The sequence below is a fragment of the Blautia sp. An81 genome (genome assembly GCF_002161285.1).
GTDB lineage: Bacteria > Bacillota > Clostridia > Lachnospirales > Lachnospiraceae > Blautia > Blautia ornithocaccae.
On the sequence record NZ_NFHH01000013.1, the window covers coordinates 1 to 107,460 of the forward strand.

The window sequence follows — 107,460 nt, forward strand, 5'->3', positions numbered from 1 at the left end:
TCACATCTTTTCTGGCTTGTCAAGAACTTTTTTCATTTTCTTGAAAATTTCTTTTTTCAAGATTTTCAGAAGTTCCTGAGAGCACCGCTCTCGCCGACAGCTATGTTAGAATACCACAGCATTTTCCATTTGTCAACAACTTTCAATAACTTTTTTTATTTTTTTCTTTTTCAAGACATATCCCCCTGATCACAGGCTAAAATCCTACTGGCAAAGAAGCAGAAAACCATCATCAACTTGATAAAAAAGTCAGGGCCCACATCTTTATGATATGCATCCCTGACTTCCTTTTATAATAGTCCTGATAAAAGTTCAGCAAGCAGATTGTGTTCATATAAATAACTGGTCATAGAGTTTTCTTTTATCATAGTCACACCGCTCTGAGCCCATGAAGTATCCCAGAACAGAGACAATACCAGAAAAACAATCCATACTACAAAGATTCCCTGAGCAGCTCCCAGCACAACCCCTCCTGCTCGGTTCAGCAGATTCAGGACGGGAAGGGAAAAGATTCCGTTCAGGATTCCGCCAACTATATGAAGGACAATGCTTATTATCAGAAAGGTCAGAAGCATCCCGATTATGCTGACGATAATTGTAGCTATACTATGAGAAATATATTCTGAGAAAGTTTCTACCAGGAAATGCTGATATCCCTGCGCGTTATTATTCTCTATAAGAATTTCCTTTACATTTTCCGGAAGAGGAAGTCCCTGAATATACTGATTCTGCTCTCCTGTGTCTGCTTCTTCACTGAGTTTTTCTTCTGTAGTCCTGGAAATACTCTCCTGGCAGTTTTTCTGGATCACATCATAGACCGGCGTCTTCTCCCGAACATACTCTGTGATCTGAGGATTCAGAGCAAAGCTCAGGATCAGTGTCAGGATAACTGAAAGAAATGAAAACCCTGTACGGACCATTCCTCTCTGTACTCCACTGAAAATATAAGCAACAGGAATTGCCAGTATTACAATAGCCAACCAATTCATATATCTTCACCTGTCTTTCGTGTCTGTCTTCTGCTACCATGCCAAACGGATCATATGGACTCCTTCATCAGAGATCAGCAGATAACGGTTCCTGGACATCTGGAACAGATTTTTCACAGTTCCTTCTAAAAAGTCTCCCCGGAACTTCAGTCTTCCGTTGAAGTTATACATTTCTACCTGTGTACCGCTGCTAAGAATAATCTTCTCTCCGCTGATGGAAATGCTTTGATAATCCATATCAAATCCCTGTGAACACTTTTCTCTGCCCGAAGAATCATATAAAGTCATAAAGTATGAGTTTCCCTGCTCTTCTCCATCGGTGACAATTCCAAAATACTCTTCATTATAAAAAAGGCTGATCAGCTGGGTATCTATTTCTATACTTTCTCTTTCCTCTGGGGTATCTCCTCCCTGGAAAACAGAAAATCCGTCATCTCTGAAAGCCACACAGGTACCGTCACTGAAATATACCAAATCTGGAACCAATGTATCTTCATATGTAAATTCTGCAACTACATTATCTACCTGTCCCTGGCCTGCCTGTCCAAAGTTATAAAAAACCACCTGGGTTGAAATTTCTCCAGATTCCACCAAAAGATAGCTGACTCCGATAATCGTACCATCTGGTGAAACCGCCAGATCCAGGGGATATCCATTATTTTCCATTCGTGTCTGGTTTTCTACTATGAGGCTGCCATCAGATGCATAATAGTTTATCCAGGTTCTTTCTCCATCCTCCAGGATAGCGGCTACGGAACCGCTCTCCGTCACCTCTGCCTTCACAATAGGAAAATCCGTTGTTACCGGCCCAACAGGACCATCTGCTTCAATTATATACATGGAGGTGCCCCGTCTGTCATAGATAGCCGCCATATCGCCTCTGATACTGGAGACCGGATCGCTCATATCATACGACTGGTCCCATAGGGTATCTCCTGATTGGGACAAAAGAGAAACACTTTCATTTCCGTATTTCAGCAGGTTGTCACCAAATTCTATATACTCCGAAGACTGTGTATCCTCATTTTCCATTGTGGAAAGCACATCATAATTCTCATCTACATGATTAAAAACGATAAAAATCCCTGCTATAACAGCAATGAGCACCGCTGTCAGAATTACCACCGATTTTTTCGGACGTCTTGTCTTCAGAAAATACCAAAAATCCCAAAGCTTATTTTCTTCCGAATCTTCCCTTCTAAAATTCAAAATATTTTTAATATTCATACATTTCTTCCCTAGTGTATCATCTATACTTTTCCATACTCTTACTAGATTTCCATGGTGTCGATTCAGAGTTAGTATAACACAAAAGTTTACGGGAGTAAAATTTTTTGTCCCGGATAGATAAGGTCATTTACTGACAGATTATTTAATTCGCAGATTTCCCTGACCTTTTCTGTGCTTCCATAAGTTTTTATGCTGATTTTTGTTATGGTATCTCCCTGCTGAATAGTATAGGAAGGATGAATCTCAACAGATGCCTGAGAAGAGCTCTCCTCCCCAGTCTCTGTCTCCTGCATCTGGTCACTTTCCTCCTGTGTCTGGTCAGTCTCCTCTTCTTGGGATATGGTATCATCTTCTGCAGTATTCTGTTCCGATTCTCCACTGGCGCTGTTTTCTTTATCAATTTCTTCATTTTCCCTGGTGACATTTCCGTTTACCGGTGTTGTCTCTTCCTGGACAGTCCCCTGATTTTCCTGGTCAATATCCGCAAGAACCTCTCTGGTGCTTTGAAGTTTCTGGTAGTCGTTCAAATACAGCACTCCCACTGCCAGCACAGCTACTGCTGCGCAGATTCCCGCAGCTTTCATTACTGGGAATCCTGTCTTGGACTTTTCCTGCTGAGTATTTTTTTCTACTTTCTTTCGAAAGCTGTGTACTGCAGAGTCATCTACCTCCTCGCTTTTTTTCTCCATCTTCTGATTCTGAGCAATAAGAAAGTTATGCATGGGCTCATTTTTTTCATAGTAAACATAAAATCCGCTCTGCCTGGACATCCGTCCTTCTTCATAACGGTAAAATGCCTCCTCTTTTTCCAGAGGCTCCATGACAAACAGAATCTTATCACTGCCTCCAAAATGGTCCAGGTGGGTCTGACAGATAACCTGATGAAGCTCCATAGAGCATCCTGGAATCGACAGGAACCAGCCTACCACTTCCTGGTCCGGAAAATACTCTTTGTTCTTTTCGTATACATGATTCCAGATTTCCTGTGTAAACTCCAGATGTTCTTCACTGACTTCCATATCAGGAAGGGCCACTGCACTTTTAACAAACAGGTAGGAAACTCCCTCTTTCCAGTTGGCCTGTCCCAGCAATATGGCTCCTATTCCTCTGGATAAATTCTCAGATGAGATTCTACAAAGATAAGTATACGCATAATCTTCTATATAGATTTTCTGTGTTCCTCCCACTTCTCCTATCTGGCGTATGTTATTGGGAATACGGAAAAAGCTTTCGTTCCCCTCAGACTTTTGTTTTTCCTTTTCATAGACAATTTCTATCATGTAATATTCACCCCTTTTTGATGAAAAGGATAGCACATTCTTTCTGCGAAATTTATCAGATTCAGCAGGGAAACTAATTTTTTTAACGACAAAATTTACAGGGATAAGGAAATGAAAAACGGACAGAATAAAAGCATGAAATTGGTTTCAGAAAGGTTAGATTCCTATGTCCATAAAAAAAGATTCTATGTATTACATTGAAAATAATGGGGCCGGCATCAAACTTGGCGCTATTCTCTTTGATTTTCTTTCTTCTTATGAGGAGAACTTCCGGGAACTGGTTTTTGTCTGTATCGGCAGCGACAGGATCACTGGTGACAGCTTAGGTCCTCTGGTGGGTCACAGTCTGTCCCGGCAGGGACTGTCCTCTGCATATGTGTATGGGACTTTATCCAATCCAGTCCATGCCCTGAATCTCAGGGAGACCATTGAAGAAATTAATCTGCGCCACCCGGACAGCCTGGTGATCGCTGTTGACGCCTCTTTGGGAACCAGAAAACACACAGGATGCCTCACTATTTCCAGAGGTGCCCTGGAGCCGGGGCTGGGCGTCAAGAAAAAGCTGCCTCCCGTAGGAGATATCTCCATAACCGGCATAGTAAATTCCGCCGGAAATTTTGACCATTTTAATCTTCAGACCACAAAGCTGTCTACAGTAGTCCGCATGGCAGACGCCATTGTCTTTGGAATCCTCCTGGCCTACCGCCGTTACTTCTATGGAACTGCCAGGATCAGCGTCCAGACATAAAAAAGCCGCTCCACTAAACAGGACGGGAATTTTTCCTTCTCTGTTTAATGAAGCGGCTCCTTTTCTGCTATTTTTTCTATTTTCTTTTATACAAAAGCTTTAACCTTTTCATAGATGCCTTCTGCATCGATTCCGTATTTTGCCAGAAGCTGTACAGCCGGGCCGGATTCGCCGAACACATCGTTGATACCAATGCGCAGCATCTTTGTAGGTGCTTTCTCAGCGAGAACTTCTGCAACTGCACCGCCCAGGCCGCCGATAACAGAATGTTCCTCTACTGTAACAACTTTGCCTGTCTCCTGTGCAGCTTTCACCACCAGTTCCTCATCAAGAGGTTTGATGGTATGGATATTGATAACCTTTGCATCTACGCCATCAGCAGCCAGTTTTTCTGCTGCAACCAGTGCCTCATTTACACATAATCCTGTAGCGAAGATTGTAACGTCTTTGCCTTCTCTCAGGACAATTCCTTTTCCAATCTCAAACTTGTAATCCGGTTTGTCGTTGATCACCGGTACTGCAAGTCTTCCGAAGCGAAGATATACTGGTCCCTGATGGTTATATGCAGCTTCCACTGCAGCCTTTGCTTCTACATCATCAGACGGATTCAGGATTACCATTCCTGGGATTGTGCGCATTAAAGCAATGTCTTCATTACACTGATGAGTAGCTCCGTCCTCACCTACAGAAATTCCTGCGTGAGTAGCTCCGATCTTCACATTTAAATGAGGATAGCCGATAGAGTTACGAACCTGCTCATAAGCACGTCCTGCTGCAAACATAGCAAAGGTACTTGCAAAAGGAACTTTTCCTGTTGTAGAAAGTCCTGCTGCAATTCCCATCATATTAGATTCTGCGATACCACAGTCAATATGGCGTTCTGGAAAAGCTTTCTTAAAGGTACCAGTTTTTGTAGCACCTGCCAGGTCTGCATCCAGAACTACCAGATTCTCATATTTCTTGCCCAGCTCTACCAGGGCGTTTCCATAGCTCTCTCTTGTAGCGATTTTCTTTACTTCTGACATAATGCTTCACCTGCCTTTTCCAAATCTGCCATTGCTGTTTCATACTGCTCGTCGTTAGGAGCTTTTCCATGCCAATCTACTTCGTTTTCCATGAAGGATACGCCTTTTCCTTTTACAGTCTTCATGACAATGGCTGTAGGCATTCCCTTTACGGTCTTAGCTTCATCAAAAGCTGCTTTCAGCTGGTCAAAATCATTGCCATCGGCAACATTGATCACATGGAAGTTAAATGCTTCGAATTTTTTATCAATAGGATATGGGGAGCATACGTCCTCAATTTTACCATCAATCTGCAGCCCGTTATTATCTACGATCACAACCAGGTTGTCCAGTTTTCTGTGGCCTGCAAACATAGCAGCCTCCCAAACCTGGCCTTCTTCGATTTCTCCATCTCCCAGGAGAGTATACACTCTGTAAGAATCACCGTCCAGCTTAGCGCCTAAAGCCATCCCTACTGCCGCAGAGATTCCCTGTCCTAAAGAACCGCTGGACATATCCACTCCGGGAATGTGTTTCATATCCGGATGTCCCTGAAGATAGGAACCCAGATGACGGAGAGTCTTCAAATCCTCTACAGGAAAATAGCCTCTGTATGCAAGAGTAGAATATAAACCAGGAGCTGTATGGCCTTTGGAAAGAACGAACCGGTCTCTATCTGCTTTTTTCGGATCCTTGGGATCAATATTCATCTCTTCAAAATATAAGTAAGTAAATAAGTCTGCTGCGGATAAAGACCCGCCGGGATGTCCCGCTTTTGCAGAATGTACAGCTGTAACGATGCCCTTGCGGATTTCGTTAGCTGTCTTCTGAAGTTCTAACTTGTTCATTTATTTTCCTCCTGAAATTTGATTATTCCCCAAATACTGCGATATAATCCTTTTTAAATTTCTCAATACCTGCGTCTGTCAATGGGTGATGTGTCATCTGCTCCAGTACTTTGTAAGGAACTGTGGCAATATCCGCTCCTGCAAGAGCACACTGTGTTACGTGAACCGGATGGCGAACGCTGGCAGCAATGATTTCTGTAGAAATATCTGCTACTGCGAAGATGTCTGCGATAGTCTCAATAAGTTCTACACCGTCTGTAGAAATATCATCCAGTCTTCCTAAAAACGGAGATACATAGGTTGCTCCTGCTCTGGCAGCCAGCAGCGCCTGATTTGCTGTAAAAATCAATGTTACGTTTGTCTTGATTCCTTCTGAAGCCAGTACCTTCACAGCCTTTAATCCCTCTGTAGTCATTGGGATTTTTACTACCATATTCGGATGGATAGCTGCAATCTCACGGCCCTCTTTGATCATGCCTTCTGCGTCTGTGGTAGTAGCCTTTACCTCGCCGCTGATAGGTCCGTCTACAATAGATGTGATCTCTTTAATAACTTCATTGAAGTCACGGCCTTCTTTTGCAATCAGTGATGGATTTGTTGTAACACCGCAGATAATTCCCATATCATTTGCTTTTCTGATGTCCTCAACCTTGGCTGTGTCAATAAAAAACTTCATAATTCTTTACCTCCGTTTACGCTCTTGGCGATTTATTTGTTCTTGAATATAGTTTACGCCTTAAACTAATTCTCTGCAAGAGGTGTTTCTGTTATTAATATGTAAAATTATTAATATAGTTCTGTTTTATTAATACATTTCTCAGTTTCAAAGGAGGGCCTCCTATTGTTTCCAAGGTTTTTCTACCCATCTGCATATATTTATTATTAATATTTTTTTCTATTTCATTTAATTTATTTATTTTTCTGCCTGGCATATCCGGTTGTTTTCCGGACGATCAACTTAGGCTGATACTCAATATGATAGATGCTGGTAGGCTGGTTTTCTGAATATGCATTCCGGGCAGACTCTATTTTCCGCATGATGATGTCGCAGGCATCTCTTCCCTTCAGAGGCACAAAATGCTCGATGGTTGTCAGAGACATGTGAGACATTCTGGAAAAAATAATATTGTCACAGCCGATGACAGATACATCTCCCGGCACTTTCAGCTTTTCTTCCTGAAGAGCGTCAATGATCCCAAAAGCAATCATGTCATTAAGACCTGCAATAGCCGTTATATCTCTGCGCTCAGAAAGCAGTTCCCTGGTGAGGTTATAGCCGATACGGTACTCTGAATCTATGCTGGGCAGGACTTCATCCCAGATATCATCTGCCGCCTTAATGATCACAGAATCCGTAAGTCCTTCCTTCTCATACTCTTTCACAAAGCCTTCTACTCGTCTGGAGCGCTGCTGCTGTCTCTTGGTAAGGGGCGGCGCAATAAAGGCTACCTTTCTGTGTCCCAGATTGAGCAGATGTCTTGCCATGAGACTTCCTACCTTGGTATTGTCCTGGTTTATGGCGTCTACCTTTACTCTCTCCCGGTTGCTGATGATCACAAGGGGAATCTTTTCTGCAAGTTCCTCTACCTGGTCCATAAAGGCATAGCTGGGATTACAGGTATAGATGATTCCTGCCGGAGCCACGCCGGGCATCATCCGCAGGTACTGTTCCTCTATTTTCAGTTCCCTCTGGGTGTTGCAGGTAAAGACCCCATATCCCTTCTCCTTTGCCACTGTCTCAATTCCCTGGAGCAGCATTACATAGTAAGGATTTGTCAAAGTAGGGCAGAAGACAACGATCAGCCGGCTGTTTTTGCTGTTTTTTGTTCCCCGCCTTTTAGGCAGTACATAGCCCAGCTCTCTGGCCGCCTGTTCTACCTTTTCCACAGTTTCCCGTGAAAAGGATACATTATACTTTTTGTTCAGCACCATAGACACTGTAGCCTGGGATACTCCCGCCGCTTTGGCAATGTCTGTGGAAGTTACCTTTTTTCTCATTTTGGCCTTCTCACCCTTTCTACAGTTCCACTCTTCCCTCCAGGGCTCTGAGAAGTGTTACCTCATCAATATATTCCAAATCTCCTCCTACCGGCACCCCGCTGGCAATCCTGGTCACCTTAATACCTGCAGGCTTCAGAAGCTTACTGATATACATAGCTGTAGTCTCTCCCTCCAGGCTGGAATTGGTAGCAATGATCACCTCTTCCACATCCTGCTGGGAAATCCGCTCCATCAGTTCCTTTAGTTTAATGTCATCTGGACCAATGCCAAGCATGGGGGATATAGCCCCGTGGAGCACATGGTACACCCCATCAAACTTTCCTGTTTTTTCATAGGCCGCCAGGTCCCTGGTATTCTCCACCACCATGATCACCTTTTTATCTCTCTTGGGATTGCTGCAGATGGGGCAGATTTCCTGGTCTGTAAGGGTATAGCAGCACTTACAGTACTGTACATTTTCCTTTGCATCTATAATGGACCTGGCCAGGCTTTCCACCTGGTCTTTTGGCATATTTAAAACGTGGAAGGCCAGGCGCTGTGCAGATTTTGCACCAATGCCCGGCAATCTGGAAAATTCTTCTATTAACTTATTAATATGACTGCTGTAATACTCCAACTTATTCTCTCCTTTACTTTCGTACAAATCCGGGAATTCCGGCAGTGTTGTACAAATTTAGAAAGGAAATCCGCCGCCCAGGCCTCCTGTCAGCTTAGACATAACTGCCGCAGACTCTTCCTCTACTTTACGGAGAGCTTCATTAGTTGCCGCCATGATCAGGTCTTCCAGCATCTCGATATCGTCTGGATCTACCACTTCTTCTGCCAGCTTCACCTTTGTCACTTCTTTTTTACCGGAAATCGTAACTTCTACGGCTCCGCCGCCTGCTGCAGCAGTAAATTCCTTTTCCTCAAGGGCCTTCTGATTTTCTTCCATCTGCCGCTGCATCTTCTGGGCCTGCTTCATTAAATTATTCATGTTTCCCGGCATCATGCCTCCAGGAAATCCTCCTCTTTTTGCCATTCTGTTATTTCCTCCTAATCTTCATCATCTTCTATATTTTCCACAGTGACATCCATATGGATATTCTGCCGGAGCATCTCATCTACAGAGATATCTGCCAGATTTCCTCCTCCGGCTCCCGGCTCGTCTTTTTTCAGGACCATCTTCACTTCCAGATCTTTCCCGATCTTTTTCTGTATGGCCTGTTTCAGTACCTGCAGATTTTCCGGATTGTCAATACATGTCTGAGCCAGAAAATTCCGGAATTCCACATACAAAACCGGCGCCCCGGTATTTCCGTCATATTTGGGAGTGGATTCCAGGAGCATCTGCTGAAAAAGCCCTTTCGTCTCTCTGATAATAGAGTTCCAGTTTTTCTTTACATACTGCAGATCCTCCGGCGCTGCCTTAGCCGGCTTCTTTTCCGGGGGAATCTCTTCTCCTTTGAGCTCCTGACTAAGGTTTCCTGCCTCCTCATATCTTCTGTCTCTGCCTTCCCCTCCCCGGTTCTGCACTGAGGCAAAAAGTCCGGGGTCGCTGAGTTTTTCTTCCAGTACCCGGACCCTGTCGAAGAGAGAGTCCAGATTAGTCTCCATCACCGGCTGGCACAGCTTTATCAGAGCAATCTCCACCAGTACCCTTTTCTGGGAAGCATAGCGAAGTTCATTAGACAACTGGGAAAATACCCGGATATACCGCATAAGGGTCTCCGTATCCACCATCTGGACTTCTTCTTTCATCCGTTCCAGATTTTCCCTGGATACATCTACTGCCTCTTCAGGATTATCTGAGGCAGAAATAAGAAGCAGATTCCTGAGATACCAGATAAAATCCGTAACAAACTGTCCCAGCTCCCGTCCTTTTATGATCAGGTCCTCCAGTATTCCTATAGCCTGAGAAGTATGCTGGGCCAGAATTTCCCTCAGCAGTCTGCTGAACACCTCTGTATCCACAGCTCCCAGATTCTCCAGGACCTTTTCATAAGTCAGCTTCTCCCCCAGGTAAAAAGCGATGCACTGGTCCAAAAGAGACAGGGCATCACGCATGGAGCCGTCAGCTGCCTTGGCGATATAGCGGATTGCCTTTTCCTCTACATCGTTTCCTTCCTTCTCCATCAGCTCCATAAGCCGGTCTGCTATGGTTTCTACAGTAATACGCTTAAAGTCATATCTCTGACACCTGGAAAGAATGGTGATGGGAATCTTGTGGGCCTCTGTAGTAGCCAAAATGAAGATTACATAAGAAGGAGGTTCCTCCAGTGTTTTCAGCAGGGCATTAAAAGCTCCTGTTGATAACATATGAACCTCGTCTATGATGTATACTTTATAGCGTCCCTGGGCAGGGCGGTAAGCCACTTCTTCCCGGATTTCTCTGATATTATCCACACCGTTGTTAGAAGCAGCGTCGATTTCTATCACATTCATAGAAGTGCCTGCATTGATTGCCCGGCAGGCAGGGCATTCATTGCAGGGACTTCCGTCTACGGGATGTTCACAGTTCACCGCTCTGGCCAGTATCTTTGCGATAGTGGTCTTTCCGGTTCCCCGTGTCCCGCAGAAAAGATAAGCATGACCGATTCTGTCAGCTTTGATCTGGTTCTTCAATGTTGTCACAATGTGTTCCTGTCCCTTAACATCTTCAAAGTTCTGAGGACGGAACTTTCGGTAAAGAGCAGTATAGCTCATGTAAATTCTCCTTTTTGCTGCCTGTGATTATGTAAAAGCTTAGTCACCAAAGCTGATGCCGATACGCTTTGCATCCTGTACAAGCTGCTCATCTGGAGAAACCATCTTTAACTTTCCGGCGCATTCTTCCAGAGGCACTTTCTTTACCTTGCCGTTGACAATTCCCACCATATATCCATACTGGTCATTAAGGATCAGCTTGGCTGCCTCAGAGCCCAGTCTGGTAGAAAGAACTCTGTCGTATGGGCAGGGGCTTCCGCCTCTCTGAGTATGTCCTGGAATGGTAATACGGATATCCAGATTTAATTTCTTCTGAAGCTCATCTTCCAGTTTATAGGCTACAGAGGGATATTTCTTTTTGTCTTCTTCCTGTTTTTTCTTCAGCTCTTTTTTGGAAAGCTTTGCATCTTCTTTGGAAACTGCTCCCTCTGCCACCGCCAGGATGGTAAAGCCTTTTCCGGCTTTATTTCTCTTATTGATGGCCTCTACAACTTTGTCGATGTCATAAGGGATTTCCGGAATCAGGATAATATCGGCTCCTCCTGCGATACCTGCGTGAAGAGTTACCCATCCCACTTTATGTCCCATGATCTCCACAATGAACACACGGCTGTGGGATGCCGCCGTTGTGTGAATACAGTCGATAACATCTGTAGCAATGTTTACAGCACTCTGGAACCCGAAAGTCATATCTGTGCCCCAGATATCGTTGTCAATGGTCTTTGGCAGATGGATAATATTCAATCCTTCTTCTCTCAGCAGATTGGCTGTTTTCTGCGTTCCGTTTCCTCCCAGGATGACCAGACAGTCCAGACGCAGCTTATGATAAGTCTGTTTCATAGCCTCTACTTTGTCAAGGCCTCTCTCATCAGGAACCCGCATAAGCTTAAAAGGCTGGCGGGAAGTTCCCAGAATAGTGCCGCCCCTGGTGAGTATCCCTGAAAAGTCCTTAGATGACAGCATTCTGTAGTTGCCATAGATCAGGCCCTTATAGCCATCGTCAAAACCATAAACTTCCAGTTCTTCCAGATTGGTGCTGAGACCCTTTACAACGCCTCGCATGGTGGCATTTAATGCCTGGCAGTCACCGCCGCTTGTAAGCAAACCGATTCTTTTCATTTTTTCCACATCCCATCTTTATTAGTATCTGCACAGCGGATAAAACTATACTTTATCCCCTCAGCTAAACCTATTATATTATATTTTCCCAGGGGGCTCAACAAAAAAATTTTGCTGAATGTTATGTTGACAAGCCATTTAAAAACCGCTATACTGTAAACACCGTGCAGCCGGGGAGATAGCGGTGCCCTGTACCTGCAATCCGCTACAGCAGGGGTGATGCCAAACCGAGGGGTTTCTTTCTGTGGAGCTGCCCTCTATAAGTGGCGTTGACGTTTGGGTCTTACGCAACAGGAATCTGTGAACCGTGTCAGGGCAGGAATGCAGCAGCACTAAGCAGAACCTTCTGTGTGCCGTGAGGGTGCCTGGGCCGAGTTAACTGTAGAGGTAACGTCCATGGGAGAGTCTCGAAGGGCGGTGCACGGTAAAAAAAGACGAATAACCTGTTTTTTACTGCATAGTATAGTAAAAAACAGGTTTTTTATTTATGGAAAAATGGATACTGGAGATTATGAACAATTATGGATACCTGGGCATGGCCCTTTTAATTCTGGCAGAAAATCTTTTTCCTCCTATCCCTTCAGAAGTCATTCTTACTTTCGGAGGATTTATGACTACATATACCAAAATGGCCATACCTGGAGCCGTTCTCTCTGCCACTGCCGGAAGTGTAGGCGGGGCAATTATCCTCTACCAGGCAGGCCGTCTTTTATCTCCCGAAAGGCTGGATGCCTTTCTTTCCGGCCAGGCCGGAAGAATACTGCATCTAAAAAAATCTGACCTTCAAAAAGCCGCAGACTGGTTTGACAGCAAAGGGAATTATACCGTATTCCTCTGCCGCTTTATCCCTATTGTCCGCAGTCTGATCTCTGTTCCGGCTGGAATGGCGGGCATGGCTTTTGGAAGGTTTCTCTGGATGACTTTACTGGGCAGCTTTCTCTGGAATGTAGTTCTGATCTGTGCAGGAGCCGCCGCCGGCTCTTCCTGGCAGAAAGCAGTAGAATATTTCGGCAGTTATACCCAGGCCGCCAAAATTGTCCTGGGCGTATCCTGTCTCATCCTGCTTCTTCTCCTCATCAGAAAATACATATCCTCCCACTCATCCAAGTCATAAAAGCTCTTTAAGTTTCCTAATATACTCCGGAGTGGTTCCGCAGCATCCTCCTACAATATCTGCCCCTGCTTCCACCAGTTTTTTCATGTGAAGGGAAAAATCCCCTGCATTCATAGAATATACCGGGCAGCCCTGGGCGTCGATTATCGGCATTCCTGCGTTTGGTTTTATGATCAAAGGAATATCTATGGCCTTTCTCAGGTTCTCTGCCACTGCCAGAAGCTGATCCGGCCCTGTGGAACAGTTGATTCCCACAGCATCTGCACCCATATCTGCCAGCGCTCTGGCTGCATCATATATATTTCCCCCAAAAAACAGACTGCCGTCTGACTCTACTGTAAGGGTGCACATTACCGGCAGGTCGCACAGGGATGCTGCCGCGTCCAGCACAGCCATGGGTTCTGTCTCTCCCAGCATGGTCTCTGCTACCAGCAGGTCTGCGCCTGCTGCCAGCTGGGCTTCTATCTGCTCTTTATAAGCCTCCAGCAATTCTTCATAGGAAACTTCCTGCTGCCCTGTTGTGGTAAGGTCTCCTGCTACCAGACAATCTGTCCCCACTGCTTTCCTGGAAATTTCTATCAGTCTGGTATTCAGCTCTTTCACTTTATCCTGGAGTCCATGATTTGTCAGGCTGATCCTGTTGGCAGAAAATGTAGGCGCATAGACAATCTGGGAGCCAGCCTCTTTATAAGCCCTCTGCAGCTCTGAAAGAGGCTCTGGATTCTCGCATATCCACTGTTCTGTACACACACCTCTGGGCATACCGGCTCTCATCAGATTGGAGCCTGTAGCTCCGTCCAGCAACACAGTTCCCTTATTTACCAGTTCCTGAAATTCCTGTTTTGTCATTTCTATTCCTCTCTTTCCTTCTGCTTTTTTCTCTTCTCTCTCAGTTCCCGGAAAAAGCCGGAAAGCATTCCACCGCACTCTTCCTCAAGAACCCCTCTGGTCACCTGGACTTTATGATTAAACCCTTCCATTTCAAGCAGGTTCAGCACAGAGCCTGCGCAGCCTGCTTTTGGATTCATAGCAGCAATGACTACCCGGTCTATCCTTGCCTGGACAATGGCACCTGCGCACATCTGACAAGGCTCCAGAGTTACATACAAAGTACAGCCTTCCAGCCTCCAGTCCCCCAGCTTTCTGCTGGCCTTTCGGATAGCATTTAGTTCTGCATGAGAAAGAGTATTTTTGTCCGTGTTTCTGCGGTTATATCCTCTGGCAATGATCTTATCTTCATAGACAATCACGCAGCCTATAGGAACCTCTCCAAGAGCATAGGCCTTCATAGCCTGTTTTTTTGCCTCTTTCATATACTTTTCATCTGCTGTCAGTGCCACTTGTCTCTGCCTCCTGCTCTTATTATTTTATTCCCGCGGACAATGAGCCAGGCGGACATGCAGGCATGTCCATTTGGCGGCTGCCGCGAGGGTCTTTGACTCATTGTAAAGGATTCCCATGGGCAAGTCAACCGCCTCAGCACTGCAAAGCAGTAAAATAACCCAGCGACGAAAACTTCTCCACAAAATTAAAAAGTCCCCGGGGAACGAATCCCTGAGGACAGTTTTCTGTGTTGTGACGTCGTCTATGGATATCACTAACGCCACTTACTAAAGTATATCATATTATGACATATTTGCGCTAATTTTCATTGTGGGTGATACGGACGACAAATTTTGCACCATTTATATAATTGTGACCATCTTACTTAATCACTACCTTCTGCGCGGCGGCTACCTCGACTATAGCTCGCTCTACGCTGCAGGATCAGGCGGTGATTATTGGTCATCTACTCCGTATTCGTCAAGCTACGCTTATTACTTGAGTCTCTATTCGGGCGGCGTCAGCGCCAGCAATGGGTACCGCTACAGCGGTTACTCTGTCCGTCGCATGGCTGCTGGGTAGTTGTTGGTGGCTAGGCAGTAGTGATAAATAGACATACTGTCATGCTGACGCACCTACGGGTGCGTCCTTTTTTATGAAGTTGGAGAAAATATCCAACAGATCCAGACTCAAAATCTTCCATTCTGTCTTATATCTAGTAGGGAGAAAAATATCCCCAACCCATTATTCGAGCATTAAAATAAAATATTTTCAAGTTTATTCCATCCCACTCGCCTGCAAAATGCCAGATTTTTCACCCCTGTTATTTTTTGCGCTTAAGCGTCCGATCGCCCCAAATGTAGCCCAAAAAAGCCCTTGCCATATCTGTAAAATGTGCTTTAATCAGGGCAGGTTAATCACAGAAAGGAATGTGTACATATGGTACAAAATAGCAATATCAGCATAAGCAGCGGAGCTGCCAGGTTTATAAATGCACCCATCGGCAGAAAGAAAAGAGCGGTAAGTAGCAAGAAGCCTATGACCGACCGCCTGACGTATCGGGAAGAGAACAAAGCCAAGAAGCGTCCGCAAACTGCGCCGACCGTAAGTTTTTTGGGAAACGGCTCTCTCCCTGTTTCCAGGGAATCCACCCCTAACCAGTGCGCCGGGACGGCTTTAAGGGGCGGTCTTTTCCGGACGCCCTAATAAAAGAAAGGAGCACCATAAATATGAGGAGAACCATGACAGAACAACAGTTAGAACAGATCGCCGCATTGCGGAAAGAAAATTACCCTTACAGCTTTATCGGCCGGGAGTTAGGACTATCCCCCAATACCGTAAAATCCATCTGCCAGCGCAAAGGGTTTGCGGCCAGTGGGGCGCGGAAGACTAAGGCGGAAAAGCAGAACGCCCCGCTCTGCCGCTATTGCCATAAACCATTGCCGGAAACAAAGCGGCGGGGAGCGCTGTTCTGCTCAGACTATTGCCGCACCAAATGGTACCGGGAAAACCGGAAAGTTACGGAGATCAGGACTTGACTTCTCCAGGCAAGAGAGTGATGAATGGTGGCAGGAGGTAAAGATTATGCGTATTGAAGAAATACCGGCTAGTCCGAAGAAGCCTAAGGTCACCCGCGTGGCAGCCTATGCCCGGGTTTCTTCCGATAAGGATGCCGCTTTCCACTCACTGGAAGCCCAGACGGAATACTACCAGAATTATATTGCGGCACGCCCGGACTGGGAGCTGGTTGCCATCTACTCAGATAACGGGATTTCCGGCACGACCATCCACCGCCCGGAGTTCCAACGCATGCTACAGGACTGCCGGGAGGGTAAGATTGATCTTATCATCACCAAATCGGTGACCCGCTTTGCCCGGAATACCATCATCCTGCTGGAGACAATCCGGGAGCTCAAGAAGATAGGGGTTGAATGCTACTTCGAGAAAGAGGACATGCATAGCATCAGTCCAGATGGAGAACTGCTTTTAACACTTCTTGCAATGTACGCCGAGGAGGAAGCCCGGTCAGCCAGTGAGAACCAGAAGTGGCGGATCCAGAAACTATACGATCAGGGTAAACCTGCCGGAGGCCACACTTTTGGCTATCGTTTGATGGGTGAGAGGTTTGAGGTCGTGCCGGAAGAAGCGGAGATTGTCAAAGAGATTTTTCGGCTCTACCTTTCCGGCATGGGTTACAGCAAAATCGCCAGAACACTAATTGAGCAGCACATCCCAGCCTACTTTGGTGGCACCTGGTCTGTCGCATCTGTCAGAAATATTTTGCTTAACGAAAAATATGCCGGTGACCTGTTGCTGCAAAAGACCTTCAGTGAGGATTTCCGCACCAAAAAGAAACGGATAAACACGGGAGAGCTCCGCAAAGTCTATGTCAAAAACAGCCATGAAGCAATTATCGACAGGCAGACGTTCGAGGCTGTCCAGCAAGAAATTGCCCGCCGTAGCGCCCGTCAAAGAGAGATTATGGCGCACAGAAATCCCAACCACGACAATAGTCAAAAGCTATTCTCTGGCCTGATTGTGTGCGGCTGCTGCGGCGCTGCTTACGTCAGAAAATACACCAACATCAAGAATAGTGACCGGCCAATCTGGATCTGCGGCCAATATACCAAATACGGAAAATCCGTCTGCCACTCGCAACAAATACCAGAAACCATACTGATCGAGAAAGTCAAAGAAGTCTTAGGACTACCAGAGATAAACCAAACCATCGTGCAGGAGCATATTTCCCACATCATGGTTCCAGAACACAATCACCTGATCTTCGAGCTAAAAAACGGCTCCTCGGTAGATGTATTCTGGAAACATCAGTCCCGCAGGCTGAGCTGGACGGATGAGATGCGCGAGGCAGCACGGCAAAAAGCATTAATGCGATACAGGAAGGAGGAAAAACTATAAATATGCCAGAAATAGAGATTATAGCGGCAACTAAAACACTGCAGCAACAGCCGCTATCCGTTGCGACTCGCAAGAAGCGGGTCGCCGCCTATGCCCGGGTTTCTACGGAACAGGACGAGCAGCAATCCAGTTATGAGGCGCAGGTGGATTTCTACACCCGCCATATCAAAAGCAATCCTGACTGGGAGTTTGTAGAAGTGTTTGCGGAGCGCGGTATTACCGGCACCAATACCAAGAACCGGGAAAACTTCAACCGGATGATCGATCTGGCTTTGAATGGCGGCATCGACATTATCCTGACCAAGTCCATCTCCCGTTTCGCCCGGAATACAGTAGATACACTTCAAACCGTACGGGAACTTAAGGCGGTTGGTGTCGAGGTGCGGTTCGAGAAAGAGAACTTACATACTTTTGACCCGAAGTGTGAGATGATGCTCACGATCATGAGTTCTCTGGCACAGGAAGAAAGCCGCTCCATCAGTGAGAACGTCCGCTGGGGCAAACAGAAAAGTATGCGGGACGGGAAAGTGTCCCTGGCCTACTCGCGTTTCCTCGGTTATAAAAAGGGCGCGGATGGCAGACCGGAGATTGTGGAAGAAGAAGCTGCTATTATCCGCAAAATCTATGACTTATTTCTATCCGGCAAGACCATCAATGAGATTGCCGCCATCCTGACGAATATGGGCGTCCTGACGCCAGCAGGCAGAGCCAAATGGAGCGTCAGCACTGTCCGCAGCATTCTCAGTAACGAGAAATACAAAGGTGAGGCACTTCTCCAGAAAACCTTTACCGTAGACTATCTGACTAAAGAAGTCCGGAGAAACAACGGCGAGGTGCCATCCGTCCGTGTGCGCAACTCCCATGAACCAATCATAGAGCCGGAAGTGTTTGACCGGGTGCAGTCGATGCTGGCGACATCCGCCAAGCGCCGGGCGAAAGTACGCACGAAGCTCCCATTCGCCGGAAAACTTATCTGCGGTGATTGCGGTAGTTTTTATGGCCACAAAGTCTGGCGGCTACGCAGTACAGGCGAGCATTACAATGTTTGGTACTGTAACCACAAGTACGACGGCGACAAGACCTGCGATTCTCCCAGACTCCGGGATGAGGAAGTCAAAGCGGCCTTTGAGAAAATGCTGCAAAAATGTGGCGATCCCAATCCCGTCTATACCGATGAGAGGTGGAATAAGCTGGTGGAGTCCGTCAAGGTCTGCCGGGGCGGCCACCTGATCTTCACCTTAACGGAGGGCAGGGTTGTGAAGGTTACGCTCTAGAGGCATTAATTACATCACGGCTTACAATGCTTATACGCCGTAAAATAACATCAAAAACAATAGATAGCCACCGCTACCATTCTGTAATCACAATAATTAATGCTTGACAGGCTCCTGAGATTTCACTATAATGATAATCGTAAAATTTGAGTGGACTTTTCCGGATTCGGTCATCTTTTTGCCACACAGCTATCTTGTGATAGCCGTGTGGCTTTTTTGTTGCCCGTATCTCGGAAGTGTTGGCAGAATGGAGGACTATATCAGTATGGGAAATAATTTTTTGTCTCTGATCAAGACGCGCCGCAGTGTAAGGGCTTATAAATCGGAGCCTGTCCCTTCCGAGGCGCTGGACGCTGTACTGGAAGCGGGGACTTACGCACCTACTGGCGGAGGACATCAATCTCCCACTATCATAGCAATTACAGACCCCAAATATAGACAGGAGATTGCAAAACTAAATGCAGAAGTGATGGGAAGCAATGCAGACCCCTATTATGGCGCGCCTGTCGTGATTTTGGTTCTGGCAGATGGCTCCGCAAGCACCTTTGTGGAAGACGGAAGCTGCGTTCTTGAAAATATGATGCTCGCTGCCCATGCCCTTGGTCTGGGAACCGTATGGGTGCATCGGGAACGTGAGATTTTTGACAGTGAAAAAGGCAAGGCTCTCCTGCGGGAGTGGAAGCTGCCGGAAACCTTGCGCGGCGTCGGTGCGATTGCATTGGGTTATCCAGCCCAGGAAGCCGGTCAACCCGCAGCACGCAAACAAAACTATATTGTTCGGATTTAATGTCCTGCTGTCCGGCGCAGTTTTCCTGCGCCGGACAATTTGTGGACGAGGAGGTAGAGTATGCAGACGAATAACAAAATGGCGGTTGCTCCTGTCGGAAAGCTCATCTGGCAAATGTCGCTGCCACCGCTGATCTCCATGTTTCTGCAATATTCCTATAATCTGATAGACAGCGCGTTTGTAGCGCGGCTGAGTGAGAATGCGCTGACGGCTGTTTCTCTGTCATTCCCGATTACAACACTGATGAATGCGGCGTCTATCTGGATTGGTGTCGGCGTGAATGTACTGATTGCGGGGTATCTTGGACAGAAAAAGCAGGATGAAGCAAATACCACCGTTACACACGGATTGTTACTGGCCTTTGGAATTGGGGCTTTGCTCAATCTTCTGTCATTGCTGATTATGAAACCCTACTTTCGGGCATTCACCAATAATGAAGAAATTTATCAGTTGAGCATTGCCTATATGAGCGTATGTTCGTTCATGCAAATTCCCAATATGGTGCATATCGCCATCCAGAAGATGATACAGGCCACCGGAAATATGGTCGCTCCCATGTGGTTCCAGATTGCGGGCGTGGTGGTCAATTTTGCGCTCAATCCCATTCTGATTTTTGGTGTTGGCATTTTCCCCACTATGGGAATCCGTGGCTCTGCGGTGGCTACTGTTGCAGGCTATTTGCTGTCCATGATTTTGGCATTTGTCTTGCTGCTGGGCAAAAAACAGAAAGTGCGGATAAAGATCAAAGGATTTCGTTTGCAAAAGCGGCTGATCGGCCGCATTTTCGCCCTTGGACTGCCGTCTTTCATTATGAATGCCCTCAGTTCGTTTATGGTGACGTTCGTCAATCTGTTTCTGGTGGCGTATTCCGATACGGCAATCGCTTTCTTCGGCGCGTATTTTAAGGTGCAGCAGTTGATCGTTATGACGGTAAACGGCTTGATCCAGGGCTGTTTGCCTGTCATGCGGTTTAACTATGGCGCGGGCAACAGTGAAAGGCTGCATGCCGCTTTCCGATACGGAACTGCTTTGGTCACTGGCATGATGATACTGGGGACGTTGGCCATCCTCCTCTTTCCAGCGCAGATTTTGGGATTATTTACGGCGTCGGAAGCCATGCGCTCCTTTGGAATATCCGCTATGCGGATTATGGCGGCCAGCTACCTGTTTTGCGGCCTCTCTACGATGATTTCCACCTATTTTCAGGCTACAGAACAATTAATGCCCAGTATGTTGATTCAACTGTTGCGGCAACTTCTCCTGCTCATTCCATTCATGTGGTGCTTGGAAAAGCTCCTGAAGATTACCGGGATCTGGCTGTCCTTTCCTGTCGCCGAAGCGACAACATTTGTTCTGGCGTTCCTGCTTTTTCAGGCAGGCAAGAGAAAAGAAGCACTTTGTGGCGATGCAAAGACACAGTAGAAATCAGGAAGGAGAGACAATATGGAGATACAGATTAAAAAGGGGCTTGATTCCCTACAAACAGAAACAGTACTTCGCCTTCTATCACAGACTGTATGGGCGTGCAGCAGGAGGAAAGAAGCAATTATTGAGTCATGGAAACATTCTGTCTGCTATGGAGCTTATACCGCTGACGGAAGACAAATCGGATTTGCGAGAGTTATAACAGACTATGCCACCCAGTACTATATTTGCGATGTTGTTGTGGATGTGGATTTCCGTCACAGAGGTGTAGGTACTTCTCTCTTAAAAACGATTACAACAGAAGATACCTACCGTTCCTTGCTGGGCATGCTGATCACAGAAGAGGCTGAACGGTTTTATGAGCCCTTCGGTTTCCGAAAAGATTCAATCTGTTTTATGACAAGAAAAGGAATACCGGAGGTAGCCACGAATGAATGATACTTTCATGAAAGAGAAGCCAATATTGCCGCTGATTTTATCCATGTCCCTACCCATGGTGTTATCCATGCTGGTCAATTCCCTCTACAACATTGTGGACAGCTTTTTTGTCGCGCAGATCAGCGAGGAAGCGATGACAGCGTTATCCCTGGTTTACCCGGTTCAAAATTTTATCAATGCTGTGGGCATTGGGTTTGGCGTTGGGATCAATGCAGTGATCGCCTTCCATCTGGGGGCTAAGGATCACAAAAAAGCGGATCAGGCCGCCACCCAGGGACTTGTGCTTGCCGTGATTCATGGCGTTGTTATGACAGTCTGCTGTATCGCCATCATGCCGGTTTTCCTGCGGATGTTCACTTCATCCGAAGCGGTCATTGAACTTGGCGTCCGCTATTCTATCGTTGCGTTCGCCTTTACGCTCATTGTTACCGTCAGCATGGCGTTTGAGAAACTGTTCCAGGCAGTAGGAAACATGAAGACAACCATGATCAGCCTGATGTGCGGGTGCATCACAAACATCGTCTTAGACCCCGTTCTGATTTTTGGCTATGGCCCATTCCCGGAAATGGGAATTGAAGGCGCTGCGCTGGCAACCGGCATCGGACAGGCTCTGACACTGGCGATTTACCTTGTAGTCTATCTTTTGCGGCCAATTCGCGTGCATATCCGCAGGCAGTACATTTTGCCCAGCAAAAAGATGGTCATCAAGCTGTATTCTATCGGCATTCCCGCAACCCTGAATCTTGCACTTCCGTCTCTTTTGATTTCGGCGCTCAATGGGATTTTAGCTGCCTATTCCGAAGTGTATATTCTGGTTTTGGGGATCTATTACAAATTGCAGACATTCATCTATCTTCCGGCGAATGGCATTGTGCAGGGGATGCGCCCCCTGATCGGCTATAACTACGGTGCGGGGGAGCACAAACGGGTCAGCCAGATTTATCAGATCGTTTTGTGCATGAGTGGTATTATTATGGTGTTTGGAACAGTAATATGCCTACTGATCCCAGGCCAGTTGATGGGGCTGTTTACCCACACAGAGGCGACGATTCGGGCCGGGGAAACGGCCCTGCGTATCATCGGTGCCGGTTTTATCGTCTCGGCGGTTTCTGTTACCTCTTCCGGCGCATTGGAGGGACTTGGAAAAGGCACCCCTTCTTTACTGATTTCCCTTTGCCGGTATGTAGTAGTTATTATCCCGACTGCGTTTTTACTCAGCAGACTTTTCAGAGCGGTTGGCGTCTGGAATGCGTTTTGGATCACGGAGGTGATTACTGCGATCATTTCCATTTGTGTTTACCGCAAGGCAATAGCAAGGCCGTAATCAACTATGCTGTCCGAGGTAAGATTTACCAGTTGCATCAGAGGGAAAAATGGGAGATTTCTTTATGGCGTATCAATAAGCGCCTCAAGTTGCTCCGCAGTGCTTTTTCTATTGTGCAAAAAACACCCGTGTCACTTCTAAGAAAAAGCGGTGCGGGGAGAACCTTCTGTGTCAAAAGTGGTGTTGTAGACCAATTATTAGAATTGGCCTTTTTCCTCTCATTTTCCCCATTGGTGCAATCTGATCTCCAAGCAAAGCCTGAAATAATCTAAAAGAGTGCAAAAATGGGACACCCCGTTATTTACAGGGTGTCCTATAATTCCTCGCCGCTACGCGATATCCATAGACGACGTCATAATCTGACGGAGATGGTGGGAGTCGAACCCACGCGCCCCTGGGGACCTATCGCATTTCGAGTGCGACCTCTTACGACCACTTGAGTACATCTCCAGAAAATTTATGTTTCAGACGAAACTTATTATATCTCCCCCATGGGTCCAGGTCAAGAAATTTTTAAGGCAAAAAGCCCAGGCGCCGAACCAGTACACTAGGCAGTATCTGTTCGCGTCTGAGCCTTTTTAGCACAGTTCATCTGTCACTATTTTCCTGAAATTCAGAGCTGGGGAGTATCAATGACTCTGTACCAATACCCAAACCGTTTTCCTCTTCCCGAAGCCTTCCCGCAGTCCTTAAAGTAGGGAAATCCAAACATATTGGCCATAAGCCCTTCCTGCCGTTCATAAATCCCCGGCACTCCCAATATGTATCTTCCATCCTCTTCTCTTTTCCCCAGAAGCAGGTGGCCGTAATTTTTCATTCCATATCTGAGGAAATTATTGTTCATCAGTCCCCTGTCCCGTCTCCCCAGAATCCGGAAATCTGCCGGAGTGATCTTCCTGCATTCGTTAATTTCATCGTCTCCAAAAGGAGTCCACCTGTTCCTGGCTGCTGCCGCTGACTGGCTCTCCATTTCCGGGCTGTCAGCAATCCTGATATTCTCCTCTGCTTCTTCCGTCTCCGGCGCCACAGGAGTTTCCGGCTTCTGTTCCTCTGCCATGGGAATACTGTCGGTTTCTTCAGCTTCTTCCTCATACATATTTTCCGTATACGGCTCTTCCTCCTCAGAAATTTTCTGTTCTTCCTGTTCCCGCTCTTCTGCAGTCTCCTGAGGTGCAGATTCTTCTGTCGGCAGCTCTTCTTCAGCTTCCGCCTCTTCTTCAGGGGCTGAGATTTCCTGCTCTTTCTTAAAAGGCAGTTCTATCATCTCAGGCCTTACCGGCTGTTCGTCCCAGCCGCTTGCATAGGTTTCTCCATTTTCTCCCAGGATCAGCAGTCCCCCTAAATCACTCAGACTGTAGCTGCTGTCTCCCATATGGTCCTCTCTCATCTCCAGCTCAAACTGTGCCTGATTTCCTGCCAGTTCTCCCTGACCCAGAAGGACTCCTCTGCAGATTTTTCCTTCTCTTACATAACCATAGGCTTTTGCCTTTACAGAATCCCTTCCCGGAATTCCTTCTAGTTTAAAGTTCATTCTGCAGATTCCATTCCTGGCTTCTACTTTGATAAATCCTTTTCCGTCTCCCTTCTTTCCCTGAAGATACTCATATACATATGCGATAAATCTCCTATATCCCGGCATAAGCCCTTCCTTTAGACTCTTATCCCTAAAGTATATGAGTCCTCTCCGTCTTTAGAACCTTTCCTCTGCATTTCTCCTTCATCCAGACTAAGAACTCTGGTTGCCGTCCGTTGCCGGAATCTCACATCGTGTTCCACTGCCAGCAGGGTAGGCCTGTATTCTAAAAGCAGGTTTTCAATCTGAATCCTAGTGAATACGTCAATATAGTTCAGCGGCTCATCCCATACATACAAATGTGCAGGCGTAAGAAGGCTGGATGCCAGAAGGACCTTTTTCTTCTGCCCTTCTGAAAATTCCTCCATATTCTTTCTAAACTGATTCCTGTCCATATCCATCTGTCTGAGAATGGCGCAGAACAAGCTTTCATCCAGTTTTCTTTCCCTGCAGAACTCTCGGATACTGCCTTTGAGAAAAGAAGTGTCCTGACTGATATAAGACACGATAAGCCCTGATGCAGTCTTCAGTTCCCCTGTTTCTGCAGGGCCTTCTCCCTGTCTGAACTGGGGACTTTCTGTAGCTTTTTCCATGAGCTTTTTCAGCAGAGTAGATTTTCCCTGTCCGTTTCTTCCTGTAATAAATATCCTCTCTCCCTGGGTAATTTCAAAATTCAGCTCTTTGAAAAGCTCTTTACTGCCGTCGGTATACTTTAAGCCATATCCATCCGCCCATACCAGTCTGTCCTTATGATATTTCAGAGGCATCATTTTAAGAGCCGTAATTTCCTCAATATCCTGAAGAAGTCCCTCCTGCTCCCGGATTTCCCTATCTATACGCTTTTCCATCTGTCTGACCCTGCTCTGCATCTTTTTGGTCTTTGCGCCAATATAGGCTCTGGTAGGACGGTCATGTTCCTTTGTAGGATCAAAGCCGATTTTAGAGCTTTCACTCTTTTCCGCCCACTGTTTTGTCTGGCCTGCAGCCTCTCTAAGCTTTCCGATGGCCTTTCTGTGCTTTTCATTCTCTCTCCTGGCAAACTCGTCTTTGCGCCGCTTATTCTCCTCCCAGGAGCTGAAATTGCCGTTTTGGATCTCTATGGTCTTTCGGTTCAGCACCAGTATATGATCGATACAGGCATCCAGCAGGTCCCGGTCATGAGATACCAGGATAAATCCTTTCTTTCCCTTCAGGTAACCTTTAACAGTCTCTCTGGATTCCTGGTCCAGATGATTGGTGGGCTCATCCAAAAGCAGAAAATCATTTTCTCCTGAAAAAAGCACTGCCAAAAGAAGTTTTGTCTGTTCTCCAAAACTGAGGGTATCAAACTTCCGATACAACAGGTCTCCCCCCAGTCCCAGCTTATCCATCTCGCAGAACACCCGCCACTGCTCACATCCCGGCTTTAATTCTTCCAGAAACTCTGCCGCTGTCTTTTCCCTGTTCTCTGCCTTCAGCACATAGGGAAAGTAATCAAAAGGCGTACTCCCAGTAATACTTCCCTTATAGGCGTATTCTCCTAACAGCAGTTTCAGAAAAGTTGTCTTTCCTTTTCCATTTCTTCCTGCAAAACCCAGTTTCCAATCCGTGTCAATGGAAAAAGAAACATTCTCAAAAATATTGTCAAAGCTTCCCTCATAACCGAAGGTCAGACCCCTTACATTTATCTGAGACATATCTATCCCTCCTCTTATCCGTTGCCAAAGGACTGTCTCTTTGAAGCCTACCTTGTCCGATTAAGGGCAGCAAAAAAGAGAGGCGATGAGAACATAGCCTGCTTTTGGCAACATAAAACCCGCCTTCCGGACCTCCGGAAGGAACTGTACTGCAAGTTTCACGTTTTCCAAAAACGAACTATCTGCTCATCTTTCCACCTCTCTCATTAATCATAGCCTCATTATAGTTAGAATTCCTGTGGCTGTCAAATCTTTTCCTGTAAATTTTATATCCTCAGCCCTTATATATTTCCGATTTTTCGCTTGACATCTGCAGCTCTATTCTATATAATAACATCTGTTGAACATCTCAGCGAAGCGTGGCTCAGTTTGGTAGAGCGCTGCGTTCGGGACGCAGAGGTCGCGTGTTCGAATCACGTCGCTTCGATTTTAGAATCCTACCGGGTAGTCTCGTCATGAGACTATCCGGTATTTTTTTGTCTAAAAATAAAATTTTTTTAATTTACGCGTCATAAATGGGCTGTTTATACCGTATATTAATTAGTAATATAATTTTCTATCAGTAGTTTAATATGGATTTACGGCTGGGTTAGCTATATAATAAATCCATAATACTTGGACAGGAGAATTCTTATGGAAAAAAAATTAAGCTCTTTTGAAAGACAGTTAATGTTGGATGAAATTATGTTTTACAGTATCTGCAGTGATCAGGACAGACAGAAAATTCTGGATCAGCAGCCTATGACCTTCGATGATTTCCGGAGGCTTTCTCTGCTTACTGATTACCTGGAACTGGAGCATCTCCATAAATTTATCTGGGATCTTCACGGATACAAATTTATGGACGAAATGGACAATCTCTATGACAAATGTAAAGACGGCAGCGAAGAACTGCCGGATATGCTCATAGAGACAGGACACTGGCTGGATGACTTCTGGAAGCAGGCTCCCAATACCACTGTGTCCTTCCTCTTACGGAAAGTTTTTTCCGACGGGCTGAAAAGTCCCCGTAAAAAAGCCAGCATAACCCTCTATCCTCTTCCGGATAAGGGAAAATCTATGTCGTAACGCAAACATCAGAAAGGAAACTATTTATGTGTACACAGCTTCCACAGGCATTTCTGTCCCGGATGGAAGAAATGCTGAAAGATGAATTCCGGGATTTTCTGGAAAGCTATCAGGCTCCCCGGCAGTATGGACTCCGGATAAACACGAAAAAAATCAGTCCTGAGAAGTTTATGGAAATCTCTCCTTTTCAGCTTACCTCTATTCCCTGGGTGGAAAATGGATTTTTCTACAGCAGTGAGGACAGACCATCCCGGCATCCTTATTATCAGGCCGGACTCTATTATCTTCAGGAGCCCAGTGCTATGACCCCTGCCAGCCGCCTTCCTATTCATCCGGGGGAGCTGGTACTGGATCTTTGTGCGGCTCCCGGAGGGAAAGCTACCGAACTTGGCAGCCGGCTTCAGGGACAGGGGCTCCTGGTCGCCAATGATATCAGCGCCTCCAGGGCCAAAGCACTTATGCGAAATCTGGAGCTTTGGGGAATTGATAACTCCCTGGTAACTACAGAAACGCCCAAACGTCTGGCTGAAGTTTTTCCTGAGTATTTCCACAAAATACTCATAGACGCCCCCTGTTCAGGAGAGGGCATGTTCCGTAAGGAACCGGACGTTGCCAAAACCTGGGATCCTTCCAGGCCGGAATATTTCAGCAGTCTCCAGAAAGAGATTGTATCCCGAGGGATTTCCATGCTCAGGCCAGGGGGAATGATGCTGTATTCGACCTGCACTTTTTCTCCCCAGGAAAATGAAGGGGTGATTTCCTACATTCTGGAAAATTTCCCCCAGATGAAGCTCCTGGATATTCCAGGATATGAAGGCTTTTCCAAAGGCCGTCCCCAATGGGGCAATCATGACCCTCGCTTAGAAAAGTGTGTAAGGATCTTTCCTCACCATATGGCCGGAGAGGGGCATTTCCTGGCGCTTTTCCAGAAAGATGGGCTGCCCTCCCCCCAAGTATCAGAAAGAGGCTTTGAAAAGGGGAAAATAGAAAAGTCTTCCCGGCTGCTGCTGGAAGATTTCTTTAAAGATTTTTCCACTGTTCTGGATATGTCCAGAGTGGAAGTACGGGGGGATCATGTATACTATCTGCCGGAAACAGGACCGGAGTCTGTAAAAGGTGTGAAATTTCTCCGCTGGGGCCTGTATCTGGGTCAACTGAAGAAAAACCGTTTTGAGCCTGGTCAGCCTTTGGCTATGGCGCTTTCTGCCGAAGATTATTCCCGCGTTCTGAACCTGGACCCAGATGACCATCGGGCACAGCGTTATCTTAAAGGGGAAACCCTTCTTCTTGATGAGAAGGAGTCTGCCCCAGGACCTGGCTGGTATCTGGTATGTATCAGCGGCTATCCTCTGGGCTGGGGAAAAGTCTCTGGAAACCAACTGAAAAATAAATATCCCGCCGGCTGGCGCCAGCAGTAAAACTTTCATTACAGCAGGAAAAGACGCTGTCATATTTTACTTGTGCAGGCAATATAACAAATCTATATTCCTGACTCTGTAAAATACGGCAGCGCCTCTTTACTTTTTCACAATCTTTTTCTTATTCCACAGATTCCTCAAGTGGTTCCTCCGCAAGTACCTGCTCATATTTCTCCAGAATAATATTCTGTATTCTCTCACGGGTTGCAGAATTAATCGGATGGGCAATATCTCTGTATTCCCCATCAGTGGCCTTACGGCTGGGCATTGCAATAAACAATCCCTTTTCACCTTCAATGACTTTAATGTCATGAACTACAAATTCCTCGTCAATAGTAATGGAAACTACCGCTTTCATTTTGCCTTCTTTGGCCACTCTTCTTACTCTTACATCTGTGATGTTCATACAACCTTCCCCTTTCATCGCCGCCTTGTTCAGTCGTGCTTTATGTCTTATTTTGGAAATATATTCCGGCAGACCAGTCTGCCCGCAAAACGGATTTCTCCGCTCTGTTCCTAAGTAAGATATTAAAGAACATATCTTTCGTTCTTTTCGATAACCACTTTGATACCGTCCTCTCCGCAATAGTAAGAGTTCGCCCGGATAGTATCCCGGCTCTCTACAACGCAGTTCTCAATATGTGTGTTATCGCCCAGATATACATCATTTAATATGATGGAATTTTTGATCACACAGTTATTGCCCACAAAAACTTTCTTAAAGAGAATAGAATTCTCCACCTGGCCGTTTATAATACAGCCACTGGAAATCAGGCTGTTTTTCACATCAGAACCTGGATTGTACTTTGCCGGGGGCAGGTCGTCAATCTTGGACTGAACACCGGGATACTGACGGAAGAAATAATCTCTGATCTCTGGTTTCAGGAAATCCATATTGGTCTTATAATAGGATTCTACTGTGGAAATATTACTCCAGTAAGTATCAATTTTATATCCGTAAATCCTCTTCAGATTTTTGTATCGGATGAGGATATCTTTTACAAAATCATGGCGGTCTTCCTGTCCGCATTTTTCGATGAGTTCAATAAGCTGTCTTCTTCTGATCACATAGATACCTGTGGAAATCGTTGTGGACTGAGTTACCATAGGTTTCTCGTCAAACTCTACGATCCGGCTGTCCTCATTCATCTTCACACAGCCAAATCTGGTAGCATCTTCTCCGCTTACATCTGTGCATACTACTGTGATATCTGCTCTCTTTGCAATGTGATATTCCAGCACCTTATTATAATCCAGTTTATATACACAGTCTCCTGAAGCAATGATCACATATGGTTCATGGCTGCTTTTCAGGAAACTTAAGTTCTGGTAAATAGCATCCGCTGTTCCCTGATACCAGAAACTGTTGTCAGGGGTAATGGTAGGTGTGAAAATATACAGGCCTCCCTGCTTTCTTCCGAAGTCCCACCATTTGGAGGAACTTAAATGTTCGTTCAGAGATCTGGCATTGTACTGAGTCAGTACGGCCACCTTCTGAATATGGGAGTTTGACATATTGCTGAGGGCGAAATCAATGCTGCGGTAGCTGCCTGCTATAGGCATTGCAGCAATGGCTCTCTTCTGTGATAATTCTCTCATTCTGTGATTATTGCCGCCGGCAAGAATAATACCTATCGCTCTCATTCTGTCTCACCTTCCTTATTCAATGTTTCTCCGCTTTCCAGCACGCCGCCCGGGTAGTCCTCCGCTGTAGTTTCGCCTACAACAGCTGTATTCTTTCCGATTTTTACATTAGACGGAATTACGGTGTTCTCCCCTACTGTTACCAGTCCAAAAGAATATACATTAGGCTTCAGCTTATTGGGAACTTCTTCTCCCACACCCATTACCACATTGTCGCCTACTGTAACATTTTCGGCAATGATCGCTTTATCTATCACGTCGTTTTCTCCGATAACAGACTGTTTCATGATAATGGAATCACGGATTACAGCGCCTTTTTTAATAATAACTCCGGCGCCGATAACAGAGTTATGTACCTCGCCGTACACTTCTGTTCCTTCGCTGATAATACTTCTGTCCACCACTGCGTCTGCGGCAATATACTGAGGAGGAATAATATCTCCTTTGGTATAAATCTTCCAGAACTCCTCATATAAATTAAACTCAGGGATAATGTCAATAAGCTCCATATTGGCTTCCCAGTAAGAACCCAGAGTTCCTACATCCTTCCAATATCCGTTATACTCATAGGCAAAAAGTCTCTGGCCTTTCTCTCTGCAGTAAGGCAGGATATGTTTTCCAAAGTCGCAGCCAGACTGATCTTTCAGGGCAATCAGCGCCTCTTTCAATACTGGCCAGCTGAAAATATAAATTCCCATAGAAGCCAGATTGCTCTTAGGCTTTTCCGGTTTTTCTTCAAAGTCTGTAATTCTTCCTGTTTCGTCTGTAATAGCTAGTCCGAAACGGGAGGCTTCTTCCCATGGAACAGGCATACATGCCAGGGTGACATCTGCTTTATTTGCTTTGTGGAAGTCCAGCATTACCTCGTAGTCCATCTTGTAGATATGATCTCCACCCAAAATCAGTACATAATCCGGGTTAAAATTTTCCATATACGCCAGGTTCTGATAAATGGCGTTTGCTGTGCCGGTATACCATTCCGTATTGGTTTTCTTTTCGTAGGGCGGAAGAATGGATACGCCGCCTACATTCCTGTCCAGATCCCAGGGAATACCGATACCAATATGCGTATTTAAACGCAGGGGCTGGTACTGTGTCAGCACCCCTACGGTGTCAACTCCCGAATTAATACAGTTACTGAGCGGAAAGTCTATGATCCTGTATTTTCCGCCGAATGTCACAGCCGGTTTAGCCACTTTCGCAGTCAGAACACCCAGTCGGCTGCCCTGTCCTCCGGCCAATAACATTGCAATCATCTCTTTCTTAATCATGCAATCACCTCTTGTATATTCTATGGTTTTTACATTATACCACAACGCTTCGGAAAAGTGAATATTTTTAACAATTTTTTTTCGACATATTCTTTTTTTTTGTGACATTTTACCTGTTTTTAACCACTCCCTAAAGATAGGGGGTTCCATTTTCTGAGATTTTAGGTATAATTTTTATCAGATGGAAGGATTCTTCCATCTGGTAAATGTTCTCCGGAAATACTGGAGGCAGTTCTTAAAATTTTCAAGTAAAAAAGGAAGGGATTCTTTTATCATGTATCAGATTGATTTTCATAAACCAATGCATATTCACTTTATCGGCATCGGCGGCATCAGCATGAGCGGTCTGGCAGAGATTCTTCTGGAAGAGGATTTTGTCATCTCCGGCTCTGATGCCAAAGAGTCTGAGCTGACAAAGCTGCTGGAAGCAAGAGGCGCCAGGATTTTTATCGGTCAGAGAGCTTCAAATATCACCGAAGACATTGAACTGGTGGTGTATACGGCTGCCATTCATCCAGACAATCCGGAATTTAAGCAGGCCCAGGCCATGGGGCTGCCCATGCTTACCAGAGCAGAACTTCTGGGACAGATGATGAATAATTATGAGCTGCCTATCGCCGTATCCGGCACCCACGGCAAAACTACCACTACATCCATGATCTCTCATATCCTTCTGGAAGGAGAAAAAGATCCTACTATTTCCGTAGGTGGAATCCTCCCTGCCATTCACGGAAACATACGGGTTGGGCACTCTGGAACCTTTATCACCGAAGCCTGTGAATATACCAACAGTTTCCTCAGCTTTTTCCCGAAGATCAGCATTATCCTGAATATCGATGCCGATCATCTGGACTTTTTCAAAGATATTGAGGATATCCGTCATTCTTTCCGGCTTTTTGCCCAGAAACTGCCTAAAGACGGCACCTTGATCATCAATGGAGAAATCCCTAATGTTGAGGAAATCACCCAGGAACTTCCCTGTGAGATCATTACTTATGCTTTAAAGGGACCTGCCCAGTATACAGCCGAAAATATTGTCTTTGACGAGACAGCTCATCCCTCCTTTGACTGTATCTGTCAGGGAGAAAATATCGGACGTTTTTCTCTGTCTGTTCCAGGCATCCACAATGTGTCCAATGCTCTTTCTGCCATAGCACTTTCCAGAAAGATCGGTCTGTCCACAGAAGTCATTCAGAAAGGCCTCCTCCATTTCGGAGGTACTGACAGAAGATTCCAGTATAAGGGAAAAGTAGCTGGCGTAACAGTCATTGATGACTATGCTCATCATCCTACAGAAATTGCCGCTACTTTGAAGACTGCCCGAAATTATCCTCATAACCGGATCTGGTGTGTTTTTCAGCCTCATACTTATACCAGGACCAAAGCTCTCATGCCAGAGTTCGCCCAGGCTCTGTCCCTGGCAGATAATGTAGTCCTGGCAGAAATCTATCCGGCCAGAGAGACTGACAATCTGGGGATTTCTTCTAAGAATCTGGCAGACCTTATCGCTGAAAAAGGCACGGACGTTCACTATTTTTCTACTTTTGACGAGATTGAAGCATTTTTATTAAAAAATTGTATCCACGGAGACGTGTTGATAACTATGGGGGCAGGAGACGTATATAAAATCGGGGAAAACCTCCTGGGAATGTAGAGTTATCCACATTATCCACCAATCCATCCACATGCTCTTTCCCCAGAGCATGTGGATTTTTTTGTGCATAATAGGGTTGACATAATCAGACAGCATTTTTAACGAAAATACGCCAAAAGCCTCATACTTTCGACATACTATCGGTTTCCCATAAAAATTATCCACTTTTTTATCCACATTATCCACATTTATCCCAGCAATTTTTTTCAACTTGCCTCTTTCCACCGTCGAAAAAAATCTTTGTTCTCTTTTCAAAAATTATATGCTATACTGAGGTTGATTCATTAGGAAGATATAAAATGTAAAGGATGTTAAACATGGGACAGTTTGAAGTTTACAACAGCTTTCCAGGGGATTTCACATTGATTTCCAACCGATTTCTGGAAGACTATATGCCTAAGGCCAATGGAGAATTTGTCAAAATATATCTCTACCTTCTGCGCTGCTGTCAGGGCGGAAGGGCAAAGATGGAGCTTTCCTCCATTGCAGATACTTTTAACTGTACGGAAACGGATATTTTGAGAGCGCTCCGCTATTGGAAGGAATCCAATATTCTGGATGTTTCCTTTGACCAGGACGGAAATGTGACCAGTGTCCGTTTTTCTGTCCCTGATTCAAAGCTGCCTGAGAAAAAAACGCCTTCCTCCCCTGCCGTATCCCGGAACAGGCTCCGGGCCCTCAGGGATCAGGAAGAGGTGCGGCAGCTTCTTTTTATTGCAGAACAGTATCTGGGAAGGATCCTTACCTCCACAGACACGGAGACGCTCCTTTACCTTTATGATGAAGTACATTTATCCGCCGAGCTTCTGGAATATCTTATCGAATATTGTGTCTCCAAAGGCAGCCCTTCCATGGCATATATAAAGAAAGTGGGACTGTCCTGGGCTCAGCAGAAGATCACTACCGTAAGCCAGGCCAAAGAAGAGACTAATTTATATAACAAGAATTATTTTACTATCCTGCGGGCATTCGGCATTACCAACAGGAATCCTCTGGATAAGGAAATCCAGTATATGAACCTCTGGCTGAACCAGTACGGGTTTACTATGGACATCATTACTGAGGCCTGCAGCCGTACTGTTCTGTCAACAGGAAAGGCCAGTTTTTCCTACGCAGACAGTATTCTGGAAAGCTGGTTCAAGAAAGGAGTCCATCATCTTTCAGATATCGACTCTCTGGATATGAATTTCCAGCAGAAAAAAGCAGAAAAAGCCAAGGCCAGGCCAAAGGCCCCTGCTGCCGGTTCCAAAAACAAATTCAACAATTTTCATCAGAGAAACTACAACATGGCAGAGCTTGAAAGGCAGCTTCTTGGAAAATAGATAAGAGGAGACTTACCGTGCCACTAAAAAATTTTCAATATGAAGCAATTATGCGTGACTACAACCAAAAACAGTTTTTACATAAACATGAGCAGGACGAACATATCCGTCTGGCAGAGGAGAAGATCCCCCGTCTGGGTGAAATCCGCCGGGAGATTGCTTCTCTAGGGCTAAAGAAGGCCCGTTTTGTACTGGGAGCAGGCCAGGAAGAAGACTTCGACCTGGAGGCAGCTATCGGCGTTCTGGCTGATGAGCGAAAGACCTTGCTTCTGAAGAACGGCTTTCCTGCTGATTATCTGGAACTTCACTATGACTGTCCCATCTGTAAGGACACTGGCTATATAGAGGGAGAAAAATGTGCCTGCTTCCGTAAAGCTGCCGTAGATCTTCTCTATACCCAGTCCAATATCCGGGATATCCTGGAAAGGGAAAATTTTGAGCATTTTTCTTTTCAGTACTACTCTTCTGAGTTTACAGATTCCTCAAACGGCCTGACTGCCCTGGACGCCGCCCATCAGGCTTATGATAAGTCCTGGGACTTCATCGACAGCTTTGGGGAAGAATTCAATAATCTTATGATATATGGAGATACTGGTGTGGGAAAGACTTACCTTACCCACTGTATCGCTAAAGAGCTTCTGGACCGCTCCTTTTTTGTCCTGTATTTCAGTGCTTTCGATCTTTTTGACCTGCTGTCGAAGAATACATTTCAAAAGGATGTCCAATCTGCAGATATGGCTTCTTTTATCTATGACTGTGATCTGCTCATCATTGATGACCTGGGTACAGAGCTCACCAACAGCTTTGTGTCTTCCCAGCTTTTCTGCTGCATCAATGAGCGTATCATGAATAAAAAGGCAACTATCATTTCCACAAACCTGACCATGGAGGATTTTCTGGATACTTACTCCGAAAGAATCTTTTCCCGTGTCTCCAGCAACTACACCATGATCAAGCTTATTGGAAATGACATCAGAATCCAAAAAAGACTTTTAGGAGGAAAATGAACATGGCACCAAAAATCACAACACCTTTAGACTCACTCCCTGTAGGCCGTCTGGGTATCATTCCCCTGAAGAGCTGTGAAAAGCTGGGCTCTAAGGTTAACGACTACATCGTGAAATGGCGGAAGGACCGTGACCACCAGGAGAAAAACAATCTCCAATTCGAAGGTTATGAGCGTCCTTCTTACCTGATCGATGCCCAGACTCCCCGTTTTGGCTCAGGAGAAGCCAAAGGTATCCTGGAGGAATCTGTCCGCGGTGACGACCTCTATCTCATGGTGGATGTCTGCAACTATTCCCTGACCTATTCTCTCTGCGGCCACACCAATCACATGTCTCCAGATGACCATTTTCAGGATCTGAAAAGGATCATTGCCGCTGTAGGAGGGAAAGCCAGGAGAGTCAACGTTATCATGCCTTTCCTGTATGAGAGCCGTCAGCACAAGAGAACCCGCCGTGAATCTCTGGACTGCGCTCTGGGCCTTCAGGAACTGATCAGTATGGGAGTTGACAACATCATCACCTTTGATGCTCATGATCCCCGGGTACAGAACTCCATTCCTCTTCATGGCTTCGAAACAGTACAGCCTGCTTATCAGTTTATTAAAGGCCTCTTTAAGGCAGAGCCTGATCTGAAGATAGACAGCGACAGTCTGATGATTATCAGCCCTGACGCAGGAGGAACCAGCCGGGCTATCTACCTGGCCAATGTGCTGGGCATCGACATGGGTATGTTCTACAAGCGCCGGGACTACTCTACTATCATAGACGGACGTAATCCTATCGTAGCTCATGAATTTCTGGGTTCTGATGTAGCCGGCAAGAATATGATCATCATCGACGATATGATCTCTTCCGGTGACAGCATGCTGGAAGTAGCACGTCTGCTGAAACAGAGAGGAGCCGCAAAAATCTTTATGTGCTCCACCTTTGGTCTCTTCACCAACGGACTGGAACGTTTTGATGCCGCATACAAAAACGGTGATTTTGACCGGGTTCTGACCACCAATCTGGTATATCAGACAGAAGAACTGCTTCAGAAGCCATATTATGTAAACTGCGATATGAGCAAATACATTGCCCTGATCATTGACACCCTGAATCATGATGCTTCTATCAGCAAGCTATTGAATCCTGTAGAAAGAATCAATAAACTTGTTGCTAAGCATAATAAAGAACTGAAAGAGGGCAAAAAGAAAAATTAAATCTTTTTTGGCTTTTCATTGTAATTTACAGACAATAGTTGTATAATATAGGAAACTAAAAGAATTCTTTCATAATAAAAGGAGGTGCCACTATTATGATGAACAAAATTATTTCCATCATCAATGTCTGTATTGCTCTTTTTGTGATTCTCTATGCAGCACATATTTATGCGGTCACCGCTAGCATCAGTCTTGTTACCGTGGTACTCCTGATTGCCGGTCTGGCTCCTGTACTGCATATGTCCTGGAATTATATTCGGATCAAAATCGAGGAATATCGCGGCAGACATTCTCACCGTTATATGAAAGGCTGAGATGATTCGTATTACCTGTAAATAACTTCAAATTCAAAAGGGCTGCCCCATGAAACATATATCCAAATTATCCTTGGCTTTTGTTTCATGGGGCAGCCTCTTTTCATGTCATGAATTGCTCCTTATTCCGGCACGTATCTGCAGATCCACCTGATGGAAAGGAATTCCAAGGCTCTCCAGGGCTTCTATTTCCCTTCTGGTACAGGTTAAAAGGATAACCTGAGCTCTGTTCTTATGGAGCCATTCTAATGCCTCACAGAGCCTTTTATCGTCGTACATGGCAAAGGTCTCGTCCAGGATCACCGGCAGCTCCTCCTCCCGGCACAGCAGTTCTCCTGCTGCCATACGAAGAGCAAAATAAACCTGTTCTGCAGTCCCCTGGCTTACCTGGTGGAGTCCTGCATACCTGTCTCCTGTATCCAGCCGTATCTGAAAGTTTTCATCAATGATCCCTCTCTGGTATCTGCCCTGGGTAAGTTCTCCAAAAATCTCCCAGGTCCGTTCTTTCAGAAAATTTCCTCTCCTGCTCTGAAGATTCCCCGCTGCCTTGGCCAGCATTTTCTCTGCCAGGGATATGCTCTGGACTTCTTTCTGGGCTTTCAGTATCTTTTCGTTGTCATTCTCCAGCTCTTCCAGTTCCTCCTGAAGATTATATAAAAGATTTCTCTTGTCCTGCAGCGCCTCCTTCCAGGTTATCTGCTGCCCTTTTTTCCGCTCATTTCTGATGGCCCTGTCCTGCTCTTTGCGGCTGCGTGCTGAGGCCTTCTCCCCTCTGTCCCGGAAATACCAGAAAAGAAATGCGCCTCCTAACAGGAAGATCAGAGCCGGTATCAGCCAGGATAGCTGAAAAAAGATGGCACCGGCGCATCCGGCCAGAAATCCAAGAAAAAACAATGCTGCAAAAACCAGTGGAAAAGAGGATTCCCTCCTGTCTTCTGCCGGTTTTTCTTCCTGTCTGTCCTGTCCAATGTCTCTGAAACTTTCTCTGCTTCTTTCCAGTTTTTCTTCCAGGTCTTCTATCTCCTCCCTGGTATACTGTATCCTGTCCAGAAGCTTTTCCCTTGCTCTTTCTTTTTTCTCTCTTGCTTTTTTTTCCTCTTTCTCCCATTCTTTCCGCCTGTCTTTCAGACGATCAAGAGCTGCTCCAGGGTCCAGGCGGAAGTCTCCTTCAGTCTGAAAGTTAGTCAGATATTCTCTCAGCTCCTCTGTCAGACCTTCCTCGGTCCTGGTTTTCAACTGGCCTATGGCTGCAGTATTTTCGTATATCCGCTGGGTAGCCCCTCCCAGAAGGATTTCCAGATCTCCTTCTTCCACAGACATCTTTTCTCCGTCTGTAACACAATAAAGCTCAGCCTCCTGAGAACGGCTTTCAAAATTTCTCTCCAGCCGAAAGTCTTTTTTCCCTGCCTCAAATAAAACACTGCCTTCATACCAGGATGGGTTCTCCCAGGGAAGACATCTGGTATAAGTGTCGGTCCGGGAAGCAACGCCTCTTTTTCTCCGGAGGCCAAAAAAGATTCCCTGGAAGAAGGTATAGAGAGTGCTCTTCCCGCTTTCATTCCCTCCGTAGACTATATTGATCCCCGGCTGAAATCTGAGTCTCTCATTATGGAATTTTCCAAAATTCTTCATGAAAACTTCTTTTATGATCACAGTATCTCCTCCCCAGTCTCCAGGAGTGCTCCGATTCCATATTCCAGAGCTTTCTCTGCCTCTTCATCCGGTTTCTCCCCAAAGCTTCTGATATACTCTTCCAGAAGGCTGCCTTTATATTTTCTGCACAGCTCCTCCAGGGACCATCCGGGCCTGGTCTGGTCTTCCACAGCCCGAATGTTCCCTAAGGAGTAAAGCTGGTTTAAATGAAATTCTGTATCAGGATCTCTTTTTCCCTCCAGAAGCACTGTATAAATGTGTTTTTCTCCCATTTTCTTTATTAATTCCTGGAGAAACTGGGTCAGTCTATACTGGGTAGTTTCCCTGGTCACAGGAATTCTCAGCTCCTTATACTCTCTTACTGCCCAGGGAACAAAGGCAGTCCTTACTTTCCCTTTTTTAATCTCACCTTTTACAAAGCCATGAACACCGGTATCATTTTTCTCTGTAGGCTCTAGAGAGCCAGGGTAGATGATCCGGTCCTCCAACAGGACCTGAGGCTTGTGTATATGTCCTAAAGCCACATAGTCAAATCCTCCTGCTATCAGCCTTTCTCTGGATATAGGAATATGTTTCTCATCTCCTCCGTGAGCCAGCAAAATCTCCACTGGCATTTCTCCTGACTTTTTCAGGGAGTCATAGAGGGGCTGACGGATTTCTCTGCTCTCATAGCTGCATCCTCTCACCCGCACTCCCATCTCCGGAAAATCCACATGCGAAAACTCCTGGCTCCACAAACCCCAGACGTTTTTTCCCCATGGGAACTTCCGGTAAGGGGAATCTTTCCTGAGATAATCATGATTTCCTGCAATGAGCACAATCTTTGTGTCTGGAATCGTGGAAAACATGGCATTTACTTCTTTTAATTCTCTGGCCAGGGGCTGTCTGTGGAACAAATCTCCTGCAATAAGAAGCAGGTCGACATGATCTCTGCCGGCCTGCTCTATCACTCTTCGGAAGCTGTCCCAGATTTCCCGGCTTCTGTCCTGGCTCCAGGGATAACCCTTATCAGGTTCTGCCCCCAGATGAACATCTGCTATATGGAAAAATCTCATAGTGCTCCTCTTATAATTCACAATTGTTTACAGTTCTTGGGAAAGGAATTACGTCACGGATGTTCTGCATACCGGTAAGGTACATAACACATCTCTCAAATCCCAGACCGAATCCTGAATGGCGGGTAGAGCCATACTTTCTCAGATCCAGGTAGAATCCGTAATCTTCTTCCTTCAGATCCAGTTCCTTCATACGCTGTTTCAGCTTCTCATAAGAGTCCTCTCTCTGACTTCCGCCGATGATCTCCCCGATTCCCGGAACCAGACAGTCCATAGCTGCTACAGTCTTTCCGTCCTCATTCTGTTTCATATAGAAAGCTTTGATCTCTTTTGGATAATCCGTAACAAATACCGGGCGTTTGAAAATCTGCTCTGTAAGGTATCTCTCATGCTCTGTCTGAAGGTCACATCCCCAGAAAACTTTGTAGTCAAACTTGTCATTTGCTTTTTCCAGGATCTCAACTGCCTCTGTATAAGTAACATGTCCAAACTCAGAATTCAGCACATGGTTCAGTCTGTCCAGAAGTCCTTTATCAATAAAGGAGTTAAAGAAGTTCATCTCTTCAGGTGCATTTTCCAGCACATAACGGATTATATACTTCAGCATGGCCTCAGCCATCTCCATATTGTCCTGGAGATCTGCAAAAGCCATCTCCGGCTCGATCATCCAGAATTCAGCGGCGTGGCGGGTAGTGTTTGAATTCTCTGCCCGGAATGTTGGTCCAAAAGTATAGATATTCCGGAAAGCCTGGGCAAAGGTTTCTCCGTTTAGCTGGCCGCTGACGGTCAGGTTTGTTGGTTTTTTAAAGAAGTCTTTTGAGAAATCAACCTCTCCCTCTTCTGTCTTGGGAATATTCTTCAGGTCCAGGGTAGTCACCTGGAACATTTCTCCTGCTCCTTCACAGTCACTGCCTGTGATCAGTGGGGTATGGACATATACAAATCCTCTCTCCTGGAAGAACTGGTGGATTGCAAAGGCTACCAGTGAGCGGACTCTGAATACTGCCTGAAAAGTATTGGTCCTTGGACGCAGATGAGAGATTGTTCTTAGATATTCCATGGTATGACGCTTTTTCTGAAGAGGATAATCCGCTGCAGAATCTCCTTCTACAGTTACCTCTGAGGCCTGGATCTCAAAAGGCTGTTTTGCCTCGGGTGTTGCTACCAGAGTTCCTTTTACCACAATGGCCGCGCCTACATTTAATTTGGAAACTTCCTGGAAGTTCTCCATCTGGTCATGGTATACGACCTGAAGAGTATCAAAGAAACTGCCGTCATGAAGTACGATAAAACCGAAGCTTTTTGAGCCTCTCACACTTCTGACCCAGCCTCCTACGGTAATCTCTTTATCCAGATATTCTTCTCTGTTTCTGTAAATCTCTTTTACTGTTGTCAGCTTCATTCCTCTATCTCCTTCTCTTACGGGTATTTCATTAGTATATCGCATTGTTCTGAACAGTTCAAGGCTAAACGGAAACTGTTACTGTATATCCTCCAGATAGCAGAGAAAAACGTTCCCATTAGCCTGGAAAGTATCGGTGCTGTCCTGCATTCCGAAGTAATAGGTCTCCTGAGTGGAGGGATTATATAATATGGTATTGTAATCATCATATCCAATGATAACAACCGCCTGACCATTCTCGCCTTTAGCGATTACCGGGCGCTGAGCGCTTACTTCATACAGGATCTGTTCCAAAGTACAGCCTGTCATATCTATTACTTTCCCCTGACCTTTCAAAGCCTCATTCAAAGCAGTCGCATCAAGGGATGCCTGGGCCACAGCTTCTGGAAGGTCCTGGGCAGAAATACTCGCTCTGTCTCCAGTATTTCCTGCTTCCCATATATACTGCTGGGCGGTATTCAGGACAATTCCGCTCTCTTCTTCAGCCTTAGCCACTGCCTGGGAAGCGCTGTCATAGATTCCTGAAAGCTCTCCTCCCCCATATACGTAATATTTGTCTTCGCTTTCAGAGGAAAGCTCCATATTCAAAGTCCTGTCCGGATTCTCTATGATTTTAGTATCTACTACCAGAGGCGGCTGTCCGGAGCTGTCTGCTGCAAACTGTATGGATGTCACATTTCCCTGGCGCACAGTCGTGGATGTGATAACGGAAAAAACCTCGTCCTGTTTGCTGCGGACATTATTCATGATCTGGTCTCCACTGGTCCCTGCAAAGCTGTCGCCCACTTTGGTAGCTCTGGACAATTCCAGAAGATTTTCCTGAATCGTTACATCAAGTACATAATAACCATCCTGATGATAACTTTTTACCAGCTCTCCATCAAAATTCTGGATCCTGACCTCTGTCATGGCAAAATCCGTTCCTCCTGAAGCATTGGTCACAATGTCGCTTTCATTTGCCACACCGTAGATCAGATCATTATTAATAAATCCAAAGAGCCGTATCCTGGTCCCCTGATCTGCCTGTATGGTCTTCTGTTCTCCTGTATTAAAATCTATGAAGGTAATAGATGTGGTGTTATAAGGGTCCATACCGTCCATCCAGGCTGCATACCGGCTGTTTTCCGATACGAAGAAGCAGTCATCCTCAATCTGTTCCTGAAGGACCTCGTAAGTCTTTTCCTCCATCTGGAATCTGTAAAGGTTTCCTTCTAATAGAAGATACAAATTTCCGTCTTCACTGACATAGGACAGTTTTTCCGCATCCTTCTGAAGGAATTCTCTGGATTGGAGGCTTCGCAGGAAAAATTCCTCTTCCATAGCATTCTGTTCTGCAGAATAATGGTATACGGAAGTTCCCACCTGGCCCTCATGCTGGCCTCTGTTCATGTAGCCATAAAGGATGAAATCTATATCTCCATTTTCACTTACCCGGACAATTTTGATATCATGTCGGTTGATATCATTTCTCTCATCATTGCTTCCTGTGTCGCGGAAGCTGAAGACTCTGGTCATCTTATTTGTTTCTATATTATAAGACCATAAATCTCCCTGCTGGACAAAAGCCAGGATAGTTCCTGTACTGTCAGACATATACTGAACATCTGTATCGGTTATCCCCAGGTTTATTTTTCCATTGCTCACAAGATTCTGCTCTGTGGTAAGCACCTGCTTTACATGGCGCTGGAAATCCAACAGGTAAACCCTGGTCTGGTTATAACTCATCCGGTAAAACTCGTCTACCTGATATTTTTCCACTTCTCCGTTTTCATTTTCTGCTGAAATATAATAAGTGAGGGAAATGCTTCCTGAGTTTTCACTGATGTCCTCTATAGTAGGGATTCCCGGTCTGCTGATCTGAGGATTCAGGTCGCCCCAGGTGATCATATCTACATCTGAGTGTATATCCAGACTCCGGAAACTGTTGCTGACAACAGAAGTATCCGGCTCCAGATAAGTAGTCAGGTCACCAGTGTCATCCTGAGCGAAGGTCTTGGTATAAAAACTATTTACAAACTCTACATACTGGGCCGTGCTGAGCCCTGCCCGCTGAAGAAGCCTTGTATAATAATTCCAGGTTCCGTCTTCGGTGCTTAAAGTAAAATTCAGAGCATATTCCTGGTTCATCAGAATGGGCTGGGACAGTGTAAATTCTGCTGTAAGCCTGCCATCTTCCTCCTCTGTGAAACTCCGTATCTTATTGTTTTCGATTACCTGTTCCCCGTCAGAGGTGCATACTTCATAGACAAGACTGTCGATTTCCCGGCCATTAGGGGTAATGCTCACCTTCAGACTTCTGTCCGTACCTACAGGAGTCAGCCCGTCCCTTACAAATCTTACATCCATGTCGTCTGCATAGGCGTACATACGGTTTACTTCTGTATCTTCGATCATCATGGCCATGCTTGGGCTGGATGCAGTTTCCATATCTGTCTTATTATCTGTAGACTGATAATTCATAAGACTGGAAAACCCTGCCACCCCGCATATAAAAATAACCAGTAAAATACCGGCTCTTATTAATTTTTTCTTCATTTACAGTCCTCTCCGTGTATATCTTCAAACAGCAGCTTCTTAAGGGTCGGTTCTACGTGGAAAGCCTGTATACAGTTTTCCCATTCCCTGGGCTGCTGTGGCTCTTCTTTTCTATTTTTATTTTTTACTGCCCGTATGAGCAGATTCTTAGGCGTATGCTCCATGGAAATAAATTCCAGGATCTGTACGTCGTAACCTGCACTTTTCAGCATCTGCGCCCGGAGTCCGTCTGTGAGAAGAGCCGCAAAGCGCTCTTTTAAAATCCCGTACTCCAGAATCGGCGCCAGGTCCTGGTTTGCCACCTGACGGTTCAATTCATGCTGACAGCAGGGCACAGACAGGATTACAGAGGCTCCCCATTTTACAGCTTTCGCCAGAGCAAAATCTGTAGCCGTATCACAGGCATGAAGGGTCACTACCATATCTACATGGTCAGTCCCTTCATAGGATGCAATATCTCCCTGTAAAAAACGCAGTTTATCATAGCCGTATTTATCTGCCAGTTTCTGGCACTTTTCAATTACGTCTGCCTTAAGGTCCAGTCCTGTGACCCGGATATTAAAGTGCTTCAGCTCTTTCAGATAATAATACATAGCAAAGGTCAGGTAGGACTTTCCGCAGCCAAAATCAATAATCTGGATTTCCCTGTCTCTGGGCAGCTTTGGAAGAATATCCTGTATAAATTCCAGATATCTGTTCAGCTGTTTAAACTTATCATATCTGGAATTTTTGATTTTTCCCTCTGGGGTCATTACCCCCAGGTCAATGAGCCAGGGAACAGGAACGCCTTCTTTCAGCAGATATTTTTTCGTTCTGTTATGAGAAAGCATAAGCGTAAAATCCTCTTTTGTTCCTCCCTTGACTTCTTTGGCCTTTATATCCATTTTTCCTTTTTTGCTCACCAGGACTCTGGCCTGGACATATCTGCCCTCCAACTGCATCTGACGGAAATTTTTCTCCATCTGTTCTGTAAGATAAGAATTCAATTCGTCCTTTTTATAGTTGTCGTGAATAGCCTTCGTTCCCTGGATGTAGGTAACCTGATACTGTACCTGACCCTTTACCGGTACCGGCCTCACCTGAAGCTTTGCCACTGGGCTTGAGCTTCTGGCATTACTCACCAGTATACGCTCAAGGTCTTCATTTACATATTTATCTAAAAATTCTCTGATATCTGTCATAATCTACCCCTGTATCTTATCTTTCCCCTGAAACTGCCGGCTTTCCTGCCTGCAGTCCATTTCTATTGTAAAAGCTTTAGGAAAAATCCGCAACCCCAAAACCAGGGGTTTTAGAAAAATAGCTATTTATTCTGCCTCCAGTGTACTGGCATAACCATTTTTCTTCGCTGTCTTCTCTTGCAGACTTCCTGACAGAATAAAACTCCCACAAAGTCTCCCAGCATTTCTCCTGTCCCTCTGTTTTCCATTCCTTGAAGCTCGCTGCAGCTTTCTGCCTGCCCACAGATCTGTCCGCAGATTCTTTCGATAGTATTCTTGTCAGGATATTCATCATAAATAAAACTACCCTCATAGTCCAGTCTGTCACAGGCATCTGTAACAAGTGCCTGAAGATATCCCGCACTGGGAGGGTAGTAAGATTCCATCAGTCTTCTGTCTGCCTCCTGGGCAGCAGCCTGCTCAAATCCTTTTTTATTTATTACAGCAGATTTGTAAAACCTCTTTTTTTCTTCCATAAATCCTGTCTCCGAAACAGAAATACTCTTTAACAGTATATTCTGCTTTGTACAGAAAGTTACCCTCTCTGTACGAAGAGCAAAGGCTCTTGTTCAGAGAGGGTATTCGTTTTATTTTTATTATTGCCGGCTGGATTTTTTATTCTCCGTTTATTGTGTCTGCCGGAAAAATTATTCCCTGCTGTCTGCGAACTTCATCCATCAGCTCCATCTCCATCCGGGGATTTCCAGATTTTCTGTTTTTCCGCTTCTATAATAAATAGTAATCTCCTGTGGGTCTGGAATCTCCCGGATCACCATGGTTCCTTCTTCCCCCTGGATCTGGCTGGGTACTCTGGAATCGGTGATCTTGGAGTAGAGAAGTTCTCCCTGAAACTCCGGATATTCCACCAGGATAGTTCCTGCCCCGTCAATGCCGTTGAAAAGTTTCAGACTGCTGCTGATCACTTTCTTCGGTTTTCCAAAAAGGCTTATCAGGGGATGTCAATTATTTACCTGTATGGTAAAGCTTTCGCCTATAGGTGTGCCGTCCTCAGGAAGGGACTCTCCTGGTTCTCCCAGAGGAATTACGCCCGGAGTAATGGCAATACTTTTGGTATCACTATCAATATTTCGATCTATAAGATAGACGTCCCCTGCTTCATGCTTAAACTTTACTTTCCGATATTTATCCGTCACTCCTGTTAAGTCTAAAATTCCGCTCCAGTCTTCGTTTGGATCCCAGCCCTCTGGCCTTTCTGTTTTCACATAGAGCTTTCTGCCCCCTTCGTTCTCAGCATATTTATAAATGTGAATGATCCTTCCATCAGGCATTGTATAGGTTTCATCTAATTCTTGTTCCCTGGTTGTATTTTTCAAGTTCCGTTTCTGTAAATTCAGATGAAATCTCCACTCTTCCGTATCCGGATAATATCTTTCTTTTAAAATCAGTTCCGCCTCTTCCACCTCGGACAGGTCACAGCCATAATCTCCTGTATAAATAGAAAAGGTATTATCAATAGCGTTTGTATTAAACCGCAGACTATAAGAATTAATCCATCCCTCTCCTACAATCTCTCCGTCTACCAAAAGCTGGGCGTCTAAAGAATATTTCGTACTGTCCGTCCTTTTTTCCATATCCTCATCGAGATATCCTGCTGCCTCGAAATTTTCTATAGTCAGGTCCCGATCCTTATAAGAAATCTGAAGCAAATCCTCATCTGCGATCATATCTACGATAGTTACTTCTCTCCCGTTAGCCGTATCTTTTCCGTAAACTTCCTGAACATAGTCATTCTCCCTAGGCGTCCCAATAATCCAAATAGCAATGCTCCGATAGCTGTCCTCTACAACCTTTCTCGCCTTTGCCATCACTTCAGAATCTGACATTGTGAAAAACAGCCCTGCGGCGATTCCCAGACAGCCTGCGCTGACAGCTACTTTTCTTCCCGTTTTCACCGGCTTTTTGATCTCTTTTCTCAGCTTTTTCTTCCACTTCTGCTTTTCCAGATCATTCATAACTTCCAGATCTTTTTCTTCTTCCATATTAAAATCGTTGAATACTTCATATAAATCTCTCATAATCAGCGCCTCCTTTCTCCTGGCCTATTCGTGGGAAGTGTCTGCGGATCTTCTTTTTTCCTCTGGAGATCCGGTTGTAAAGGTTTTCCCTTTTAATCCCGTTTTTCCGGGCTACTTCATCCGGCTCCATTTCCTCTATGAAAAGCTGGCGGAAGAGAAAACGGTCCTCTTCTTTCAGGCAGGACAGGAAATCCTCGGTTTCATCGGAAAGCTCTTCCACAAGTTGGGAAAGCTCCCGGCTCTCCTCTCCCGGCTCCTGGATTTCCTCCAGTCCTGCCGCCTGCTGCCGGTTCAGATATTTCCGCTTATAGGTAAGGGCTTTATACCTGGTCACTCCGGCCACCCACTTCTCAAAGCTTCCTTTTTCTGGATCATAGGATCGGCTGTGCTGCCAGACTGCCAGAAACACATCATTGATACATTCTTCCTGATAATCTGTCAGCCCCCGCAAATGCCGTTTCACAATGGTCTTTATCAATCCGCCGTACACGTCTACCACATACTCCAGAGCTTTCTCATTTTTTCTGGATAATTCCTGGAGAAAATTATCCTGATCTACTTTTCTCATGCCGCCTCACCCCTCTTTCGGAAGCTTCCTTCTATTTAATACTTCGCTGTACATATTCTAAATCTATCAGAATCTCCAAAATTTTTCTCCTCTGATCCTGCCTTCTGTCTCGATTTTCTTTACAGATGCACAAATCTGCAAAAAACATGCTACAATATGTTCAACTGTTTAAACAGAAAGGAGCATTACATTGAAAAACACACGGGAAGATATCCAGAGACTTGAAAAAGAACTCCGGGCCTGTCAGAAGATCCTCACTGCCATCGGAGATGAAACCAGACAGCATCTCCTCTGTATCATGCTCCAGGGAGAGTGCAGTGGAAGCCGGGTCATTGAATTTGCCGAAAAAACCAATCTTTCCCGTCCTGCAGTATCCCATCATATGCAGATACTGAAAGACGCCGGGATCGTAAAAAGCAGGAAAGAAAGCACCTGCGTCTATTATTATCTGGATCCGGAGGCCAGTGAGATCAATAATCTGATCGCCCTTTTCACAGATATCAAAAAATGTATGGAAAAGGCTCCTGACAGAAAGGGCGACGACTTCCCAGACCTTTAACAGGCTCAGTGTGCAAAGAATCAAATGGACATGCAGACATGTCCGCCTGGCTATTTGCTCGCAGGAATAAAAACATAAAAAGGAGACATGAAAAATGGATTTATTACAGGCAATGAAAGAACGGCATTCTGTCCGTTCTTATGACGAAAAATCAATAGAAGCCGGGACTGTGGAAAAGCTCCGGTCCTTTATCAAAGAATGCAATAAAGAAAGCGGCCTTCATATGCAGCTTGTCCTGGATGAACCCCATGCTTTTGAGGGTTTTATGGCCCATTACGGAAAATTTTCCGGCGTCAGAAACTACATTGCTCTTATTAGCCGGAAAGGAAATGATCTGGAAGAAAAGCTCTGTCTGGTGATCGCCATAGGATACGGTCAGACCCAGGGCGTCTCTCACAATTCAAAGCCCAGAGAAAAAGTAATGAATGCAGAGGCAGCGCCCCAGGACTGGTTCCTGCGAGGCATTGACGCTACTCTTCTGGCTCCTACCGCCATGAATCAGCAGAAATTCACATTTACCTGTAAAGGAAATCTGGTTTCAGCCAAAGCCGGTCTGGGATTCTACAGCAAAACAGATCTGGGGATCGTCAAGTATCATTTTGAACTGGGGGCAGGAAGGGAAAATTTTCGCTGGGTGTAATCTGCACCCAGCGTTTTTCTGCCTTATTTCTTAACCATACATTCCTTCCTATAAAAAGCCACTCCATACTTCAGGATCTGGCTATATCCCTCCTGCCGGAGAGCCTCCTCATATTTCTGTTCTTCAATCTGTCTCAGGGCCTCCTGACATTTTGCTTCAAGTCCCTGATAGGTTTTTGAAACTTTAATCTCCAGGATCACAGCCTTTCCTCTCACACTGGGATATTTCAGCAAAATATCCGGTCTGCCATTTCCCGACTCCCTGTTAGACAATACAATATAATTTCCGATATTCTTCAGCATTCCTGCCAGGAACCCACGGTAATAACTTTCCTGATAGTCGTAAAAGCTGATGGTCTCCATAAGATTTTCTGAGAGGATTTTTCCCATCTTTTCCGTATCTCCGCAGAGGATACTCTCATAAAGAGGAGACAATTCCTTCTGCTCTACTTTCTTTTCAAACCAGCGGAGCACCGTGTTTTTATAGATATACCGGACTTCCCGGTTTGGAATGGCCATTTCCATATAAATAGTTTCTTCCTCCTGGTGTTCCTGAATCTTTTTCAGATAACCGGTAAAGAACAGGAAGTTCCATAAATTATCCTGGGTAGAATCCATATCCTCATAAGTAATATCCTCATGGATGGGTTTTATGATTGTCTTTCCTTCTATCAGATCCTCTATTTCCTGTTTTACAGAAAAATCCGCTTTCTCCACAAGTGTACGGACAATATTATTGGAACTGGCGTTGGACCAGTAGGGCTTTGGCAGGCTATTTTTATTTAGTCGGCAGGAATCCACATAATTGATCACGCTCCAGGGGTTATAAACTTCTGCATTGCCAAACTGATATCCTTCATACCACTGGCGGACTGTCTCATAATCTTCTGTTAACCCGTAAAAATCCAGCATCCTTCTTACTTCTTCCGGGGTAAAGCCAAAGTATTCCCCGCAGGCCTGGGAGGTGACAGACATGATTTTCAGGTTATTGAGTCCTGTAAATATAGATTCCCTGCTGATTCGCAGACAGCCGGTGACCACAGCAAACTCCAGGCTTTCATTTGTCTTCAGGGCAGATTCAAAAAGGGAACGTATGGTATCGGTCATCCTGTCATAAAAACCGCTGAAATAGGCATTTTCTAATGGCACATCATATTCATCAATTAAAATGACGGTCTTTCTCCCCGTACATCTGCAAAGGCATTCCGAAAGGAACTTTAACGCATCTGCGTAGTCTGCTTCTGTTCCCTCCAGATCCCGCAGCCTCAGATACCTCTTCTGATCTGCATCGGTAAGTCTGCCGCTGTCTGAGACCAACTGCCAATGGCGCTGAAATTCCCCTTTTAAGGCTTTTTTCAGCATTTCAAAAGCCAGTTCATAGGAAGGCTGCTTCATAGACTTTAGGGAAATCATAATAACCGGATATTTACCCATATGATCCAGATATTTTTCTCCGGCGTCCATAATATTCAAGCCCTGGAATATCCGTGAAACATTTTCTGGATTTCCCTCAAAAAAATATCTCAGCATACCCATATTCAGAGTTTTTCCAAAACGGCGGGGACGTGTGAAAAGGTTTACTTCTCCTTTCATGTCCAATAGTTCCTTGATAAAAAGTGTTTTATCTACATAAAAGTAATCCCCTGTTACTATTTTTTCAAAATCATCAATTCCCACCGGCAATGGTTTCCATTCCATAGAAAACGCCTCCCTTACCTATTCTCTGAAGTTTTCCTCCAGCCATTTTGCAACACTGTCTGAGTCATTATTTCCGATAATTCCCGTTGCCAGCTTTTTAAGACTATCAACTGCATTTTCTACCGCATAACATTGATCAGAAATCTGGAACATAGGAATATCGTTGACAGAGTCTCCAAATGATATTACCTTATCGCAATGCCACAATTCTTTCAGTTTTAAAATCCCATTATACTTTGTTGCCTTTCTAGGCATAATCTCCAGCCAATATTCGGGACGATACAATTCTTGTTGAAATGTACAGGTATATCTTTCATCCCCGGCAAAGATATCATAAAGGGGCTTTAGCTCTTCTTCTTCCCCAATACAGGTATAATAAAAGGCCTCACCTTCATAAAGCTTTTTTTCATTCTCAACAGGGCGAAGTCTTTTATCTCCTTGTCTGTTGCCAAAATATCTCTTTTTTCCTTCGTTTATCTGCAAGAGATTCCAAGATACGCGCTCTCTGCCTTTAATAAACGAATACACAACCGGCCTCACTCCATATCCAGACAATTTTCTTTCCACATAGGAACGTTCTTCTTTTGTAAAACTTTCTGACGCAAGAATATTCCCGGTTGCCGGTTCCATAATATATGCCCCGTTATACACAATTACAGGAATTTTAGGATTCAGGCCTTTTGCGGCCACCGATGCAGAACTTAAAGACCGTGCCGTAGCATAGGTAAACAGCATCCCTTTCTCTACTAAACCATTGATGGTCTTTATGGTGTATGGGCTGAGGCTGGCACTGGTATTCAGCAATGTGCCATCCAGATCTGATACGTAAAGAATTCCCATAGTTTATCCCTCCCTGACGTAGTTTCATTTTACTACGTCGGGAAGAGAGGCGCAAGACGATTCCCTGGCCTTTACCTACTGCAGTAATCATTACCTGTTTTTGTTTTTCTCACTGCAAATACCGCGATCAGTAAAAGAACGAAAGCCCCGGCTGCCATGCACAGGAAAGATATATTCATACCGTGGATTAAAGCCCTGTCTCCATAAGCTGCTTCAGAAGCCGCACTCACTGCCGTCATGATTCCCACAAACAGAGCAGAACCCACAGAACCTGCAATGGTACGGAAAGAAGTCAGCAGTGAGGAAGCGTCTGCCACTTTACGGAAGTCCACGTTACTGGTTCCCCAGGTCAGCAGAGGCATCATCAGACAGCCTATGGAGATATTCCTTATAACATTCAAAACTGCTGCGATCCAGAGAGGGGTCTCCAGGCTCAGGAAGAACATGCCCAGATTGCTGATCAGCAGCACCGCAGAACCAAGGACAAAAATCTTTTTGATCCCCATCTTGTCGTAAATCTTACCTGCAAAGGGGCTGACAATAGCTGTAGCCGCAGATCCCGGCAGGGTAACCAGACCGGACACCACTGCGGAATAGCCCATAACACTCTGGACATACAGGGGCATCATGACCGAGGATCCCATCATGACCAGATAGAGGACCATACTGGCGATGACGCTTACCGCATAGTTTTTATTGCTGAGGATCTTCACATCCAGGAAAGGAGTGTCCAGACCCCGCTGGCGGGCGACAAAGAAGAAGCACACCAGAATTCCGATCAGCAGAGGCGCCCCTGCCTGAACACTGATCAGACCGTAAGTGGTAATATTTCCAAGACCCAGGGTTATGCCCCCGAATGCAAAGATACTTTCCACAAAGGAAAGAACATCGAACTTCTTATCCTGGAGTTCCAGTACATTTTCAAACACTGCTGCCGATAATACAAAGGATACTGCCATGATCACCAGGACCACATAAAAAATAGATTTCCACCCAAAAGCATCGATCAGCAGTCCCGCAACAGTTGGGGCAATGATAGGCGCCGCTGTTGTAGCCAGGCCGTAAGTTCCCATCATGGTACCCTTTTTCTCAATGGGATAAACCGTAAGGATCACCACCTGAGCTGCCGCCATAAGGATTCCGTTTCCGCAGGCCTGAAGAACCCTTCCCACCATCATGATCCCGAAATTACCGGAAAAGATGCTGAGAAGCAGTCCCAGGATAAAAATCCCGATACCGGATAAATACAATCTTTTCGTAGGAAACCTGGTGATGAGAAAAGCCGTGAGAGGCATGATCATTCCCATAGCCAGAGAATATCCGCTGGTAACCCACTGTCCCAGGGAGGTATTGACCCCAAAATATTCTACCAGATTCGGCAGTGCTGTAGTCATAGCTGTTGATAAGGTAGAAGAGGCGATTCCTGAAACTACCAGACAGATAAATATCATTGTCCTCTTCCCGCCGGATATTTCCACACTTTCTTTATTTTCCATGATGTTCCTCCATTCTGTGCCATACTTTCTTGTTAATGTTGTCTGCTATGCGGTGCAGGGTGTTTTCTGTTACATTCAGATCCTCTCCGGAAATCCCCGCCTGGAGATCCTCGAAAAAAGCGCCGTGTATTTTTTTGATCTGTTCTGCCGCCGGAAGAGCTTTCTCTGTCAGATACAGATGTTTCATCCGCCGGTCTCTTTCGTCTCCCGCCACACGGATATATCCTACTTCTGTCAGTTTCTTTATGGTCTTGGTCAGCGTTCCTTTATCCACACGGATACACTGGGCCATTTCCTGAGGAGTGGCTCCTGGATGATCGTAGATATACTCCACATAAAACTGCTGTCCCCAGCCGATCTCATAATCCGACAGCCCCCGGTCATAATACATTTTCATAAGCCTGTCTAAAATAGAAACATATCGTCCTAAATCTGAAAAATGGTCATACATACTGTTTTATCCTCCTTTCGCAGATAAAATTTCAATGTTTTACACTATAGCATATTTTAGTAGCGCAGGCAACTACTACCTCCCAGGGTTCAAATTCTCCTTCCCAGGCGGTACATTCCAGACTCTTTCTACCCCTCAGATTCCATTTTTCCCTTCCTGGGCCACAGTCCCATGGCTATTTCTACCTCTCAGATTCAAATTTCCCCTTCCTGGGCCGCAGTCTCATGGCTCTTTCTACCCCTCAAATTCAAATTTCCCCTTCCTGGGCCGCAGTCCTATGGTTATTTCTACCTCTCGGATTCAAATTTCCCCTTCCTGGGCCGTAGCCCTATATCTATTCCTACCTCTCAGGCCCAATTTTCCCTTCTCAGGCCGTAGTCCCATGGCAAATACTACCTCCCAGATTCCGAAAATCTGTAATCCAGGGGTATTCTAGTCCTGTTGCACAGTTGATATCTCAATAATCGGATTCTTAGCCCCGCATCTCCGCCCCAATCCAATACAATATAAGGGCTTTTTTATTCTATAGGGCAGTCTGGAGACCCCTATAAAAAATAAACAGCACGCTCTGCGAACTGTCTATTGTCATGAATAAAAAACAGATAAAACTGCGCAATACCTGCAAACAATCTTATCTGCTTTTTCTGATTCGGTTTTTCTAATTCTGTTCTTATTTATCTCATACAATTTCCGCAGGGTGTATATCCCTGATCAATGAGTGTTTCCTTATCTCCTTTATAGTATGCTATATTGTCCTCATCCATGGAATTTACGGAGCCGCAGTCCGGCAGGTGAATCTTCTTTGTATGGATATTTAGAATATAATCACATGCCTCTCTCGTAGAATTACTGAGGCTTCCTCTTGTTTCCTTCTGAGTCTCCTCATCTGCTCCCCGGGAGCTGTCTCCCGGCGTATAGTCGTTGCAGGGCTCCTGATCAAAGGTAATGCCCTGGCCTCTGCTTACAGCGGTAATGGTCCCCTGTCTGTCTGTGCGGAACAGAGGTACCTGAAACTCCTGGAGCAGCTCCACGGTATCCTGCCGGGGATGGCCGTAGCTGTTTCCCTCTCCGCAGCTGATCACTGCCCAGGAAGGATTCACCGTCTGAAAAAATTCCCGGCTTACATGAGAGCCATGATGGTTCATCAGCATAACGTCTGCCTGAATATCTATGCCTGCCTCTAAAATCTCCTGCTCACCCTCCAGGCCAATGTCTCCGCCTATGAAAAACCGGTCCCCACCGTTTTCCAGAACAATTCCCACAGAATCCTGGTTTTCATCTTCATGTCCATAGCTCACTGGCGAAACGATCCGGAAACTGGCGCTTCCCAGAGAAAACTCCTGCCCCACCAAAGGATGGATAACCTCATAGCCCTTCTCCTCCACCACTTCTCTGTAAGAATCATAAATAGAGGAATCTGTTTCATAATCTGCCGTGATCAGGGTTCCTACAGGAAAATTGTAAAGAGCACCGATAGCTCCGGCCAGATGGTCTTCATCAAAATGAGAGATCACCATGTAATCCAGCTTTTCAATCCCCTGCTGTTTCAAATAGCTGACTACAAAGGAAGAACTTTCTCTGGGGCCTCCGTCTATAAACATCGTCTGGCCTTCCGACTGGACCACCATGGCATTTCCCTGGCCTACATCCAGATAAGTCACCGAAAGTTCTCCTGTGCTGCTCCCGTCCTGGTTCCCCTGGATATTACTGTTATTCTGTGTCTCTTCCGCCTGGGCTGTCTCATCCTCCAGAGTCTCAGCCTGGACCATTCCTCCCTGGCTGCTGCAGCCAGAGAGAATCGTCCCCCCAAGGAACAGCAGCCCGAAAAACAGGGCCAGCCGTCTTTTACTCAGAAACTGCCATCTGGTTCCAGATTTCCACATCTTTGTCCACAACATATCCGCTTCCACCTCTGCCTTTTACATCTTCTACCATATTCAGCATCAATACTGTGTTCTCATCTGATTCTCCCACATTGTATACTGCAAACCAGCCCAGCTCCGTGCCTTCTGTATCTTCCTGGGATTCTTTGATCTCTGCAGTGCCGGTCTTACCTGCAAGGGTTACTCCTGCAACGGAAGAAGCTGCGTGTCCGGTGCCTCCTGCATCGCTGACTACTTCCTGCATATCCTCATATACTGTCTGGGCTGCCTCTGGAGTAAAGGCGTCCTCAATCCAGTAAGAAGCTGTCTTGCCTTCTTCATATTCCAGATAAGGAGCGATCATATCTCCTTCATTAAAGAATGCGGAATAGATGCAGGCCAGATGAAGAGGATTCACCAGGATCTGTCCCTGGCCGTAACCGGAATCTGCCAGCTGGATTTCCGTGTCAATTCCCTCTGTATTAGAATACTGAGAGGAAGTCATAACAATGTCAAAAGGAATATCCTGATTAAATCCCAGTTTCTCTAACTGCTGGGCAAGGGTATCCGCTCCGATCTGAAGAGCCGCTTTTGCAAAGTATATGTTATCCGAATACACCAGCGCATTCCTCAGATTGGCTACTCCGCTGTATTCATGAAGGGTAGTTACATAATAGTCACCCCAACTGCTGTCTTTCTGCCAGGACAGTCCGCTGGCTCCCAGATCTTCCTCTGCGTTCAAAGTTCCTGTACTCAGTCCAATGGCTGCAATAACCGGTTTAAAGGAAGAGCCGGGCACCCAGGTCTGACGGAATCGGTTATAGAGAGGCTGGGTCTCATCATTATTCAGAGAGTCCCACTGTTCCTGGGATATTCCCAGAACAAAGTCCATGCTGTCATAGGAAGGCGTAGACACAAGAGCCAAAATTTCTCCTGTCTTAGGATTCATAACTACAGAACAGCTTTCGTCCTCCTGGTAAGCCTCATAAACTTTTGTCTGCCAGTTGATATCTATAGTCAGAGTAATATCCTCTCCATCCTGGGCTGGCTCCATAGCCAGAGCCTCTTTCTCATTTCCCTCTGAATCTAAAATAGAGATTTTGTGCCCGTCTCTGGCTCTGAGCCGTTCCTCATAAAGGCTTTCCAGTCCGCTCTTTCCGATAATGCTCTGGTCGTTATAGCCCTGGTCCGCCATTTCCTCCAGTTCTTCTGCACTGATTTGCTGGACGTAGCCCAGAAGATGAGCTGTGCTCTCTCCATAAGGGTACACCCGGCTCTCTGTCTCAGAGATCATTACTCCCGGGTAGGACAGCAGAGCCTCCTGAACTGTCTGTCCAGTCTCATTGCCATCTGCATCTGTATAAGGCTGGTCCAGCTGCTCCTGGGTCATTTCTTTTAAAGGCACAAAACTATCTGTCTGGACCCAGGATGCGTCCAGGCTGGAGTTAATATTATCTTCTGTAGTTCCCAGTATCTGGGCAATTGCCTGGATTTCCTCCTGGGGCTGTACATCCATTTTCCCCGGCACCAGACCTACAGACTGTACGGTTCCCTGACCTGCCAGCAGGTTCTGATTCCGGTCATAAATGCTCCCTCTCTCTGCTTCCAGAGTGGTGACGCTTACCCTGTCGTTTTCTCCCAGGGATGGATAAATCATGGCATCGGTCCATACAATCTTCCAGTCTCCGTCCTCTCGCTCAAAGGCCGTATTGTTATCATAGGAAATCTCTCCTGCAATGGTATTCATAGTCACACTGTAGGATAGCGGCTGCCCTCTGTCCTGACCTTCAGAAATATCAAGCTGGATGTCAGAAGCCTCAATACCTTCATAGATATTCTGGTTTCTGGTCACAAAATCCTCCTGAGAGACTGTCTCCTGGGAAGAGCTGTCCAGAAAGTCGTACATCTTCTCATACTCGCCTGCTTCTATACAGGCCATATACTCTTTCAGTACTTCTTCCCTGGAACCTGAAAACACATTCTGGTACAGGAAAACTCCTGCCCCAGCTCCCACTGCCAGCACCACTACGCCGGCCAGCGTCCCGATGAGTATCTTTTTTTTCTGATTTTTTTTCTTTCCTTTTTTCTTCTTTGCCATTCTTTTCACCCCTTATTACCTTACATGGCAAACACTAAATCTTCCTGCTTCCTGTATACTTTCTTTCTGGATTTTACTGAGCAGCCTCTTCTGTCTGGGTTTCTTCTGCTGTCTCAGTGGTTTCTGTTATGTTTGCAGTTGACATAATAGCATCGCAAGCCACATTCCAGAGTACATTGCCTTTCAGCACAGTCATATCTGAATACATGCTTTTAATAGCCTCACCATCAGAGAAACCGCTGAGCTGGGCGAATTCATCCAAAGCCTTCTCATAATCTGCTTCTGTAAGGGTAATTCCCTCTGCATCAAGGATCGCCTGGGTGATCATATACTGAGACAGATAGCTTTTAGCTGTCTCGTCAAAGCTTTGATCTGCCTCCTCCTGGGATATCCCCTGAGATTCCAGATATTCGTCAAGGCTCACACCATAAGTTGAGGTATACAGATTATCCATCTGAGTCTCAATGTCCGTTTTCAGGTCATTCAGGGCCTCCTCCGGGTAATCCTTAATCTCTGAATTTTCTGTAACCTGCTGGAATAAATCGGATTTCACCTGACTTTCATACTCATTGTCCGTCTGCTGGACCAGGCTTTCCTTCTGGGCATTGCGATATTCCTCTGCGGTAGAGTAATCTGTGTTGGCAGCCACCCACTGGTCTGTAAGCTGGGCAGGCTCTGAAATTGAGTTTATTGTCACTTCAAAGACCACCGCCTGACCCGCCAAGTCCGGATTTGGACTGTAATCCTCCGGGAAAGTCAGGTCCAGACTTACTGTCTCACCTTTCTTATGGCCGATGAGACCATCCTCGAATCCATCAATAAAGCTGCCGGAACCGATAAGCAGATCCTGCCCCTGAGCTGAACCTCCGTCAAAGGCTTCCCCATCCAGGTATCCTGTATAATCGATATTTACTGTGTCATTTTCCTGGACAGCCCGGTCTTCTGTAACCTCTACCGGATCATAATTATTAATAAGCTGTCTCTCTATGTAGGAATCCACATCCTCTTCTGTCACTTCGGCTTTCGGTTCCTCTTCCACAGTCAGGTTCTGGTACTCTCCCAGAGTCACATAGTCCTCCAGATTGTCTACATCCACAGCCACTACCAGTCCCTCTTCGTTGACCACAGATTCTTCCTCTGTCTCCTGGGCAGTATTTTCGGTATTTTCATTCTCTTCCTCATTAGAGCATCCGGCAGCAAGGCCAAGAACACCCACAGTCAAAAGAAGGGCTACAAGTTTTTTCTTCATGCTTTCATTCCTCTCATTAAAAATTAGCTTTATAAATGGTGTTATACCACATATAGGCCTAAATTGAAAGGCTTTCTCTCCATTTTTAGTTGCCTTTTCCAGGAAACAATGCTAGAATAGTTGAAGTATGACATAGAGATTCTAGGAGGTTTTATACAAATGAATGGCTGGATAGTATTTTTTATAATCATGGCTATTTTGATCGTCGGCCTTGTTGTCCTCTATTTCTTTGGCAAAAGGGCCCAGAAAAAAAGAGATGAACAGCAGGAGCAGATGGAAGCGGCAAAGCAGACCATCACCATGCTGGTAATTGATAAGAAACGACTTCCCATTAAGCAGTCAGGACTTCCACAGATGGTCATCGACCAGACTCCCAAGCTTATGCGTCGTTCTAAACTGCCTATCGTAAAGGCAAAGATCGGTCCCAGAATCATGTCTCTGGTGGCTGATGAATCTGTATACGATCTGATTCCTGTGAAAAAGGAAATCAAAGCTGAAGTAAGCGGTATCTATATTATGAGCGTAAGAGGCCTGAGAGGTTCTCTGACACCGCCGGCCAAGAAACCTGGTTTCTTCCAGAGGATGAAGGCAAAGGCATCAAGTCTGACCAATAAAGAATAAATATGACCATTACTAAAAAGCTCCCGGTAACATCGGTACATAAATGTTTCCGGGAGCTTTTTTCCTGTTTATTCCATATAACAGAACTTCATGATCCTGATCTTACAGCGTTGCATCCAGAGAAAAATTCCCTGCTTCTTTAGGTTTTACATTAATCTGTATCTGGCAGTCTGCCGCATGCTCCGCATTAATCTCCAAAGCATAATCAATAGCCAGATCCAGCCCTGCTTCTTCTTCCTTCACCGCAATCTTTGTGGCGGCGATCCCCATCTGGAGATTTCCAAAAGGAGTGGCGTAATATGTAAGGTTCTTCTTATTCTCCTCAAAGATCATCTGCACGTTGGTAACGCCTTTTTTCTTTACCTCCACGCTTTTGTCCGTAATCTTAATAGTATTCCGGGTAGGCTCTGAAAAGCCTTCGGTGACTTCGTCAAAAAGTATGTAATGATGGCCGTTTCGGTAGTAGTAGTCTCCCTTTGCCACCAGCTCTACTTCTTCCGGATTTTCTATATTTTCCAGGGTCTGAAGGCCCCTGATGGTAACTAACACATCTTTTTCCATTTCTCAATACTCCTCTATCTGTATCTGCTTGGTAGTTTTCACATCATAGGGAAGAATAGAATTGGCAAATTTCTGGAAATGCTCTTCCTCATCGCTGACAAAGAACCGGTAAGGAAATTCTTCCTCTTCTTTTCCTTCTCTTAAAAGTCCCTTATCTTCCAGCAGTCTTCCCAGAGCCAGAGCCGTTTCATAGGCGGGATTTACCAATGTTACTTTATCTCCCACCAGACTCTTCAGAAGAGAGCGGAGAAGGGGATAATGGGTGCATCCCAGTATCAGGGTGTCAATGTCCTGGGAAAGAAGGGGATCCAGATACCGCCTGGCCACCTCCAGAGTAATCTCGTCCTTGAGCCATCCTTCTTCCACAAGAGGTACAAACAAAGGACAGGGCTGGCCGATGACCTGTATTTCCGGATCCTCCTTCTGTATCACTTTCTGATACAGCCCCGACTTCACAGTCCCTCTGGTTCCGATAAGCCCGATTTTTTTATTTCTGGTAGTCTCCACCGCCACCTTGGCCCCCGGCTCTACTACGCCGATCATGGGGACATCTGTCTCCTCAGATATGGTCTCCAGGGCCAGGGCGCTGGCCGTATTGCAGGCCACCACAATGGCTTTGACCTCCTGAGTCTTCAGAAATCTGACAATCTGACGGGAGTAGCGGATAATGGTTTCTTTTGATTTGCTTCCGTAGGGAACTCTGGCCGTGTCTCCAAAATATACGATTTTTTCCTGGGGAAGGTTCCGCATGATCTCTCTGGCAACGGTCAGGCCTCCTACCCCTGAGTCAAACACACCGATAGGGGCATCCTTTATTTCCTTCATATAATAACCTCTTTACCTGTTTCTATCGCTGTGTTTCATTGTACCCTTAACCCCGGCAGATTGCAAGACTAAAACCATTTAAATCCCACCCTGACTTTTTTCTTTTCCTCCGGATTTCCAAGGATTGCCTGAAATTCTTCCTCTGTAAGGACTTCTTTCAGCTCTTCCTTTTTCTCCTGAGACACGATCCCCCAGGTGTCGTCTATAAAGCAGAGACTGGGATAGAGGACGCACCACCAATTTTTTCCTTCCGCCTTTCCGATCCGTATATTAAGAGCCTCATATTCTCCTGCGGGAAAGGTGCAGTCTCCATAGGTCTTGTCAGGGAAATAGGCCGTTTCCACACTGGCAGCTACAGGATAGGTCTCTCCCTGGCTCTTTATGGTTTCTGCAGCGGCATTTTCTATATCAGAAAGATTTTCAAGAACCCAGTTTCTGGTTTCTTCCAGCCCTGCCTTTTCTCCAAGCCCCTGGGCCAGACAGTCCACCACAGTTTTTTTCACTGCCATTTTCAGCTCCTGATCCTCCTGACTGTCGCTGTTTGCCACTACATGAAGACGGAAGATTTCTTCTGCGATCCCTTCCTGTATCTCCCTGTCCAGCCGCTGCTGAAGTTCTTCTTTTTCTGCCCGAAAAGCTGCCGCCTGCACCGACGTCAGGATTACAGTACCCATAAGGCCAATCAGAACCGCCCACAGGAAAGTCTTTTTATTTATCTTAAATCTCTTCATCTATGTAACACCTCCTGATCTTATCAGGAGTGTTGACGGATACTTGGCTTTTTATTCACGATTGTTACTTCGGGAAGTTCCGGCAGCTCCTCCTCCCTGTGCCAGGCCCCGTACAGATCCTGAAGCACTGCTGCCTCCTGTTCCTTTTCCTCCAGGGTGTTCTCCAGGATTCCGGTGAGATAGTCCCCCAGGGAATCTACTCCCTGTCCGTCCAGGCTCATCAGCTCTTCCATATCCTCTGTGGCAAACACATAGATATTTCCAGCTACTGCAGGATTCTCTTCCAGAAAGGCCAGAAGTTCTTCCAGAGCCTCTCTGTTGTTCAGGATGCCCTCTCCCAGGACCAGGGCTTTGATATGCCCCATATCCAGATAATTTTCCTGGTTTTCATTAAAACGGTCCTGGGCATCCTCAGGAGTCAGCCCTTGGTAGACCAGGGACTGTTCTTCCCCGGACTGGGTCTCCTCTTTGTTCTGCCCTGTGACTTTTGACAGCTGGGGAATCCCATAGACAATCCGATAATGTCCGTCTTCATAATCTACCCCCATGGAAAGGGGAAAGACCCTGTTCTCCAGAGAAACTCCGCATCCGGAGAGAAAAAGAAGAGAGAGGCTCAAAAGCCCTGTTTTTATAATTTTTCCCCTGGTTCCTGTAAATCCTGCCAAAATCAAAAGGAAAAACAGCAGAGGACCGTAAAGCTCTATAGTAATTCGTACAAAAAAGCTTGCATCAACTCCTGCTCTCTCACAGGCCAGGGCTCCCAGAACTACTGCTACACCGGCAAAAAGTGCTGATTTTTCCAGATGGATTCTGACCAGAAGCTCATGACTGTAAAAAAACACACTGCCCAGACTGAAAAGAATTCCAAACACAGCCGCTGCAACCCAGAAAATATCCACCCTTTCCAGGAAATCTCCTGGAAGACGGATGCCGCTCATAAGCCGTATCATAGGATATTTCTCATGTTCATAGCCGCCCAGTCCGAAGCTTCCCTGCAGGATAATAAGGGCCAGTACCAACAGCCCTGTAATCAGCCCTATAGTTCCCCACATGACTTTTCCCGTATCTCCCGGCCTGGTTACATTTCCCAGTGCCACAGGAAGAAACCCAAAAGGCAGAAACACACACAACATCTCCCAGCTCCCTCTGACCCAGCCGGATAAAGTCAGTTCTCCCATTTCCTCCAGATATTCCGGACGGACCTGAAGAGACGCCAGAACCGTCATTCCCACCAATATCAGAACCAGCACCGGAAAAGATATTTCTGCCATTCTCCCTCTCCGCTCCAGTCCTTGATGACTGCCCAGATAAGCGGCAAAAGCCGCCAGGAGTATCACTGCCCAGGCTTTGCTGCCTTCTATCAGAAATCTGCCTGTGATCCTGGCAGTCATGAGAAGAAGGTATACTCCCATAAACCACAGCCAGGAGGTATAAAGAAGAGTAAAAATCTTTCCCCACACTTTCCCCATATATTTTTCCGGCGCCTGAAAGAAATTCCTGAGTCTGACAAAATAAATACATAAAATCCCATAAATTCCCGCCGCCGTAAGGAGACAGAGGACTCCCTGCCTCCCTGTCATCTCCGGCAGCACCGGCACTGCCAGGAAATAGATTCCCAGCAGCCCTGTAAGAATCTGCCGGAAAAGCTGTCTGTGGGAAATTCTGGCATTATCAGTATACATGGCGCTCCCCCTTTTCCTTTATCTTTCTCCCGTCCCGAAGCCTTATCTGCTCTTCCTTTCTGGCATATACCGGGCGTCTGGTAAGGAAAGGCAGCGGGAAGCGGATAAAGCTGTCCCGTTCTCCGCTGTAGCCCTCTTTATTCTGTGCAGCAAAAGGAGACAGGTAGGGAATTCCAAAGCTTTTCAGTCCTGCCAGGTGGCTCAGGACCAGATACAGGCCCAGCAGCATTCCAAAAACCCCCATAGTCCCGCCCAGAATGACAAAGCCGAATTTCAGCAGGCGGAAAGGCGCCGAAAACTCATCTGTAGGAATGGCAAGGGAACTGAGGGCGGTTACAGCTACCACCACTACAACAATAGGACTTACCAGATTGGCAGTTACCGCCGCCTGTCCTATGATCAGCCCTCCTACAATACCAATGGTCCCCCCAAGAGGCCCGGGCATCCGAACCCCTGCCTCCCGTATGGTCTCAAAGGCCAGTTCCATAAGGAGCACTTCCAGCATTCCGGGAAAAGGCACTCCCTGTCTGGCTTCTGAAAAGGATAATATGAGATTTGTGGGAAGAACCTGGGTATGAAAATTCGTTACTGCCAGATAAGTGCCGGAAAACAATAAGGTCAGGATTACTGCCCCGTACCGAATCAGGCGCTGAAGGGATACAATAGCAAAACGATTATAATAATCTTCACTTACCTGAAGAAAATCATTGAAAACTGCCGGAAGGAGCAGCCCTACCGGAGAGTGGTCTGTAAGGAGGAGTATCCTGCCGTTTAAGATTTCTGCGGCACATTTATCCGGACGCTCCGTAGTCTGAAACTGGGGAAAGGGAGAAAGCCAGCTGCTTTCTGTCATCTGTTCCAGAACACCTGAGTCCAAAACGCCGTCTATGACAAAGGAATCCAGCCTTTTCTCGATTTCTTCCACCAGGCCGGGACGGACCAGATCCTCCATATACAAAAGCTGGACCACTGTCTGGCTTCTTTCTCCCAGGGTCTTCTGTTTTACTTTCAGCCTGGTGTCCCGGATCCGCTTCCGCACCAGAGCAGAATTGGTCTTCACAGCATCGGTAAATCCTTCTTTGGAGCCTCTGAGCACTTTCTCTCTGGTGGATTCTGAAACACTCAGGTTAGGATATCCCTTGCTGGAAACCTTGATGGCCCGGCTGTAGCCGTCCAGGAAAAACACGGCATTTCCTGCCATCATAGAGGCAAACACTTCCTCCATAGTATCCAGAGGCTGGACATCTGAAATCCCCATACCATTGTCCCGGACAAATTCCAGGATTTTATCAGAAGGCATCTCCCACATATGGTTGACCAGTTTTCCGATCACCGAGTCCTCCAGCATCATATTGCTCACCGCCACCTCGATGTAGACCACCAGGCAGCGGATTTTCTTTCCTTCCCCCAGAACCATAGGACGGATAATAAAATCATCACAGTCTTTCAGACGTTTTCTCACATATTCCTCATTTTTTTCTATTTTGCTGGATATCTTTTCACTCATTTGTCTCTCCTTAAAGTTTCTATGTAATAATAAAGGAGCGCCGCCATAAAATGGTGCGCTCCTTTATTATGTGAACTTTTTTCAATTTTATTCCTGCGGTGAATCGGTTTCCTGGTTCAGGCCCCGGATGATTGCTTTCTGCTGATTGTCTATGTGGACCCGTATAAAGTCCAGAGCTTTGGTCTCATCTCCTGCCCGAAGAGCTTCACAGATAGAACGGTGTTCCTCCGCCAGAGTCCTGCGGACAGCAATGTCTTTCAGATACTCCACTCTGTAGCGGTACATCTGCTCCCGAAGATTGTTCAGCAGCTGGACCAGTCTCTGATTATTGGTGGCTTTATAGATGGTATCATGGAATTCCACATCTATTTCCGCCAGCTCTGTAAGATTTCCCGCCTCTATCTGAGCCTGAAATCTTCCCTCTATCTCCTCTAGTTTATCCAGTTCTTCTTTCGTGATCCGCTGGCAGGCCAGAGATACTGCCAGTACCTCCATACCCTTTCTCACTTCCAGCACATCATTCAGGTCCCTTTCTGTAATGGAGGCCACCTTTGCGCCCTTCCTGGGGGCCATGACCACCAAGCCTTCCAGCTCCAGTTTCCGGATAGCCTCCCGGATAGGCGTCCTGCTTACCCCCAGCTTATCCGCCAAAGCAATTTCCATAAGACGCTCTCCCGGCTTCAGCTCTCCTTTAAGGATTGCCGCCCGGAGGGTATTAAAGACTACATCCCTGAGAGGCAGATATTCATCCATATGCATTTCCAGCTCCATGCTTATTTCCTCCTTCCTCCATTGTTAAAAACTGTAGTCAAGAAAACCGTCTTTGCCAGATGGCTGGCCCGAAGTTCTTCACAGGCCTGCTCCGCCGTATTCTTATCATCAAAAAGGCCGAATACTGTAGGGCCGCTGCCGCTCATCATGGCATTTAAAGCCCCATGCTCCTTCATATGATCTTTGATTTCCTGGATTACAGGATACTTAGGTATGGTCACTGTTTCCAGAACATTTCCCATTAAATCGGCAATTTTATACAGATTGTGCCATTGAATGGCTTCCAGCATCTTATCAATATTGGGATGATACTCCAGCCTGTCTGCATGAAGGTTCTCATAGACATATTTTGTGGAAACGCTGATTCCCGGCTTTCCGATAAGTACATAGCAGCCGGGACAGGCAGGAAGAGACCTGAGCTTGTCTCCGATTCCTTCTGCCAGAGCAGTGCCTCTTAGCAGACAATAGGGAACATCTGCTCCTACCTTTACTCCTCTCTCCATCAGTTCCCTAACAGTAAGTCCCAGTCCAAACAGACGGTTTACTCCTATCATGGCAGCGGCAGCATCGGAGCTCCCTCCGGCCATACCTGCTGCAACAGGTATAAATTTCTGCAGTTCTACTGTAAGTCCCTGCTGAATATCGAATTCATCCATTAAGAGTTTTGCAGCCTTATATACCAGGTTATTTTCATTTGTGGGAATAAAAGGAAGGTTTGTAGAAATATGGATGCCCGGCTCCGGGCTTATTTCCATTTCCAGCTGATCATACATATTAATAGTCTGCATGATCATGCGCAGTTCATGATATCCGTCTTCTCTCTTTCCTAAAACATCCAGTCCCAGATTGATCTTGGCCAGCGCTCTCAATCTCATGATTTCTCCTCCCTCTGACTTCTGTATATTGTATCCTTTCTAATACATTCCATTCTATCTGAAATATCATTATTTTTCAACAGGTAAAGCAAATGAAGCTGTCGCATTAATCAAAAGTCGAGAATATTTATACATTTTCTTGCTCAGTCTGTGCCGCTTTGAGCCTATGGTCTCAAAGCTATGCTCGACAAATTCGCATAAAATGTATAAATATTCCTGACATATGACTAATGCGGCAGCCCCTTATTTTTCAGATATTTCTATCCCTCTACTTTTTTCATCAGGATCAATGTATCATAAGGTCGGACTTCCTGGTCCTCCAGATGGTTCAGCTGGATAATGGTATCTATAGTGGTATAAAATTTCTTTGCAATGTCCCAGAGAGAATCCCCAGGCTGAACCTGGTATCCTACGATTCCCGGCATGCTGCTCAGTTTCTCTCTATCCAATTCCCTTTCCTCGATTCCCCGGATGATGCCTGTTCTTGTTCCTTTTAAAACCAGGGCGTTCAGATTAATGATGATCTTTGCTTCGATTTCATCACTGTCGATCATGGTAGTGGAAAGCTGCTCCAGATCTGTACGGAGATGGTAGGTGCAGTCCTGGGAAATGCCCGGGGCTTCTATCAGATGGGAAAAAGGTATCATAGTCTCCATAGAATAGAAGGGCATCTCATCATCGCTGATAATATACAGAATCCTCACCTGAACGATTCCCTCTACCAGGATTCCTTTGTCTGTAATGCTGGTCTCATCAATCTTCACATTTCCGTCGCTGTGACAGATCTGAAGGATTTTTCCCTGGCTGTTCTCCGCCTTCACCCTGTCGCTGACTTTACACTTGGAAAAATTTTTCACCAGCAGACTTTCCAGCCTCTTTTCTTCCCGAAGGGCCTGGCAGTCTCTGGCCGGCGTATATACATCCAGAAGAAGGGATATTTCTTCTTCCTCATAAATATTTATCTCCAGATCCAGGACTACATCCACGCCGATCATCCGCTCTTCTCCATCTTCGTCCTGCTTTACCTTTAAATCGCTCTGGGCCATGGAAACTTCCACATTGGGAATCATATCGTTATTACATCCCGGACACTCCAGTTCCTGATAGAAAGGAAGGGAATGTTCCAGCCACTGAAGAGAATTGTTGTCGTCATTTCCTCTATATAGAACAAAAACAAAAAGTTCTCCTTTTACCGCCACCTTATCCTGTTCTGTCCGTATGTCCAGTCCCCGGATTTCCACAGTATTCCAGAGGAGCTGGTAAATATCCGGCTTATTAGACGCCAGACTGATATCCTCCTTTATCCTCATAGTATCTTTTTTATGTACTGCCGTTCCCATGACGGAAAGGTCCTCTTTTTTCTGAGAGATATCCCCGTCTTCCACTCCTATAGGCAGTTCCGTCTCTCTTACTTCCTCTGCATAGGCGGTAAATGTTACCAAAGCCTTAATATTCAGCTTTCTGGAATTGATAAAATGTACTGTAAGGTCTTCTATTTCCCATTTCAGCTGGACCTTGTCGCCGTTTTCCAGTCCCTCCAGATTCAGATTTTCTCCCAGAGGGAGATTCCCCATAAGGCTTTCAATGTTCCGTTCTTCACTGTCGCTGACATAGAGCAGGAATACCTGGAGAGCCCCGGTAATATAAGCCTTTCCCTCGGTAATCTGGATGTCCTCAATCTGGATGTTTCCTTTCTTCTGTATCATCCTTCCCATATCGGGCTTTACATCCGGCACATTCATATCCTCGTCAAAGGTAATCTGGCTCACTGCCTGACACTTTCTCTCCAGCATATGCATTTTCTTTGTTATCAGCTCCACACTACTACCCCTTTTCTATTCAAAGATTACCGGCTCTTCCCGGTATTTCATCTTCACCACCAGGCAAGGATAGGAAGGCTCGTCTGTCAGCTCCTCCTCATCCTCAGGTCCCATAAGTACAGTCTTTATATGAATGGCATTCTCCCACAGAGACAGGTCCTCGATCTGGATGCTGTATCCTCCCGTTTCCTGTTTCCCATATCCCTTTAGCAAATAGAGATATCCCTGATCCTGATAAGTCATCTGGAACTCTTTTTCTTTATTTTCATTGATCAGTTCTTTTACTTTTTCCGGGAAATCTTCTTCCTTCATAACGGTGTATTCCGGTGTAACCCCGTCTCCTGCCCGGACCTTTTCAATGCTGCATCCTCCCAGGAAGCTGCAGAGGATTACAAAAACCAGGATTCCTGCTCCACATCTCCTCATATCTCCCGCCGCCTTCACTTTCTCAACCTTATCAGTAATTTATGCAGGATTTACCAAAAATATGCCTCTTTTTCCTTGCAGATTTTACAGAGATTCATTATAATGGTTCCATGATGACAGGCAGGGCAGGATTCATGCATCTTGATAAACGCTTTTTTATTTTTTGTCTTTTATATACCAGTTGGTATAGAAGGACTGCCGCTGACACTGTAAATTTTATGGAAAAGGATTGAATTATATGTTTCGTTTTATTATTATCTGTATTATTGTAGTAGGATATCTGATTCTGTCCATCCCCATTCTTTTCGGCGAATGGATAGTTGGAAAATCTGATCCGAGAAAAAAAGATATCAGTTCTCTCAGACTCATCCAGGCCGTATTCCGACTGATCCTGAAAGTAACCGGAGCTCATATTACGACCCTGGGCCATGAAAAGGTTCCAAAAGATCAGGCGGTCCTGTATATCGGGAACCACCGAAGTTATTTCGATATTCTCCTTACCTATGTCCTCTGTCCGGACACTACCGGCTACATTGCAAAAAAAGAAATGGAACCCATCCCTCTTCTGTCCAACTGGATGAAATATCTGCACTGTCTGTTTCTGGACCGGAAAGATATTAAAGAGGGGATGAAAACCATACTCACTGCCATTGAGGAAATTAAAAATGGCGTATCCATCTGTATCTTCCCCGAAGGTACCAGAAGCAGAAGCGAAAGCGAACTGGAAATGCTTCCCTTCCATGAAGGAAGTTTTAAGATCGCCACTAAGACCGGCTGTCCCATAATCCCTATCGCTATTCACAATTCTGCAGAGATCTTCGAGGCCCACTCACCTAAAATCCGGCCCTGTAAAGTGGTGGTAGAATACGGAGATCCAATCTACCCGGAACAGCTCTCAAAAGAGGAGAAAAAGCGCCTTGGCAGCTATACCCAGAATATTATTCTGGAAATGCTCAAAAAAAATCAGACCGCATAATTCTGCGGTCTTTTTCTTTTGATTTCGTCTTTCTCCATACAGGAGACAAACTTCCGAAGATTTATCCTTGAAGAGCTTCCAGGATCTTCCCAAACTCCATAAAGTGGGAAGCTTTCACCAGAACATTATCTCCCTTTTTCAGGATTTCAGGAAGGACTTCCAGCAGTTCCTCCTTAGACTCAAAATGCCGGATTTCCTTTGCAGGGGCTGTAAGCCGGGCAGCCTCTGCCATATAAGCAGACAGGGGGCCTACGCAGAGAATCCTGTCAATATTTTTCGAAGCGGCATACACCCCTACCTCCCGGTGCATTTCCACCTGATCCTCTCCCAGCTCTCCCATATCTCCCAGAATAGCGGTCTTTTCTCCCAGGGCATCGGACAGAACATCCAGTGATGCTTTCATGGATACTGGATTTGCATTATAGCAGTCATCAATAATGGTATATCTGTCTGTATGGATAATGTGGAATCTGCCGCTTACAGGCTGAAGGCTTTCGATACCCCGGCGGATTTCCCCATTGGAAAGCCCGTAAATCCTTCCCACTGCTGCTGCGGCCAGAGCATTATATACCATATGCTGTCCCGGAACAGGGATCAGCACTGAAAAGCTGTCTTCTCCAATATGTATCCGGCAGGAAATCCCCTTCAGTCCCTCAGGCTGTACCTGGTCTGCCCAGACTTCCCGGCCCTTCTCCAGGCCGAAGAACACTGGCTTAATGCCCTTTACTTCCTGCACTGTGATCAGCTTATCGTCATCTCCGTTTAAAACGATATGTCCATCTTCCCGAAGGAAGTCAAAGATTTCTGTCTTAGCCTTTAAAATTCCGTCTCTGGATTTGAGAAATTCCAGATGGCACAGACCGATATTAGTAATAACACAGGTATCCGGTCTTGCAATCTTGGCCAGCCGGTGCATCTCTCCAAAATCACTGATGCCCATTTCCAGCACTGCGATCTGGTGTTCCTCCCGAAGGTTGAAAACCGTAAGAGGCAGACCCAGCTCATTGTTAAAGTTCCCCTGGGTCTTCAGTACCTGATATTTCTGAGAGAGAACAGAAGCGATCATCTCTTTTGTACTGGTCTTTCCTACACTGCCTGTAATGCCCACTACAGGGATTTCCAGTTGTTTCAGGTAGTATTCTGCAATGTCTTTCACCGCCTGAAGAGAAGAGTTTACCTGGATATACGGGTAAGGCTTCTCCCCCAGATCTTTTTCTGTAAGTGTGGCCAAAGCGCCTCTTCCCATGACTCCTTCGATAAAGTCATGGCCGTCTGCCCTGGCGCCTTTTATGGGAACGAAGAGTCCTCTCTCCTGGATTTTTCTACTGTCAGTGGAAATCCCTTCCACTTCTCTGGTCTTGTCTGCCTCGGACCCTTTATAGATTCCCTGGCAGGCCTGGGCAATATGTTCCAATGTCAGGTTTTTCATCACCTGTTTCCCCCTTTACCGATATTTATTAAATGAAACCTCTATGAGCTTTTCGCAAAGCCGGGGATAGCTCATTCCGATAACTTTGGCTTCCTGGGGGATCAGGCTGGTAGGCGTCATGCCCGGCAGGGTGTTTGCCTCCAGACAATACATATTTCCCTCATCATCCATAATAAAGTCCAGTCTTGCATAGGCCTCCAGATGAAGGGCTTTGTAGCCTTCTTCTGCATATCTCTGCATCTCCTTGGTAAGTTCTACAGAAATTTCTGCAGGACAGGTCTCTATGCAGGAGCCCTCCTGATATTTATTCTTATAATCATAAAATCCTTCCAGGGGCGCGATCTCAATGACCGGATAGGCCTTTCCGTCTACCACTGCCACAGAAAACTCCCGGCCCTGGACAAACTGCTCCACAACCACTTCATTTTCATAGGAAAAGGCTTCAGCCAGTGCCAGTTCATATTCCTTCTGATCCTTTGCAATACATACTCCTACGCTGGAACCGCCGCAGCAGGGCTTTACGATCACTGGAAATTCCATGCCGTAGTCAGACAGCTTTGAAGTACAGGTTTTCTTCTCCAGAGTGATCCCCCTGGGAGTAGGAATGCCGGCTGCCTCAAAGACCATCTTAGTAATCCCCTTGTCCATTGCCATGGCGCTGCTGAGATGCCCTGAGCCGGTATAGGGAATTCCCATAAGGTCCAGCACAGACTGCACCTTTCCGTCCTCTCCGTTGGCTCCGTGAAGAGCCAGGAAAACAATGTCTGCTGCCCTGCAGATATCCAGTACATAAGGACCGAAGAATTCTTTCCGTGTCTTCATAGTCTCCTTAAGCAGCTTACTTTTTTCCTGCATCCAGGCAGCTTCTTTCTCAATATCATATTCTGCCGGAAACAAATCTTCTTCCATCTTTTCCCGGCCAAAATAGGCATCTAAAAGGATGGCTCTGTGGTTTCTCTCTCTGAGAGCCCCGCATACGCCTTTTCCGGAAACAATAGAGACTTCCCTCTCTGTACTGTTTCCTCCTGCTAAAACTACTATATTCATATCTGAACTCCTTCTGACCTGTTTTTTATTAATATACAACCACAGGTACGCCTTTTTCAATATTATTGTATATGGTGGCCGCATTTTCCGTAGGTGTGTTTACACATCCGTGGGAGCCGTTGTTAAGGTATATAGAACCGCCGAAACTGGACCTCCAGCTTGCATCATGGATACCTACATTAGCATAAAATGGCATCCAGTAAGATACTGGGGAATTATATCCTTCTCCAACCAATGTGGCATCTCTCTCTTTATACATAATGGCGTAGACTCCGGTTTTGGTATCCCATCCTTTATTATGGCATCCGGTGACTACATCTGTCTCCACGATCAGCTGGCCGTCTTTATAAAACCACATATGCTGCTGCTCCAGACTGATCTCCACATAGGTATTTCCAATATCATTGGTATCCCGGCAGTAGCCTGTGTAGGTATACTCCGGCTCTATGGTCTGAGACTGTCCGCTCTTGACAGCTTCTATAATCTTCGTTGTGGTATCGTTGGGAGCGATCAGCCAGCCGTAATCACCGCCGCTGACCGTAATGGTCTGTCCGGAAGATGCCTTAAACTCTCTGGAACTTCCAAAGGTATCGTATTCATACTGAAGCTGCTGTACATACTCTCTTACCTTTGTCCGGTCCAGGTCCACATTTCCCTCTTCATTGGTAGTCAGCCAGTCCTTCATCACATCTGCATTGATCACTTCCTGTCTATCGGAAAAGTCAATCGTAACAGTAACTGTAAGTAATTTATTTCCTTCATCTCTCTGCTTTGCAAGGTTTTCATCTGTGCTGAGAACGGAAGGTTCCACATAGCAGCCTGCCTGGTCCAGATCCAGAAGGGTCTCCCCGCTGTCAATGGCATTCTTCACCGCTTCTTTCACCTTGTCACTATCCAGAGCCGTACCCTGGGTTTCCTCAACAATCACATACTGTCCGTTCTGAACCTCCAGATGGGCGTCTACAGGCTGTACAACATTTTCTTCTTTAAAGCAGTCCAGAGCCTCAACTGCAGAATTCAAAGCATTTTCATCATAGGAAGTGGTAGCGGACATGGTATAGTCCTGCTGCCTTGCAAAGGCCAAAAACCAGGTGAAAGGATTCTGCTCCTCCTTCAGTTCCTGTATCTTGCCGTCACTTATGTATTCCATACTGATCTGTGATGCGCTGATGCTCTCACTTTTATCTCCCCGTTCCTTCAGAACCAGCTCATAGGAAGCAATCTGGCTCTTCATGTTGCTCTCAACTTCTTCTACTGTTTTTCCTGAGCAGTCCATGCCGTTTATTTCCGTTCCTGACAGAAAACGATTGGAATAGTAAAACACTCCTATGCCATAAGCAATGACCAGAAGCGCCACATATCCGATCAGAACGCCCAGTATGATTTTTTTCGCTTTTTTGTATTTTCCTTTCTTTGATTTCTTTTTTGCCATATTTCTTACCCCTTTTCAAAACTCGCACCTGCGTATCTGATATGCTGTTTCGTTTCAGTATAGCACAAAATTTCTTTCAGACCAACCCGTATCCCTGAGAATTCTCATGTTTCTTATATAATAATCGGCTAGGGAAGAGCCCTTCCCTAGCCGCTGCGATACTGCGGACAGCTCCAGGCAAAGCCTGCCGCTGTCCGCTGGCTGACACCATGTTCTATTTTTCTTCCAGTATTTTATCAATACTTACCAGCTTCACGCTGAGGACAAAAATCTCTGTTGCAAGCTGCAGCTCTTCTAAGGATGGGAAGCTTGGAGCAATACGGATATTGCTGTCCTGTGGATCGATGCCATAAGGATAGGTAGCTCCGGCTTCTGTCATCTTCAGCCCTGCTTCTGCTGCCTTGGCCACAATCTTCTTTGCACATCCTTCCAGAGCATCGAAGGAAATGAAATAGCCGCCCATAGGTTTGGTCCAGGTTCCGATTTCTGCTCCTCCCAGCTCCTGCTCCAGAGTAGCCTCTACTGCTTCGAATTTCGGACGAAGGATTTCTGCATGTTTCTTCATATGTTTGTGCATGCCTACGATACCGCCGAAGAAACGTACATGGCGAAGCTGATTGATCTTGTCATGACCGATAGTCTGAACACTCATATGTTCTTTGATATCTGCCAGATTTCTGGGTGAGGCAGCGATAGCCGCAATACCTGAACCAGGGAAGCTAACCTTGGAAGTAGATACAAATTTATAAACCATATCCGGATTTCCGGCTTTCTCGCACTCATCTAAAAGCTCCAGAAGGAAATCCTGATGTTCGTCATAAAGATGATGGATGCAGTAAGCGTTATCCCAGAAAATACGGAAATCTTCTGCTGCAGGCTTCAGTCTTGCAAATCTCTTTACGGTATCTGCAGAATAAGTGATGCCCTGAGGATTGGAATATTTGGGCACACACCAGATTCCCTTAATGGCCGGGTCAGAACTTACCAGTTCCTCTACGATGTCCATATCCGGACCTGTTGGAGTCATAGGCACATTGATCATCTCGATACCAAAATACTCTGTGATCCGGAAATGACGGTCATATCCCGGAACAGGGCACAGAAATTTTACCTTATCCAGTTTGCACCAGGGAGTGCTGCCGCAGACACCGTGGGTCATGGAACGGGATACTGTATCAAACATAACATTCAGACTGGAATTTCCGAAAATAATAATATGTTCCGGAGCTACTTCTGTCATTTCTCCCAGCAGTCTTCTGGCTTCGGGAATGCCTTCCGGAAGTCCGTAGTTACGGCAGTCGATACCTGTTTCGCACTTTAATTTATCTGTGCTCTTCAGCTCTTCCAGCATTCCCATAGACAGGTTCAGCTGTTCCTTACAGGGTTTTCCCCTGGACATGTCAAGGTTTAACCCCTTGGCTTTCACTTCTTCAAACTGTTTTTCTAACTCGCCTTTCATGGCCTGTAACTGTTCTTTGCTAAGCTCTCTGTACGGTGTCATGGTTCTCCTCCTGGTATTATTTTGAATCTCACTGTTTCCTATTGTATCCGGCATATGATACAGTGTCAAGCCTTTCTTGCATTTTCGTAGTTTTTTACCGGAAAAACAACGGTTATTTTATTTTTATATGCAATTTCACTTTCTCTATCCTGCAAAAACTCACTGATTCTTATGAAATCCCAGAAGTTTTCCCGGCAGAAGGAGCAGCTCATGAAATACCAGAGGCAGAGCAGAGATTCCCAAAAGGAGCTGCCATTCTCCCACGGAAAGTCTCTGAGTGCCGAAAGCCTCTACCAGCCATGGCACCTCCGTAACCAATACCTGTAGGAAAATCCCCAGGAAAAAGGCCAGTATCATGAAAGGGTTCTCCAGATGGTTCATCCGGAATATAGACTTTTCCCTGTCCCGCATTCCCCAGGCGTGAAAAAGCTGTGACACTCCCAGTACAGTAAAAGCGTAGGTCTGGCCGCCCAGGTAAAATGCATAGAGGGTAATACATCCTATAAGGATTCCGTAGAAAACAGTAAAGGCCCAGCCTCCATGGGCAAAAATCCCCTCTTTCGGGTCCCGTGGTTTTTTGCTCATAAGGGCTTTGGGATCGTTTTTATCCACCCCTAAAGCCAGAGCCGGAAGAGAATCTGTGATCAGGTTCACCCAGAGAATATGACTGGCTTTCAAAGGTGCAGGAAGTCCCAGAAGTACTGCGGCAAACATAGTCAGGATTTCGCCAAAGTTAGAGGAGAGAAGAAAAAGGATCGCTTTTTTAATATTTACATAAATACTCCTTCCTTCTTCCATTGCCTTTTCTATAGTAGCAAAATTGTCATCTGTCAGAATCATATCCGCTGCATTCTTTGCCACATCTGTTCCATTTTTTCCCATGGCAATACCGATATCCGCAGCCTGGAGAGAGGGGGCATCGTTTACACCGTCTCCAGTCATAGCCACAATCTGTCCGGCTTCCTGAAACCCTTTGACAATTTTTACCTTATGGGCAGGGGTCACTCTGGCAAATACCCGGATATTCCGGATTTTTCTGCGGAAAGCCTCCTGGCTCATTCTGTCAATTTCCGCTCCGGTCATACACTGCTCTACAGAATCCGCTATGCCAATCTTTCTGGCAATAGCAAAGGCAGTATCCTTGTAATCTCCTGTGATCATAGCTACCTTTACACCTGCTTTTTTCAAAATCTTCACAGAAGAGGCCGCTTCTTTTCTGGGCGGGTCTATCATCCCTGCCATTCCTCCAAAGACAAGGCCCCTCATCAGAGCTGACTCTGTTTTCTCTTCTGCTCTTTCCCGGTAGGCCAGTGCCAGGATACGCAGCCCTTCCTTTGCCATACTCTCCATAGCCAGGCGGATTTTCATCTTCCGAGCCTGAGTCATAGGCTCCCGGCTGTCTCTAAGCTGAACATAATCACATTTTTCCAGAAGGTAATCACAGGCTCCCTTTACATAGACAGTCTCATGACCGCTGTCCTTATGTACACTTATCATATATTTTTTTTCTGAATCAAAAGGAATTTCAAAGGTCCTGGGATACTGTTCCAGAAGTCTTTCCCGGTCATAGCCCATGTCCTGCCCCATATGGAGCAGAGCCAGTTCTGTGGCATCTCCGATTTCCTGCCTGCCCAGCATACTGTTGTTGCACAGAAGGAACCCTTCCATCAGTCTGGGGAATTCCCTTTTCCGCACTTTGGAAACCGGCAGGATCATATCATTAGCATAAATTTCTGCCACTCTCATATGGTTTTCCGTAAGAGTTCCTGTCTTATCAGAGCACACCACTCCTACGGAGCCCAGGGTTTCCACTGCAGGCAGCTTCCTTATAATAGTATTTACCTTTACCATCCTTCCTACTCCCAGGGCAAGGACAATGGTCACTACTGCCGGAAGGCCCTCAGGAATAGCAGCTACTGCCAGTGAGATAGCCAGAAGAAGCATCTGGAGCATATCTCTGTGCTGAAACAGTCCCAGGATAAACAAAGCCAGGCAGAATCCTACTGCAGTGATGCTGAGGATTTTTCCCAGATCTCCCAGCCTCTTTTGCAAAGGTGTAGGTTCTGCCGTAACCTCGTTGATCATATGGGCGATTTTTCCAAGTTCTGTGTCCATTCCCACCGCAGTAACAATGCCCTCGCCCCTTCCCTTCATGATTTGAGAGGACATATAGGCCATATTCCGCCTTTCTGCCACAGGAAGGTCCTGGGGCAGCGGTCTTGAAGTTTTCAGCACAGGAAGGGACTCCCCGGTAAGGGCAGACTCGTCTGCCGACAGTCCCCTCACACTGATGAGCCGGATATCCGCCGGCACCTGGTCTCCGGCCTCTACCTTTACCAGGTCTCCCTGTACCAGCTGGGACGCAGGAATTTTCCGGTACATGCCTTCTCTCTTTACAAGAGCCTCAGGGGCCGTAATCTTTTTCAGGGCTTCCATGGCCTTTACTGCCTTCCCCTCCTGGATCACTCCTATAGCCGTGTTCAGAAAGATTACCGCCAGTATGATCCCTGTATCGCTGAATTCTCTTAAAAGCATGGAGATAGCCGCTGCCACAAACAGGATAAAGATCATAGGATCATTAATCTGCTCCTGGACCATATCCCAGAGAGTCTTTTCCTTTCCTTTTTTCAGTACATTCTCTCCCTGGCTTTCTAACCGTTTTCCGGCCTCCTCCTGGGTCAGTCCGGTTTTTGTATCTGTATGGAGAATTTCACAGATCTCTTTCTCTTTTAACGTTTCATACATAGCACACCTCCCGGATGTGAGACAGCGATTGTCTGCTAACTCAGTGTATGCGTGAAAAACAGAGAAAAGACTTAAAATTCAATAGCCGGTTGCCTGCCCTTTTCCCTTCTGTTATACTAACCATGTCAGAAATAAGCTTTTATAGAATAATTATTAATAGAAAGGATCAATGTATGTGGATCGCAGATAAATGGAAAGACTATGAAGTAATCGATACCTCCAGCGGAGAAAAGCTGGAACGGTGGGGAGACTATCTCCTGGTTCGTCCAGACCCTCAGGTCATCTGGAACACGCCGAAAACCCACAAGGGATGGAAACATATGAACGGTCACTATCACCGGAGTAAAAAAGGAGGGGGAGAATGGGAGTTTTTCAGCCTTCCTGAGCAGTGGACCATTCAGTATAAAACTCTTACCTTTAATTTAAAGCCTTTCAGCTTTAAACACACAGGCCTATTCCCGGAGCAGGCGGTAAACTGGGACTGGTTCTCAGAAAAGATACGAAATGCCGGACGGCCCGTAAAGGTTCTGAACCTCTTTGCCTACACCGGCGGCGCAACCCTGGCAGCAGCCGCAGCAGGAGCCAGTGTCACCCATGTAGATGCCTCCAAAGGCATGGTCACCTGGGCCAAAGAAAATGCTGTTTCCTCAGGGTTGAAAGACGCTCCTATCCGCTGGCTGGTAGATGACTGCGTAAAATTCGTAGAGCGGGAAATCCGCCGTGGAAATACCTACGACGCCATCATCATGGACCCCCCATCTTATGGAAGAGGCCCTAAAGGAGAGATTTGGAAAATTGAGGACAATATTCATCATCTCATACAGCTGTGCACCCGTATCCTCTCAGAAAAACCCCTGTTTTTCCTGTTGAATTCCTATACCACAGGCCTGGCTCCGGCAGTGCTCACCTATATGCTCTCTGTAGAGCTGAAAAAATATCACGGAAAGGTGGACTCTCAGGAAATCGGTCTCCCCGTAACCCAGACCGGACTGGTCCTGCCCTGCGGTGCCTCCGGACGGTGGGAAGCAGAATAATTTTCGATTCTGGGAGTCCAAAGTCAAGAAGAAAATATCGAGGCCTATCATGAAGAAAAAACAATTCCAGAGGACTGGACCTTCAGTCTTCCTATATTCCCCCTCTCACAGGGCCCTGTAAACTAAAGAAAAATCTGGCAGGAGAACTTCGTATTCCGGAAACCATCCTGCTGTGACCTAAAACACAAAGGAGTGTCCGATTTGATTCTGAAAAATATTTTTATGTACCTTGCATTTGTAAATATTCTGGCCTTTGTCTGCTTTGGCGTTGACAAACAGAAAGCCAAAACCCATCAGTGGCGTATCTCGGAAAAAACTCTTCTGGGCATCGCTATCTGCGGCGGTTCTCTGGGGGCAATCTGCGGCATGCGTTTCTTTCACCATAAAACCCAGCATGCCAAATTCGCCCTTGGTCTTCCGGCCATCCTGATCATCCAGGGAATTGCTGCAATCCTGGTATACAGTCTATTCTAAAGAAGGAGGGAAACATTATGAATGGCTCTACATTCGGCAACATTTTCAAAATCACCACCTGGGGGGAGTCCCATGGAAAGGCCATCGGTGTAGTTATAGATGGCTGCCCTGCCGGACTTCCTCTTGAGGCAGAAGATATCCAGAAATTTCTTGATCGGAGAAAACCTGGTCAGTCCAGATTTACTACCAAGCGCCAGGAAGCCGACCAGGTAGAAATCCTCTCCGGCGTCTTTGAGGGAAAAACCACCGGTACCCCTCTCTCTTTGATAGTGCCTAACACTGACCAGCGCTCCAGAGATTACAGCGAGATTGCCAATTATTATCGTCCGGGACATGCAGACCTGAACTATGACAGAAAATATGGTTTCCGGGATTACAGAGGCGGAGGACGCTCTTCAGGAAGAGAGACTATCGGCAGAGTGGCTGCCGGAGCTGTGGCCTCAAAAATATTAGGTGAGCTGGGAATCTCCCTCTCTGCCTATACCTGCGCCATTGGTCCTGTAGCCATTGCCCCTTCCCGTTTCGACAAAGAAGAAATATTCAAAAATCCTTTGTACATGCCTGACGCTCAGGCAGCCCGGAAAGCCCAGGAATGTCTGGAACAGGCCATGAAAGAAACCAACTCTCTGGGAGGTATGGTAGAGTGTGTCATCACCGGAGCCCCTGCAGGTCTGGGAGAGCCGGCTTTTGACAAACTGGACGCTGCTCTTGCAAAAGCAATCCTTTCTATCGGCGCCGTAAAAGGCTTTGAGGTTGGTTCCGGCATGGCTGCTGCCAGATCTGACGGGCTGCAAAACAATGATGCTTACGGTGTAGACAGCCGGGGAAATCTCATTAAGAAAACCAATCATTCCGGCGGCATTACCGGAGGGATCAGCGACGGGACTCCTATTATTTTCCGGGCAGCCTTTAAGCCTACCCCGTCCATAGCAGCTGTCCAGGAAACCGTAAACCGTCAGGGAGAACCTATAGAAATCCAGATAAAAGGCAGACACGACCCTATCATTGTCCCCCGTGCTGTAGTAGTGGTCGAATCTATGGCTGCCCTTGTAATCCTGGACGCCCTCCTGGCTTCTATGACTACAAGAATGGACCGGATCAAAGACTTTTTTCTGAACCGTTGATACATACCAAAACCTCCAAAGGTTTTATTCCCGCAAGCAACGAGCCAAGCGGGCATGCTCGCATGTCCATTTGGCGACTGCTGCGAGGGTCAAAAACCCCGTATGCTTACATCGGGGTTTTTGACTCGTAATTATTAAGAAAATCTTTCGTTTTTACGCAGGTCACTTTTAAATATTGTAATTTATATTTACATCATAAAACAGGAGAAGAACATCATGGAAATGAATCACATTTTAATCGTGGAGGATGACAAAGATATCAGAGAAGGAGTGGGAATCTACCTGAAAAGCCAGGGCTATCAGGTTTTCATGGCTGCCGATGGCGTAGAGGGCCTGGAAATACTGGAAAAAGAGGAAATCCATCTGGCTATTGTAGACATCATGATGCCCAGAATGGATGGAATCACCATGACCATGAAATTGAGAGAACAGCATGACTTCCCTGTGATCATGCTTTCTGCAAAATCAGAGGAAGTAGATAAGGTCATGGGCCTGAATATTGGTGCAGACGACTATGTGACAAAGCCTTTTACTCCCATGGAGCTCATGGCAAGAGTCAATTCCCAGATGCGTCGTTACCGCAGGTTCATGGAAAAGCTTCAGGAAAAGGAAGCTCAGAATTCGGATATGGTATACACCATAGGCGGGCTGGAAGTCAACGAAAGCACCTTTGAAGTCCGGGTAGACGATACTCCCGTTAAAATGACTCCCATGGAGTTCAAGATTCTTCTGTTGCTGATCAAAAATCCTGGAAGGGTCTTCTCGGCAGATGAAATTTACGAGCGGGTATGGAATGAACGTGCCGTCAACACCGAAACCGTCATGGTCCATGTACGGAATATCCGCGAAAAAATCGAGATCAACCCTAAGGAGCCAAAATATTTAAAGGTGGTGTGGGGAGTTGGATATAAAATCGAAAAACTATCATAGGCTGGCTGCCATTATCATTGCGCTGGTAATCTTTCTGCCTTCCCTGGCAATGATGTTCATCAGGCCCCATTATATCAGCCGTCAGAAAGAGGAAGGGCAGATTTCTTACTCAAATACAGACTTAATGGACCAGCTGGTAAAAGATACTTATGTACTCTACGCAGAGGAATATCAGAGAGAGCATGGAAGCGACGTGACTCCCTTTGAAATCTTTTTTCAGAGAGATACTTCCGCTGAAAACAGCGAGACTCAGGAACCTTCTTCCGAAGAAAGCAGCTCTGATGCTGGATCTTCAGAAGAGACTGCCAATGAGGCGTCAACTGAGCCAGCAGCTTCCGAAGGAACCTCTGAGGAGACTTATGAGGATGACATCAGCTCTATTGCCGATGATTTTCAAAGCAATCTGTACAGCCAATGGAGCGAAGATTTTTCCGCTATCCGTTCTTTTATTGAATACGAGGTACTGGACGGCAGCGGAACAACTCTGGACACCAACCAGTCTTTAGCAGACTCCCAGGAATCTCTCTATGATTCTCTGGACAATATCCAGACTAATTCCGTATTGAACACAGACAGCGGCTACGCCTTTGTGGCTGTGATCGAATATGGAAAAAAGGGAAACATTGAGTCCACAACTTTTCTCACCCATGAAAAGGATAATTCCTCCCAGGCTTTAAACGAACTGGCCAGGTCAGACCCCGGAGAATATCTCCGTGACTACTATTATTATTCCGGCACCTTCCAGCCGCCTCAGGACAGAATCTACTGCTTCGCCATGACCAAAACGGCTCTGGAAGCATATTCCGACTATGATCCTTCCATTTTATATGCCAACAGCGGCTATGACACAACGGCGGATCTGGTAGTGCTTTTTATGACCTTTGTGGGATTTGTATGTGCTGCGGCTTTTCTCCTTCCTTTTATAAAAGTATTGGAAACCGGAAACGAGAAAATTTTCTCCTATCCATTTGAGCCAGTGTGTCTGATCGCCCTTTGTGTAGTCAGTGTTGCAGCCAGCGTAACGGCCAATCCCGGGGCTCTGGATCATCAGTCTATCCGAAGCGTGCTGATAAGCATAGGCCTCCCTGAGACAGTGGCTACTGTAATCCAGTACCTGTGGGGGCTTCTGGGCTGGGTGCTGATCTTTGCTGTATGCTACTGGGCAGCCGCCTGTTTCCGGCATATTTTCACCATGGGGTTAAAGGAATATCTCCAGAAACGAGTTCTGATCTACCGTTTCTGGCCATGGATCACCAAATGGTGCCGGCGGATCTATCAGGGGCTTCTCCATATAGATCTCCGTGACAATGCCTCCCGGGTGCTTTTGAAGCTTGTCCTGATCAATTTCATCATATTGGGATTTATCAGCCTCCTTTGGTACTGGGGACTGGCAGCCCTGATCATCTATTCCGTAATCCTATTCCTTCTTCTGCGGAAATATGTGCGGAAGATACAGGATCAGTATCAGCTTCTCCTTCAGGCAACCAATGAACTGGCCCAGGGAAACTTAAATGGTACCATCCCTGAGGATTTAGGCGTCTTTGAGCCTTTCCGTGAGGAAATCGACAAAATCCGCACCGGCTTCCGGAAAGCTGTGGACGAAGAAGTAAAAAGCACTAAAATGAAAACAGACCTGATTACCAATGTGTCTCATGATCTGAAGACGCCTCTCACGGCTATCATTACCTATGTAGACCTGCTGAAGGATCCGAATCTGCCCGCAGAGGATCAGAAGAAATATATCCAGATCCTGGACCAGAAGGCCAACCGGCTGAAGCTGCTCATTGAAGATCTCTTTGAGATCAGCAAGGCTACAAGCAAGACTGTCCAGCTTAATATCGTAGATGTGGACATTGTCAGCCTGCTTCGCCAGGTAAAGCTGGAACTTCAGGATAAGATTGAGGCTACAGATCTGCTCTTCCGCTGGCAGCTCCCAGAGGAAAAAGTGGTCCTTCCTCTGGATTCTCAGAGAACCTACCGAGTCTTTGAAAATCTGCTGGTAAACATCACCAAGTACGCCATGCCTCACACCAGGGTTTATATCACTATGGAAGATACGGAAAATCATGTGAAGATTTCCATGAAAAATATCTCCGCCACAGAACTGAACTTCAACCCCAGTGAGATCACAGAGCGTTTTGTAAGAGGTGACGCTTCCAGAAATACCGAAGGAAGCGGCCTGGGTCTGGCCATCGCCAAGAGCTTCACCGAGCTTCAGGGCGGACGGCTGGAAGTCTTCACAGATGCCGACCTCTTTACCGTAGAAATCACATTTCTAAAACCCTGACAAATATAAAAAGGAGCTGGCCCATTAACATATGTCAGGAATATCTATACATTTTATGCGAATTTGTCGAGCACAGCTTTGAGACTATGGGCTCAAAGCTGTGCAGACTGAGCAATAAAATGTATAGATATTCTCGATTATGATTAATGGGCCAGCTCCTTTTCACTTATTTTTTCTGTCTTGCGTACTAAATAACCTCTATCTGGCACACTTTCATGGCTTCTAGTGCATTTCTGTGGCTCTCAGGAGTTACTCCTGCACAGCAGGAAGAGTCTACACGTACTACTGCCTCAGGCAGAGCTGCTTTCAGGATCATAGCGTTGGAAATAACGCAGATATCTGTACACAGCCCGATCAGCTCTATCTCCTCATATCCTGCCTTTTGGGCCAGCTCAGCCAGCTCCATACTGCCAAAGGAAGGCTTTTCCAGAACAGTGCAGTCCCTGGCCAGCTCCTGAAGTCCTCCATCCAGTTCCCAGCCTTCTGTTCCTTTTACACAGTGAGGCACCGGAAGTTTCCGTCCTTCCTGGGTCATAAGATAATCTTTATAGTGGGTATCCTTGGTAAAGACAATATCCCTTCCCTGATCCTTAGCTTTTCTTATTTTTTCCTTCACCGGCTCCAGGATTTTTACCGCCTCTCCTGTTCCCAGGGCGCCGTCAATAAAATCCTTCTGCATATCCACTACCACTAATAATTTCTTCATACAGCTCACTCCTTCTCAATAGCTTTTCAGCACATGTTCCTCCTCCGGGTCATAGAACAGCTCACTGATCTCCTCGGAGAGAAACAGTTCCAGATTTCTCTCAAAATCGCTGGCAAGGGAATACTGGTTTAGTTTATTAAGAGGGGCCCAGAATACTTCTCCTTCTCTGGAAGAGCGGAGAGTTCCGGAATACCTACAGGTCTTGTAAAAGAAAACCATGGCTCTGGTCCCGTCCTCTTCAAACCACTCTTTCACGCCGCAGAGTCTTACGTCTTCTATATCCAGTCCCGTCTCCTCCTTGATCTCCCGGATCACAGAAAGAACCAGAGATTCTCCTGGCTCTACATGACCGCCGGGAAAGGTAACGCCTGGCCAGTCTTTCTTCCTTCTGTTCTGCATCAGGACGTTTCCCTTGTCATCGTAGATCATGCAGATATTCATTAATTCAGTTCGTTCATTTTTTGCCATGTTCCATCTTCTCCTGTTACCTTTGCGTTAGGATAAAGTTTTTCCAGTCTCTCATCATCAAAATGTTCATCTAAAAATACTTCAAGAGCGTTATCCGGTTCCGGGTCTGTCAGCCTGTCGGTATACCGGTAAAGAGCCAGGCCGGACATAGCCATGTCCACAAGAAGAAAAATCAATACCAGCCAGGTTATGATCTTCCCCGGCTTCATGGGAATCTTCTCAATCCAAGCCGAGAATCTGGGGTATAAAATCTTAATCCATACCACAGCGGCAATTCCCCAGAAAAAGCAGTAAAGAAGATTGATCCTCCCTCCCAGATTAAAGGGAATCTTACTGTAATCCCAGAAAACCGTCCCAAAGACCCTTTCTGAGATTACGCTGCAGGCGTACTCATAAAAGCCGCCCAGCACAGTTCCATAGGTAAAAATATACCGGTCACTTCTGTCTTTGTAACGATAAAGCAGAGCAGTAAGAAAGCTGCATCCAAATCCCCAGACAATGCTGAAAGGCCCCCAGACAAAGCTGCTCCTGCTCATCCATTCTCCCATGGAAAACCGGCAGAAAACAGTCTCAATAGCAACTCCTGCAACTGCACCGATAACAAACATCCATACCAGCTTGTAAAAACTGCAGCCCTGAGCAAAAACTGCAGCCTTTTCCTTTGGTTTCAGCGCTTCCAGGATTTTTCCCAGCTGAATATTGGGATAGGCCTTGGTCATTCGCCTCTGTACCCTTCTGGTAAGTGCATTTCCAAAGTCATCGGTAAAGTTCTGGACATAATCAAAAAATACGGCCTGGGCCGCCGAGCGGTGCATCTGAGTAACGGTTGCAATGCAGAATACCACATCTGTTAAAACCAGAACCCCTAAACAAATTTCCAGAACTGTCTCCACTTTATCAGGAAACATATGAACAGCATCCAGCAGCAGCGGATTGGCAAAACGGATACACACCACAGCTGCGATACCGAAAAACAACAGGTGGGCAAAATTCAGATAGCCCTGAAACTGAAATCTTGCCTGGCTGAAGTCCCACCACTTCCGATTAAATACCTTTTCCAGTATTACCCCGGTAATAACAATTACCAGAAAGGCTGCCACTGCGCCGCCTAAAAACAGAAAGAATATCTCTTCCTCCAGTTCCTGAAGAAAAATGCAGTAGGCTGTGCCGATCACACCATAAACAGGGCAGATAGGAAGGTTCAAAAATCCAGTGTTAATAAATCGCTTTCTTCTGAGAGCATTGGCGATTACGCCTGCACACCATCCCACAAAAGAATAAACCATAAAAATCCAAAAGAGATCATCCCAAGTATAAGTCAAAGTTTTTCCCCTTTCTTCTTTTGTTACATACAGATTTTATCATAACAGAGGACAAGATTTTTGCAAAGCTTTTTTACAAGGAATTAACAAAACACAGGACTCTTACCCGGCAGTTTTTACCTCTGCAGAGTAAAAGTCCTGTATAGCAGACTCCTATTTACTATGCACTTACCTTACCTCTTCCCATTTCCTGTCCAATATTCAGGATATGGTCGCCGATACGCTCGAAGTCTGTAAGCATTTCTGAATAGATGATGCAGCCTTCTTCGGAGCAGGTGCCTTTCTGCATACGCTCCAGCTGTTTCTGACGATAGTCTTCTGTCATATCGTCAATCTTTTGTTCAATATCTTCGATCACCTGGATATCTTCCTTCTGTCCAGGTTCCTGCCCGATCTCTGCCAGATAATCCAATGCCTGGTCACAGATTTTCTTCATCTCGTCAATCTCTCTCTTAACCTCAGAGGAGAAAGAAATATTCTGGCGTTCAATGGTCTTGGTATAACCGCAGATATTCATGGCATGGTCGCCGATACGCTCCACATTTCCGCATACTTTAAACAATGCGCTGATGTATTTGGAGTCTCTGGGATTACTTTCATTTACCAGAGTCTTGGAAATATACTTTGAAATTTCTTTATTCAGGAAATCAATATATTCTTCCCGTTCCTTCACTTCCTTCAGATGGATGGTCTTTCCTTCCTTCACTGCCTCAAAGCTCATGTCCACATTTTCTTTTGCCATGGTCATCATCCGGTGGATTTCTTTGCGGATACTTGTAACGGCAATGGCAGAAAGTCCAATCTGTGTATCTCTCTTAGTTTCCATAGGACGGATAAATTCCATATGCATAACATCCACATTTTCGTCCTTCTTTTCCGGCAGGATCTTTGTAGCCAGCTTGGCCAGGTAAGTACCGAAAGGAAGGAGCAGCAGAGTTGTCACAACATTAAATAATGTATGCATGTTTGCGATCTGTGCAGCTACATTGTCCGGCGTAAATGCTTCTACTACGTCTGTCAGAGGGGTCAGGATACAGACAATTGTAAAAATCGTGGTACCAATAAGGTTAAACATCAGATGGATGATGGTGGTACGTTTCGCATTCCTGCTGGTCCCAATAGCGGCCAGAATAGCTGTGATACAAGTACCGATATTCTGTCCGAACAGCACATATACTGCATTTCCCAGACCGATCAACCCACTGGAAGCCAGGGCTTGCAGAATACCTACAGAAGCTGAAGAAGACTGGATAATAGCGGTGAAAATGGCACCTGCCAGAATTCCCAGAATCGGATTAGAAAACTTGGTCAGCAATGCAACGAAGGTCTCGGATTCTCTCAGAGGCATCATAGCTGCGCTCATCATATCCATACCTACAAACAGGATACCCAGTCCCGCAAGGATCAGTCCATAGTGGTGAACCTTCTGTTTCTTAACAAATACTACCAGGGCCACACCCAGAAAAGCCAGAAGAGGTGCAATAGCTCCTACATCAAGAGCAATCAGCTGTCCGGTAATGGTGGTACCGATATTGGCCCCCATAATAATCCATACTGCCTGTTTCAGAGTCATCATACCTGAGTTTACAAAACCTACTACCATTACCGTAGTAGCCGATGAGGACTGGATTACCGCAGTAATCCCGGCTCCTACCAGAACTCCTAAAAACCGGTTTGCAGTGAGTTTTTCCAAAATCTGTTTCATTTTGTTTCCTGCAGCAGCCTCCAGGCCATTGCTCATCATCTGCATACCGTAAAGGAATAAGGCCAGTCCTCCTAAAAGACTGAAAAAATCTGTAATTTTCACTTTTCTCCTCCATTAGTGTTTTCACATATTTTTTACTTTTATTTAATGGCACTATTACATTTATAACTGGTATGGGAAATTAATTCAAGAATTATTTCTTTGTTTTTACATTATTTTACATGAATTTAACATAAAAGGTAAAAAATATCGAAATAGCACTGTCCTGTGCAGAATACCACATGAACAGTGCCATTTCGTTTATATTCTCTCTTTTTCCTTATTTTTTATACAGCACAACTGCCTCATAAGGCTTCAGCCCTATCCTGCTGCCTTCTATGTTATGCACTTCATAATTGCTCAATACACATTGGTATTCTCCCAGCTCTGTCTCAGAATCCCAGGTCACTTCTTTTCCATAGAAGTTGCAGATTACCAGCATCTTTTCTCCCTGGTACTCCCTTTCATAGGCAAAAACAGAAGGATTTTTCTCATCCAGAGGCTTCAGCTCCCCATAAGCGATCACATCATATTCTTTCCGCAGTGCGATCAGCTTCTGATAGTAGTGGAAGATGGAATCTTCATCCTGAAGCTCCGCCTCCGCATTAATGTATGAGCAGTTCTTATTTACCTCAATCCAGGGTTCGCCTGTGGTAAATCCTCCGTTTTCCCCGCTGTTCCACTGCATCGGGGTCCGGCTGTTGTCTCTGGAATGGATCTGAAGGATCTGATAAGCGTTTTCCTCCGTCAATCCCTTCTCCTGAAGAATCCGGAAATGATTCAGGCTCTCCACATCCTTATACTGGGAAATATCTGTGAATCCGGCGTTGGTCATTCCCAGCTCCTCACCCTGGTAAATATAAGGAGTTCCTCTGAGACAGTGGATCACAGTTCCCAACATTTTTGCAGATTCCTTCCAGTACTTTTCCACATTTCCAAATCTGGAAACTACCCTTGGCTGGTCATGGTTGCACCAGAATACTGCATTCCAGGCATGATGTTTTCCCATGTTCACCTGCCAGTCAAAGAGGATTTTTTTCAGCTTCTGGAAATCGAAGGGAACAATGACCCACTTCTCATTTCCCATAAAGTCAACCTTCAGATGGTGGAAGCTGAAAACCATGGACAATTCTTTACCGTCCTCATTTGCATACTGATAACAGTTTTCCATGGTAGTGCTGGACATCTCTCCCACGGTGATGATCTCTGCGTCTGTTCCGAAAGTGGCTTCGTTCAGTTCCCGGAGATATTTATGGATATTGGGACCATCGGTATAAAATCTTCTGCCGTCCCCCTCATAGTCATTTTCAAACTTATCCTTACTGATCAGGTTTACCACATCGAAACGGAAGCCCTTGATTCCTTTTCCCATCCAGAATTTAATCACATTCTGGACTTCTTTTCTTACTTCCGGGTTGTCCCAGTTCAGGTCAGGCTGAGATACATCAAAAAGATGAAGGTAATACTCGTCAAACTTCTCTACATATTCCCAGGCATTTCCGCCAAACTTGCTCTCCCAGTTGGTTGGAGGAACTCCCGGCTTTGGTCCTTTTTTAAAGATATAGAAATCTTTGTACTTAGGATCTCCCGCCAGAGCTTTCTGAAACCACTGGTTCCTGTCAGAGGTATGGTTGAACACCATGTCAAACATCAGGCGGATACCCCGTTTTTCCGCTTCCCGTGACAGTTCTTCTACGTCCTCCATGGTGCCGTATCTGGGATCAATGTTATAATAATCCTCTACGTCATATCCATTGTCTTTCTGCGGAGATACAAAAAACGGCGTCATCCAGATGTAGTCCACACCCAGTTCTTTTATATAATCCAGTTTTTCTATTACACCTCTTAAATCTCCCAGTCCGTCTCCGTTGCTGTCATAAAAAGACTTGGGATATATCTGATAAACAACGCTTTTCTTAAAATCTGCCATGGAAAATCCTCCTTACTCAAACTTGATAACCTGTGTCTTTCCTGCCTCTGCTCCCATACCTGTAAGGTATTGGATATTCTTAGCCTGTCCTTCCTCGGTAACAATAAATACAGTCACATAAGGATGTCCTGCCGCTTTGATCTTTTCCTTATCAAAACGGATCAGGGGCTGTCCCTGTTTTACCTGATCTCCTTCTTTTACAAGAAGCTCAAATCCGTCTCCGTTCATATCAACAGTATCTACTCCTACATGGATCAACAGTTCCATCTCATTTGCAAAGATCAGACCACAGGCATGTCCGGAGTCTGCCATAACTACCCCTACCTTTGCATCTGCAGGGGCTACTACGGTATCATTTTCCGGCTCAATGGCAACGCCGTCTCCCATAATATGCTGTGAAAACACATCATCCGGAACATCGTCCAGAGGAATTACCTTACCGGTAAGTCCGGCCTTTAATTCTGTGAGAGGTTCTGCCGCTACTGTCTGTACTGCCGGTCCCTCTACTTCTTCAACAACCTGAGACTCCTCTCCGTAGTCCTCTCCCAGTCTGTCTGCAGCAGATAATTTTGCCTTTCCCACAATAAATGTCAGTACAAAAGGAATCACGATAGCCACAGCCATAGCCAGGAGGAAGATCAGGTAATACTCTGGTTTAATAGACAAGATACCCGGAAGGCCGCCGACGCCGATGCTCAGCGCTTCTACTCCAAAGCCTACAGAAATCACTGCTGCGCAGGCAGAACCGATCATACCGCAGACCAGCGGGAATCCGTATTTTAAGTTTACACCGAAAAGCGCCGGTTCTGTTACGCCCAGGTAGCAGGAAATACATGCAGGAACGTTGACCTGCTGAGCTCTCTCATTTTTCTTCTGAAGAACTGTCATAGCCAGCACGCTGGATCCCTGTGCGATGTTGCTCAGTGCGATCATGGGCCACAGGATGGTGCTTTTGCTGGGACCTGCGATCAGCTGAGAGTCAATAGCGTTTGTCATATGATGAAGACCTGTCATAACGATAGGTGCATATAATAATCCAAAGATTCCTGCAAATACAAATCGGATGTTAGAAGTCAGACCTGCGTAAACCACGTCTGCAATGGCGTTTCCAATGGTCCAGCCGATGGGACCTACTACCATATGTGCGATAAATACTGCCGGCACCAGAGAGCAGACCGGAACTACGATCATACTGACCACCGCCGGACATATCTTCCGGAAAAACTTTTCCAGATATACCAGTACAAAACCAGCCATCATGGCTGCGATAACCTGTCCCTGATAACCGATCATATTTACCTTGGCAAATCCGAAATCCCAGTATGGTATCTGATCTGCCGGAGTGGAAGCCACACTGAAGCCGTTAAGAAGCTGGGACGATACCAGGGTCAGACCTAATACAATACCAAGGATCTGTGTAGTTCCCATCTTTTTGGTAATGGACCAGACAATGCCTACGGGCAGCAGATGGAACACTGCTTCACCGATCAGCCAAAGAAAGCTGTCCACACCTGCCCAGAACTGGGAAATATCTACAAGGGTCTTTGTGCCATTGTCAAAGAAATAAATGGCGTCGATCACATTACGGAAGCCCAGTACAAGACCGCCGCAGATCAAGGCCGGGATAATGGGAGCAAAAATCTCTCCCAGGTTGCTCATAAGCTTCTGGATTGGATTCTGGTTGCTCTTAGCTGCCTGTTTGGCAGCTTCCTTACTTACCCCTTCAATTCCTGCATAGGCAGTAAATTCATTATAAAAGGTTGACACATCATTTCCGATGATCACCTGATACTGCCCTGCCTGGGTAAAGGTTCCCTTTACACTTTTCAGCTTTTCAATTTCCTTTGCGTTTGCTTTCTTTTCGTCTGCAAGAACGAATCTCATTCTTGTCATACAGTGAGACACTGCCGCAATATTCTCTTTTCCGCCGATCAGCTCCAGCAATGCCTTGACGTCATCTGTATATTTTGCCATGCTCGTACCTCCTTCTTTTCACGAACTTGTTTGAACAAGTATAAAATAGCATACTTGTTTAAACATGTCAACATTGTTTTCTTGACTTTTTCAATTTTTTTTATATAATGAAAACATAAGATGTTTAAACAAGACAGGATGTGATGAAAATGCCGAAAAGTAAATATGAATTTATTTATAAAGATTTAAAACAAAAAATAGAATCCGAAGAATATGCCTACCAGGAACTGCTTCCTTCTGAAAACCAGTTAGTGCTTGCTTATAATTGTTCCAGAAACACCATCCGCAGAGCGGTAGGCCGTCTGGTAACAGATGGCTATGTCCAGACCATGCAGGGAAAGGGGGTCCGGAATATCTATCGCCCTGTAGTGCAGACCTCCTACACCATCGGCGGTATTGAGTCCTTTAAGGAATCTTCTATCCGCAATCATAAAAAAGGCCGCTCCGTAGTCCTTCAGTTCATGGAGCTTACCGCCGACGAAAAAATCTCCAGGCGGACCGGCTTCCCGGTGGGTTCTGAATTATATTATATTCAGCGGCTCCATTTTTTAGACGAAAAACCTCTGATCATCAATCACAACTATTTTCTGAAAAGCGCTGCTTGCGGCCTGACTCCGGAAATTGCAGAAAATTCTATTTACGAATATCTGGAAAACACCCTCCACATGACCATTGTCAACAGCAAGCGGGTGATGACAGTAGAAAAAATCACTCAGATAGATGAAAAGTATTTGGAATTGGATGTAAACGAGTATAACTGTCTGGCGGTCATCACCAGCCACACTTACAACAGCGACGGGGTCATGTTTGAGTTCACACAGTCACGGCACAGGCCGGATTACTTTCGTTTCCAGGATAATGCGGTGCGCAGGTCTGTGAGCTGAAAACTGCCGGGAAATCCATGTTTTTAGTTGATGAACATGGATTTCCCGGCAGTTTCTTTTTTAACCCTCCTGTGCATCCCCCGACAGGCTTCCTTCCCACAGATCACTGAAAGAAATCTCCTCTGTCTTATCTTCATATTCTATGGTAAGAACATCATCCTGAGAAAGTTTCCGTTCTGTACCGTCTGACAGCCGGATGGTATTCTCATCTATAAAGTCCACTGTATAGAATGCTCCGTTCTCTTCTGTCCCTCCCTGGCTGTCATAATACTGGCGGATCAGGATCTGGTCTTCTCCTGCATCTTCCACCTTCAGGGAAACCCCTAAGATTTCCGGGAAGAAGCCAAGTGTCACTGTTCCATTGTCCTCTTTTGCCCAGGTCATCTTCACCTCATCAGACTGTGCAGGAGGATTCTCCAGAGCCTCCCGGGCCAGATCCGCCAAAGAAATGGTCTCTGTCCGGTCTTTGTATTTAATGGTCAGTACCTGGTCTTCACTGAAATCCATATTCTGGCCGTCTAATCCCATAACTGTGTCTTCGTCAATAAACGTACAGCTCCAGTAAGCGTTGGCATTATAGGCTTTTGTAAAGGGAGCCAGCTTACCTTCTACTATGGTAATGGTATTGTCTTCTCCAGTTTCTGCGTAAAGCCTGCTGTTTTTCTTCTCCGGAGAAAAGCGGATGGAAGCGATCCCGTCCCAGGTCTCTATAGTCATCTTCACATCTTCAGAATTTGCCGTCCAGGTTCTACTGTAATACAGAAGGCCTCCCCCAAAGATCAGGCCGCAGATCAGAACGGCTCCCCCTGCTGCCAGAAGGATTTTTCTTCTGGTCTTCTGCCTCAGTTTCCGGAAAGGCTGTACGGCCTTTTTATTCTTCACCGGCTGGTTTTCCTCTACGATCTCCTCTTTCATGGAAGCCAGATATTCTCCGCACTCCCGGCATTCCTCCAGATGTTCCTCTATCAGTTCATTACTCTCCTCACTGGTCAGTCCATCTATGTAACTTGGAAACAAATCCCGGATAACTTCACATTTCATCTTCATACTTCCTCATCCTTTCACTAATTTCTGTTTTGCCCGGTAAAACGTTACCCTGGCCCAGTTTTCATTTTTCCCAAAGATATCTCCGATCTCCCGAAAGGAGAATTCTCCTGTCAGCCGAAGAAGTACGACTTCCTTGGCGGTTTCCTCCAAAACATGAACCTTCCGGAATAATTCCATCTTCTCTTCTTTGATACATAATTCTTCTTCCAGGGCTGCTTTGGGGGAAACAAGATTCTCATCCAGCTGACTGGTCCCTTTTCTTTTTCTTCGGTCCAGCTCCTGATACCATAAATGTTTGGCAATCTGGCAGAGCCAGGTAGACACCTTACAGGAGCCATTATATTTATCTGCACTTTTCACAGCCTGGTAAAAAGTTTCCTGGGTCAGTTCCTGGGCCGTATCTTCTTCATAGCAAAGTGTCATAAGATACTTGAACACTGCATTTGCCTGCTCTCTGTATATGGAGTCCATATCCATCATCTTGTTTCTCACCTCCTTTACCCATATATCCAAAAAAGAGAAGATTCGTTACATAATTTAATAAAAAAATGCAAATTTCAGGCCTGGGACAGTTCAGACCAGTCCCAGGCCTTCTTCATAACTTCCGTTTCCCTGCGTTATAAAACACAAATCCGGCAGATATATCCCTTTCTGCTATTCCATCACTTCCTGATAGGTGGCGTGTCTTTCCAATAACTGGGTCATTTTTGCCATAGTGCTTACATCTCCGATGAGGATAACGCCGCACAGCCGATTATTCAGGAAGTAGTATTTCCGGTACTGTTTCTTACCCATATCTTTAAGTTCCACTGTCTTGTATACCAGATTCGGGTTCTTTCCATTATCTCCTGCTGCAAACAGAGCTGTACCCATGCCATGGAAATTCAGAGCTGCAGATACACCTTCGTATACGATCTGGTCCCCGGCTGCATTGGCGCCGGCCACTTTTCCCTGCTCCATAGCCTGAGGCCAGATGGCATAATTAATCCCCTGATACTGTGCGCAGTCACCACAGGCATAAATATCCGGAATATTCGTCTCCATTCTCTCGCTGACTACAACAGCCCTGTCCGTTTCAATCCCAGCCTGAGCTGCAACAGCTATATTGGCCCTGACACCGGCAGATACGATTACCAGATCTGCGGGGAATATTTCTCCGCCTGCCAGTTTCACTCCGGTTACCTGCTCTTCTCCAAGAATATCTGTAATCTGGGCCCCTGTATGAATCTGGATATCTTTTCCCTCACTGATCAGCTTCAGCATATCGGCAGCTCCATTATCCAGCTGTCTGCCCATAAGAAGAGGCGCTGCTTCCAGTACAGTCACATGGCATTTGGCCTTCTTCATTTCCCAGGCTGCCTCCAGTCCCAGGACACCGCCTCCGATTACTACAACATTTTTTATCTGAGGAAGCATAGACGCAATTTTCTTCGTATCTTCCAGACGGCGTATAGCCACAACTCCCTTCTTATCTTTCCCATTAATCGGAGGAATAAAGCATTCTGATCCAAGGGCATAGATCAGTTTTGTATAAGAAAGCCTCATCCCTTCTTCCAGAAGCACCTCTTTATTCTTTGTGTCGATGGCCTCCACCTGTTTTCCCAGGAGCAGATGTATATTATTTTCCTCATACCATTTTTCTTCTTCAATGGCAATCTGCTCTCCATCCAGTTCTGCCATAATAGATTTCGTCAGCATTGGACGGTTATAGGGGCGGTAAGGCTCATTAGAAATCATGACAATAGATCCTGTTTTGTCCCTCTCCCGGATAGCAGAAGCCGCATAAAATCCTGCTGCGCCTCCTCCCAGGACTACATAAAAATTCCTGGTGTCTTTCCGGAAAGAAGTTTCTTCTCCATCTACCGGTACGAAATTTTCCTTTCCTACGCCGCATACCGGGCATACTTCCAGAGAAGCATCAAAGATTTCTCCGCAGACCAGACATTTAACCAGCTTTTTCGGTCCGGCAGATTTTTTTGTATTCTCCTTATTCTGAAGCAGGCAGCCGAAATTATATCCATAGTCATGGGCGTCAATAAGATTATCCTGACTTGGTTTAAATTTCACCCGGAATCCTTCATCGGGAACTCTCATCTTTAACTGTTTCAACCTCTCTATGAGATGAGGAACTGCCTCTCCGCTCCATCCATAACTTCCGAATGCGCTGGCCAGTTTTCCTCCGTGGGTTCCTGCAAAAATAGAAGTTGTCAGATCCCAGATAGGTTTTAAAGCTTCTCCTACAATAGTGGGAGATCCCAGCAGGAATCCATCTGCAAATCCCAATTCTTCCAGAACCTTTCCCTGATCCGCCTCTACCATATCATAGCAGCGCACATCTATATCTCCGCTTTCTTCAATACCCTGGGCAATAGCTCCAGCCAGTTCTTTCGTATAGCCGTAGGCACTTACATAAGGAATGATCACCGTCTTTTTCTTATTAGGATTTACCACAGTACACCATTCCTGGTAAGTATCCAGTATAAAGTCAATTCTGGTATCCAGGACCGGGCCATGTCCGGTACAGATCATGGAAATATCCAGTTCCCGCACTCTTTCCAGGGCCTTTTGCATATACGGCTTGAAAGGACCGATAATATTGTCGAAATAATATTTTGTAGCTCTCATATAGCCTTCCTGGTCTGTGACCTTGCTCAGAAGGATATCCTTAAACCCGTAATGGGAGCCAAAAGAATCGCAGGTTACCAGAATCTGTTCTTCCTCAATATAAGTATACATAGTATCCGGCCAGTGAAGATTTGGCACCACCATAAATTTCAGAGTTTTATCTCCAATCTTCATCTCCTGACCGTCCTTCACCGGAAGGGCTGTAAACTCTCCGTTGACAATTTCTTTCAGGAAATTAACAGCACAGCCTGTAGCGATGATCTTTAATCCTGGATTTATCTCAAGAAGTTTCTCCACGCTTCCCGCATGGTCCGGCTCTGTATGATTCACTACCAGATAATCGATTTTCTCCACATCGGTAATCTGCTTCAGCTCCTCCAGATACTCCTCAAAAAACTTTGCCTTAGCAGTCTCAAACAAGATGGTTTTATCTCCGGCCTTCATTACATAGGAATTATAAGTGGTTCCAAACTCCGTGTACATAATAATATCAAATACCCGCAATTTATCATCCACAATCCCTGTCCAGTAAAAATTATCTCTCAGTTTCAGTGTCTCCATTTTAATCTCCTTTTCTGTCTTTTATCCAATATGAGTCCATATCAACTGTTCCCGCTTGGCGGCATAAACTGGCTCAGTGTAGCTGCCACCCCTGAAATCGGCATAGTCTGGAGCCAGATTTTTCCCGGACCTGTAAGAACTGTATTGAAAAATCCCTCTCCGCCCAAAAGCTTGTTCTTAATGCCTGCTACCTGGCGGATATCTATAGAAACACTTGTTTCAAATCCTGCCACATTTCCGGTATCTACGATCATCTGTTCTCCCGGAGCAAGGTCATATTCCATGATTTCTCCATCAATCTCTACAAAGACCATTCCATTTCCGGAAATTCTCTGCATGATAAATCCCTCTCCGCCGAAGAATCCAGCGCCTATTTTCTTATTAAAGTGTATGTCCATTCTGACGCTGCTTTCTCCTGCAAGAAATGCTCGTTTCTGAAGAATGATCTCTTTGCCCGGTCTGATTTCTACAGGAAGGATCTTTCCCGGAAAGCTGGATCCAAAAGTAACCATTCCGGGGCCTCCCTGAGCAGTATAGATATTCTGAAACATACTCTCTCCTGAAAAAGCCTTTGAAAACATTTTTCCCAGGCCTCCTCCTGTTGTCTCCATTTTTACATTAGGAGACTGCCATACCATAGAACCTTTTTCTGTGATCATCTGTTCCCCGTTTTCCAAATAGCATACTACAATTGGAAATACACCGCCTTTAATTTCATACCTCATAAAACCTTCTCCTTTTCGTTTAATCTTTTTCTTCCACGCCTAACAGCCTGTCCAGGCTCTGATATCCCTCTTTGCCGTAGGCATGAAAAATATTTATATGATTCCAGTCGCAGCTTCTGTCCGTGAAAGCCGGAAACAGAAATCCCCATAAAGGCTTCTCCGGCTCATACTCATCTTCAAGAGGACACAGAGCACAGATAAGATACTCATAAACCTCCTCTGATTCCCACTGTCTCTCTTTATCAGATGTTTTCACAGGCACATCATACCGGTCATGAAATATCATGACCCCATAAGGCTCCCTGGATTCATAATTCTCCATAATAATATCGTAAAGCGTATCCATCAAAGCATCATTTTTTAATCCGCAGTCTTTTATTGCATTCAATAGCTGGACCACCCCCTGGACTTCCCGGGAAGTCGCATCAATTTTATATCTTTTCAGCTGTATGTTTGTTTTTGAAAAAGGAATCGTCTTTGCAATTTCCAGATTTTTCGTCTTGTCCTTTTGTGACAGTTTCAAAAAATTCACATTAAAACTGCCGTCAAAATCTCCCTCTTTATCTACATAACAGCCTGCAATCCTGGTAAAGGATGTTCTGGCCGGGGTCATTCTCCTGGTCAGTTCCAGCATATCTTCTCTGTTAATATTTTTGCTCTCCATAGGTTTAAAATTCTGTCTCCCTGTACCTTTTCATTAAAATGTTCCAGGAATTATATATAGAACTCCTGGCCATCTTCAAGTCTCAGGCAGGACAAACTGCCTCCTTCCTTCCGCCGTTCATTGCCGGTGTCTATATCTGTATATTGCCGTCCGTGGTATATGCGGGCGCATTTAAAATCCGGCAGGAACAGCGTGGGATAATGCCCGACGATAATTCTTTTATCGAATCGTTTCGTCCCAGGTATGTAATGGATATCGTCTGAAAACAAATATCTCTCCTGGTCTGCCGCCATTGCAGCCAGAACAGAACTCTCTATATCTATAAAATCTGTTTCCGGCTTATATATCTCATAATCTGCATGAAATCCCGAATGGGTGAGAAAATACTCTTTTCCCCCTGCATTTACCTTTGCGTATACAGGAAGTCCGCTGAGATAAGCCCGTAGTTTTATACGTTCCTCTGTGCTCAGACGTTCCACTTCTTCCCTGGTATTCCTCCCGCCGCAGGCATCCCAGACATCCCTTCCAATAATGCCTGCCAAATACCTTTCGCAAAGATATTCGTGATTGCCTTTTATAAAATATATATTTTCTGTATTGTAAATATATCTGAGGACACGAAGATTTTCTTTTCCTTTATCCACTGCGTCTCCCAGAATGTAAAGCATATCAGCGGAAGAAAACCTGATCTTCTTCGTCATCTGGGCAAAATGCAGGTAATCTCCGTGGATGTCGCTTATGACGTAGATCATGTTCTGGCCGCCCTCCTATTAAAATAATTGCAGGTAAGCAAACGCCTTGCTGTGATTTATTCCTATCATATCACAGTCAAGGCTCTTTTGCATTAAATTATATCTAATTGTGAAATTCTTCTTCTGCTGCATCGGTAATTTTCAGAGCGGGAGCGCCGGTCTATTGTTTTAATTGTCTTTTCTATTTTTCCTTACTGCCAGAAAGATGCTGACTCCTGTGATTGAAAGCACTCCCATAACTGCTCCCCAGCAGAGATACTTATTCATATAATGCCGGCTCTTGGCATTTGGTGTTACCAGTACTCTTAGGATCACTGGCCTCCCTCTATCCTTTATTCCCCCTTGTCCCAGCAGATTACCTGCTGCATCAGAAGCAGTGATTTCGATTTCCTGAAAGTGTCTGGCACTGGAAATCACTGCATGAATGACTCCATCACTCTCCGCCAGTTCCTCTGCTTTGTAGGTCTGTCTCTCGCCATTTATAGATATCCTTACCTCATTCAGTGCCAGATTATCCTTCGCGTCTACAGTCATGGTCCTTTCTGCACTTCTGTATGAGCCGCCGTCCTCTACACCGGTAATAACTATTGTGGGGGCTGTTTTATCTACTGCAAATTCAATTGGAAGATTCTGTCCCTTCCTCTTTACGCTGGTATTGTTCATGGCATTGCCCGCCTCATCCTTTGTACTGAAGATTACCGAATAGTTTCCTTCTGTTTCAAAGTTCTCTGCTTTCAGGACATAATGCCTTGCTTTCCACTGTGCTTTTGTTCCGAAGTCTGTCACTTCGTAATCTTCTCCTGCTTTCAGATTTTTCAGCTCCCCGTCCCGGTTCACCAGAATCTGGCTTTCCTTAACAGTATCTACATTATACTCAATCACGCCTACTTCCTTCTCTTGGCTGATATATGCATATTTCTCAATGCTGAGCCAGTCTCTGGTCTCATGATCCATTACATATACGGAGCCGTACCTGTTTACGGAGAAGAGAATGGTTTCTGTTTTCTCGTTTCCTGCTCTGTCCACTGCCTTAGCTGTAAGAGTATACAGGTCATCTGTTTTTTCCTGTCTTGGAAAATCCTTAAACTTAATGATCTGTCCATTTTCAATTTCGGATACTGCGTTTTCAATATCCGCTTTGCCGGTATTTGCCCCTGTTATAGTAACAGTTACGTTCTTGTCCTCATAGTTTATGTCCGTAACCCTCACTTCTGGAGATACTACACCGTTATTGGCAGATCTGTCTTCAACTTCCAGAATCTCAATCACTGGTTCAGTAAGGTCCAAAGTGAACTGGTCAGGAATATATTCTGCCGCTGGATTTCCTGCCATATCTGTATAGTCCACATCAAAGGTATAATCACCGTCTGTTCCGTAAGTTACCGTAGCCTTATGCACATCGTCCTTCCCAGAAAATTCGCTGATAGACGGTGTAAAAATTTCTTTTCCTTTCAAGCTGGCCGTAATAGCTGCTCTTACGTCGGCTTCGTTAAAGTTATGTTCCCGTATTGTTATAGTGGCGGTACGCTCTTTATTATAAAAATTCCCATTTTTTGCACTGTTGTTGTCATAGGAAACAGAAATTTCCGGTACTGTTTTATCGATGGTAAATGCCTCCGTCTCACTATATTCTGTACGATTTCCTGCAAGATCCTCACAGCTCAGGGTGAAAGTATAGTCACCATCTGCAGAAAAGACTACCTGGCAGGTACTTACAGAGCTGTCAGATAATCCAATATCCGGGCTGCCGCTCCATTCACTGATACTGGCCTCTGTCCCATCCGTATTTATGATGTTGAATCTTACATTGTCTGGATCAAAATTTCTGTCTGTAACAGTAACAGTTGCGGTTCTGGTATCCTTATAATATCTTCCATTCATCGGCTCATCTAAATCCCAGGAGACAGAGACAGCCGGATTGGTCACATCGATTTTCAGCTCTGTGATCTCACTCTCGCCCCGATTCCCGGCAGAGTCCACGGCAAAAGCCTGTACCTTTACATCGTTGCTGTTATATACATCTGCCGGCACTGTAATTATCTGACTGAATGTCCGTCTGCCCCGTTCCTTACTGCCGCTGTTGTTCAAAAGTTCAATTTTATCACTGACATTTACATTTTCCAATGCAGAAATGGTATACCATATGCGCTTCAGACCAGAGTATGTATGATCTGTATAAGAATCTTCCACATCAATCTGAAGAATAACATCTTCATTAAAAATCCCATTTTGAGGCTGCCTCAGATTTTTATAAGAAACACTCATGACTGGAGCTGCTTTATCAATCACAAAATAGCTCTGGTTGTTTTCTTCACTCTTCCATCCGGCTCCGTCAGTACAATTTACATCAAAATCATATTTATCGTCATTTTCAAAACATACTCTGATTTCAAGTATTCTCTCATCTGTAAATTCCCATGGTTCTCTGTCCTTCTGTGTGTCTTTTACAACCTCTGCTGTAATACCATCTAAGGCCTCTAGAGCAGATATATGGTAGCGGACTGGTTTTGAATCCTGCTCTCTTTTCAAGTCGAAATACAGCTCATCGGCATTATCCAGGTTTACATTTCTTTCCTTTACGGTAATAACTGCTGTTCGTTCATTGTTATAATACGGGGCATAGTCTTCAGAGGCTTCTGTCTCATATTTCACCTGCACCTCTGGCTTTACAGTGTCAATTTTCAGCCTTTTCACCGTCGAGTATCCATTTCCGGAATTATCCCAGGCTGTGGCTTTAACCCAGACATCGTTAGAATTAAATCTTTCTTTATCTACTGTCAGAAATAATCTTTGCAATTCTTTTTCTAATTCTTCAAGAGAATATGTTTTATCTTTATCCCGTTCAAATAAAAGGATATCCTCTGTTTTCTCTAAATTATCTTCCCCTATGGCCGCCTTATAAGTAACTTTTTGGATGCCTGAAACTGCACCGCCTTCTAGCCGCTTTATGTCTCTGACCGTTACTGTTAAATCCACACTGCCATTATATATGTCTTTTTGTTCCTGCCCCTCTGCCAGATTAATCTCAACAAATGGCTCATTAATATCCAGAATAATTCCCATGGAAGTATACACCGCACCATTCTCTACATGGTCAAAGGGTTTTACAAGGATTACATAATTATTTGCAACAAAATCCTCCTGTCCAGGATTTTCTCTGACAACCGGAATCTCGTATACTTCCTCCCTTATTGGATCGCTCCAGGAAAAATCCCCTTCTTTTTTACTTTTATCTATCAAAGTCTCTATGTATGCTTCAAGATCTTTCCCATTTTCAATGTCCCTATCTAAAGGCAAAACTGCATATTGCCATAACTTTAAGCCCGACAGTGCATCGGTTACCGATATCCTGGCATAATAGGTTTCTTTACCAAAATTTCCGAAAGTAATCGCCGACCAAAGCTTATCAATAACCGTTGCTTCTCCTCTGATATTATCAATGGCAACTTCTGGAATATTTCCATCCAGCCTGATGTCATAAGAAAATTCTTCAGAATCTGCTATATTCCCGCTGTCCTCTCCTTCGACTGGATTTCTCCTCATTTTTAACGTAAGTTCAATATCCTGTCCACCTGTTGCCTGTTCCTTATTAAATGTATAACCCTCCGCTGTAAGGCTTACGCCGGCTGTTCCATTTATAGCTTTTCCCTGTACTTTCAGCAGTATTACATCGTTATACAGCTTTCCAGGATTCGCATACAGGTTTAGTCTGCCATTATCTGCCTTTACCCATACTGATTTTCCCTTATCCCCTTCAGAAATATACATAGTTGTATTTTCCGGATAGTCCGAAGGATCCAGATTAAGATAGTCTTCCCCATCAGAAATCTTTTCCGGCATAATCTCCAGATTTCCGGGGCGAACTGTAATCTCATAATTCTGTAAAAACTCATATCTTGAAATTAACTGGTCAATATCTATTGTTAAAGCTGATTCAAATTTTCCAGGCTTTGTCAGATTTCCCTCTGGAAGCTGTTCCTTCATTATAGTGGTACAGGCAGGTATATCAAATTTATCAGCCTCCAGCAATCCCTCGGCAATTGTTTTATCTGCTTTTTCTATCTCCATCCAGGTATCTGAAGGATTGTGAGATTCATCATAAAACTGATAGGAGGGTTCATTGTCTATACTATTATCAATTCCATGACCAAATTCTCGTTCAGCATCACGGATTCTTATGTCTACAGGTCTTTGATGAATAACTATTATCGCGGAAACTGTGATTTCTTTATTAGTCAGCACATAATTCTCTGCCTTGGTCCCCCTTAAAGTTAATTGGGCCTCGTTAAATTTTATCTCTCCCCTTATTCCCTCTGTTCCAGTTACATTTTCCAAGTCAGCTGAAATTCTTCCATGGAAGTTTTGAGGGACTGTCTCTAAATCCACATGAATATCATCCTGGTACACAATACCTCCTTCTTCTGACTGCAAAATTGGCATCTTTATAAAGGTTACTTCGTCTTTTGTATCCCCATTATGTGTAACTGTCAAATCTTTATCGTAAATCTTACTGTATTTCATGAGCGCATTGCCTTCATCAATTTCGATTTCTCTCGGATTTACTTGAACGTAAAAATTTGTATACAATGTTTCATTTGTACTTATATCTGTTTTAATAAAGGTTACTGTAATGGCAGACTTACAAGTCTTCTGTGTATTAATCACAAATTCCGTGTATCCCTCTTTATCTGATGCTTCCTGCTTTGCAATTTTCACTGCTCCATCCGAATCGTTTCTTAGCTGGGCACTATATTCGATATTGTCCTCATTTTTCAAATACACACTTTCAGTATTTCCGTAAGTAACCTGAAGAGGATTTTCCTCAGTACTGGATATTTCTTCTCCTTTCTCATCAAAAAACTTTATGGGATCTGTAGTGTAATTATAACTCTGGGCAGTCTCATCACTTTCTGAATATTTATTCTCTACACCTGTATATCTTGCAGTAAATGTATATGTCCCATAGAAGTCTATTTTATTTTTTCTTAGCGTGTATGCCGCCTCTCCAGCCTTTACTTCCGCAGTATAAGTTTGTATACTTTCTGGTTCACCCAGATTGCCGTCTGCCGCTCTTATTACTGTAAAAAGAACCTCTCCCTCGTCTAAAGGTCTTCCTTCATTATCCGTTATCGCTGCCCTCAACACAATTTCCCTGACTCTCTGGTCAGCTCCAGGATCAGGGGGCTCAACGGCCAGACTTAATTTTACAGGCCGCAGGTTAACAGTAACAGAAACCTGTTCTGATATCCACAATCCATATTTCGTATAGAATGTCGCTGCAACACTTGTGTTTCCTGTCTTTTTCCCAATGGCTTTTCCCTTCTCATCAATATCTAAAATTTCCGAATCAGCTGTTTTCCATTCAATGGCTTTTATCTCACTTTCAGGAAGTTCTGAAATATAAAAAAACTGCAGAGATTCATTTACAAAAATCTCCTGTGTATTGGCAGAAATTACAAACTTCTTTAACCCCAGCTCAATAGGCTCTATTGGTTGTATCTCCTCCTTCTCTCCCTCCATAACCGTTATGGATATTTTTCTCTGCTCAAATCCTTCTTTTGATACGATTAATGTGTACTCTCCTGGGCATAAGCCGGAAATACTATACTCTCCCTGCTCGTTTGTTTCTGCGGTGCCGTCATGTCCCTCTACTGAAATAAAGGCTCCCTCTACTTTTACACTATTTGCTGTAATACTTCCCGAAATTGTATAAACAGGATCAGCAACAATTTCTTCCTGTATCGTCTCTCTTTCCGCAGCCAGCACCTCTGTCCCTACAGACTCCAGGGGCATTTTCAGAACTATAGTGAAAATCAGTATAAAAACAATTATATATTTTTTTATTTTCCACTTTCCTTTCATTCTTTTTAACTCCTTTTTCACCTGTCAGTTCACCTCAGTTGTATGTATAAGCATTGTACATGTTTCAATATGAAAAAGACCATAACTCTGATCTGCCTCCTTTTGTGCCTGTTCCAAAACAGAGGTAAAATCCTCTGGGCTTAAGGCCTGGGTTTCCATTTTTCCAAAGCCCTCGGAGTCCACAGCAGAGGGAGTCGGTCTCTTTAGAGAATCGATGCACGCATTTTTCTCTTCTAGACTTTGTACAGTTTTTCTCACAGAACGTCCAGTCCGGTCATTAAATATATTCCATATGTTAAACTTGAAGAAAAAAATCACGCCCAATATCAAAAGAAATATGCATATGCCCAGACACATATAGAACAAAATATGGAGTAAATCAATCTGCTCCTGTATCCCCTGCACCCAGCTCACCTCCTAGTATCTGCTGTCAGATTATCTGTATTGAACGTAGAATTTATAATAGTTCTGGCAGTATCCAGAGTTTCTTCTAAGTTTTCCTTCAGTTCCTGCTCATACTCAGCATTTGCCGAACCGGTAATGATTTTTATCCTATCCACAGCGTCTGCTGCATTACTCAGCTTATCTTCCATTTGCCAGCGTGTAATCCCTGCTCTTTTAAAATTAGCTGCATTTCGTGCAATCTGGGAAGTTATTTCCTTATAAGACAGAAGCATGTTCACATTATTTCCGTCGGCAGAATCATCGTCTACGATTTTCACCAAATCTTTCCAATAATCTGAAAAAGATATCATAGAATCTCCTGCCTGATTCCGCATTCCTAAGCTGTCATAGTATTTCGAGATTTTATAAAGATTTTTTGCTCGGTCAATCGTTGTCTTATTGAGTTTTTCCGAAGGTCTTGCCTCTGAAGCAATCTCCAGCCATTTTTTTGCAGCTCCCTTGTTACCTATTCCGTTATAGGAAAAGTAATAAGCGACACCCAGATCATAAGCAAATTTTTCATAATCAGCTCTATTTGCCTTTAAATGTTCTTCATTACTCTTATTCCTGTTTTCCTGGGTTCCCAGTGCCCTTCTCATCTCCTGCTCTTCTGCATCAGAAAAAACACAAATAACCTGTGGGCTGCCTGTCCTCTGAGACTCCTGGCCTTCCCCAGCACTTCCTGCAGTCGTCTGTTTATCCTGACGGCTCTCATTATTTTTCCACAAAAAAAATTCCAGCAAGCCCTCATATGCCGTTCCCTCAGAAGGGTCCAAGGCAATAGCATTTTTATAATACTGGACACACCGCCCTGGATCTGTGGAGGCCAGATTATCTGCTTCTTCTAGATAAGCACCATATGTTCTTGCCATTACGGTATTTTCTGCTACTCTAAAGCCTGTAGCTGCCATTCCGAATAGGGCAGTCAGAACAACCGTACACAGAAATATTCTCCATTTCAGCGTCTGCTTCCTTCTATAAGCGGTATCCAGTTCTTTATAATGTTCCAGCGCATGCATAAGTTCACCACAATTCTGATAGCGGTCATAAGGGTTTTTCTGGGTGCATTTCAGAATGATTTTTTCCAAACCTGAAGAAAGACGCGGATTCCAATATCGGATTGGATACAATGCATAAGGCGGCTCATTGGGATTGTGTCCGGTAAGAAGATGATATAGAGTTGCTCCCAGGCAATAAATATCTGTCCTGGCATCTGTCTGGCCGCGTCCTCCATACTGCTCCGGTGCCGCATATCCCTGGGTTCCCAGGCAGGTTGTATCTGCCCCGCTGTTTTCTTTAAATTCTCTAGCTATACCAAAGTCAATCAGCACCACTTTGCCATCTGGTTTCAGCATGATATTGGAAGGTTTCATATCTCTGTAGATGATCGGCGGTTTTCTGGAGTGGAGATAGGCCAGCACATCGCATAACTGCTTTGCCCACTGAAGTACATCTTCCTGACTTTGGGCCCCGTATTCTGTCACTACACTTTCCAGATGCCGTCCCTCTATGTAATCCATAACAATGAGTAAGGTTCCATCCCCGTCAATCACATCAACAATACTGGGCAGATTCGGGTGGTTCAATTTTTTCAGCATTTCAGTCTCAGCGATGACGCCCTGCTTTACCGCTTGAAAATTCTGTACGCCATCCTTGCGCACTTCCTTAATGGCCCACTGTTTATTTGCTCTTTCATTCATAGCCAGATAAACAATGCTCATACCTCCCTGGCCGATTTTATTCAAAATTTTATATTTTCCATCTACTAAAGAACCAATTTCCAGCATATAGCCTCCCCCTAGCGTACTGACACGATCATTTTCAAATTCAGACAAGTCATTAGTTGAATTATGGGCGTGTCAGTACACTAATATGCCCGGATCAAAACAACTGACATATTATCCTCTTCTCCTCTGGATTTATTAAGCTCCGTGAAATATATAGCTGCCTCTTTCATTTTTTCTTCCCTGGTCAAACATCCCGGCTTTAATCTGCTATAAAACTCCCCAGGCTGTATCACATGGCAGAATCCATCTGAGCACATCATGAACACAGAATCTGGCTCATATTCGGCTGTATAAAAGTCCGGTTTAAGGGCGCTGCCGGCCCCTACGCACTGGAGCAGCATATTTCTCTTAGGATGCATCTTCGCCTCATCAGCAGTCATTCTTCCCCCATCTATTTCTCTTTGTACAAAAGTCTGGTCAACAGTTATCTGTTCTATCCCTTCTTCTCCCAGATAATAAACCCTGGAATCTCCCACATTGACCACATAATAAATATTTCCTGCCAGCAGCAGCGCCGCCGCTGTAGTCCCAAGAGTAAAATTGTCCCCTGCCCCATAATCACTGATTTTCTGATTCTGCTCTAAGAGCAAGTCCATCCAGCTCTTTTTCACGTCCTTCGCTCCAACTCCTCTGTACAAAAGCCGGGGAAACTCCCTGTGAAACCAATTGGAAAAAGCTTTAATTAAAATAGCGCTGGCAACCTCGCCTTTTGCCAGACCTCCCATACCATCACAGATAACCCCTAACAGCACCTGTCCGTAATCTGTGTCTGCTGTCTCCAGCAATATAGAATCCTGATTCGTTTTTCTTCTTATTCCCACATCTGTGTGTACTATAGTTAAAAAATTCATCCTTATCCACACTCTCATTTATTAATTTGTACGAAGCATAAAACTTTCATCTATCTGCAAAGTCTATTCCATGTTCTGATATTTTAAAAAAAGGGATTCTTTTAGAAAAAATAGAGAATTGCTAAAAATCTAACTGAATGAAATGCCAAAAGAAACCAGTCCTTTGGGGCTGAAATTTTTCTATCTAGTGTACTGACCTGCTGATTTTTAGCAATACTGCCACCTCATTAAGAGGCAGTAGTAAATGTGGGATACAGCGAACTGAGTTTTGTTCTAGCATCACTTGTTCTAAAATGCCAGT

At 45.3% G+C, this 107,460-nt stretch carries 91 protein-coding genes, 2 tRNA genes and 1 other RNA gene; 29 read left to right on the plus strand and 65 right to left on the minus strand.

What is annotated here, in order from left to right:
- Positions 1 to 290: 290 nt before the first annotated feature.
- The 3 genes from B5G33_RS11945 to B5G33_RS11955 all read right to left on the minus strand — a co-directional run bounded on the left by B5G33_RS11945 (position 291) and on the right by B5G33_RS11955 (position 3,499).
- Positions 291 to 989 carry a CvpA family protein gene (locus tag B5G33_RS11945; protein WP_087417813.1) on the minus strand — a complete coding sequence of 233 codons (699 nt, stop codon included), beginning with the start codon at positions 987 to 989 and terminating at the stop codon, positions 291 to 293.
- A gap of 33 nt (positions 990 to 1,022) precedes the next feature.
- Positions 1,023 to 2,216 (minus strand): DUF5711 family protein, encoded by a 1,194-nt coding sequence (locus B5G33_RS11950; RefSeq protein WP_087417814.1) that lies wholly within the window; start codon positions 2,214 to 2,216, stop codon positions 1,023 to 1,025.
- 89 nt (positions 2,217 to 2,305) lie between these two features.
- On the minus strand, positions 2,306 to 3,499 hold the full coding sequence (locus tag B5G33_RS11955) for a LysM peptidoglycan-binding domain-containing protein (protein WP_087417815.1): 1,194 nt from the start codon (positions 3,497 to 3,499) through the stop codon (positions 2,306 to 2,308).
- A gap of 187 nt (positions 3,500 to 3,686) precedes the next feature.
- Between B5G33_RS11955 and yyaC the strand changes: the two genes are divergently transcribed.
- Positions 3,687 to 4,247 carry a spore protease YyaC gene (gene yyaC / locus B5G33_RS11960; protein WP_087272718.1) on the plus strand — a complete coding sequence of 187 codons (561 nt, stop codon included), beginning with the start codon at positions 3,687 to 3,689 and terminating at the stop codon, positions 4,245 to 4,247.
- 86 nt (positions 4,248 to 4,333) lie between these two features.
- Here the strand turns inward: yyaC and B5G33_RS11965 are convergent, their stop codons facing one another.
- The 9 genes from B5G33_RS11965 to B5G33_RS12000 all read right to left on the minus strand — a co-directional run bounded on the left by B5G33_RS11965 (position 4,334) and on the right by B5G33_RS12000 (position 11,904).
- Positions 4,334 to 5,272 carry a transketolase family protein gene (locus B5G33_RS11965; protein WP_087272681.1) on the minus strand — a complete coding sequence of 313 codons (939 nt, stop codon included), beginning with the start codon at positions 5,270 to 5,272 and terminating at the stop codon, positions 4,334 to 4,336.
- Positions 5,260 to 6,099: a transketolase gene (locus B5G33_RS11970; RefSeq protein WP_087272678.1), complete on the minus strand. Its 840-nt coding sequence runs from the start codon at positions 6,097 to 6,099 to the stop codon at positions 5,260 to 5,262. The genes B5G33_RS11965 and B5G33_RS11970 overlap by 13 nt, the downstream gene beginning before the upstream one ends.
- A gap of 22 nt (positions 6,100 to 6,121) precedes the next feature.
- The gene (gene fsa / locus B5G33_RS11975; protein ID WP_087272675.1) at positions 6,122 to 6,775 is read right to left on the minus strand and encodes a fructose-6-phosphate aldolase; all 654 of its coding nucleotides are present in this window, start codon (positions 6,773 to 6,775) and stop codon (positions 6,122 to 6,124) included.
- 94 nt (positions 6,776 to 6,869) lie between these two features.
- Positions 6,870 to 7,031: a dihydrofolate reductase gene (locus B5G33_RS21685; RefSeq protein WP_140403144.1), complete on the minus strand. Its 162-nt coding sequence runs from the start codon at positions 7,029 to 7,031 to the stop codon at positions 6,870 to 6,872.
- The gene (locus tag B5G33_RS11980) at positions 7,009 to 8,097 is read right to left on the minus strand and encodes a LacI family DNA-binding transcriptional regulator (RefSeq protein WP_087272672.1); all 1,089 of its coding nucleotides are present in this window, start codon (positions 8,095 to 8,097) and stop codon (positions 7,009 to 7,011) included. Before B5G33_RS11980 ends, B5G33_RS21685 begins: the two co-directional genes overlap by 23 nt.
- A 19-nt stretch (positions 8,098 to 8,116) precedes the next feature.
- Entirely contained in the window at positions 8,117 to 8,716 is a 600-nt protein-coding gene (recR, locus tag B5G33_RS11985) for a recombination mediator RecR (protein ID WP_087272668.1), read from the minus strand.
- A 57-nt stretch (positions 8,717 to 8,773) separates the two neighbouring features.
- Entirely contained in the window at positions 8,774 to 9,121 is a 348-nt protein-coding gene (locus tag B5G33_RS11990) for a YbaB/EbfC family nucleoid-associated protein (protein ID WP_087272665.1), read from the minus strand.
- 14 nt (positions 9,122 to 9,135) lie between these two features.
- A complete protein-coding gene (gene dnaX, locus B5G33_RS11995) occupies positions 9,136 to 10,785 on the minus strand; it encodes a DNA polymerase III subunit gamma/tau (RefSeq protein WP_087417816.1) in 1,650 nt (549 codons plus the stop codon).
- A 39-nt stretch (positions 10,786 to 10,824) separates the two neighbouring features.
- Positions 10,825 to 11,904, minus strand: coding sequence for a 6-phosphofructokinase (locus B5G33_RS12000; RefSeq protein WP_087272660.1), 1,080 nt, complete (start codon positions 11,902 to 11,904; stop codon positions 10,825 to 10,827).
- Between the two features lie 162 nt (positions 11,905 to 12,066).
- Between B5G33_RS12000 and ffs the strand changes: the two genes are divergently transcribed.
- Both ffs and B5G33_RS12010 read left to right on the plus strand, forming a co-directional pair.
- An RNA gene (ffs, locus tag B5G33_RS12005) (signal recognition particle sRNA large type) lies at positions 12,067 to 12,329 on the plus strand.
- Between the two features lie 62 nt (positions 12,330 to 12,391).
- Positions 12,392 to 13,018 (plus strand): DedA family protein, encoded by a 627-nt coding sequence (locus tag B5G33_RS12010; protein WP_087417817.1) that lies wholly within the window; start codon positions 12,392 to 12,394, stop codon positions 13,016 to 13,018.
- Here the strand turns inward: B5G33_RS12010 and B5G33_RS12015 are convergent.
- On the minus strand, positions 13,013 to 13,867 hold the full coding sequence (locus tag B5G33_RS12015) for a homocysteine S-methyltransferase family protein (RefSeq protein ID WP_087272654.1): 855 nt from the start codon (positions 13,865 to 13,867) through the stop codon (positions 13,013 to 13,015). The genes B5G33_RS12010 and B5G33_RS12015 overlap by 6 nt on opposite strands.
- Before the next feature lie 2 nt (positions 13,868 to 13,869).
- Entirely contained in the window at positions 13,870 to 14,352 is a 483-nt protein-coding gene (gene tadA / locus B5G33_RS12020; RefSeq protein WP_087272715.1) for a tRNA adenosine(34) deaminase TadA, read from the minus strand.
- Between the two features lie 928 nt (positions 14,353 to 15,280).
- Between tadA and B5G33_RS12025 the strand changes: the two genes are divergently transcribed.
- From B5G33_RS12025 to B5G33_RS12060, 8 genes are all read left to right on the plus strand, one after another.
- Positions 15,281 to 15,547 carry a hypothetical protein gene (locus tag B5G33_RS12025; RefSeq protein WP_087417818.1) on the plus strand — a complete coding sequence of 89 codons (267 nt, stop codon included), beginning with the start codon at positions 15,281 to 15,283 and terminating at the stop codon, positions 15,545 to 15,547.
- A 23-nt stretch (positions 15,548 to 15,570) separates the two neighbouring features.
- On the plus strand, positions 15,571 to 15,879 hold the full coding sequence (locus tag B5G33_RS12030) for a hypothetical protein (protein WP_087417819.1): 309 nt from the start codon (positions 15,571 to 15,573) through the stop codon (positions 15,877 to 15,879).
- Between the two features lie 46 nt (positions 15,880 to 15,925).
- Entirely contained in the window at positions 15,926 to 17,257 is a 1,332-nt protein-coding gene (locus B5G33_RS12035) for a recombinase family protein (protein ID WP_087417820.1), read from the plus strand.
- A gap of 2 nt (positions 17,258 to 17,259) precedes the next feature.
- Positions 17,260 to 18,531, plus strand: a complete 1,272-nt coding sequence (locus tag B5G33_RS12040) for a recombinase family protein (protein WP_087417821.1) — start codon at positions 17,260 to 17,262, stop codon at positions 18,529 to 18,531.
- 247 nt (positions 18,532 to 18,778) lie between these two features.
- Positions 18,779 to 19,318: a nitroreductase family protein gene (locus B5G33_RS12045; RefSeq protein WP_242974690.1), complete on the plus strand. Its 540-nt coding sequence runs from the start codon at positions 18,779 to 18,781 to the stop codon at positions 19,316 to 19,318.
- A 60-nt stretch (positions 19,319 to 19,378) separates the two neighbouring features.
- Positions 19,379 to 20,740: an MATE family efflux transporter gene (locus B5G33_RS12050; RefSeq protein ID WP_087417822.1), complete on the plus strand. Its 1,362-nt coding sequence runs from the start codon at positions 19,379 to 19,381 to the stop codon at positions 20,738 to 20,740.
- A gap of 21 nt (positions 20,741 to 20,761) precedes the next feature.
- Positions 20,762 to 21,181 (plus strand): GNAT family N-acetyltransferase, encoded by a 420-nt coding sequence (locus B5G33_RS12055; RefSeq protein ID WP_022790338.1) that lies wholly within the window; start codon positions 20,762 to 20,764, stop codon positions 21,179 to 21,181.
- Complete coding sequence (locus B5G33_RS12060) at positions 21,174 to 22,505, plus strand: MATE family efflux transporter (RefSeq protein WP_087417823.1); 1,332 nt, start codon at positions 21,174 to 21,176, stop codon at positions 22,503 to 22,505. The genes B5G33_RS12055 and B5G33_RS12060 overlap by 8 nt, the downstream gene beginning before the upstream one ends.
- 363 nt (positions 22,506 to 22,868) lie before the next feature.
- Here B5G33_RS12060 and B5G33_RS12065 read toward each other — a convergent pair.
- The 3 genes from B5G33_RS12065 to abc-f form a co-directional block, all read right to left on the minus strand.
- Positions 22,869 to 22,955, minus strand: a tRNA-Ser gene (locus B5G33_RS12065).
- A 163-nt stretch (positions 22,956 to 23,118) separates the two neighbouring features.
- Positions 23,119 to 24,144 (minus strand): DUF6128 domain-containing protein, encoded by a 1,026-nt coding sequence (locus tag B5G33_RS12070; RefSeq protein WP_087417824.1) that lies wholly within the window; start codon positions 24,142 to 24,144, stop codon positions 23,119 to 23,121.
- An 11-nt stretch (positions 24,145 to 24,155) separates the two neighbouring features.
- Positions 24,156 to 25,754, minus strand: a complete 1,599-nt coding sequence (gene abc-f / locus B5G33_RS12075; RefSeq protein WP_087417825.1) for a ribosomal protection-like ABC-F family protein — start codon at positions 25,752 to 25,754, stop codon at positions 24,156 to 24,158.
- Between the two features lie 353 nt (positions 25,755 to 26,107).
- Between abc-f and B5G33_RS12080 the strand changes: the two genes are divergently transcribed.
- From B5G33_RS12080 to B5G33_RS12090, 3 genes are all read left to right on the plus strand, one after another.
- Positions 26,108 to 26,181 (plus strand) — tRNA-Pro (locus tag B5G33_RS12080).
- Between the two features lie 206 nt (positions 26,182 to 26,387).
- Complete coding sequence (locus B5G33_RS12085) at positions 26,388 to 26,822, plus strand: hypothetical protein (RefSeq protein WP_191385965.1); 435 nt, start codon at positions 26,388 to 26,390, stop codon at positions 26,820 to 26,822.
- A gap of 26 nt (positions 26,823 to 26,848) precedes the next feature.
- Positions 26,849 to 28,240 (plus strand): RsmF rRNA methyltransferase first C-terminal domain-containing protein, encoded by a 1,392-nt coding sequence (locus B5G33_RS12090; protein ID WP_087417826.1) that lies wholly within the window; start codon positions 26,849 to 26,851, stop codon positions 28,238 to 28,240.
- Positions 28,241 to 28,361: 121 nt separating this feature from the next.
- Here B5G33_RS12090 and spoVG read toward each other — a convergent pair whose 3' ends face one another.
- The 3 genes from spoVG to B5G33_RS12105 form a co-directional block, all read right to left on the minus strand.
- Positions 28,362 to 28,646: a septation regulator SpoVG gene (spoVG, locus tag B5G33_RS12095; RefSeq protein WP_087272640.1), complete on the minus strand. Its 285-nt coding sequence runs from the start codon at positions 28,644 to 28,646 to the stop codon at positions 28,362 to 28,364.
- Positions 28,647 to 28,768: 122 nt separating this feature from the next.
- Positions 28,769 to 29,884, minus strand: coding sequence for a glucose-1-phosphate adenylyltransferase subunit GlgD (gene glgD / locus B5G33_RS12100; RefSeq protein ID WP_087272637.1), 1,116 nt, complete (start codon positions 29,882 to 29,884; stop codon positions 28,769 to 28,771).
- Entirely contained in the window at positions 29,881 to 31,155 is a 1,275-nt protein-coding gene (locus B5G33_RS12105) for a glucose-1-phosphate adenylyltransferase (protein ID WP_087417827.1), read from the minus strand. The genes glgD and B5G33_RS12105 overlap by 4 nt, the downstream gene beginning before the upstream one ends.
- Positions 31,156 to 31,429: 274 nt before the next feature.
- On the opposite strand from B5G33_RS12105, the gene murC reads away from it, so the two are divergent.
- The 5 genes from murC to B5G33_RS12130 all read left to right on the plus strand — a co-directional run bounded on the left by murC (position 31,430) and on the right by B5G33_RS12130 (position 36,654).
- Positions 31,430 to 32,809, plus strand: a complete 1,380-nt coding sequence (gene murC / locus B5G33_RS12110) for a UDP-N-acetylmuramate--L-alanine ligase (protein ID WP_087272712.1) — start codon at positions 31,430 to 31,432, stop codon at positions 32,807 to 32,809.
- Positions 32,810 to 33,126: 317 nt separating this feature from the next.
- Positions 33,127 to 34,131 (plus strand): DnaD domain protein, encoded by a 1,005-nt coding sequence (locus tag B5G33_RS12115; RefSeq protein ID WP_087417828.1) that lies wholly within the window; start codon positions 33,127 to 33,129, stop codon positions 34,129 to 34,131.
- 17 nt (positions 34,132 to 34,148) lie between these two features.
- On the plus strand, positions 34,149 to 35,138 hold the full coding sequence (locus B5G33_RS12120; RefSeq protein ID WP_087272628.1) for an ATP-binding protein: 990 nt from the start codon (positions 34,149 to 34,151) through the stop codon (positions 35,136 to 35,138).
- A gap of 2 nt (positions 35,139 to 35,140) precedes the next feature.
- Entirely contained in the window at positions 35,141 to 36,340 is a 1,200-nt protein-coding gene (locus B5G33_RS12125; RefSeq protein ID WP_087272623.1) for a ribose-phosphate pyrophosphokinase, read from the plus strand.
- 95 nt (positions 36,341 to 36,435) lie between these two features.
- Entirely contained in the window at positions 36,436 to 36,654 is a 219-nt protein-coding gene (locus tag B5G33_RS12130; protein ID WP_087272620.1) for an intracellular septation protein, read from the plus strand.
- A 108-nt stretch (positions 36,655 to 36,762) separates the two neighbouring features.
- On the opposite strand, the gene B5G33_RS12135 is transcribed toward B5G33_RS12130, so the two are convergent.
- The 9 genes from B5G33_RS12135 to B5G33_RS12175 form a co-directional block, all read right to left on the minus strand.
- Positions 36,763 to 38,307, minus strand: a complete 1,545-nt coding sequence (locus B5G33_RS12135) for an ATP-binding protein (protein WP_087417829.1) — start codon at positions 38,305 to 38,307, stop codon at positions 36,763 to 36,765.
- Positions 38,304 to 39,362 (minus strand): metallophosphoesterase family protein, encoded by a 1,059-nt coding sequence (locus tag B5G33_RS12140; protein ID WP_087272616.1) that lies wholly within the window; start codon positions 39,360 to 39,362, stop codon positions 38,304 to 38,306. The genes B5G33_RS12135 and B5G33_RS12140 overlap by 4 nt, the downstream gene beginning before the upstream one ends.
- Before the next feature lie 10 nt (positions 39,363 to 39,372).
- Complete coding sequence (asnS, locus tag B5G33_RS12145) at positions 39,373 to 40,764, minus strand: asparagine--tRNA ligase (RefSeq protein ID WP_087272613.1); 1,392 nt, start codon at positions 40,762 to 40,764, stop codon at positions 39,373 to 39,375.
- 78 nt (positions 40,765 to 40,842) lie between these two features.
- Positions 40,843 to 43,299 (minus strand): hypothetical protein, encoded by a 2,457-nt coding sequence (locus B5G33_RS12150; protein ID WP_087417830.1) that lies wholly within the window; start codon positions 43,297 to 43,299, stop codon positions 40,843 to 40,845.
- Positions 43,296 to 44,480, minus strand: a complete 1,185-nt coding sequence (locus B5G33_RS12155) for a class I SAM-dependent methyltransferase (RefSeq protein ID WP_087417831.1) — start codon at positions 44,478 to 44,480, stop codon at positions 43,296 to 43,298. The genes B5G33_RS12150 and B5G33_RS12155 overlap by 4 nt, the downstream gene beginning before the upstream one ends.
- A 122-nt stretch (positions 44,481 to 44,602) precedes the next feature.
- Entirely contained in the window at positions 44,603 to 44,995 is a 393-nt protein-coding gene (locus B5G33_RS12160; protein ID WP_087272604.1) for a hypothetical protein, read from the minus strand.
- Between the two features lie 201 nt (positions 44,996 to 45,196).
- Positions 45,197 to 45,442 carry a hypothetical protein gene (locus B5G33_RS12165; RefSeq protein WP_087417832.1) on the minus strand — a complete coding sequence of 82 codons (246 nt, stop codon included), beginning with the start codon at positions 45,440 to 45,442 and terminating at the stop codon, positions 45,197 to 45,199.
- 36 nt (positions 45,443 to 45,478) lie between these two features.
- Positions 45,479 to 46,555, minus strand: a complete 1,077-nt coding sequence (locus B5G33_RS12170; protein WP_087417833.1) for a DUF4179 domain-containing protein — start codon at positions 46,553 to 46,555, stop codon at positions 45,479 to 45,481.
- Positions 46,539 to 47,123 carry a sigma-70 family RNA polymerase sigma factor gene (locus B5G33_RS12175; RefSeq protein WP_087272595.1) on the minus strand — a complete coding sequence of 195 codons (585 nt, stop codon included), beginning with the start codon at positions 47,121 to 47,123 and terminating at the stop codon, positions 46,539 to 46,541. The genes B5G33_RS12170 and B5G33_RS12175 overlap by 17 nt, the downstream gene beginning before the upstream one ends.
- A gap of 190 nt (positions 47,124 to 47,313) precedes the next feature.
- Here B5G33_RS12175 and B5G33_RS12180 point away from each other — a divergent pair, with 190 nt between their 5' ends.
- Entirely contained in the window at positions 47,314 to 47,682 is a 369-nt protein-coding gene (locus B5G33_RS12180; RefSeq protein ID WP_087272593.1) for an ArsR/SmtB family transcription factor, read from the plus strand.
- 94 nt (positions 47,683 to 47,776) lie between these two features.
- Positions 47,777 to 48,322 carry a nitroreductase family protein gene (locus B5G33_RS12185; protein WP_087417834.1) on the plus strand — a complete coding sequence of 182 codons (546 nt, stop codon included), beginning with the start codon at positions 47,777 to 47,779 and terminating at the stop codon, positions 48,320 to 48,322.
- A 23-nt stretch (positions 48,323 to 48,345) separates the two neighbouring features.
- Here the strand turns inward: B5G33_RS12185 and B5G33_RS12190 are convergent, their stop codons facing one another.
- From B5G33_RS12190 to tig, 7 genes are all read right to left on the minus strand, one after another.
- On the minus strand, positions 48,346 to 50,019 hold the full coding sequence (locus B5G33_RS12190) for an AAA family ATPase (RefSeq protein WP_087417835.1): 1,674 nt from the start codon (positions 50,017 to 50,019) through the stop codon (positions 48,346 to 48,348).
- 18 nt (positions 50,020 to 50,037) lie between these two features.
- On the minus strand, positions 50,038 to 50,859 hold the full coding sequence (locus tag B5G33_RS12195; protein WP_087417836.1) for an HAD family hydrolase: 822 nt from the start codon (positions 50,857 to 50,859) through the stop codon (positions 50,038 to 50,040).
- Between the two features lie 71 nt (positions 50,860 to 50,930).
- Positions 50,931 to 52,355, minus strand: a complete 1,425-nt coding sequence (locus tag B5G33_RS12200) for an MDR family MFS transporter (protein WP_242974691.1) — start codon at positions 52,353 to 52,355, stop codon at positions 50,931 to 50,933.
- Positions 52,345 to 52,806, minus strand: coding sequence for a MarR family winged helix-turn-helix transcriptional regulator (locus tag B5G33_RS12205; RefSeq protein WP_087272580.1), 462 nt, complete (start codon positions 52,804 to 52,806; stop codon positions 52,345 to 52,347). Before B5G33_RS12205 ends, B5G33_RS12200 begins: the two co-directional genes overlap by 11 nt.
- Positions 52,807 to 53,480: 674 nt before the next feature.
- Positions 53,481 to 54,704, minus strand: a complete 1,224-nt coding sequence (locus B5G33_RS12210) for a ComEC/Rec2 family competence protein (protein ID WP_242971333.1) — start codon at positions 54,702 to 54,704, stop codon at positions 53,481 to 53,483.
- Positions 54,652 to 56,766 (minus strand): penicillin-binding transpeptidase domain-containing protein, encoded by a 2,115-nt coding sequence (locus B5G33_RS12215; protein ID WP_087417837.1) that lies wholly within the window; start codon positions 56,764 to 56,766, stop codon positions 54,652 to 54,654. The genes B5G33_RS12210 and B5G33_RS12215 overlap by 53 nt, the downstream gene beginning before the upstream one ends.
- Positions 56,767 to 56,839: 73 nt before the next feature.
- A complete protein-coding gene (gene tig / locus B5G33_RS12220; protein ID WP_087417838.1) occupies positions 56,840 to 58,015 on the minus strand; it encodes a trigger factor in 1,176 nt (391 codons plus the stop codon).
- Between the two features lie 159 nt (positions 58,016 to 58,174).
- Here tig and B5G33_RS12225 point away from each other — a divergent pair, with 159 nt between their 5' ends.
- Positions 58,175 to 58,636 (plus strand): hypothetical protein, encoded by a 462-nt coding sequence (locus B5G33_RS12225; RefSeq protein WP_087417839.1) that lies wholly within the window; start codon positions 58,175 to 58,177, stop codon positions 58,634 to 58,636.
- A 102-nt stretch (positions 58,637 to 58,738) separates the two neighbouring features.
- On the opposite strand, the gene B5G33_RS12230 is transcribed toward B5G33_RS12225, so the two are convergent.
- From B5G33_RS12230 to B5G33_RS12270, 9 genes are all read right to left on the minus strand, one after another.
- A complete protein-coding gene (locus B5G33_RS12230; protein ID WP_087272567.1) occupies positions 58,739 to 59,197 on the minus strand; it encodes a DUF1934 domain-containing protein in 459 nt (152 codons plus the stop codon).
- A 3-nt stretch (positions 59,198 to 59,200) separates the two neighbouring features.
- The gene (gene murI, locus B5G33_RS12235) at positions 59,201 to 60,022 is read right to left on the minus strand and encodes a glutamate racemase (RefSeq protein WP_087272564.1); all 822 of its coding nucleotides are present in this window, start codon (positions 60,020 to 60,022) and stop codon (positions 59,201 to 59,203) included.
- A 68-nt stretch (positions 60,023 to 60,090) separates the two neighbouring features.
- A complete protein-coding gene (gene spoIIR / locus B5G33_RS12240; protein WP_087417840.1) occupies positions 60,091 to 60,753 on the minus strand; it encodes a stage II sporulation protein R in 663 nt (220 codons plus the stop codon).
- A gap of 23 nt (positions 60,754 to 60,776) precedes the next feature.
- Complete coding sequence (locus B5G33_RS12245; RefSeq protein WP_087417841.1) at positions 60,777 to 62,435, minus strand: GerAB/ArcD/ProY family transporter; 1,659 nt, start codon at positions 62,433 to 62,435, stop codon at positions 60,777 to 60,779.
- A complete protein-coding gene (locus B5G33_RS12250) occupies positions 62,425 to 63,942 on the minus strand; it encodes a spore germination protein (protein ID WP_087417842.1) in 1,518 nt (505 codons plus the stop codon). Before B5G33_RS12250 ends, B5G33_RS12245 begins: the two co-directional genes overlap by 11 nt.
- 87 nt (positions 63,943 to 64,029) lie before the next feature.
- Positions 64,030 to 64,713, minus strand: coding sequence for a GntR family transcriptional regulator (locus B5G33_RS12255; protein ID WP_087272550.1), 684 nt, complete (start codon positions 64,711 to 64,713; stop codon positions 64,030 to 64,032).
- Between the two features lie 2 nt (positions 64,714 to 64,715).
- Positions 64,716 to 65,588 (minus strand): 4-(cytidine 5'-diphospho)-2-C-methyl-D-erythritol kinase, encoded by an 873-nt coding sequence (gene ispE, locus B5G33_RS12260; RefSeq protein WP_087272548.1) that lies wholly within the window; start codon positions 65,586 to 65,588, stop codon positions 64,716 to 64,718.
- Positions 65,589 to 65,848: 260 nt separating this feature from the next.
- A complete protein-coding gene (locus B5G33_RS12265) occupies positions 65,849 to 67,408 on the minus strand; it encodes a DUF3794 and LysM peptidoglycan-binding domain-containing protein (protein WP_087417843.1) in 1,560 nt (519 codons plus the stop codon).
- A gap of 15 nt (positions 67,409 to 67,423) precedes the next feature.
- A complete protein-coding gene (locus tag B5G33_RS12270; protein ID WP_087272541.1) occupies positions 67,424 to 67,834 on the minus strand; it encodes a protease complex subunit PrcB family protein in 411 nt (136 codons plus the stop codon).
- A 238-nt stretch (positions 67,835 to 68,072) separates the two neighbouring features.
- Between B5G33_RS12270 and B5G33_RS12280 the strand changes: the two genes are divergently transcribed.
- Positions 68,073 to 68,810 carry a lysophospholipid acyltransferase family protein gene (locus tag B5G33_RS12280; RefSeq protein WP_087417844.1) on the plus strand — a complete coding sequence of 246 codons (738 nt, stop codon included), beginning with the start codon at positions 68,073 to 68,075 and terminating at the stop codon, positions 68,808 to 68,810.
- A gap of 61 nt (positions 68,811 to 68,871) precedes the next feature.
- Here the strand turns inward: B5G33_RS12280 and B5G33_RS12285 are convergent, their stop codons facing one another.
- From B5G33_RS12285 to B5G33_RS12305, 5 genes are all read right to left on the minus strand, one after another.
- Complete coding sequence (locus B5G33_RS12285; protein ID WP_087417845.1) at positions 68,872 to 70,239, minus strand: UDP-N-acetylmuramoyl-tripeptide--D-alanyl-D-alanine ligase; 1,368 nt, start codon at positions 70,237 to 70,239, stop codon at positions 68,872 to 68,874.
- A gap of 15 nt (positions 70,240 to 70,254) precedes the next feature.
- Positions 70,255 to 71,286 (minus strand): D-alanine--D-alanine ligase family protein, encoded by a 1,032-nt coding sequence (locus B5G33_RS12290; RefSeq protein WP_087417846.1) that lies wholly within the window; start codon positions 71,284 to 71,286, stop codon positions 70,255 to 70,257.
- A 28-nt stretch (positions 71,287 to 71,314) separates the two neighbouring features.
- Positions 71,315 to 72,718, minus strand: coding sequence for a L,D-transpeptidase family protein (locus B5G33_RS12295; RefSeq protein WP_087417847.1), 1,404 nt, complete (start codon positions 72,716 to 72,718; stop codon positions 71,315 to 71,317).
- 214 nt (positions 72,719 to 72,932) lie between these two features.
- Positions 72,933 to 74,219 carry an aminotransferase class I/II-fold pyridoxal phosphate-dependent enzyme gene (locus tag B5G33_RS12300; RefSeq protein WP_087272513.1) on the minus strand — a complete coding sequence of 429 codons (1,287 nt, stop codon included), beginning with the start codon at positions 74,217 to 74,219 and terminating at the stop codon, positions 72,933 to 72,935.
- A gap of 159 nt (positions 74,220 to 74,378) precedes the next feature.
- Positions 74,379 to 76,964 carry a cation-translocating P-type ATPase gene (locus B5G33_RS12305; RefSeq protein WP_087417848.1) on the minus strand — a complete coding sequence of 862 codons (2,586 nt, stop codon included), beginning with the start codon at positions 76,962 to 76,964 and terminating at the stop codon, positions 74,379 to 74,381.
- A gap of 173 nt (positions 76,965 to 77,137) precedes the next feature.
- Here B5G33_RS12305 and B5G33_RS12310 point away from each other — a divergent pair, with 173 nt between their 5' ends.
- The 5 genes from B5G33_RS12310 to B5G33_RS12330 all read left to right on the plus strand — a co-directional run bounded on the left by B5G33_RS12310 (position 77,138) and on the right by B5G33_RS12330 (position 82,813).
- Positions 77,138 to 77,998, plus strand: a complete 861-nt coding sequence (locus B5G33_RS12310; protein ID WP_087272507.1) for a class I SAM-dependent methyltransferase — start codon at positions 77,138 to 77,140, stop codon at positions 77,996 to 77,998.
- A 192-nt stretch (positions 77,999 to 78,190) separates the two neighbouring features.
- Positions 78,191 to 78,472: a DUF1294 domain-containing protein gene (locus tag B5G33_RS12315; RefSeq protein ID WP_334293390.1), complete on the plus strand. Its 282-nt coding sequence runs from the start codon at positions 78,191 to 78,193 to the stop codon at positions 78,470 to 78,472.
- 17 nt (positions 78,473 to 78,489) lie between these two features.
- On the plus strand, positions 78,490 to 79,596 hold the full coding sequence (aroC, locus tag B5G33_RS12320) for a chorismate synthase (protein WP_087417849.1): 1,107 nt from the start codon (positions 78,490 to 78,492) through the stop codon (positions 79,594 to 79,596).
- Positions 79,597 to 79,812: 216 nt separating this feature from the next.
- Positions 79,813 to 80,526 carry a response regulator transcription factor gene (locus tag B5G33_RS12325; RefSeq protein ID WP_087272497.1) on the plus strand — a complete coding sequence of 238 codons (714 nt, stop codon included), beginning with the start codon at positions 79,813 to 79,815 and terminating at the stop codon, positions 80,524 to 80,526.
- On the plus strand, positions 80,498 to 82,813 hold the full coding sequence (locus B5G33_RS12330; protein WP_087417850.1) for a sensor histidine kinase: 2,316 nt from the start codon (positions 80,498 to 80,500) through the stop codon (positions 82,811 to 82,813). The genes B5G33_RS12325 and B5G33_RS12330 overlap by 29 nt, the downstream gene beginning before the upstream one ends.
- A 187-nt stretch (positions 82,814 to 83,000) precedes the next feature.
- Here the strand turns inward: B5G33_RS12330 and B5G33_RS12335 are convergent, their stop codons facing one another.
- The 6 genes from B5G33_RS12335 to treP all read right to left on the minus strand — a co-directional run bounded on the left by B5G33_RS12335 (position 83,001) and on the right by treP (position 90,957).
- The gene (locus B5G33_RS12335) at positions 83,001 to 83,519 is read right to left on the minus strand and encodes a cysteine hydrolase family protein (RefSeq protein WP_087272490.1); all 519 of its coding nucleotides are present in this window, start codon (positions 83,517 to 83,519) and stop codon (positions 83,001 to 83,003) included.
- A 15-nt stretch (positions 83,520 to 83,534) separates the two neighbouring features.
- Positions 83,535 to 83,987: an 8-oxo-dGTP diphosphatase gene (locus B5G33_RS12340; RefSeq protein ID WP_087272487.1), complete on the minus strand. Its 453-nt coding sequence runs from the start codon at positions 83,985 to 83,987 to the stop codon at positions 83,535 to 83,537.
- Positions 83,960 to 85,309 (minus strand): putative ABC transporter permease, encoded by a 1,350-nt coding sequence (locus tag B5G33_RS12345; protein ID WP_087417851.1) that lies wholly within the window; start codon positions 85,307 to 85,309, stop codon positions 83,960 to 83,962. Before B5G33_RS12345 ends, B5G33_RS12340 begins: the two co-directional genes overlap by 28 nt.
- Positions 85,310 to 85,469: 160 nt before the next feature.
- The gene (locus B5G33_RS12350) at positions 85,470 to 87,116 is read right to left on the minus strand and encodes a Na/Pi cotransporter family protein (protein WP_087417852.1); all 1,647 of its coding nucleotides are present in this window, start codon (positions 87,114 to 87,116) and stop codon (positions 85,470 to 85,472) included.
- A 217-nt stretch (positions 87,117 to 87,333) separates the two neighbouring features.
- Positions 87,334 to 88,983, minus strand: a complete 1,650-nt coding sequence (gene treC / locus B5G33_RS12355) for an alpha,alpha-phosphotrehalase (protein ID WP_087417853.1) — start codon at positions 88,981 to 88,983, stop codon at positions 87,334 to 87,336.
- A 12-nt stretch (positions 88,984 to 88,995) separates the two neighbouring features.
- Positions 88,996 to 90,957, minus strand: coding sequence for a PTS system trehalose-specific EIIBC component (gene treP, locus B5G33_RS12360; RefSeq protein ID WP_087417854.1), 1,962 nt, complete (start codon positions 90,955 to 90,957; stop codon positions 88,996 to 88,998).
- Between the two features lie 149 nt (positions 90,958 to 91,106).
- Between treP and B5G33_RS12365 the strand changes: the two genes are divergently transcribed.
- On the plus strand, positions 91,107 to 91,841 hold the full coding sequence (locus B5G33_RS12365) for a UTRA domain-containing protein (protein ID WP_087417855.1): 735 nt from the start codon (positions 91,107 to 91,109) through the stop codon (positions 91,839 to 91,841).
- A 60-nt stretch (positions 91,842 to 91,901) separates the two neighbouring features.
- Here the strand turns inward: B5G33_RS12365 and B5G33_RS12370 are convergent, their stop codons facing one another.
- The 9 genes from B5G33_RS12370 to B5G33_RS12415 all read right to left on the minus strand — a co-directional run bounded on the left by B5G33_RS12370 (position 91,902) and on the right by B5G33_RS12415 (position 107,177).
- On the minus strand, positions 91,902 to 92,888 hold the full coding sequence (locus B5G33_RS12370; protein WP_143276522.1) for a zf-HC2 domain-containing protein: 987 nt from the start codon (positions 92,886 to 92,888) through the stop codon (positions 91,902 to 91,904).
- Between the two features lie 6 nt (positions 92,889 to 92,894).
- A complete protein-coding gene (locus B5G33_RS12375; RefSeq protein ID WP_087272464.1) occupies positions 92,895 to 93,368 on the minus strand; it encodes an RNA polymerase sigma factor in 474 nt (157 codons plus the stop codon).
- 174 nt (positions 93,369 to 93,542) lie between these two features.
- Positions 93,543 to 96,074 (minus strand): FAD-dependent oxidoreductase, encoded by a 2,532-nt coding sequence (locus B5G33_RS12380; RefSeq protein ID WP_087417857.1) that lies wholly within the window; start codon positions 96,072 to 96,074, stop codon positions 93,543 to 93,545.
- A 41-nt stretch (positions 96,075 to 96,115) separates the two neighbouring features.
- Positions 96,116 to 96,799, minus strand: a complete 684-nt coding sequence (locus B5G33_RS12385) for a TIGR00266 family protein (RefSeq protein WP_087272459.1) — start codon at positions 96,797 to 96,799, stop codon at positions 96,116 to 96,118.
- Positions 96,800 to 96,818: 19 nt separating this feature from the next.
- Positions 96,819 to 97,463 (minus strand): DUF4317 family protein, encoded by a 645-nt coding sequence (locus B5G33_RS12390; protein ID WP_330396693.1) that lies wholly within the window; start codon positions 97,461 to 97,463, stop codon positions 96,819 to 96,821.
- 50 nt (positions 97,464 to 97,513) lie between these two features.
- Positions 97,514 to 98,215, minus strand: coding sequence for a metallophosphoesterase (locus B5G33_RS12395; protein WP_087272456.1), 702 nt, complete (start codon positions 98,213 to 98,215; stop codon positions 97,514 to 97,516).
- A gap of 168 nt (positions 98,216 to 98,383) precedes the next feature.
- On the minus strand, positions 98,384 to 104,077 hold the full coding sequence (locus B5G33_RS12400) for an Ig-like domain-containing protein (RefSeq protein ID WP_087417858.1): 5,694 nt from the start codon (positions 104,075 to 104,077) through the stop codon (positions 98,384 to 98,386).
- Between the two features lie 410 nt (positions 104,078 to 104,487).
- The gene (locus tag B5G33_RS12410) at positions 104,488 to 106,308 is read right to left on the minus strand and encodes a serine/threonine protein kinase (RefSeq protein ID WP_087272448.1); all 1,821 of its coding nucleotides are present in this window, start codon (positions 106,306 to 106,308) and stop codon (positions 104,488 to 104,490) included.
- Between the two features lie 80 nt (positions 106,309 to 106,388).
- Positions 106,389 to 107,177, minus strand: coding sequence for a PP2C family protein-serine/threonine phosphatase (locus B5G33_RS12415; protein WP_242974692.1), 789 nt, complete (start codon positions 107,175 to 107,177; stop codon positions 106,389 to 106,391).
- Positions 107,178 to 107,460: the final 283 nt, after the last annotated feature.

What these genes read in the sequence shown, in the direction of transcription:
- B5G33_RS12390 (WP_330396693.1), bottom strand. Translation starts at nt 97,463, where the DNA reads ATGGAGAGCAAAAATATTAACAGAGAAGATATGCTGGAACTGACCAGG.
- murI (WP_087272564.1), bottom strand. Translation starts at nt 60,022, where the DNA reads ATGAAGGAAATAAAGGATGCCCCTATCGGTGTGTTTGACTCAGGGGTA.
- B5G33_RS12300 (WP_087272513.1), bottom strand. Translation starts at nt 74,219, where the DNA reads ATGACACCGTACAGAGAGCTTAGCAAAGAACAGTTACAGGCCATGAAA.
- B5G33_RS12270 (WP_087272541.1), bottom strand. Translation starts at nt 67,834, where the DNA reads ATGAGGAGATGTGGAGCAGGAATCCTGGTTTTTGTAATCCTCTGCAGC.
- B5G33_RS12130 (WP_087272620.1), top strand. Translation starts at nt 36,436, where the DNA reads ATGATGAACAAAATTATTTCCATCATCAATGTCTGTATTGCTCTTTTT.
- abc-f (WP_087417825.1), bottom strand. Translation starts at nt 25,754, where the DNA reads ATGTCTCAGATAAATGTAAGGGGTCTGACCTTCGGTTATGAGGGAAGC.
- glgD (WP_087272637.1), bottom strand. Translation starts at nt 29,884, where the DNA reads ATGAGAGCGATAGGTATTATTCTTGCCGGCGGCAATAATCACAGAATG.
- B5G33_RS12245 (WP_087417841.1), bottom strand. Translation starts at nt 62,435, where the DNA reads ATGTATACTGATAATGCCAGAATTTCCCACAGACAGCTTTTCCGGCAG.
- B5G33_RS12040 (WP_087417821.1), top strand. Translation starts at nt 17,260, where the DNA reads ATGCCAGAAATAGAGATTATAGCGGCAACTAAAACACTGCAGCAACAG.
- B5G33_RS12230 (WP_087272567.1), bottom strand. Translation starts at nt 59,197, where the DNA reads ATGGAAAAAGATGTGTTAGTTACCATCAGGGGCCTTCAGACCCTGGAA.
- B5G33_RS12295 (WP_087417847.1), bottom strand. Translation starts at nt 72,718, where the DNA reads ATGGCAAAAAAGAAATCAAAGAAAGGAAAATACAAAAAAGCGAAAAAA.
- fsa (WP_087272675.1), bottom strand. Translation starts at nt 6,775, where the DNA reads ATGAAGTTTTTTATTGACACAGCCAAGGTTGAGGACATCAGAAAAGCA.
- B5G33_RS12105 (WP_087417827.1), bottom strand. Translation starts at nt 31,155, where the DNA reads ATGATTAAGAAAGAGATGATTGCAATGTTATTGGCCGGAGGACAGGGC.
- tig (WP_087417838.1), bottom strand. Translation starts at nt 58,015, where the DNA reads ATGAAGAAAAAACTTGTAGCCCTTCTTTTGACTGTGGGTGTTCTTGGC.
- B5G33_RS12285 (WP_087417845.1), bottom strand. Translation starts at nt 70,239, where the DNA reads ATGAAAAACCTGACATTGGAACATATTGCCCAGGCCTGCCAGGGAATC.
- B5G33_RS12070 (WP_087417824.1), bottom strand. Translation starts at nt 24,144, where the DNA reads ATGCCGGGATATAGGAGATTTATCGCATATGTATATGAGTATCTTCAG.
- B5G33_RS12225 (WP_087417839.1), top strand. Translation starts at nt 58,175, where the DNA reads ATGAATGGCTGGATAGTATTTTTTATAATCATGGCTATTTTGATCGTC.
- B5G33_RS12155 (WP_087417831.1), bottom strand. Translation starts at nt 44,480, where the DNA reads ATGACAGATATCAGAGAATTTTTAGATAAATATGTAAATGAAGACCTT.
- B5G33_RS12125 (WP_087272623.1), top strand. Translation starts at nt 35,141, where the DNA reads ATGGCACCAAAAATCACAACACCTTTAGACTCACTCCCTGTAGGCCGT.
- B5G33_RS12015 (WP_087272654.1), bottom strand. Translation starts at nt 13,867, where the DNA reads ATGACAAAACAGGAATTTCAGGAACTGGTAAATAAGGGAACTGTGTTG.
- B5G33_RS12400 (WP_087417858.1), bottom strand. Translation starts at nt 104,077, where the DNA reads ATGAAAGGAAAGTGGAAAATAAAAAAATATATAATTGTTTTTATACTG.
- B5G33_RS12365 (WP_087417855.1), top strand. Translation starts at nt 91,107, where the DNA reads ATGCCGAAAAGTAAATATGAATTTATTTATAAAGATTTAAAACAAAAA.
- treC (WP_087417853.1), bottom strand. Translation starts at nt 88,983, where the DNA reads ATGGCAGATTTTAAGAAAAGCGTTGTTTATCAGATATATCCCAAGTCT.
- B5G33_RS12140 (WP_087272616.1), bottom strand. Translation starts at nt 39,362, where the DNA reads ATGAGATTTTTCCATATAGCAGATGTTCATCTGGGGGCAGAACCTGAT.
- B5G33_RS12290 (WP_087417846.1), bottom strand. Translation starts at nt 71,286, where the DNA reads ATGAATATAGTAGTTTTAGCAGGAGGAAACAGTACAGAGAGGGAAGTC.
- B5G33_RS12035 (WP_087417820.1), top strand. Translation starts at nt 15,926, where the DNA reads ATGCGTATTGAAGAAATACCGGCTAGTCCGAAGAAGCCTAAGGTCACC.
- B5G33_RS12185 (WP_087417834.1), top strand. Translation starts at nt 47,777, where the DNA reads ATGGATTTATTACAGGCAATGAAAGAACGGCATTCTGTCCGTTCTTAT.
- dnaX (WP_087417816.1), bottom strand. Translation starts at nt 10,785, where the DNA reads ATGAGCTATACTGCTCTTTACCGAAAGTTCCGTCCTCAGAACTTTGAA.
- B5G33_RS12025 (WP_087417818.1), top strand. Translation starts at nt 15,281, where the DNA reads ATGGTACAAAATAGCAATATCAGCATAAGCAGCGGAGCTGCCAGGTTT.
- B5G33_RS12410 (WP_087272448.1), bottom strand. Translation starts at nt 106,308, where the DNA reads ATGCTGGAAATTGGTTCTTTAGTAGATGGAAAATATAAAATTTTGAAT.
- B5G33_RS12060 (WP_087417823.1), top strand. Translation starts at nt 21,174, where the DNA reads ATGAATGATACTTTCATGAAAGAGAAGCCAATATTGCCGCTGATTTTA.
- B5G33_RS12000 (WP_087272660.1), bottom strand. Translation starts at nt 11,904, where the DNA reads ATGAAAAGAATCGGTTTGCTTACAAGCGGCGGTGACTGCCAGGCATTA.
- B5G33_RS11955 (WP_087417815.1), bottom strand. Translation starts at nt 3,499, where the DNA reads ATGATAGAAATTGTCTATGAAAAGGAAAAACAAAAGTCTGAGGGGAAC.
- B5G33_RS12085 (WP_191385965.1), top strand. Translation starts at nt 26,388, where the DNA reads ATGGAAAAAAAATTAAGCTCTTTTGAAAGACAGTTAATGTTGGATGAA.
- B5G33_RS12045 (WP_242974690.1), top strand. Translation starts at nt 18,779, where the DNA reads ATGGAGGACTATATCAGTATGGGAAATAATTTTTTGTCTCTGATCAAG.
- B5G33_RS12090 (WP_087417826.1), top strand. Translation starts at nt 26,849, where the DNA reads ATGTGTACACAGCTTCCACAGGCATTTCTGTCCCGGATGGAAGAAATG.
- B5G33_RS12305 (WP_087417848.1), bottom strand. Translation starts at nt 76,964, where the DNA reads ATGTATGAAACGTTAAAAGAGAAAGAGATCTGTGAAATTCTCCATACA.
- B5G33_RS12255 (WP_087272550.1), bottom strand. Translation starts at nt 64,713, where the DNA reads ATGGAGCTGGAAATGCATATGGATGAATATCTGCCTCTCAGGGATGTA.
- B5G33_RS11965 (WP_087272681.1), bottom strand. Translation starts at nt 5,272, where the DNA reads ATGTCAGAAGTAAAGAAAATCGCTACAAGAGAGAGCTATGGAAACGCC.
- B5G33_RS12415 (WP_242974692.1), bottom strand. Translation starts at nt 107,177, where the DNA reads ATGAGAGTGTGGATAAGGATGAATTTTTTAACTATAGTACACACAGAT.
- B5G33_RS12380 (WP_087417857.1), bottom strand. Translation starts at nt 96,074, where the DNA reads ATGGAGACACTGAAACTGAGAGATAATTTTTACTGGACAGGGATTGTG.
- B5G33_RS11990 (WP_087272665.1), bottom strand. Translation starts at nt 9,121, where the DNA reads ATGGCAAAAAGAGGAGGATTTCCTGGAGGCATGATGCCGGGAAACATG.
- B5G33_RS12370 (WP_143276522.1), bottom strand. Translation starts at nt 92,888, where the DNA reads ATGAAGATGAAATGTGAAGTTATCCGGGATTTGTTTCCAAGTTACATA.
- B5G33_RS12160 (WP_087272604.1), bottom strand. Translation starts at nt 44,995, where the DNA reads ATGGAAGAAAAAAAGAGGTTTTACAAATCTGCTGTAATAAATAAAAAA.
- spoVG (WP_087272640.1), bottom strand. Translation starts at nt 28,646, where the DNA reads ATGAACATCACAGATGTAAGAGTAAGAAGAGTGGCCAAAGAAGGCAAA.
- B5G33_RS12115 (WP_087417828.1), top strand. Translation starts at nt 33,127, where the DNA reads ATGGGACAGTTTGAAGTTTACAACAGCTTTCCAGGGGATTTCACATTG.
- B5G33_RS11945 (WP_087417813.1), bottom strand. Translation starts at nt 989, where the DNA reads ATGAATTGGTTGGCTATTGTAATACTGGCAATTCCTGTTGCTTATATT.
- B5G33_RS12175 (WP_087272595.1), bottom strand. Translation starts at nt 47,123, where the DNA reads ATGAGAAAAGTAGATCAGGATAATTTTCTCCAGGAATTATCCAGAAAA.
- B5G33_RS12250 (WP_087417842.1), bottom strand. Translation starts at nt 63,942, where the DNA reads ATGAGTGAAAAGATATCCAGCAAAATAGAAAAAAATGAGGAATATGTG.
- B5G33_RS12395 (WP_087272456.1), bottom strand. Translation starts at nt 98,215, where the DNA reads ATGATCTACGTCATAAGCGACATCCACGGAGATTACCTGCATTTTGCC.
- murC (WP_087272712.1), top strand. Translation starts at nt 31,430, where the DNA reads ATGTATCAGATTGATTTTCATAAACCAATGCATATTCACTTTATCGGC.
- B5G33_RS12170 (WP_087417833.1), bottom strand. Translation starts at nt 46,555, where the DNA reads ATGAGAGATTTATATGAAGTATTCAACGATTTTAATATGGAAGAAGAA.
- B5G33_RS12280 (WP_087417844.1), top strand. Translation starts at nt 68,073, where the DNA reads ATGTTTCGTTTTATTATTATCTGTATTATTGTAGTAGGATATCTGATT.
- B5G33_RS12195 (WP_087417836.1), bottom strand. Translation starts at nt 50,859, where the DNA reads ATGGGAATTCTTTACGTATCAGATCTGGATGGCACATTGCTGAATACC.
- B5G33_RS12190 (WP_087417835.1), bottom strand. Translation starts at nt 50,019, where the DNA reads ATGGAATGGAAACCATTGCCGGTGGGAATTGATGATTTTGAAAAAATA.
- B5G33_RS11980 (WP_087272672.1), bottom strand. Translation starts at nt 8,097, where the DNA reads ATGAGAAAAAAGGTAACTTCCACAGACATTGCCAAAGCGGCGGGAGTA.
- B5G33_RS11970 (WP_087272678.1), bottom strand. Translation starts at nt 6,099, where the DNA reads ATGAACAAGTTAGAACTTCAGAAGACAGCTAACGAAATCCGCAAGGGC.
- asnS (WP_087272613.1), bottom strand. Translation starts at nt 40,764, where the DNA reads ATGAAGCTGACAACAGTAAAAGAGATTTACAGAAACAGAGAAGAATAT.
- yyaC (WP_087272718.1), top strand. Translation starts at nt 3,687, where the DNA reads ATGTATTACATTGAAAATAATGGGGCCGGCATCAAACTTGGCGCTATT.
- B5G33_RS12340 (WP_087272487.1), bottom strand. Translation starts at nt 83,987, where the DNA reads ATGGCAAAAAATGAACGAACTGAATTAATGAATATCTGCATGATCTAC.
- B5G33_RS12385 (WP_087272459.1), bottom strand. Translation starts at nt 96,799, where the DNA reads ATGAGGTATGAAATTAAAGGCGGTGTATTTCCAATTGTAGTATGCTAT.
- B5G33_RS12325 (WP_087272497.1), top strand. Translation starts at nt 79,813, where the DNA reads ATGGAAATGAATCACATTTTAATCGTGGAGGATGACAAAGATATCAGA.
- B5G33_RS12200 (WP_242974691.1), bottom strand. Translation starts at nt 52,355, where the DNA reads ATGGAAAATAAAGAAAGTGTGGAAATATCCGGCGGGAAGAGGACAATG.
- B5G33_RS12310 (WP_087272507.1), top strand. Translation starts at nt 77,138, where the DNA reads ATGTGGATCGCAGATAAATGGAAAGACTATGAAGTAATCGATACCTCC.
- B5G33_RS12205 (WP_087272580.1), bottom strand. Translation starts at nt 52,806, where the DNA reads ATGTATGACCATTTTTCAGATTTAGGACGATATGTTTCTATTTTAGAC.
- ispE (WP_087272548.1), bottom strand. Translation starts at nt 65,588, where the DNA reads ATGAGATTGAGAGCGCTGGCCAAGATCAATCTGGGACTGGATGTTTTA.
- B5G33_RS12150 (WP_087417830.1), bottom strand. Translation starts at nt 43,299, where the DNA reads ATGAAGAAAAAATTAATAAGAGCCGGTATTTTACTGGTTATTTTTATA.
- B5G33_RS12010 (WP_087417817.1), top strand. Translation starts at nt 12,392, where the DNA reads ATGGAAAAATGGATACTGGAGATTATGAACAATTATGGATACCTGGGC.
- spoIIR (WP_087417840.1), bottom strand. Translation starts at nt 60,753, where the DNA reads ATGAAGAGATTTAAGATAAATAAAAAGACTTTCCTGTGGGCGGTTCTG.
- B5G33_RS21685 (WP_140403144.1), bottom strand. Translation starts at nt 7,031, where the DNA reads ATGCCAGGCAGAAAAATAAATAAATTAAATGAAATAGAAAAAAATATT.
- B5G33_RS12335 (WP_087272490.1), bottom strand. Translation starts at nt 83,519, where the DNA reads ATGAAGAAATTATTAGTGGTAGTGGATATGCAGAAGGATTTTATTGAC.
- treP (WP_087417854.1), bottom strand. Translation starts at nt 90,957, where the DNA reads ATGGCAAAATATACAGATGACGTCAAGGCATTGCTGGAGCTGATCGGC.
- B5G33_RS12030 (WP_087417819.1), top strand. Translation starts at nt 15,571, where the DNA reads ATGAGGAGAACCATGACAGAACAACAGTTAGAACAGATCGCCGCATTG.
- B5G33_RS12050 (WP_087417822.1), top strand. Translation starts at nt 19,379, where the DNA reads ATGCAGACGAATAACAAAATGGCGGTTGCTCCTGTCGGAAAGCTCATC.
- B5G33_RS11950 (WP_087417814.1), bottom strand. Translation starts at nt 2,216, where the DNA reads ATGAATATTAAAAATATTTTGAATTTTAGAAGGGAAGATTCGGAAGAA.
- aroC (WP_087417849.1), top strand. Translation starts at nt 78,490, where the DNA reads ATGAATGGCTCTACATTCGGCAACATTTTCAAAATCACCACCTGGGGG.
- B5G33_RS12375 (WP_087272464.1), bottom strand. Translation starts at nt 93,368, where the DNA reads ATGATGGATATGGACTCCATATACAGAGAGCAGGCAAATGCAGTGTTC.
- B5G33_RS12215 (WP_087417837.1), bottom strand. Translation starts at nt 56,766, where the DNA reads ATGGCAAAGAAGAAAAAAGGAAAGAAAAAAAATCAGAAAAAAAAGATA.
- B5G33_RS12210 (WP_242971333.1), bottom strand. Translation starts at nt 54,704, where the DNA reads ATGTTGTGGACAAAGATGTGGAAATCTGGAACCAGATGGCAGTTTCTG.
- B5G33_RS12055 (WP_022790338.1), top strand. Translation starts at nt 20,762, where the DNA reads ATGGAGATACAGATTAAAAAGGGGCTTGATTCCCTACAAACAGAAACA.